The organism is Aeromonas sp. S5(2024), from assembly GCF_041403025.1.
GTDB lineage: Bacteria > Pseudomonadota > Gammaproteobacteria > Enterobacterales > Aeromonadaceae > Aeromonas > Aeromonas hydrophila.
On sequence record NZ_JBGLRI010000003.1, the window covers coordinates 401,214 to 515,102 of the forward strand.

Sequence of the window (113,889 nt, forward strand, 5' to 3'; positions counted from 1 at the left end):
CCGTGCTGAGCCGGGGACGCTTCAGCACCGGCACCATGGTGCACCCTCCCTATCGGCGCTGGCACCAGCGGCTGATGATGGCCCTGTTTTTGCGCTGACGAGACCAGCATGAACACACCCGTGACCGACAAGCGCCGCCAGATCCTGGATGCCGCCCTTGCCTTGTGCGCCGAAGATGGCTTGCAGGGCGCCGCCACCGCCCGCATCGCCAAGGCGGCCGGAGTGGCCAACGGCACCCTGTTTCACCACTTTCCCAGCAAGGAGGTGCTGATCCAGAGCCTCTATCAGGACATCAAGCTGCGCCTTGGCGCCGCCATCACCGAGGCTGACGTCGCCCTGTCCCTCCAGGAGCAGGCGCACCACTACTGGAGCCAGGCGATGGCCTGGATGCAGGCCCACCCCCACGAGCTCAAGTTCGTGCTGGGCTTCTTTCACTCCCCCCTGCTGGCTCGCCCGCTGCGCAGCCAGATCCTGAGCGACACCCTGCGTTTTCTACCCCGCCTGCTGGCCCAGGGCCAGGCCAGCGGCGAATTGATGCAAGCTCCACCGGCTCTGATGCTGGAGGTGTGCCAGGGCCAGTTCCTGGCCTGCGCCTCGCTGTTTGTTGACCAACCTGAACTGGGACGGGACGGCCACTGGCAAGCCAGCGCCTTCGCCCTGTTCTGGTCCGCCATCTCGGGAGTTCACGCTTATGCACAACCGACACCTTGATTCCCTGGCGGCGCTGGGTCGCCGCCTCTGGATCAGCAGCCTGCTCTGGATCATCGGCCGCACCCTGTGCCGCGCCGCCCGCATCGACGAGGCGGTGCGCCAGGAGCTCGCCCCCCTGCCGGACGGGCTCACCATCCGGCTGGAGGTGAGCGGCATGGCCCACGGCCTGACCATCCACAAGGCGGCTGGCCGCTGGCAGAGCGGCCCAGCGCCCGACACCGGCGGGCTGCATCCGCTGCGGGTGCGCTTCAAGCATCCCGCCATCGCCTTTCGCGCCCTCAGCTTTCGGCTCGGGGTCAATCAGGCGTTCAGCGAGAACCGCCTGCTGGTGGAGGGGGACCTCACCGTCGCCATGCACTTGGTGCGAGCGCTGGAGCAGCTGCAGGCGCTGATCCTGCCGGCCTTCATCGCCCGCCCCTTGCTGCGCCGCTATCCTGACCCGCGCCACAAGCTGAGCCGGGCCTGCCACATCTACCTGGGTCTGTTGACCGGCTGAACGAGAGGAAGAGCACCATGAGTCGCTATTACGATTTTTTCTGTCCGGTCAAACTGATGGCGGGCGAGCAGGCGCTGGAGCAACTGGCCGGCGAGCTGGCGGGATTGGGGGCGCGCAGGCCGCTGCTGCTCACCGACAAGGGGGTCAGCGGCACTGGCCTCGCCACCCTGCTGGCCGGGGTACTGGCCGAAGGGGAGCTGCCGGTGGCCGCCATCTGGGACGAGATCCCGGCCGACTCTTCCACCGCCGTGGTGGAGCGGATTGCGGCCCGTCACCGGGAACTTGGCTGTGACAGCCTGGTGGCGCTGGGCGGCGGCTCTGTCATCGACACCGCCAAGGCGGTCAACATCCTCGCCTCCATGGGCGGGGATCGGCTGCTGGATTACGCAGGCGCCGGCTGCCTGACCCGGCCGCTGCAACCGCTGGCGGTGGTGCCCACCACGGCGGGCACCGGCTCGGAGGTGACCCTGGTGGCGGTGATCAAGGACGAGGCGAGCGGACGCAAGGTGCCCTTTACCTCCCCCTTCCTGCTGCCCCAGCTGGCGGTGCTGGATCCGCGCCTCACCCAGGGGCTGCCGCTCAACATCACCGCCGCCACCGCCATGGATGCCATGACCCACGCCATCGAGGCCTTCATCGGCAATGCCAAGAACCCGGTCAGCGACGCCCTGGCCCTGATGGCGGTGGAGAAGATCGCCAGCGCCCTGCCCCAGGTGCTGAACAACCCGCAGGACAAGCGGCTGCGGCTGCAGCTGGCGGAAGGCTCCACCCTGGCGGGCATGGCCTTCTCCAACTCCATGGTGGGGCTGGTGCACGCCCTCGGCCACAGCCTGGGGGCCCGCTGCCACCTGCCTCACGGCCTGTGCATGAACCTCTTCCTGCCCACCGTGCTCGACTACAACCGGCCGGGCATCGATCCCGAGCTGGCCCGCCTGCTGTTGCCGCTGGTGGGGGCCGAGCGTTTTGCCGCGACCCCGGCCGCCGCGCGGGCCCAGGCCGCCATCGAGGCGCTGCAGGCGCTGCGCGATACCCTGTGGCAGGCGGTCAAGCTGCCACGCACCCTGCGCGAGGCCGGCGTCACCGACAAGGCGCTGCTGCCCGAGATCCGCGATCTCGCCATCAACGACGGCGCCCTGCTCTACAACCGCAAGGATGCCGACCGCACCCAGCTGCTCGGCCTGCTCGAGCTGGCCTGGGAGTAATCAGACAGAGGCCCCGCATCGCGGGGCCTCCTGTTACCAGCTGATGGTGGCGCCGGCGCCGTAGTTGCCGCGCTCTTCGGGCGTTTTTTCGCGCCAGATGGACTCCTTGTTGCGGCGCACAGCCTCTTCCCGCTCTTGCTTGCGCTCCCAGACGGGTTTTACCTCGTCCAGCGGCCGCTCGTGTTTCTGCCCCTGGTGATCAATCACCGAGCACTGCTTGTCGCCGCACTGATAGGCATAGGGCTCGACGGTACAACCCGCCGTGGCCAGACAGAGGCCAAACAGAGAAAGACGAAGAGAGGAAGGCAAGATCATGGGACGCTCCTGTTTGCATCGGTCAACCAAGGGCGCCGAGTGTCAAACAGGAGGCAAATGGAATCAACCCTGCCAGCAGGGTTGATTGTTACAAGGGGTACACAGTGCAATGTATCAGCAAGCTATTGATACATATCACGTTAATCATCGCGCTGACGCAAGCCCTCAGCCTTGCTCGTCGCTGAACACCCCGGTGGAGAGGTAGCGATCCCCCCGATCGCAGATGATGGCCACCACCACCCCCTGCTTGATCTCTGCCGCCACCCGCAAGGCGCCGGCCACGGCGCCCCCCGAGCTGACCCCGCAGCAGATCCCCTCCTCCCGCGCCAGCCGGCGCATCATGACGAGTGCCTCCTGCTGGGTCACGTCCAGCACCCGATCCACCCGGGCGGGCTCGAAAATGGCCGGCAGGTAGGCCGCAGGCCAGCGCCGGATCCCCGGGATCTGGCTCCCCTCGGCCGGTTGCAGGCCGATCACCTGCACCGCCGGATTCTGATCCTTGAGGTAGCGGGAGACCCCCATGATGGTGCCCGTGGTGCCCATGGCGGAGACGAAGTGAGTGACCGCCCCCTCGCTCTGGCGCCAGATCTCGGGGCCGGTGGAGAGGTAATGGGCATCCGGGTTGGCCGGGTTGTTGAACTGATCGAGCACCAGCCCCTCGCCCCGCGCCTGCATCGCCAGGGCGAGGTCGCGCGCGGCCTCCATGCCGCCCTCCACCAGTACCAGCTCGGCGCCGTAGGCCTGCATGGCATCGCGCCGCTCCTGGCTCATGGTATGTGGCATGATGAGCCGCATCCGGTAGCCCCGCGCCGCCGCCACCATGGCCAGCGCGATGCCGGTGTTGCCGGAGGTAGCCTCGATGAGGCGGGCCCCAGGCGCTAAGTGACCGCTCGCCTCCGCGCACTTGATGAGGTTCAGCGCCGGCCTGTCCTTGACCGAGCCGGCCGGGTTGTTGCCCTCCAGCTTCACCAGCAGGGTGACACCGGGGTGGGGATTGATGCGACGCAGCGCCAGCAGGGGGGTATTGCCGATCAACTCTTCCAGCGTGGCAAAAGCCATAATGGGATCCATCCTTCGTGAACTGTTCTATACCTTGGCTAGCGGGTATGTACCCGGCCGGGCTCGCAGTGTAAGCGACCCCGAACAGTTGGCAAAGGGGCGCCAACATGGTCAGATAACCCCATCCCCCGTACCGAGGAGCAAGCATGAGCGAGATCATTCATCAGGCCAACCAGCAGCAATTCATCTGTGTGGTGGATGGCAAGGAGTCCAGGCTGCGCTACCGGCGGCTCGACGCCAAGACCATCGACGCCTACAGCACCTTCGTCCCGCCCGAGCTAAGGGTACAGGGGATCGCCGATCAGCTGGCGCGCACCTTCTACAGCTGGACCCAGGCGGAAGGGCTCACCATAGTGCCGAGCTGCAGCTACATCGACGTCTGGTTGCGCCGTAATGCCGGCTGACACCCAGACGCGTCACAGCACGCCAGCCTCGCACGCTCGCCAGGGCGCCCTGGAAGCCAACCTGCAGGCGCAGACCGAAGCCCTGCTGCGGGCCGATGAGCAGCGCATGGATTGCCTGCGGGCAGCCCGTGAACTGGCACTGCCCGACTGGGCGCTGGGGGCCGGTTTTATCCGCAACCTCATCTGGGATCACCTGCACCGCAAAGCGGCGCCAACCGCCCTCAACGATATCGATCTTATCTATCTGGACAGTGCTGATCCCACTGGATTGCAGGAGGCCGAACACGAAGCCTGGCTCGCCACCAGGATGCCGGGCCAGCAGTGGGAGGTGCGCAACCAGGCCCGCATGCATGTGCGCCAGCTGGTGCCCCCGTTCACCAGCTCGCTCTCGGCCCTCAGCCACTGGGTGGAGGTGCCCACCTGCATCGGGGTCCGGCTGCTGGCAGACGATTCATTCGAGTGGCTGGCCCCCTACGGCTTTGCCCCCAACTGGTCCCTGCAGGTGGACCCCAACCCGCGCTGCCGCCAGGAGCGCCGGGTCTTTACCGAGCGGGTCAAGGCCAAGGAGTGGCAACGGCTGTGGCCTGACCTGGTGGTGAACTGGCCATAACCTGATTGCAATGTTTCGATAACCTTGGGCACACTAAGGAAAAGCTGTTTGTAACTCAATGGGTTAAATAATGCGCGACTTCTTCTCACTCGAACGCTGGCTACCGGGCCTCGCCGCCCTGCTGCAATACCAGCGGGCCTGGCTGATGCCGGATATGCGCGCTGGATTGTCGGTGGCCGCGGTGGCCCTGCCCGTGGCCATCGCCTATGCGGAGCTGGCAGGGGTGGGGCCGCTGGTCGGCCTCTACTCCTGCATCCTGCCCATGCTGGTGTACGCCCTGTTCGGTACCTCCCGCCAGCTCATCGTCGGGCCGGATGCCGCCACCTGCGCGGTGATCGCCGCCGTGGTGACCCCGCTCGCCGCCGGGGACGCCACCCGCCACTGGCAGTTGGTGATGACCATGACCGCCATGACCGGCTTCTGGTGCCTCATCGCCAGCCGCTTCAAGCTGGGAGTGCTGGCGGACTTTCTCTCCCGCCCAATCCTGATGGGGCTGCTCAACGGGGTGGCCATCACCATCATGGTGGGCCAGCTCTCCAAGATTTTCGGCTTCACCTTCAGCGAGCGCTACCTCATCGAGCGGATCGCCGGCGGTGCCAGCTACATCACCCAGACCCATCTGCCCACCCTGGCCATGAGCCTGACCGCCCTGCTCACCCTGCTGCTGGCCAAGCGCTTCAAACCGGCCTGGCCCTCCTCCATGGTGGCCATGGTGGTGACGGCAGGACTGGTGTGGGCGCTCGATCTGGGCCAGTTCGGCATCGCCACCCTGGGCGCCATCGGCTCGGGCCTGCCCGCCTTCCAGCTGCCGGAGTTTCCCCCCGGCCTGATGCGGGAGCTGGTGCTGCCGGCGCTCAACCTGGCCATGGTGAGCTTCGTCTCCATGATGCTGACCGCCCGCAGCTTCGCCGCCAAGAACGGCTACGAGATCGATGCAGACAAGGAGTTTCGGGCCCTCGGCATGGCCAACCTGGCGGCGGCAGCCTCCCAGGGCTTTGCCATCAGCGGTGCGGATTCGCGCACCGCGGTCAACGACGCCAACGGCGGCAAGAGCCAGCTGGTTTCCATCATCGCCGCCGCCGTCATCGCCCTGGTCACCTTCTACCTGACGGCGCCGCTGCAATACATCCCCACCGCCGCCCTCGGCGTGGTGCTGGTGATGGCGTCTTTGTCGCTCACCGACTTTCGCGGTCTGTGGGCGCTGCGCCACTCCGATCGCTCCGCCTTCTGGCTGGCGCTCATCACCTTCATCAGCGTGCTGGCCATGGGGGTCATTCCGGGCATCACCCTCGCGGTGCTGCTGGGGCTGTTCCAGTTCCTGCGCAACGTGATGCGCCCCACCGACCAGCTGCTCGGCATGGACGACGAAGGGGTCGTACGCACTCTGGGGGACAACGAGCAGGCCAAGGCCATTCCCGGCATCCTGGTCTATCGCTTCAACTCGCCGCTCACCTACTTCAACGCCCCCTACTTCAAACGGCGAGTGCTGGCGCTGCTGGTGCAGGATCCCCACAGCCCCAAATGCCTGGTGGTGGATGCGGTGGCCTGCTTCACCCATCAGGACATCAGCGTGATGAGCATGCTGGGGGAGCTGCACAAGGATCTGAAACGACGCGGCATCCACATGGTAATGGCCGGCCGCCACGGCCAGATGAGCCTGTGGCTCAAGCAGGCCGGGATCCGGGTCGGCGACGAGGGGATCATCCTCTGCCCCGACATGTATCAGGCGCTGCGCATGACCCGCTGCTACCGCGAGCCGGTGTTCAAGGATGATGAGGTGGTGGAGAGCACCACCGAGGCCATCCTCTCGCGCTGGCCCCAGGATGACGCCCTGCCCGATTCGGCGCGCCTCACCCTGCCAAGCGAACAGGAGGCGGGTGCCACCCCGGCCTGATCCAGTGCTGGCCCTGCCCATGGCGGCAGGGCCCGCGCTCTCTTCCCCTGCTTGGTCACCGCCACGATTGCGCCTCGCCCCCGCTTGGTGTTAAATGCCCGTCCAGATGGCGCTGACGAGGGCCATCCCCAGTATTTGGACACCCCATGCAAACTCAATCCCACGCAGGTCCGGGCACCCTCTTCTCCCTGACCTGGCCACTGTTTATCGATCTCGCCCTGCACTTTCTGACCGGGGCCCTCAACACCTTCATGGTGGGTCACGTCTCCTATCAGGGGGTGGCGGCGCTCGCGGTCGGCAACCAGGTGTTCGATCTCGCCATCACCTTGTTCAGCTTCGTCAGCATCGGCACCAGCGTGGTGATCACCCAGTATCTGGGGGCCGGTGACAAGGAGAAGGCCCGCGTCGTCATCCACACCGCCATCGGTTTCAACCTGCTGGTAGGGCTGGTGGCCGCCGTCGGCGTCATCGCCGGGGCCAGTACCATGCTGGCGCTGATGAACCTGCCCGCTAACCTGATGAGCGATGCCACCCTCTACCTGCAGATCATCGGCCTGTGCCTGCTGCCGGAAGCGGCGGCCCTCTGCCTGGCTGCCACCCTGCGCGCCCACGGCCACACCCGTCAGGCGATGTACGTGACCCTCATCGTCAACCTCATCACCTTCGTCGGCAACCTGCTGCTGCTCTACGGCTGGTTCGGCCTGCCCCAGCTCGGGGTGGCCGGGGTCGCCATCAGCACGGTGGCGGGCCGCATCGTCGGGGTGGTGCTGCTGGTGTGGCTGGTGGCGCGCAAGACCGGCATCCGGCTGCGCCTGCCGGAGATCGTCAAACCCAGCCGGCTGATGCTGGGCAAGGTGCTGCACATCGGCCTGCCGGCCGCCGGCGAGAACCTCTCCTGGATGCTGCAGTTCATGGTGGTGACCGCCTTCGTCGGCCTGCTCGGCGACAAGGCGCTGGCGACCCAGTCCTACTTCTTCCAGATCTGCCTGTTCATCCTGCTGTTCGGCCTCTCCATCGGCCTTGGCAACGAGATCATCATCGGCCATCTGGCAGGGGCTCGCCGCTTCGAACAGGCCTACCGCCAGCTGCTCAAAAGCCTGAAGCTGGGGCTCATCGTCACCGCCTTCATCGCCTTGCTGGCGGCCCTCAACGGCCGCACCATCATCAGCCTGTTCACCGATGATGCCGACATCATCACCCAGGTGGCGCAGCTGTTCTTGATAAGCCTCATTCTGGAACCTGGCCGTACCTTCAATCTGGTGGTGATCAACGCCCTGCGCGCCACCGGGGATGCCCGTTTCCCGCTCTACATGGCGCTCGTCTCCATGTGGGGGATTGCCGTTCCACTGGCCTATTTCCTTGGTATCATGCAGGGTTATGGACTGGTCGGTATCTGGTTGGCGCTCGCCTGCGACGAGTGGGTGCGCGGTCTGGCCATGTTCTGGCGCTGGCGCAGTCGTCGCTGGCAAAACAAAATTCTTGTTGAAACATAAGCGGAATCACAATGAAGAAGATAGGACTCTTGTTGGCGGCCATCCTGCTCAGCCCGCTCGCCATGGCGCAAACCGCCCCCGCCGCCCCCAAGGCTCAGGCGGCCCAGACCTGGTACGTGGCCCCCATCGCCATCGATGAAACCAGCGAAGCGCAGAAGGCGCTGACCAAGGACTTCATGGCCCAGATGATCAAGACCATCAAGATCAACGAGTACCAGACCGGCAAGGCGGTGGGCAAGACCAAATCGCCCAAGTGGCTGATCCGCACCAAGCTGATGCCCGCAAGCCAAGAACCCCTGGTCGGCAAGAAGCACCCGCAGGGCCTCACCTACGGCAAGGGCATCCCCACCCAGGAGATCGTCGGCGAGCTCATCATGAACGGCACCCTGGTGGCCCATGTGGGTCAGGGCTGGCGCGAGCCCATCGTCCCGGGTACCTCGGTGGCCGAGAAGATCACCATCGCCAACTACCAGTACGCCATCGGCAACGAAGCCAAGGCCGCGGATCTGGAAGAGCTGGCGGCGCAGATCGGCTTCGAGGTGGGCAAGGTGATCGCCCGCGACGGCAAGCCGCTGCCCGAGAAGAAAAAGAAAAAAGAGTAAACGCCACACCTGTTACCAAGAAGGGGCCCTGCGCCCCTTTTTGCTGCCCGTCCGGCGGCCACAAGCTGTCATCCGGCCGTCACAATTGTGATCCATCCGGCACTTTTCAGACTCTCTGCTTACCGATAAAAGTCTTATCAGCTTGTGATTCAAACAGTTAAAAATCGCCCATCCCATGCAGCAAATCATTGGTCCCGAATTGGAGCCGGATCACATTTATCTCGCGGGGGACGCGGTAGTTTGGTCTTGCAGGCACAATCAAACGAAACCAAGGAGGCCGCATTACATGTTCCCAGAGTACAGAGAGCTCATCTCGCAACTGAAGAGCAGTGATGTCCATTTCCAAAAGAAGTTTGACTTGCACAACGACCTGGATGTGGAGATTAGAAAGTTGGAAAAGCATCACGCCAGCGACTACAGCTCCGAGGTGAAGGATCTGAAAAAACAGAAACTTAAACTGAAAGAGGAGATCTACGACATCCTCAAACAACATCCACAATAGACGCCTCGACGAATACCTGGATAAGCAACTTATCCTGCCAGCCCGGCCCGATGCCGGGCTTTTTGTTGGCTGCTAACGACAACACTGAGCAGGCCATATCAAGCAGTCAGCGGTAACCCGAGCAGCCCGGTCCCCAGAATACCGATCGTCCAGGCTATGTATTGTTCTGTCATCGCCCCTTCACTTGCTTGACGCTATTTGCCATGCACAGCTTACAAACCCTTAGCTTACCCCCTACAGCCTACAGAAATAAAATGCTGCCAAGGTGGCGGCATTTTATTTCTGTGTCTGTTTCTTATAGAGCCTTTTTCTACAGATCTTTCATCCTGCACTCTTGCCCTGAGCCTCTGCAAAAAGGTAACCACCAGAATCTCTGCGGATGGTTATGAATTCATCTTCATGTTCCCCGTCAAAAAAGGTGCACTCATACGAGGCGGATCGTTCTGCTTCAATCCTTATGCCCGCTACTGTTGCAGGCACTGAACTTCCAATGCTTATCGCAGCAAGTTCTTCCACTCTGGAAATATCAGACTCTAGCTCAGGAAGAATTTCTTCTGCATTACGCAAACAAGCTACACGGTTTTTGCCTGAAGGGTACTCGACCCAAATAAGCAATCGCCCAATTTGAAATTCGTCGCACTTTGGATATGAACCCAAGAGATTTAAAAGGCGGTTAGTCATAAGCACCTAACAGATTTATTCAGTGAAGTGACTCACTCTAACACAGACATGTTTATTAAAAACTTTCAATGCCTTAGAGCCAATCCCTTTCAAAAGCAACCTCCATTAAAGTCGGAAATATGGATGTTTTTACGCTATACCGAGCCTGTCACTACCCAAATGCCAAAAAAGCGGGCCAGTGGCCCGCTTCGTTTTATGCAGAGTTAACCCCATCCTCACACCGGCGGATGGAAATGACTGGCCTCGCGGGTGGCCATTTCCTCGTAGGTGGCCCACTTCTGCCACGCCACTTGTTGCGCCACCTGCATCAGCCGCTCGGCCTCTTCAGGGTGGCTCTGGGCCAGTACCCGATAACGGGTCTCCTCTTGGCGATATGTAGCGAGCGGGATGGAGGGGCGCAGGCTGTCGAGGCTGAAAGGGTTCTGCCCCGCACTGCGCAATACCGGGTTGTAGCGCATCAGCGGCCAGTGACCGGAGGCCACGGCGCGTTTTTGCTGGGTCAGGCCAAACTCCATGTCGATGCCGTGGGCGATGCAGTGGCTGTAGGCGATGATCAGCGACGGGCCCGGATAGGCCTCCGCCTCACGCAAGGCTTGCAGCGCCTGCTGCGGGTTGGCACCAAAGGCGATACGAGCAACATAGACGTTGCCGTAGGAGATGGCCTGCAAGGCTACATCCTTCTTGGCCAGCGTCTTGCCCCCCGCCGCGAACTTGGCGACGGCACCGAGCGGGGTCGATTTCGACATCTGGCCGCCGGTGTTGGAGTAGACCTCGGTATCCATCACCAGCACGTTCACATCGCGCCCGGAGGCGAGCACGTGATCGAGTCCCGCCGAGCCGATGTCATAGGCCCAGCCGTCGCCGCCGATGATCCAGACCGAGCGGCGCACCAGCTGATCGATAAGCGACAACAGCTCGCGGGCCTTGCCGGATTTCACCTCCTCCAACCGTTCTCGCACTTGCGCGACCCGGGTGCGCTGGGCGCGGATCTCCGATTCCAGCCGCTGCGGGGCGCTGACCAGCGTCTCCACCAGCTCGACCCCGATCTCCCCCTTCATCGCCTGCAAGGCTGCCACCGCCTGACCGTGATGCTGATCGGCGGTGAGGCGAAAACCAAAGCCGAACTCGGCGTTGTCCTCGAACAGTGAGTTGGACCAGGCCGGCCCCTTCCCTTCGCCGTTTTTGGCCCAGGGGGTGGTCGGCAGGTTGCCGCCATAGATGGAGGAGCAACCGGTGGCGTTGGCCACCAGCATGCGGTCACCAAACAGCTGGGTCAGCAACTTGAGGTAAGGGGTCTCGCCACAACCGGCGCAGGCGCCGGAGAACTCGAACAGGGGTTCGAGGAACTGGGTGCCGCGCACGGTGGAGAAATCCACCCGCTCACGGGCCGGCCAGGGCAGGCTCTCGAACCAGCGCAGCGCCTGTTTCTGGCCGGCAAGGTGCGGCGCCTTGTCCATCATGGCGATGGCCCGCTCGCCTTCATGGCTTTCATCCGCTCCGGCCCGCACCGGACAAGCCTGTACGCACTGGCCGCAGCCGGTGCAATCCTCCGGATAGAGCTGCAGGGTGTAGCGACTGTCGGGGAAGCCCTTGGCGGTGACGGGTACCGACTGCGCAGCCTCGGGGGCGGTCGCCAGCCAGTCCTGATGGTAGAACTTGGCCCGCAACGCCGCGTGGGGGCAGACGAAGACGCAGTTGCCGCACTGGATGCAGATATCCGAATTCCAAATCGGGATCTCGCGGGCGATATCGCGCTTCTCGAAGCGGCTGGTGGCGGTGGGGTAAGTGCCGTCCACCGGCAGCATGGAGACCGGGATGCGATCGCCGCGCCCCGCCAGCATCTCGCCGGTGACCCGCTGGACAAACTCGCTACCACCCGGCGCCAGCGGCAGCGGATAGTCGCTGATCTGCTCCTCACCGGCTGGAATGGCCACCTGGTGGAGATGGGCCAGGGTGTCGTCCACCGCCGCGAAGTTGCGCTCGACCACCTCGGGCCCCTTGCGGGCATAACTCTTCTCGATGCTCTCCTTGATCAGCGCAATCGCCTCATCCCGCGGCAAGATGCCAGCCAGCGCGAAGAAGCAGGTCTGCATGATGGTGTTGATGCGATTGCCCATGCCGTTGCGCTCGGCCACCCGATCGCCGTCGATGCAGTAGAGGCGGATATCGAGGGCGCGGATGCGGGCACGCAGCCGCTCGGGCAGCTCGGCCCAGACCCGGTCCGGCTCATGGGGAGCATTGAGCAGCAGGGTCGCCCCTTCGGCGGCGTGCTCCAGCAGATCGACCGATTCGACAAAACCCCACTGGTGGCAGCCGATAAAGCTCGCCTGCTCGATAAGCCAGGGGGCGTCGATGGGCTCGGGGCCAAAGCGCAAGTGAGAGACGGTGCGCGAGCCCGACTTCTTGGAGTCGTAGACGAAGTAGCCCTGAGCGTGGAACCCCTCCAGCTCGCCGATGATCTTGATGCTGTTCTTGTTGGCACCGACCGTGCCGTCGGCACCAAGGCCGAAGAACAGCGCCCGCACCCGGCTGGCGGGCTCCAGATCGCCGATGGGGTGCCAGGCCAGACTGAGGCCGGAAACGTCGTCCACTATCCCCACGGTAAAGCGCGGGCGCGGCGCGTCGGATGCCAGTTCCTCGAACACCGCCGCACACATGGCGGGGGTGAACTCTTTGGAAGAGAGGCCGTAGCGGCCGCCACTGAGCCAGGGCTGGCGCTTGATAAGGCCGCGCTGCAAACCGTCGATGAGGGCGCTCTGCACATCCAGCAGCAGCGGCTCGCCGCCGGCGCCCGGCTCCTTGGTGCGATCCAGCACCGCCATCCGGCGCACGCTCGCCGGCAGGGCATCGAGCAGCGCCTGTACCGGGAAGGGGCGATAGAGGCGAATGACCAGCACTCCGGTCTTGCGATCCTGCCGGTTGAGCCAATCCACGGTAGTGCGGGCGGTGGCCGCCCCCGACCCCATCAGCACGATGACATCGGTGGCATCGGGGGAGCCGTGATACTCCACCAGCCGGTAGTGGCGGCCGGTCAACTCGCCGAGGCTCTCCATGCACTGCTGCACCCGCGCCGGCACCGCCTCGTAGAAGGGGTTGACGCTCTCGCGGGACTGGAAATAGGTATCCGGGTTCTGGGCGGTACCGCGCATCACCGGATGATCCGGGTTGAGGGCCCGCGCACGGTGGGCGCGTACCCAGTCGTTGTCGATAAGGGCGCGGATCTCATCTTTGTGCAGCGCGACTATCTTGTTCACCTCATGGGAGGTGCGGAACCCGTCGAAGAAGTGAATAAAGGGCACCCGGCACTGCAGGGTGACGCTGTGGGCGACCAGGGCCAGGTCCTGCGCCTCCTGCACCGAGCCGGAGGCGAGCATGGCAAAACCGGTGCTGCGCGCCGCCATCACGTCCTGATGGTCGCCAAAAATCGACAGCCCCTGCGCCGCCAAGGATCGGGCCGCCACATGGAACACCGCCGAGGTCAATTCGCCGGCGATTTTGTACATGTTGGGCAGCATCAGCATCAGCCCCTGACTGGCGGTGAAGGTGGTAGCCAGCGCCCCCGCCTGCAGGGCGCCGTGCACCGTGCCGGCCGCCCCCCCTTCGCTTTGCATCTCCACCACCGTGGGGATGTTGCCCCACAGGTTGGTCTGCCCCTCCGCCGCCCAGGCGTCGGCCAGTTCGGCCATGGTCGAGCTCGGGGTGATGGGGTAGATGGCACATACTTCGCTCAGCTGATACGCCACCCGGGCCGCGGCTTCGTTGCCGTCGACCATGATCAGTTCATGTTTCATTGGGACTCCTCCGGTTGGCGCAGCTCGATGGCGTGGCAGGGACACTGGTCATGGCAGGCACCGCAGCCGGTGCAGAGTTCGGCATCCACCTGATACCCCAGACCCGGCCCCAGCTTGGCGATGGCCTGCTCGGGGCAGCTGCCATAACAGCCGTCACACTCGAAGCAGTTGCCGCAGGAGTAGCAGCGCGCCGCCTCGTAGCGGGCCGCCGTCTCGTCCAGTCCGCCGATGATCTCGCCAAAGTCGTCCCGCGCCGAGGGCGGTTTGACCGGCTGGCTGCTGGCGGGAGCATGGGTCTGGAACCAGAGCTGCAACTGCTCGGGCCCCACCAGTGGGTAGGAGAGCGGCTTGTGGTAGAGGCGACCACGCAGCCAGGCATCCATGTGGCGCGCCGCCTTCTTGCCGTGGCCGGTGGCGATGGTGACGGTACGCTCGGAGGGCACCATGTCGCCCCCGGCAAACAGACCCGGCACATCCGTCATCAGGTTCTCGCCAACCTGTACCACCCCCTCCTTGTTGACCCGCACGCCGGGGATGCTCTCCAGCACGCTCAAGTCCACCTCCTGACCCAGCGCCAGAATGAGGGAGTCCGCTTCAAGGGTTTCAAACTTGCCGGTGGGCACCGGCTTGCCCTCGGCATCCAGCGCCATCACCTCAACTTCAATGCTGGTGTTGTCGAGCTGGCGGATGGTGCGCAACCAGTTGATCTTGATCCCCTCCTCCTCGGCCTCGTCGGCTTCAAAGGCGTGGGCGGGCATATGGTCCCGGTCGCGGCGGTAGATGATCATCGCCTCCTCGACCCCGAGGCGACGGGCGGTGCGGGCCGCGTCCATGGCGGTGTTGCCGCCGCCGTAGATGGCTACCCGTCGTCCCAGCTTGGGCGGTGGCAAGCCCTGCTCCTCGGCCAGGCTGGCCTGCTCGAGGAAGCTCACCGCATCGAGGATCTTGCCCGCCTCCCGGGCCGGAATGTCGACCCGCTTGGCCAGATGGGCGCCGATGGCCATGAAGACGGCGTCAAAGCCCCCCTCGTCACGCGCCTTGAGCACATCCTCCACCTTGTGGTTGAGGGTCAGGGTCACCCCGGCGGCGACGATGCGGGCCACCTCCCTGTCCAGCATCTCGCGGGGCAGGCGGTAGGCGGGAATGCCGAAGCGCAGCATGCCACCGGCGAGCGGGCCCGCCTCGCGGATCTCCACCTGATGGCCGAGCCGGTTGAGGTGCCAGGCACAGGAGAGGCCGGAGGGACCGGCACCGATCACCAGCACCTTCTTGCCGCTGGCGGGTGCGGGGGGCGCAGGCTGCCAGCCACGGGCCAGCGCCTCGTCGCCGAGGAAGCGTTCGATGGCATGGATGGAGACGGCATCATCCACCTGGGCACGGTTGCAGGCCGTTTCGCAGGGGTGATAACAGACCCGCCCGTGGACTGCAGGCAGGGGATTTTCTTCGATCAGTCGTTGCCAGGCCGCTTCAAAGCGGCCCGCTTCGGCCAGGGCAAGCCAGGCCTGGATGTTCTCGCCAGCCGGGCAGGCATGGTTGCAAGGTGGCAGGGCCGGCCGCCAAACGGGTAGCCGAGTACGGACCGGGCCTGTTCCCGTTTTCTGGGAGAGATCCGGCTGTGGGGTCATATCCAGTTGTTTGCTCATACATTGCTTTCTTCTTTTTGTGTGACAGGCCCCATCCGAATGCGCTTGATACCGTTTTGCCTGGGCAGACGGTGGCCGGAGGGGGAAGAAGCGAAAGCGTTAGAAACTGGAAGCTGACTCGATAATGGACTGATTTGTGTACCGAATGACGGATCAGGATCAAAAAATGTTGCACTTTATGAGGTATGGAGTGCACAACGTGACCCGTGTAACATCTTGCCCGTCTGCAGGAGTCACCGCTCGGGCTCGCGCCCCGCAAGCAACGCTTCGCCGTTCTCTGGCCCCGTGAGCCGGGCGCATCAGGCCGCCCCCCTGCAACGATTGCTGCACGGAACAGCTCCCGTTATCTTGTCTCCTGCACTGGAACCACCACAGCACAAGGACCCGGCCATGCCCAAGCTCGCCAGCATTCATCTCTATCCCATCAAGTCCACGGCAGGCATGCCACTGACCCGCGCCCTGGTCACCGAAGAGGGGCTGCAGGGGGATCGCCGCTACATGGTGGTCAAGCCGGACGGCAGCTTCATCACCGCCCGCACCCATCCCCAGTTGCAGCAGGTGGTGGCCACTCCCATCGAGGGCGGTCTGCAGCTGCGCTATCCGGGCCTTGACCCCCTCATCCTGCAAGAGCGGGAGTTTTCCCGCACGCCCCGGGCCACCGGGGTCTGGAGCGACAGCTTCAGTGCCCTGCAGACCCAGCCCCAGGCCGATCAGTGGCTGAGCCAGGTGGCGGCGGAGCCGGTTCAGCTGCTCTGGCTCGGTGAAGAGTCCGCCCGCTTTCGGGAGAAGACCGGCACCCGGGTCAGCTTTGCCGATGGTTATCCGCTGCTGCTGATAAGCCAGGCCTCGCTTGAGGATCTCAACCTGAGATCCGACGCGCTGCACCAGATGAGCCAGTTTCGCACCAACCTGGTGGCGAGCGGCACCCTCCCCTTCGAGGAGGACAGCTGGAAACGGATCCGCATCGGCGAGGTGGAGTTTCGAGTCGCCAAGCCCTGCAGCCGCTGCATCATGACCACGGTGGAGCCAGGCACGGATCGCTTCAATGCCCTCAAGGAGCCGCTGGCCACCCTCACCCGCTACCGGCGCGGCGAGGATGGCGAGGTCTACTTCGGCCAGAATCTGGTGGCCCTCAACGAGGGCTGGATTGAGGCGGGCAGCGAGATCGAGGTGCTGGAGCGCGCCCGCGCCCCCGTCTACCCCAACGCGGCCCCGAAAAAACGGGAGCTGGTGTGCGTGGCTCGCGAGCCGCTGGCGCGGGATCTGGAGACCTTCTGGTTCGAGGCGGCCGATGGCGAGCCCCTGCCCGACTATCTGCCGGGCCAGCATCTGCCCATCAGCCTGGACATTGGCCTGGGTCTGCGGCGCGAGCGTCTGCAGCGCCGCTATACCCTGAGCTCCACGCCGGAGCGGCCCGAGCGTTACAGCATCAGCGTCAAGAAGGTGGGGGGCGGTCGCATCTCTCACTGGCTGCACCAGCAGTTGCAACCCGGTGACCGGTTGCTGGCCGCAGCGCCGGCCGGCGAGTTTCACTTAGGCACCGGGCGCTCCCTGCTGCTGCTCTCGGCAGGCTCGGGGGTGACCCCCATGCTCTCCATTGCCCGCACTCTGGCCTTGCGCGGGGAGCTCGGCGACGTGCACTTTATGCACCTGTGTCGCAGCGAGGCGGACATTCCCGCCGCCGGCGAACTGCACGCCCTGGCGCAGCAGGGGATGACCCTCACCCTGATCCTGAGCCAACCCGATACGCACTGGCAGGGGCTCAAGGGGCGACTCGGCGATGAGCACCTCGCACAGGTCAAGCAGCTTGCCGAACGGGAGGTGTTTATCTGCGGCCCCCACGGCTTTATGGCCGATGCGGCCGCCAGACTGACCGCCCTGGGCGTGCCTGCCGAGCAGATCCGCCAGGAGAGCTTTGGCGGCGCCATCCTCTCGGTGGCGCGCCCCCACCAGGCGGTGCAACTGCGCATCGGCAAGCAGAGTTTTGCCGGCAACAATCAGGGTACCGTGCTGGATCAGGCCCACAAGCAAGGGGTGGATCTGCCCTGGAGCTGCCGCGCCGGCATCTGCGGCAGCTGCAAGCAGACCCTGCTCGCGGGCGAGGTGGATCACCCCGATGCCCCGGCCATCACCGCCGCCGAACGGGCCGAGGGCAAGATCCTCACCTGCTGCGCCGTACCGCTCACCGACCTTGTCATCAAATAAGGTGATCGAGCAGCGATAACCCCACCGGCCGGGTGCCCGTTCCCGGCCGTTTTCTCCCTGTTTCGGTACGTTTTCCCTCGCCTCCACCTTTTCTCCAAACCCCCGCAACCTTGCCGGGTCCCGCTCCTATACTCACAGCAACAACAAAACCCCTCCGACGTAGCGGCCTTTGCCGTCTGACCAAGGGGGTTATCCGGTGAGAATAAGGACGCTCAAACCATGGAACAGAACAGACCCGCCTTTCAGCTCAACCTGCTGCTCTCCGTCGTCACCCTGATCCTGCTGTCGCTGGTATTTTTTGCCTACAGCTGGTCAGGAACGCAACTCGAGCAGAGCTATCAGCAACGCTATCAATCCTATCTGCTGGCCGATGAACTGCGGCAATCCTCCGACGACTTGACCCGCCTCGGCCGTACCTACGTGATCACCAAGGATCCGGCCTACGAACAGCAGTACATGCGGATCCTGGCCATTCGCAACGGGGAGCAGAACCGGCCGCAGGGCTACAACCGCATCTACTGGGACTTCGTCGCCGCCAACGGCCAGAACCCGCGGCCCGACAGCCAGGTGCGCCGTGGCCTCATCGACCTGATGAAGGACACCGGCTTTACCGAGGAGGAGCTGGCCAAGCTCAACGAGGCCAAGAACAACTCGGATGCCCTGGTCAACACCGAGGTGGCCGCCTTCAAGCTGGTGCAGCAGACGGACGGCGATCTGGCCGCCAACCAGCAAAAGGCCATCGCCATGATGCATGACAAGGCCTATCACCAGAACAAGGGGCGCATCATGTCCCCCATCGACGACTTCTACGTCCTGATGGAACACCGCACCCAGCAGGCGGTGGACGACGCAGCCAGCCAGTCCGCCATGCTGCGCTACCTGTTCATCGCGCTGGGCCTGGTGTTGATGTTCTTCCTCTGGCGCACCTACAAGGCATTGCTCGACCTGGTCGGCACCTCGGTCGACCAGCTCAGAAGCGATCTCAACCACCTGGCCGAGGGGGACTTCTCCCAGCCCATCAAGGTGCCGGCCGGTGCCAAGGAGAGCCTGATCGGCCTGCTCGCCACCATGCAGGGCACCCTCAAGGGGATCATCGCCCAGGTCTCCCACTCCAGCGAAGAGCTCTCCGGCTCGGCCGACAGCATCGCCCAGATAGCGGAACAGACCGCCCAGTTCGCCACCTCTCAGCAGACCAGCACCCAGACCATGGCGGCCGCCATCGAAGAGCTGGTGGTGAGCATCAGCCATCTCTCTGACAACGCCACCCACGCCGACGAGCTGAGCAAGGTCTCCGCCAACACCCTGGCCGAAGGCTCCGGGGTCATCAAGCAGACCCTCGACAGCATCCAGAGCATCTCGGATACCGTCTCCAACGCCGCCAGCAGCATCGCGGATCTCAACAGCCATACCCAGCAGATCTCGGAGATCATCGAGGTGATCCGCGGCATCGCCGATCAGACCAACCTGCTGGCCCTCAACGCCGCCATCGAGGCGGCCCGGGCCGGCGAGCAGGGGCGCGGCTTCGCGGTGGTGGCCGACGAGGTGCGCAACCTCGCCAGCCGCTCGGCCGCCTCCACCCAACAGATCACCGGCATGATCGGCAAGATCCAGAGCGGGGCGGATGCCTCCATCCGCAGCATGGAGAACACGGTCAACAACGTCTCCCGCGGGGTGAGCCTGGCAAGCCAGACCGGCGAGGCCATCGCCAGCATCCAGAACCACGCCGCCAACCTGACCGGCCTGATGGGGGAGATCAGCCACACCCTGCGCGAGCAGTCCACCGCCGCCAACGAGGTGGTCTCCACCGTCGGCAACATCACCTCCCTCTCCGAGCAGTCGGGGGACGCTGCCCGCCACGTCTCGCAGGAGGCGGCCAAGCTCAAGCAGTTGTCACGGCTGCTGCGCCAGGAGATGGCCCACTTCAAGCTGTAGCTAAGCTCACAAAACAAAACGGCTGCCCGAGGGCAGCCGTTTTCATTGGTACGGTACGCTTAACCGCGCAGGGCGGCGATGCGCTGCTCGATGGGCGGGTGGCTCATGAACAGCTCGCTCATGGAGCGTTTGCCGTTGATGCCGAACGCCATCATGGAGCCTTCTAGTTGCGGCTCGGCACCGCGGGAGAGGCGCTGCAGTGCGGCGATCATCTTGTCGCGGCCGGCCAGCTTGGCGGCACCGGCGTCGGCGCGGAATTCACGCTGACGGCTGAACCACATGACGATGATGGAGGCCAGCACGCCGAACAGCATCTCCAGCACGAACACGGTGATCATGTAGGCAAAACCGCCGGTGCTGCTGCTCTCTTCGTCGTTGTTGGAGCTGAAGAAGTTGCTGATGACGCCAGCCACGATGCGGGCGAAGAACATCACGAAGGTGTTCACCACCCCCTGGATCAGGGTCAGAGTCACCATGTCGCCGTTGGCCACGTGGCTCACCTCGTGGGCCAGCACGGCTTCCGCCTCGTCACGGCTCATGCTGTAGAGCAGACCGGACGATACGGCGACCAGCGAGTCGTCACGGCGGGCACCGGTGGCGAAGGCGTTCATCTCGGGGGAGTCGTAGATCCCCACTTCCGGCATCTTGATGCCCGCTTCACGGGCCTGACGGGCCACGGTACTGACCAGCCAGTGCTCGGTCTCGTTACGGGGTTGCTCGATGACCTGGACGCCATAGCTGCGCTTGGCCATCCACTTGGACATCAGCAAGGAGATAAAGGAACCCCCAAAACCGAACACGGCGCAGAACACCAACAGACCGGAAATGCTGGACTTGTTGATCCCCAGAACCGAGAACAGGATATTGAGTACCACCCCCAGCACCAGCATGACGGCCAGGTTGGTCACCAGGAATAGCATAATTCGCTTCATATTGACTCCTTGTGAGATATGGACGCGTGGCCCGTCACCAGTTCGCTGCCGGTCGGGCCACACCTGTCACGCATAATAGACAGTTTCTATGAATGTTCGCTGAATGTCGGATTCAGAGCAGGGGCGAAATGTCGAGTCGCCCGCGCAGATCAGCCTCGAGCGGATTGTTTACAAAGGGTATTTCACCCAAAAACGGGGCCGGCAGCAAGCCCCGCAGGGTGTCCAGATTTTCCTGATAGTGGCTCATGGAGCCGTGCAGCCGGTTGATGACCCAGCCCGCCACCGGCAGGTTGTTGTTGCGAATGGCGGCGAAGGTAAGCAGGGCATGGTTGAGACAGCCTAGTTTGGCCCCCACTACCATGATGACCGGCATGTTCTCCTGCTTGACCCAGTCCGACAGCAGATGTTTGCGATCGAGTGGCAGGAACCAGCCCCCCGCCCCCTCCACCACCACCAGCTCGGCCCCCGCCTGTTCAATCTGGCGCAGCCCGTCCGACAACCCCTTCAGGGTAATGGCATCGCGCGCTTCGCTGGCGGCGATATGGGGCGCGATGGGCGGCTCGTAGGCGTAGGGATTGACCAGATCGTAGGGGAGCGACAGGCTCGCCGCCTCCTGCAGCAGCACGGCATCAAGATTGCGCAGCCCGTCCGGGGTGCGGGCACAGCCGGCGGAGATGGGCTTGTAGCCGGCGCAGCGCAGACCGTGCGCGGCGAACTCCAGCAACAGGGTGCGGGCGACCAGCGTCTTGCCCACATCGGTATCGGTGCCGGTGACAAAGAAGGATTTAACCATGATGACTCCTCAATACGGGGCCGCTGCCCGGGCTCGCGATGGCGGGCAGCGGCTTCTCAATTCTCTCGGCCCATGAGACCGGTTAGCGGCGGATCAGCTGGCCGAGGCACACCTGATAGCTGGCGGCCAGCAGGCCGTCCGGTTGGCGATGGGCTTCATAGGCCTGGCTCAGGCGCTGCAGACGCTGGCGACTGCTCAGTCCAATATGACGCTCGTCATTGACCTGGCTGGCGCCGATCCCCTTGAGATCGCGCAGCAAGCCGTTGAGCTCGGGGTAGCCGAGCGACCAGGTCAGGCTTTCCAGCGCCGGGGCGGCAAAACCACCGGCGGCGATGGCATGCTGCAATTGTGGCAGGCTGAGGAAGCGATTGACATGATCACACTCGTCAACCGTGCGCCAGGCCTCACGCAATTGCCAAAGCGACTCGGCCAGCAGGGTCGAGAACAGCAGCCGGCCGCCGGGTTTGAGCACCCGGTGCAGCTCGGCGAAGGCCTGGGCCGGTCGCTCGCACCACTGCAGCGCCAAGCTGGAGAAGACCCAATCAAACGTCTCGTCGGCAAAGGGGAGCTGCTCGGCATCGCCGCACAGCAGGCGGGCGCCGCTGCCGCGAAGGGCGGCCTGCGCCAGCATACCGGGGGCCAGATCCAGCCCGGTCAGCTCGCTGCAACGCCCGGCCAACGCTGGCAGAAAGAAGCCGGTGCCGCAGCCCAGATCCAGCCCGCAGCCGCCAACTCCCTCATGCAGACCCGCCGCACTCATCCGCTCAAGCAGCGCCTGCCCCACCTCCTGCTGGAAGCGAGCGTGGGCGTCGTAGTGACGGGCGGCGGCACCGAAACGGCGGGCAAGCTGGGCCTTGTCGACCGCCTGAAAACGCTCATGGAGCATGACTGCCTCCTCTCTCGTCGTCCGCCGGGCAGGGACCGAGGGCATCGAGCAGCCGATCCACATCCTGTTCACTGTGGGCCGCGCTCAAGGTGATGCGCAGGCGCGCCGTGCCGACCGGTACCGTGGGCGGGCGGATGGCGCCAGCCCAGACGCCGCATTCGCGCAGCCGCTCGGCCAGTTGCAGGGCAGCGATGCTTTCCCCCACCAGCAGCGGCTGGATGGGGGTGGTGCTGGCACCCAGTTGCCAGCCCAGCGCCTCTGCCCCTTGCCGAAAACGAACGATCAGCTGACCAAGCTGGGTGCGGGCCTCGTCGGCGGCGCGCACCAGTTCGATGCTCTGGCTCACCGCACAGGCCTGGGCCGCCGGCATATGGGTGCTGTAGACATAGTGGCGGGCGAAGTTGACCAGATACGCCACCAGCTCGCGGCTGCCCCCCACAAACGCGCCGGCCACCCCGAGCGCCTTGCCGAAGGTGCCCATCTGGATGTGCACGCTGGCAGGAGCAACCCCCTGGGCCGCCAGGGTGCCGCGCCCTTGTGGCCCCAGCACGCCGAGGCCGTGGGCATCGTCGATCATCAGCCAGTTGCCGCTCTGGGCGGCCAGGGCTGCGAGCTCGCGCCAGGGGCCCTGATCCCCGTCCATGCTGAACACCCCCTCCGAGACGATCAAGCCTCGACTTGGCTCAAGCTGCCGCTCAAGGGCCGCCATGTCGTTGTGGCCGAAGCGCTTCATCTTGCAGGGCAGCTGGCTGCCCATCTCCTGCAGGGAGGCGTGGTTGAGTTTGTCCTGCCACAGCAGGTGCTCCTTGCCGAGCAGGGCTTTGAGCACCGCCTGATTGGCAGAGAAACCGCAGTTGAACAGCAGCACCGCCTCCAGCCCCAACCAGTCAGCAAGCGTCTCTTCCAGCTGTTGGTGGGCACGACTGTAGCCAGTCACCAGCGGCGAGGCGCCGGCGCCGGCACCATAGCGGTCAATCCCCTCCTGGAAGGCAGCCTTGATGGCGGGGTGACCGGCAAGCCCCAGATAGTCGTTGGCGGAAAAGTTGAGGTAATCGCGCCCGGCCACCCTGAGCCGTCCGCCACTCGCCCCGTCGGTCGCGATGCGGCTGCGCAGCAGGCTTGCCTGCTCGCGCTCGGAGAGCGCCGCGCTCAACCCAAAGGGGCCCGTTACTGCAGGGCCGTTCATGACCGCGCGGCCCCGGCACGGGGGCGGGTGGCGTCATAAAACATTTCGGCGGGCTCGCTCTGGCGGCTCACCTCGGCCAGCAGCTCCTCCTCTTGAACCTGGTCCGGCTTCTGGGCCCGCTGGGCGGGGCGAATGCCGAGCCGCTTGAACAGCTGCATGTCGCTGTTCTCGTCCGGATTGGGGGTGGTCAGCAGCTTGCAGCCATAAAAAATCGAATTTGCCCCCGCCATAAAGCACATGGCCTGCATCTGCTCGTTCATCTTCTCCCGCCCGGCGGAGAGGCGCACGTGGGAAGCCGGCATCATGATGCGTGCCACGGCGATGGTGCGGATGAATTCGAACGGATCGAGGTTCTCCTGGTTCTCCAGCGGCGTGCCCTTCACCTTGACCAGCATGTTGATGGGCACGCTCTCCGGGTGGCGCGGCAGGTTGGCCAGCGCCATCAAGAGGCCCGCCCGATCTTTTGCCTGCTCGCCCATGCCGACGATGCCGCCGGAGCAGACCTTCATGCCGGCGCCGCGCACATGCTCCAGGGTATCTAGCCGGTCCTGATAGGTGCGGGTGGTGATGATGTCGCCGTAAAACTCCGGCGAGGTGTCGAGGTTGTGGTTGTAGTAGTCAAGGCCGGCGGCCCCGAGGCGCGCCGCCTGATCGGCGGTGAGCATCCCGAGCGTCATGCAGGTCTCCATGCCGAGCCCGCGCACCTCCTCGATCATGCGCAGGATATAGGGCATGTCCTTCTCTTTGGGGTTGCGCCAGGCCGCCCCCATGCAGAAGCGGGACGAGCCGTTGGCCTTGGCTTCGCGGGCCCGCTCCAGCACTTTCTCCACCTCCATCAGCCGCTCGGCCTCAAGGCCGGTGTGATAACGGGCGCTCTGGGGACAGTACTTGCAATCCTCCGGGCAGGCACCGGTCTTGATGGAAAGCAAGGTGCTCACCTGTACTTCGTTCGGGTCGAAATGGGCGCGGTGCACGGTCTGGGCTTGGAACAGCAGATCGTTGAATGGCAGGGCAAACAGGGCCTGAACCTCGGCGAGGGTCCAGTCGTGACGAAGGGCATGAGCGCCCGCGGTAACAGCATTCATACATGGCTTCCAATTGTTATAAGTGGGATCCTGCGCCGCCAGCTTGCATGGGCAAACACAGAAGCCGCCACCCGGCCTGCACCCGAGTTGGGTTGCACGCAGCCAAGTGGCTGAAATTGTTGGCTAGTGTAGAGAGCGCGCGTAGACTGTCAACACCGACCAGATCAAACCAATTGACAACAGAACATAAAATGACCAATCAAGAATTCGACCTGCACCACGTCTGGCACCCCTATACCTCCCTTACCCATCCCCTGCCCTGCTATGAAGTGGCCAGTGCCAGGGGAGTGACCCTCACCCTCAGCGACGGCCGCGAGCTGGTGGATGGCATGAGCTCCTGGTGGGCTTGCGTGCACGGCTATCAGGTGCCGGAGCTCGATGCGGCCGCCACAGCCCAGCTCGGCAAGATGTCCCACGTGATGTTTGGCGGCCTCACCCACGCCCCCGCAGTTGATCTGTGCCGCAAGCTGGTGGAGATCACGCCAGCCAAGCTGGATCGGGTGTTTCTGGCGGACTCGGGTTCGGTGGCGGTAGAAGTGGCGCTCAAAATGGCGCAGCAGTACTGGCACGCCAAGGGGACGCCCAGGGCCAAGTTTGTCGCCCTGCGCGGCGGCTATCACGGTGATACCTTCGGCGCCATGAGCGTCTGCGATCCGGATGGCGGCATGCACGAGCTCTACAAGGGCTTCCTGCCCGAGCACCATTTTGTCGAAGCGCCGAGCTGCCGCTTCCACGCCGAGTGGGACGAGCAGTGCGTGGTGGAGCTCGCCACCCTGGTGGCGGACCATCACGAGGAAATCGCCGCCATCGTGCTCGAGCCTATCGTGCAGGGCGCCGGCGGCATGCGCTTCTACCATCCCCGCTATCTGCAGTGGGTACGCGCCCTGTGTGACGAGTTCGGCCTGCTGCTGATTGCCGACGAGATCGCCACCGGCTTTGGCCGCACCGGCCAGCTGTTTGCCTGTGACTGGGCCGGCATCAGCCCCGACATCATGTGTCTGGGCAAGGCGCTCACCGGCGGCTACCTGACGCTGTCGGCCACGCTCACTACCGAGCATGTGGCTCGCACCGTGTGTGATGGGAAGGCAGGCGTCTTCATGCATGGGCCGACCTTCATGGGCAACCCCTTGGCCTGCGCCGTGGCCAACGCCTCCATCGATCTGCTGCTGGCCTCGCCGTGGCAGGAGCGGGTGCGCGCCATCGAACACCAACTCAAAACCGAACTGGTGGAACTGACCCTGCACCCGGCGGTGGCGGATGTGCGGGTGCTTGGCGCCATCGGGGTGGTGGAGATGAAGGAGCGGGTGGACGTGGCGCGCATCCAGCGCAAGTTCGTCGAACTGGGTGCCTGGATCCGCCCGTTTGGCAAACTGGTCTATCTGATGCCCCCCTTCGTCATCAGCCCGGCACAATTAACCGTGCTGACCAACGCCATCACCGCCGCCATCCACAGCGGCGAGTTCTGAGTCAGACGTGGCAGGCCCTGCCCGACCAGGCAGGGTCTTTTGACTCTTTTTCATCAGAATGTGAGCGAGACACCAGACCCGGGCGACCAAGACGCGTAGACTGCGCGGGTTTTACCCAACAGATGTACCGTTCCCATGCGCCTCTCCATTGCTGCCAAAATCAACTTCTTCCTGCTGTTCATCTTCTCCATGGTGCTGGTGTTCTCCGCCGCCTATCAGGCGGTGCGCGAACGCGACCTGATCCTGACCCTCATCAAGGAGCAGAGCCGCGAGCAGACCGAGGCCTACTTCGACGGCCTCAACATGCTGATGCTGACCGGCAAGATGGATGCCCGCGACACCCTGCGCGGCAAGTTTCTCGAGCACGCCCACGTGGAGGATGCCCGCATCGTGCGCAGCGAGGCGGTGAGCAAGCAGTACGGGGCTGGCCACCAGAGCGAGCAGCCCAAGGACAGGTTCGATGAGCTGGCACTGGCCGGCAAGGGCAGCCTGGAGGTGGTGCACGACGGCATGCACAGCAAGCTGGTGGTGACCCGCCCGCTGCTGGCCAAGAAGGATTTTCGCGGCACCGACTGCACCAGCTGCCACCTGGTGCCGGAGAATACCGTGCTGGGGGCGGTGCGCTTTGACTACTCCCTCGACACCCTGTTTACCCGGGTCGAGCAGAACATCCTCACCTCGGCGCTGAGCCTCACCGTCATCTTCGGCCTGGGGCTGTTGCTGACCCTCTGGGTCATCCGCACCTGGATCGTCCGCCCCCTCAACCAGCTGACCCGCTCCATGGAGGAGGCCACCGACCTGCACGACTTCGGCCACCGGCTGGAAGGGGATGAAGGGGACGAGATTGGCCGGGTGGCGCTCGCCTACAACCAGATGCTCGACAGCGTGGAGCGTCAGCTGGGCAAACGGCCCGCCGCACCGGTGGAGGAGAGCAAGCAGAAGGCGACAGAGAGAAGAAAAGAGGGCTAGCCCAGGTAGTAGAACAGCAGACTGGCCATCAGGATCAGCAGCAAGATGGTCAGGTGCACCCGCCCCGTGTCCTCCTGCCGCCGGCAGCGTCGGCGCTCCGCCAGCAGCACCGCCAGGGTCAGCAGGCAGCAACCCCAGAGCCCGTGCAGCAGCCAGGGGGTGAGCAGGGGATCCCAGCTCTGGCGTACCCTGACCCCGCCATAGACCAGAAAACCGTAGGCCGTCTGCGGTCTGGCGAAATGATAGAGGGAGAGCAGGACGATGAAGCCACCCCAGCAGAGCATCACCAGCCCCTGCAACACCCGTGTCAGCCGGTCCGGCCCCCGTCGCCGCTCTTTCACGCTTATCCCCCGTCCAACTGGCCTGCCAATCCGCCGATAGGCGCCGAAATCCCCCCCAGAGTCCGACATTTTTGCTTGTTTATCAAACCTGCGCGGGTAAGATTGACGGCTTAGTCTGCCATGATGGGCCAAGATTGCCCGGGCCAGACCCCAAGTGTTGCAAATAGCGCTGCAAGAACAAGCTGGAGACAATATTTCGATGACGCACGCATCCGTAGTAGATGTGCTGACCGGTAAGTATGCGGTCGGCACCACCCAGACAGTCAAAGGGTGGATCCGGACCCGCCGCGATTCCAAGGCGGGGATCTCATTTTTGGCCATCTCCGATGGCTCCTGTTTCCATCCGGTACAGGCAGTCGTCCCCAATACCCTGGCCAATTACGAGAATGAAGTGCTGCGTCTGACCACGGCTTGCTCGGTGGAAGTGACCGGTCTGGTAGTCGAGTCTCAGGGCAGCGGCCAGGCGTTTGAACTGCAGGCCACCGACGTCAAGGTGGTGGGCTGGGTCGAAGATCCGGATACCTACCCCATGTCTGCCAAGCGTCACAGCATCGAATACCTGCGCGAGCAGGGCCACCTGCGCGCTCGTACCAACGTGGTCGGCGCCGTTACCCGGGTACGCAACTGCCTCTCCCAGGCCATTCACCGCTTCTTCCACGAGCAGGGCTATCTGTGGATCGCCGCGCCGCTCATCACCGCCTCCGACACCGAAGGTGCCGGCGAGATGTTCCGCGTCTCCACCCTGGATATGGAAAACCTGCCGCGCACCCCGCAAGGCAAGGTGGACTATGACAAGGACTTCTTCGGCAAAGAGACCTTCCTGACCGTATCCGGCCAGCTCAACGTCGAAACCTACGCCTGCGCCCTGTCCAAGGTCTACACCTTCGGGCCGACCTTCCGCGCCGAAAACTCCAACACCAGCCGCCACCTGGCGGAGTTCTGGATGGTTGAGCCAGAAGTGGCCTTCGCCGATCTGGAAGACAACGCAGCCCTAGCCGAAGCCATGCTGAAGTATGTCTTCAACGCGGTGCTGGCCGAGCGCCGCGACGATCTGGAGTTCTTCGCCCAGCACGTGGACAAGGACGCCATCGGTCGTCTGGAGCGTTTCGTCGCCTCCGACTTCGCCCAGATTGACTACACCGACGCCATCGAAGTGCTGAAAAACTGCGGCAAGAGCTTCGAGTTCCCGGTCTCCTGGGGTATCGACCTCTCCTCCGAGCACGAGCGCTACCTGGCCGAAGAGCACTTCAAGTCCCCGGTGGTGGTGAAGAACTACCCGAAAGACATCAAGGCCTTCTACATGCGCCTCAACGACGACGGCAAGACCGTCGCCGCCATGGACGTACTGGCCCCGGGCATCGGCGAGATCATCGGCGGCTCCCAGCGTGAAGAGCGTCTGGACGTGCTGGATGCCCGTCTGGCCGAGATGGGCCTGAACAAGGAAGACTACTGGTGGTATCGCGACCTGCGCCGCTACGGTACCGTGCCGCACTCCGGTTTCGGTCTGGGCTTCGAGCGTCTGGTGGTTTACGTGACCGGCATGGGCAACGTCCGCGACGTGATCCCCTTCCCGCGCACCCCGCGCACCGCCGAGTTCTGATTACAGGACTTTGCCTTAAAAGCCGACCTCAGGGTCGGCTTTTTGTTGCCCGTCCGGCGGCCGGACGGCCTTGCCGGCACCACAATTAATCACGCTTGCCGCCCTCGCCACGCCTCCTTGCTGACACACCCGCCCCGCGCCAGCCGTTGAGCCCCATACGCTGCCACTTATTGCCCGCAAAATAACAAAAACGTTAATACGTGGTTTTTATGACGTTAAATCAAAAAGCGATGAGTTATTGAAGTACCTCAAATTTTTGCCCTTTTTTGGCAGGCACAATAACCACTAACCCTTTAGGGCTAAATAAAAAACAGACAATCCCGGTCCATGAGCCCAACACAGCACAGACATGGATTAAATAACGCGAGGTAATGGAATGATCTTGATGGAATTTTTGGTGGTACTCGGCTGCTTGCTGCTGGGTACCCGGTTTGGGGGCATGGGGCTGGGTCTCATCAGCGGCATCGGTCTGTTCCTGCTGACCTTCGTGTTCGGTCTCACCCCGGGCGAACCGCCGGTGCAGGTGATGCTGACCATACTCGCGGTGATCGGCTGCGCCGCCACCCTGCAGACCGCCGGCGGTCTCAACCTGATGATGCAGGTGGCCGAGCGTCTGCTGCGCCGCCACCCCCAGTACATCACCCTGCTGGCACCGCTCACCACCTGGACCCTCACCTTCCTGTGCGGTACCGGCCACGTGGTCTACACCATGTTCCCCATCATCGCCGACATCGCGCTGCAGAAGAACATCCGCCCGGAACGGCCGATGGCGGTGGCTTCCGTCGCCTCCCAGATGGCGATCTGCGCCTCGCCGGTGTCAGTGGCCGTGGTCTCCATGGTCTCCATCCTGGCGGCCGGTCATGGCATCGGTCAGGCCTACAGCCTGCTCGACATCCTGATGATCGCCATCCCCTCCTCGCTGACCGGGGTCATAGTCGCGGCCCTCTGGAGCCTGCGTCGCGGCAAGGATCTGGACAAGGACGAAGAGTTCCAGGCCAAGATCAAGGATCCGGAGCAGCGTGCCTTCGTCTACGGCGGCGGTGAGACCCTGCTCAACACCAAGTTCCCGAGAGAGGCCTACTGGTCGACCTGGATCTTCTTCGCCGCCATCGCCGCCGTGGTGGTGCTGGGGGCCGACGCCTCCCTGCGCCCGGTGTTCGAAATGGGTGGCAAGACAGGCCCGCTCTCCATGAACCTGGTGATCCAGATGATGATGCTGATCGCCGGCGCCATCATCCTGATGCGCTGCAAGGTCAAACCGGGTGACATCTCCAACGGCGCCGTGTTCAAGGCCGGCATGGTGGCGATCTTCTCGGTATTCGGGGTCGCCTGGATGAGCGAAACCTTCTTCCAGGCCCACATGCCGCTGCTGAAAGAAACCCTGGCCCACGTGGTGCAGGCCCAGCCCTGGACCTATGCCCTGGTGCTGTTCCTCATCTCCAAGCTGGTCAACAGCCAGGCCGCCGCCCTCACCGCCATCGCTCCCATGGGGCTGGCGCTGGGTGTGGAGCCGAAGCTGCTGATCGCCTTCCTGCCGGCGAGCTACGGCTACTTCGTGCTGCCGACCTACCCGAGCGATCTGGCCTGTATCGGTTTCGACCGCTCCGGCACCACCCGCATCGGCAAGTTCATCATCAACCACAGCTTCATCATTCCGGGTCTGATCGGGGTCGCCACCTCCTGTACCCTGGGTTATCTGCTGACCAGCATACTGCTCTAAGCAACACGCACCGCTTAGCCAGTCCAGCAGGCCCCCACCCGGGGGCCTGCTGTTTTGCCCCCTGCCCCATCCCGCTTTGCCAACCGCCCGCACTCTGGGTAGCATGGCCCCTCTTTTCTTTGCGGAATCTCCCCCATGTCTCGCGTCATCGTGCTCTGGAGCGGCGGCAAGGATGCCATGCAGGCCCTCTGCCATGCCCGCGAAGCGGGTCATCAGGTGGTGGCACTGGCCACCTTTGCCCCGCCCGAACCCCGCTTTCTGGCCCATCCCCTGTCACAGGTGCGTCGGCAGGCGGCGGCCCTCGGGCTGCCCCATCTGCTGATCACCATCGAAGCGCCGTTCGACCTCGGTTATGAGCGGGCGCTGGCGGCATTGAAAGAGGAGTGGCGCCTGGATGGGGTGGTCACCGGCGATATCGACAGCGTGGGGGGCGCGCCGAACTGGATCCGCGAGCGCTGCCGCCAGCTCGATCTGGCCGTTCACACCCCGCTCTGGCAGCAAAGCCGCGAAGCGCTGCTGGCAGACCTGCTGACCCGCGGCATCGTCGCCCACCTCTCCTGCGTCGACACCCGGGTGCTGGCCCCCGAATGGGTGGGGCGCACGCTCGATACCGCCACCCTGGCCGAGTTGCAGCAGCTGGCGGCAAGCCGGGGCTTCGATGCCTGCGGCGAGCAGGGGGAGTACCACACCATGGTGACCGACGGCCCGGGCTTTGCGGCGCCGCTGGTGCTCGGCCGCTGGCAGGTTGCCCGTCAGGAGCAGCTTGCCTACCTGCTGGAGGATGAGAGGTAGCGACGCAGCACCGTTCGATCTCTCTGCACCGACAGGACAGATAAAAAACGGGAGGCGATGGCCTCCCGTTTTGCTTGTCTTTGACGCTGACCTAGTTGGCCAGCTTGCCCAGCACCCGCTGCAGCAGGCGGATGCGCGGCTCGATGCTATCGAGCAGCAGGAATTCCGCCTCCGAGTGGAAGCCACCGCCCATGGGGCCGAAGCCATCCAGCGACGGCACACCCGCGGCGGCGGTAAAGTTGGCATCCGAGCCGCCACCGGCCTCCAGCCAGTTGAAGGTGATCCCCTCCTCTTTCGCCGCCGCCTCCACCAGCGCCATCACGGCCTCGGTGTCGCCACTCGGGCGCATCGCCGGCTTGAAGCTCTGGCGATCCACCTCGACCCGGCAACCGGCGAGGAAGGGGTTGTTGGCCATGAAGGTGAGCCGCTCGTGCACGGTGGCCGCTTCGTCATTGCTCCAGAAGCGCAAGTCGACGATCGCCTCGGCAAAGTCGGGCACCACGTTGACGCCGGTGCCGCCCTGTACCACGCCGACGTTCATGGTGGTGCCCGTGGTCATGTTGACCTGCTCGTTGATGGCCAGCACCCAATGAGCGAGTTCGGTGATGGCCGAGACACCTTCGGTCAGGGCCGAACCGGCGTGGGAGGCCTTGCCGTGGAAGGTAATGCGGTACTTGGCATTGCCCTTGCGGGCGCTGATGAGATCGCCGTTCGGGCGCGCCGCCTCGGCCACCAGCACGCAGCCACTCTGTTTGGCTTTTTCCACCAGCCACTCTTTGGACCAGGGGGAGCCAATCTCCTCGTCGCAGTTGCAGCAGACCAGCACCTTGAGCTTGGCCAGCTGCGCCGGATCCATCTCTTTGAGGGCATACCAGCTGGAGAGCAGACCGCTCTTCATGTCCGACACGCCGGGGCCAAAGGCCTGATTGCCCTCAATTTTCAGCGCCCGCTTGGCCGCCGTCCCTTCGGGGAAGACGGTGTCCATGTGGCCCACCAGCATCACGTCGTAGTGGCTGGCGCCAGGCGCATTGGTTGCCTCGAGGCAGGGGCCGCACTCGGCGGCGAACTGGTGGCGAGTCACCTGCCAGCCGATGGCCTCATATTTCTCGGTCATGATGTCGGCCACTTTCGCCACCCCGGCCGGGGTGCGGGTGCCGCAATCGAGATTGATGAGGGGGGCCAGATCCGCCAGGTAGGCGTCCAGAGAAAAAGCGTTGCGAGAGTCTGTCATTGTCATCTCCTGGGACGGGAGGACACACCTCCCGCCCGACGGCCGAATGAAAGGGGCAGACAGCTCGGGCCGTCCGCCGCCCGGTTACATAAACAGCAGATAGTTGAGGGTGAGCGCGGTCACCAGGGCGCCCGCCATGGGCACGCAGGTGCGCTTGACCACCACGAAGGGGGAGACCTTGGCGATGCCCGCGCAGGCGATCAGCACCGCCGCGATGGGGGAGACGGTGCGACCGATGCTGGAGGCGAGCTGCATCGGCAGCAGCATGGTCACCGCCGGCACGCCGAACTTGGCCGCCACCGCCGGCGCCAGGGTCGAGAAGCTGAGGAACGCCGCGTTGCCCGACCCCATGATGACCGCTGCCACCATGATGAGCCCTACCATCACCAGGGTCATCAGGCCGCTGCCGATACCGGCATTGCTGGCCGAGTGCAGCAGGGTATCGATGGCACCGATGGCCTTGAGGGATTCGGCAAACAGCTCGGCGCAGACGATGAGCGCCACCACAGGGCCGAACACCTTACCCATGCCGTCGAGGAAGCTGGAGAGCCCGGCGAAGGCGGTGCGCACCGAGCGGGTGCGCAGCAGCTCGCACAGCATGCCGATAAAGACCGACAGCAGCATGGCCACCTCCACGCTGACGCTGATGGTGGTCACCAGCAGCTTGGAGAAGGTCATCATCAGCACGAAGGGAATGATGGGCAGCAGGGCATACCAGGTGGGCGCCGCCACCGCGTCGGTGCCTTTCTCGTCCAGCTCGGCGTGCTCGCCGCGATGCAGGGCCGGATCCCAGCCATCCTGACGGTCACAGTGCCGCTGCCAGAAGAAATGCAGCACCATGGTCACCAGCAGCATGGGGGCCACCAGCCAGATCTGGTAGTCGACGAAATAGCTGGTGGGATCCATACCGGATTGGCCGGCGGAGAAGATGGCGTTGGTCTGGGTCGGGCCGATTTCGAACGCCTGGGAGGTGGCGATGACGCCACAGGCGGAGGCCGGGCTGATGCCGAGGTTGCGCATCACCGGGTACATGGTGACCATCAACAGCAGGCCAAGGCCGGTGGCGGAGGTGACGAACAGGGAGACGAAGACCGCCACCAGGTAGCAGATGGCCAGCATCAGGTAGCTGGACTGAATGCCCGCCACCGGTTTGACCGCCACCCGCACCAGCGCCTGGGAGGCACCGATATGGGACATGTAGGTGGCAAAGCCGGCCACCGCCATGATGGTGAGGCCGAGCCCCGCCGCACGGTAGGAGAAGATCCCCTTAAACACCTCGAACAGATCGAACAGGGCGAAGCCGGTGCTCTTGTCGGCGGGCAGAATGGGGTGCAGTCCCAGCCAGTAGGCGACGGTGAAGATGACCATACCGGCCAGTGCCAGCACCGCCTGCGGGTTGTAATCCTTGACGATGCCGTAGACCACGGCCAGCAGTACGAGCAAGACGAAGACGAGTTCCAAATATTCACTCCTGATAAAGTTATCGAGGAGCGGAATCTAGTGGTCTGACCGCGCTTTCCCATTGATCCCCGTCAAGAAAGATGGCTTGACCGCACCTCAATGAAACAAAATGCTATACACTTAACAAAAAACAGCAATTTAAACTAAAGACAAACCTTTAGAATCCCTTTGCCACGCGTTCTGGCGAATAACCTCAGGCTTTTTTGCTTTGGATCAACGTCAGAGGCCAGTGAACTGGCCAAGATGCGCATCGACACACAGCGACCGTTTCGCGCCGGAGAGAGTTATGACAGACCGAGCCAACGCAGGCATGACGACCTGCGACTACAAGCTATGGGACATCCTCGTCGAGTCTGCAAAGGAACGCACCACCATTCGTTACTCCAAGCTGGCCAGGCAGGCCGGGCTGGAGAATTGCCAGGATGAGCTGCGCACGCTGCTGCAACGCATCCGCATGTACTGCACCGAGCACCAGTTGCCGATCCTCTCCGCCATCGTGGTGGACGATGTGGGCAAATATACCGGCCTCTCCTCCAGTCTGCCGGACGCCCCCTGGGAGCGTGCCAAGGTGTTTGACTACCAGTGGCCGGTTGCGCCCTGAGTCATCCACCCCTCACAATAACGCGCCCGCCGGCGCGTTTTGTACTTCTTTGGGCCCCCTTTTCCTGAACCGCAGGCAAAAAAAACCCGCCGAGACGGCGGGTACTAAGCAAGCAACGCTCTGGATGACCAGAGTAAAGAGTTCAGGCTGTCGAATCTTGCCACCTCCGGCACCACGCGAAAGAGGTAACAGGACAACATGGGTTTGCATAAATCGCTGATTTATCCAAGCTTCATGCTGACCATCGACGGGAAATGAGACTAAAGTGAAGGCCCTGCTTAAGGAAATGATTTATTAGTATTCCATTATGCACAGAATGAATTTACGAGGCGTCGACCTCAACCTGCTGGTGGTGCTCAAGGCACTGCTGGAGGAGCGCAACACCACCAAGGCCGCCGAACGGCTCGCCATGAGCCAGCCGGCCGTCAGCCGGGCACTGGCCCGCTTGCGTCTGCTCTATGACGATCCCCTGCTGATCCGCACTCCCCAGGGCATGGAACCCACCGCCCGGGCGGAGGCCTTGCTGCTGCCGCTGCGGGAGATCCTGCACGACATCGAGCAGACCTTCAGCCCCCCCGAGCAGCTCGACCCCGCCCAGTTCGAGGGGGTGCTGCGCATCGGGGCCCACACCTATGTGGAGTATGTGATGATGCCGAGCCTGCTGGCCCGGCTGCAGCAGCAGGCGCCCAACCTGCGCATCCACATGGTGCCGCTCAATGCGGACTACGAGAGCCAGCTCGACGAAGGGGTCATCAGCATGGTGATCAGCAAGCAGGACGAGGTGCCCGGCCGTTTTCGCCGCATCCCGCTGTTCGAGGACAAGCTGATCTGCGCCGCCCACCGCAGCCACCCGCTGCAGGGCCAGGTGCTGTGCATCGAATCCTTCGCCCAGGCCCAGCACCTGCTGGTCGCTCCCCGCGGCAGCGAAGGGGGCATCGTCGATGATCTGCTGGCCGCCCACGGCATGACCCGGCACACCCCCTTGATAGTGCAAAGCTTCCTGGCCGCCCCCTTCATCCTGCCGTGCGCGCCTCTGCTGCTCACCTCCCCCGCCCGGGTGCTGCGCCCGCTGATGCCGCTGCTGGATCTGGTGGAGTACGAGACCCGCTTCGCCCTGCCCACCTTCGAAGTGAGCCTCATTCGCCATCGTCGCGACGACAACAACGCCATGCTCAACTGGTTCGAATCCGAACTGCACCTCTGGTGTCGCACCCAGAGCGAACTCTGATGCCCGCCGGCGCGTCCCGCGCCGGGCACTTTTCCCCTCCCCCCAGGCCCGACCAGCGCCTCGCCCCACCTCCCCCATGCGCATCGGCGTTGCCTTGAGATCGCCACAATGCCAGAATCGGGCCTCTTCTTGATTTCCCGTTTCAGGACTCAAGTTTCGGCTTTCCGGGCCCATGCCCGCAGACAAGGACTCCCCATGGCCACCACCCTCTATGGCATCAAGAACTGCGACACCATCAAGAAAGCCCGCAAGTGGCTGGAGCAGGCCGGCATCGACTACCGCTTTCACGACCACCGTGCCGATGGCCTGAACCCGGCCGACCTCGACCGCTGGCTGAGCCAGCTCGGCTGGGAGGCGCTGCTCAACAACCGCGGCACCACCTTTCGCGCCCTGCCGGACGAGGCCAAGCAGGGGCTCGACACCGCCAAGGCGCGCGCCCTGTTGCTGGAGCACCCGGCCATGATCAAGCGCCCGCTGCTGGACCGAGACGGCGAGCTGACCCTGGGCTTCAAGGCCGATCACTACCAATCCCTCTTCTCTCGTTAAACTTTTTTGCTAAGGAACGCTGATGTCGGATGTCATCGCACTGGCCAAGGATCTGATCCGCCGCCCCTCCGTTACCCCGCTGGATGAAGGGTGCCAGACCCTGATGGCGGAGCGTCTCGCCAAGCTCGGCTTCGTCATCGAGCCCATGGTGTTCGAAGACACCACCAACCTCTGGGCCCGCCGCGGCAGCGAGGGGCCGCTGTTCTGCTTCGCCGGCCACACCGACGTGGTGCCCGCCGGCCCGCTGGACAAATGGCACACCCCGCCGTTCGAGCCGACCATCCAGGATGGCGTGCTCTACGGCCGTGGCGCCGCCGACATGAAGGGCTCGCTGGCCGCCATGGTGGTGGCGGTCGAGCGCTTTGTGGCCGAGCATCCGGATCACTCCGGGTCCATCGCCTTCCTGATCACCTCCGATGAGGAGGGGCCCTTCATCAACGGCACCACCCGGGTGATCGACACCCTGGAAGCGCGCCACGAGAAGATCACCTGGTGCATCGTCGGCGAACCCTCCTCCACCGCCGTGGTCGGCGATGTGGTGAAGAACGGCCGACGCGGCTCCATCACCGGCGATCTGCTGGTACGCGGGGTGCAGGGCCATGTCGCCTACCCCCATCTGGCGGACAACCCTATCCACAAGGCGGCGCCGGCGCTGGCCGAGCTCGCCGCCACCGTGTGGGATGAGGGCAACGCCTACTTCCCCCCTACCAGCTTCCAGATAGCCAACATCCAGAGCGGCACCGGCGCCTCCAACGTCATTCCGGGCGAATTGCACGTCCAGTTCAACTTCCGCTTCAGCACCGAACTGACCGACCTGGATATCCGCGAGCGGGTCGAAGCCCTGCTGGACAGGCATGGTCTGGATTACCAGATCGACTGGACCCTCTCCGGCCAGCCCTTCCTCACCGACACCGGCAAGCTGCTGGCGGCGGCGGTCTCCGCCATCGAGGCGGTGAACGGCCAGCAGCCGGCCCTGCTCACCACCGGCGGCACTTCGGACGGACGCTTTATCGCCCCCACCGGGGCCGAAGTGATCGAGCTGGGCCCGGTCAACGCCACCATCCACAAGGTGAACGAGTGCGTGAAGGCGGACGATCTGGATCTGCTGGCAGACATGTACCAAGGGGTGCTCGCGAGGTTGCTGGCATGACCCAGGAGCAACTGCTGGGGTTGGATGAAGGTCACCTCATTCTGGTGGGGCAAGGCCCGCACCGGCTGACGGCCGCCACCGCGGCGGCCTTCAACGACATGCAGGTGGCCGCCGCCCACGCCGGTTTCAACCTGCAGCCCGCCTCCAGCTGGCGCGGCTTTGATCGCCAGCTCGCCATCTGGAATGGCAAGTGGCGCGGCGAGCGGCCGCTGCTCGATGCCCACAGCCAGCCCATCGACGCCCTGCAACTGAGCGACGAGGAGCGCCTCCACGCCATCCTGCACTGGAGCGCCCTGCCCGGCACCAGTCGCCACCACTGGGGCACCGATCTCGACATCTATGACCCGGACTGCCTGCCCGCCGGCACCAGGCTGGCGCTGGAGCCCTGGGAGTATGAAGCCGGGGGCTGGTTCGCCGACCTGAGCGAGTGGCTTGAAGATCGCATGAACGACTTCGGCTTCTTCCTGCCTTACGCCAAACCGGTCGGTGCCGGTAGCGGTGTCGCCTACGAGCCCTGGCACATCAGCTTTGCGCCTGAGTCCCGCGAGCAGCGGCTCGACCCTGCGGCGCTGGCACTTTGCCTGCAACAGGCGGATATTGAAGGCAAGGCGACCATACTGGCCAACCTCGACGAAATCCTGGCCCACTATGTCACCCTGGCCACCGACGAAAGGAGTAGCACATGAACCTCTGGCTCTGGATAGGCTTGCCACTGCTCTTCCTGCTCGGCCTGTTTCTCAACGCCATCAAGGACATGAAGCGACTGGAGAAAGAGCTGCCCCGCTACAAGGACAAGATCCGGGAAGTGAAGGACGACGAGGACGACTGACTCGAGTCCGCCGACAGGGGCACCCACGGGCGCCCCTGTCGCTATCTGTCCACTTTGTGAACATGGTCACGTTGTTCATCGCGCTGCCGACGCCGGCGACCCCCTTTTGATGGCCAGAACCCTTCGCAGCAATGACACCGAAAATGTAAAAAACTGCAAATAAATGCACAATTAAGCCACACCGAGCCCAACAAACTGCATATAATGTGCCTGATTTGCATTTTGACAGAAGGAGTTCGCCATTGGATGCCGTCACCATCAACAGTTTTTTCCTCGTCGCGGCCTTGTTGGTGGGCGCCAGTGTCCTGTTGAGCGCGCTCTCCTCCCGTCTCGGTATCCCCATCCTGGTGATCTTCCTCGCCGTCGGCATGCTGGCCGGTGAAGATGGCCCCGGCGGCATCCACTTCGCCGACTACTCCATCGCCTATCTGGTGGGCAACCTGGCGCTCGCCATCATCCTGCTCGACGGCGGCATGCGCACCCGGGTCTCCTCGTTTCGGGTCGCGCTCTGGCCCGCGCTGTCGCTGGCCACGGTCGGGGTGGCCATCACCACCGGCCTGACGGGCCTGGCCGCCGCCTGGCTGTTTGACCTCAACCTGATGCAGGGGATGCTGATCGGCGCCATCGTCGGCTCCACCGATGCGGCGGCGGTGTTCTCCCTGCTCGGCGGGCGCAGCCTCAACGAACGGGTCAGCGCCACCCTGGAGATAGAGTCGGGCAGCAACGACCCTATGGCGGTGTTTCTCACCGTCACCCTGATCGAGGTGCTGGCCAGCGCCCAGCAGGACCTCAACGCCGGTTTTCTGCTGCTGCAACTGCTCAAGCAGTTCGGGCTGGGCGCCGGCATCGGCCTTGGCGGCGGCTGGCTGCTGTGGAAACTCATCAACAGCGCCAAGCTGGCCCCCGGTCTCTACCCGCTGCTCACCGTCAGCGGCGGCCTGCTCATCTTCGCCCTCACCACGGCGGTGGGCGGCAGCGGCATCCTCGCCATCTATCTGACCGGCCTCTTGCTCGGCAACCTCTCCCTGCGCAGCCGCAGCACCACCTTGTCGGTGCTGGACGGCCTGACCTGGCTCAGCCAGATCGGCATGTTTCTGGTGCTGGGGCTGCTCGCCTCCCCCCACAAGCTGCTGCCCATCGCCCTGCCGGCACTGGCGCTGGCCATGTGGATGATCCTGTTCGCCCGCCCCATCTCGGTCTGGATCGGGCTGCTGCCGTTCAAGAACTTCGCCCCGCGCGAGCGCTGGTTCATCTCCTGGGTCGGCCTGCGCGGCGCGGTGCCGATCATTCTGGCGGTGTTCCCCATGATGGCGGGGCTGCCCAACGCCCAGCTCTACTTCAATGTCGCCTTCTTCGTGGTGCTGGTCTCACTCATCTTGCAGGGTAGCTCGCTGCCGCTGGCCTCCAGGCTGGCGCGGGTGGAAGTGCCGGCGCCTCCCTCGCCCATCAACCGCTCCGGGCTCGAGATCGATCTCGATAGCCAGTGGGAGACCTTCGTCTATCGCCTGAGCGACGAGAAGTGGTGCATCGGCTCGCCGCTGCGGGATCTGCGCATGCCCAAGGGCACCCGCATCTGCGCCCTGTTCCGCGATCAGGAGCTGCTGCACCCCTCGGGCAGTACCTGTCTGCAATCCGATGACATCCTCTGCGTCATCGGCCACGAGCGCGACCTGCCTGCCCTCGGCCAGCTGTTCAGCCAGGCGCCGGAGCAGGATCTGGGCCCGCGCTTCTTCGGTGACTTCCTGCTGGAGGCGGCCGCCAACCTGGTGGATCTCGCCCCGCTCTATGGGCTGGATGTGAGCGAGGTGGCGGATCAGACCCTTGGCCATTTCATTGCCCACCAGTTGGGCGATAATCTGGTGGTCGGCGACTACGTCGAATGGCAGGGACTGATCTGGACCGTGGCCGAAATGGACGAGGGTGAGCCCCGCAAGATCGGGGTGCGCTTTCTGGAAGAAGATCCGGTCTGATCGTCGTTGTTTGCCTCGTCCTCTGCGAGAAGGGAGTTACCTATGCCTTACCAAACCCTGTTGTCCGGCTTGCAACCCCCTTCGCCTCAGTTGGGGGTGATCGAGGGCTTCTTTGGCAAGGGCTGGAGCTGGGAAGCCCGTGCCCGCTATGCCCAGTGGCTGCCCCGCCACGGTTACGGCTTCTATCTCTATGCCCCCAAGGAAGATGGCTACCTGCGCAAGCACTGGGCCAAGCCCTGGCCTGCCGCCCAGCTCGAGGCGCTGCGCCAGCTCGCCCGCCAGTGCCGCGACAACGGCCTCGCCTTCGGGGTGGGCCTGAGCCCCATGGGCGCGCACCACGACTATGCCCGCCAGCGGCCAGCCCTGCTGGAGAAGGTGTGGCTCATCGAGGAGGAGCTCAAACCCGACATCCTGGCCGTGCTGTTTGACGACATGAAGGGGGATACCCCGGATCTCGCCCACTGGCAGCTCACCATCGCCCACGACATCGCGGCCCACACCCACGCCGGCCGGCTGCTGTTCTGCCCCAGCTACTACAGCACGGACCCCGTGCTGGAGAAGGTGTTCGGCGCCATGCCGCCCCACTATCTGCAGGATCTGGGTCAGGGGCTGGACAAGCGCTTCGAGATCTTCTGGACCGGCCCCAAAGTCTGCTCCAGCGACTATCCGGCAGCCCACCTCAAGCAAGTGGCCGAATGGCTGCATCGCAAGCCGTTCCTGTGGGACAACTACCCGGTCAACGACGGCAGCAAAGCCAGCAGCTTCCTGCACCTGCGCGCCTTCGAAAACCGTCCGGCGGAACTCGCCGAACTGACCTCGGGCCACGCGGTCAACCCCATGAAGCAGGCGGCGCTGTCGGTGCTGCCGCTGGCCACCCTGCCGATGAGCTACAAGCTCGGCAAGCAGTATGATCCGGACAAGGCGCTGCACGCCTCCCTCAATGCCACCTGCGGCCCGCAGATCTCCGCCATGATCCAGGCCGATCTGCCGCTGTTTCAGGACATAGGGCTGGCCCAGCTGACCCCTGAGCAGGTGGCCCATCTCAAGGCTCGCTACCTGCCGTTTCGCGACCAATCCTGCGTCGGCGAGATCCTGCGCTGGCTGGATGGCGAATACGTGTTCGACCCGGACTGCCTGACCGACTGACCCACCACAGAGACCCTGCCACAGGAGGCTGCATGGATGCGTCCCTGATTTACCAGAACCTGGCGGTGATCGCCGCCTTTCTGCTGGTCTACAGCCTGATCGCCGGGCGCTTTGAATCGCGCCTCGTCAACGGCCCCCTGCTGTTTCTGCTGATGGGCTGGCTGCTGGGGCCGGGCGGCATCGAGCTGCTCTCCCTCTCCATCGACAGCGACGGCATCAAGCTGTTGGCGGAGCTGACCCTGGTCATCGTGCTGTTCAGCGACGCGGCCAACACCAACTGGCAGGTGCTGCAGGCCAACCGCGCTCTGCCCATCCGGCTGCTGCTGATCGGCCTGCCGCTCACCCTGGCGGCCGGCGCCCTGTTCGGCCACTGGCTCTTCCCCGACTTGCCGCTGCTGGAGATGGCGATCCTCTCCACCATACTCGCCCCCACCGATGCGGCGCTCGGCAAGGCGGTGGTGAGCAACCCGGCGGTCCCCGCCCCCATCCGGGAGGGGCTCAACCAGGAGAGCGGCCTCAACGACGGCATCTGCGTACCCGTGCTGCTCCTGCTGCTCGCCCTCATCGCCCCCACCGAGCAGCACAGCGGCACCGGCCTGCTGGCACTCACCTTGCTGCTGGAGGAGATCGGCATCGGCCTGCTGGTAGCCTGGGGGCTGACCAGCCTCACCTTGCGCCTGCTCAAGACCTCCTACCTCAACGGCTGGCAGTTGCCGCTCTGGCGCCAGCTCACCATGCCGGGGCTGGCCCTGCTCTGCTTCGCGCTGGCCCAGACCCTGGGCGGCAGCGGCTTCATCGCTGCCTTCGTGGGCGGTCTGCTGATCGGCCGCAAACTGGGGGAGCACAAGCACGCCTACCTGGACAGCTGCGAGGGTTATGGCGATCTGCTCTCGGTGGTGATCTGGATGGTGTTCGGCGCCACCCTGATGCCCATGCTGACGGAGCTGCTGCACTGGCAATACTGGCTCTATGCCGCCGCCAGCCTCACCCTGCTGCGCATGCTGCCGGTCTGGCTGAGCCTGCTCGGCACCGGCCTCAAGCCCGAGCTCAAGCTCTTTATCGGCTGGTTCGGCCCACGGGGGCTGGCCAGCATCGTCTTTGCGGTGATGGTGTTGCAGCACGAGCCGGCCCTCCTCGGCCAGCGCCCCATCATCGCCACCGTGCTCTGCACCATCATCCTGAGCGTCATCCTGCACGGCATCAGCGCCAACCCCTGGGTCGCCCGCTTCAAGCCCCATTGATCCATTGGCCCATTGACCTATTGAAGGGCTGCACCGCCAACGAAAAAGCCCCGGGCATTACCCCGGGGCTTTTCTTTATGAAGCTATCAGGCACCAGGCGCACCCGTGTCGGTCATAGCCAAATCTGTCCTAGGAGCTCGCACCCTCGGCCTGGGGCCGATAGACCAGGATCCCCGGCTTGTTCTGCACGTACTCCTGGAAGGGGGAGTCCACCACCTGCATGTTGCTCGAAAGGGAGGAGGCATTGCGCAGCACGGGGCCGTTCTCGCCACGGATGAAGATGCCGGTGTGGGTCACGTCGAGCCCGGCGAGATCGGTATAGATGCCGATATAGTCGCCCTCTTCCAGCAGGCTCAGGGTGTTCTCGTCGATGCTGGCGGACGGAATGTAGGTGATGTCCCGCGCCGTCACCCCCAGCCCCGGAATGTAGTGGCCGCCGTCCGCCTTCTGGTTGAGCTGCTTGGCCGTGGTCACCACGGCGCCGCCCACCAGATGGGTCACGTCGCTCACCCGGCTGTCGCCATGCACCCAGTCGGAGAAGAAGTGCTTTCTGGTCAGGTAGTTGACCTCACCGTTCACGTAACGAGTGTGCATCAGGTTCTCGATGAAGTGATGCACACTCGTTGCGCGACGCAGTGACTCGACGTAATCCAGATAGGTGAAGCAATCGAGCCCGCCAAAATCCACCACCAGCTGCTCCTGGGTATCGCTCGAGCCGACCAACCGGTTGGCAACGTAGGGATTGCCCAGAAAGAGCCCGGAGAAATCCCTGATCGACTGACCCGGCGAGCCCTGCGGCCGGGCAAACAACTCGATAAGCTGCGGCTCCTTGATGTTGTAAAAATCGAGGTTCCTCTCTTTGCCGGCGACCGCCGCGCCGGCAAACAGGAGCAATGCAATGCTGGTTAGCCTCATCATCCTTAATTCTCCTTGCTCAGAATGTTAAAACGGACCGTTCGCACACTCTTGCGGCTGCAAGCGAATGCCATTCGAGACTGACGATATTGCGGCCGTTTGCAAACCGGATAAATGTAAGCAAATGTGGCCAGCCTTCCCCATCCCGCCCCGATCACCGCATCCATGGTCGGTCCTTATAGCCGAAGGCATCACGAAAAAGCCCCGCAGGGCGGGGCTTTTTGGCAGAGTCAGGCCAGCTGGCAAGCGATGGCGTCAACCCAGCGCCAGCCAGACCCCGACGCCAAACATCAGGGAGCCGGCAATCCGGTTCATCAGGGTGACGTTGCCGCTCTTGGCGAGGAAGTGGCGCAAGGTGCGGCCACCGCTGGCGTAGAGCAGCAGGCAGGAGAACTCGATGACCAGGATCAGGGCCACCAGGGCGCTGATCTGGGGTGCCATCGGCTTGGCCGCGTTGATGAAAGGGGGCAGCAGGGAGACCATGAAAGCCCACCCCTTGGGGTTGGCGATGGCGGTGACAAAACCCTGCATGGCCAGCGCCAAGGGACGGGTCTCCTGGGCCGCCGACAGATCGGCCGGGATGGCCAGCTTGCCTTTGGCCTGCCACATCTGGATGCCGAGCCAGATGAGATAGGCGCCGCCCACGTATTTGAAGGCGGCAAACAGCGCCGGGTAGTTGAGCATCACGGCCGCCACCCCGATCACCGACAGCACCGACACCAGGCCGACCCCGATGAGCTCCCCCCACATCATGTGCAGGGTACGGCGCACCCCCAGGCTCATGCCGAGGGTCATCGCCAGGGTCATGCACATGCCGGGGGTCACGGAGACAAAAAAGAACGTGGGAATAAACAGCGCCAGAATGGCGGGATCGATCCAGTCGGACACACTACACCTCCATGGTAACAGACCGATGATCTTGCCTATCACATTCATTTAACACAAGAAAAAACCTTTTCGTTCAGCATGATTTCAGCCATAAAAACCTGTGACAAGGTTTGTCGCGCCTGTGTAAGATGCCGCCTTGTTCCTCTTCTGGGTCAGGATCTTTCATGTCATTGAATAATCTCTCTATCCGTCTGCAAGTACTCATTCCTCTCCTGTTCGCCAGCCTGCTGATGATCCTGATGATCGGGATCGGCAAGCAAGATATCGACAGCGCCATCGGCGACATGAACGACACCACCGTCAGCGTGACCCGTCACAAGGACGACATCGCCACCCTGATCCACGCCACCTACCGGCTGCGCACCACCGCCATCTATGGCCTCTACGACCCCGAACGCTTTGCCACGCTGCCCGGTGACCTGACCGCCGCCGAACAGGAGATCGGCGCCATCCTGGCCAGACTGGTCATCACCGGCGCCGAGCAGGACAACAGCCGGGTGGCGGCCGCCCTGCAGGCCTACCTCGGCCACACCCGCAACAACATGCTGCCGCTGCTGGCCGCCAAGCACCAGGGCAGCGGCGATCCCGCCGCCTACGAGCAGGCCCGCCTGCGCTTTCGTGAGCTGGGGGAAGATCTCATCAAGCAGATCGATGCCATGTCGGCCCACATCAACCAGCTGATCCAGGATGAGATCGCCCAGGAGCAGGCCCACTACCACGCCACCCTGCTGCGCACCCTGCTGCTGATGGGGGCTGCCCTGCTGGCCGCCCTGTTTGGTGGCTGGTGGCTCTCCGGCCGGATCGTGCGCCCCATCGGCCAGCTGCAGCAGGTGATGCGCGCCGTGGCCGAGGGCCGCTTCAACGTGCGTGCCGCCGCCGACGGCGACAACGAGCTGAGCCAGCTGGCCGCCGACATCAACCAGACCCTGACCCAGCTTGGCAACACCATCCAGACCCTGACCGGCATCAGCGGCAACGTGGCCTCCGCCGCCACCGAGCTCGCCGCCGTGATGACCCAGTCCGAAGCCAACGCCCAGCAGCAGCGCAGCGAGACCGAGCAGGTCGCCTCCGCCGTCACCGAGCTGGCCAGCACCGCCGACAACGTCAACCACAACGCCGCCCTGGCCGACGAACTGGCGCGCGATGCCAACGACAGGGTCGAGCAGGGGCTGACGCTGTTTGCCGAGAGCATCCAGGCCAACAGCCGCATGGCGGGCAGCCTAGAGAGCGCCGCCGCGCAGGTGGCCCAACTCAAGTCCCAGTCCGAGCAGATCGGCAAGGTGATCGAGGTTATTCAGGGGATTTCGGAGCAGACCAACCTGCTGGCGCTCAACGCCGCCATCGAGGCCGCCCGCGCCGGCGAAACCGGCCGCGGCTTTGCGGTAGTGGCCGACGAGGTACGCATGCTGGCGGCCCGTACCCAGGACTCCACCAAGGAGATCCAGGCCATCATCGAGCAGTTGCAGAGCCAGTCCCAGTCGGCCAACAGCGGCGTGCAGGAGACCCTCGCCATCCTGGCCCACAACCAGCAGCTCTCCGGCGAGGTGCAGGCGCTGCTGGGTGGCATCACCGAAGCGGTCAACCAGATCAACGGCGCCAACGCCCAGGTGGCTACCGCCGCCGAGGAGCAGTCCTGCGTCACCGCCGACATCAACCGCAACATCACCAACATCCACGAGATCGTCAACCAGAACGCGGCCGGCATCAGCCAGAGTGCCGCCGCCAGTCACGAACTGTCACAGCTCGCCGAGCAGCAGCGCAAGCAGCTGGCCCAGTTCCAGCTGTAACCACGACTTCATGAGTGCAGACAAGGCCCCGGATCCGGGGCCTTGCTGTTAATGAAGCTGACAGCTTGTTGTTGTTTTAAACGCTCTTTTTTATAACATGGCTTCATTGGGGGCTGGGCTACCTCACCAAATGTGGGTATGGTAGAGGCACGTCACTCCCCCTCATGCGAGATCATCATGAAGCTGTCCTTCAAGAAACCGGCCTTCATCGGCCTCGGGCTCATCGCCCTCGTCTCCGCCATCTGGCTCGATTTCTATCTGCCGGAACACACCATCGCCACCATCACCGGGGTCGAGGTGAAACGCACCGACAAGGATGGCCCCATCAGCCAGAAGAACCCGGCCGACGGTCCCACCACCGACGTTTACTATATCTATACCGAGCGGCCCGGCGAGAAGATCCGCGTGTTCCGCAACGAAGACACCGAGTGGGGCTGGCCCTTCTACTTCAAGTTCAACGCCGCCGACGTGCAGGCCAAGGCCAAGTCGATGGAGTTCGAAAAACGGCTGGCCATCATTACCTCCTACGGCTGGCGCATCAACATGTTCTCCATGTTCCCCAACGTCACCAAGATTGAGAGCACCGAGCCCGACGCCTCCACCTGGAGCTTCTTCCGCTGGTTCTGGTTCGGCATCTGGGCCCTGGTGATGGGCAAGGCTGCCATCACCACCTGGCGCTACTTCGATCGACTCGAGGATGAGATATGAGCGACGCCGCTTGCCGGAGGAACGGACAATGAGTGAGCCGAGCAAGACGCGCACCAGCTTCTATCGCCGGCTTTACGTGGCCTGGCTCATCAGCCAGGGCACGGATACGGTGCCGGCCATCATGGAGGCGACCGGCATGCCGCGCCGCACCGCGCAGGATACGCTCAGCGCCCTGGCCGAGCTGGACATCAGCTGTGGCTTCGAGCAGACCGAGGGGGCTCGTCATCTGCAGGGGCACTATCGCATCAGTGACTGGGGGCCCATCAATCCTGCCTGGATCGCGGCGCAATTGCCTGCCATCAAGGAGACGCTGGGTTACCCCTGAGGTCGTCTGTGACTGGGGCAGGCTGAGCAAGCCAGCCTGCAACAGGATCCAATCCGCCAAATAAAGAAGGGCCAGCCGACAAGGCTGGCCCTTCTTGTATCTTGTCAGCCAGGAGTGGCCCGGCCGACAGAGTCCTCACTCGGGGAACGGCTCCTCCGGCAATGGATCCTGGGTCTCCCCCTTGGTGCAGTCGATGATGGAGCGCTTGGGGTTGTTGGGGTCACGCAACAGCAGGGGCGCCAGCCCGGCGTCGTGCTGCTGCTCGTCGGAAAACTCGCTGCCATAGGCGTTGTGGGTCAGACGCCGCGCATTGGCGATAGGGGTATCCACGAACAGGGCGTGCACCTCGAAGGTGGACGAGGGGATGAGAAAGCCGCTGATGGGCAGACCGTGCAGATCCTGGCGGGTCTTGTACCAGGCAAAGCCGTCCGTCACCTTGTAGGGGGTGAAGTGTTTGAGCTGCGGGTGCACCGGCTGGCCGGTCTCGCTGTCGAGATAGAGATCGTCCAGCTCGCAGGTCGCCAGCCCCTGCCACATCGATTCGAACGGCGTGGCACACCCCGTCAGTTGCAACCCGGCCAGCAGTGCCAGCCCTGTCTTCCACATCGCTTCGCCCCTTCTTGCAAGAGTGGAACTGCGTTCAGTCAAAGGCCCGCAGCCGCGTGACCAGCAGATCGATAAAACCGGCCCGATCCAGCCCCAGCAACACCAGCGCATTGGCCGCTTTGCCGGTCAGACCGTAGCGATCCACTACCGTCATGCCGCTAGTATGGGTGCCGCCGGTCTCGATATCGACCCGGCACTCGACCCCGTGAAACAGTGCGGGGGCCAGCAACCAGGCAATGGTACAGGGGTCGTGCAGCGGCGCGCCAGCAAATCCCCACTTGGGATCCCGGTGGTAGATCATGAAAAAGTCGAGCAGCCCGGCCACGCATTGGGCCACCGGATTGGTGATGGCGCGCACCCGTTCGATATCCTCGTCCATCACCTGCGCCTCATGGGTCACATCCAGCCCGCACATGGTGATGGGGAGCCCCGACTTGAACACCATATCGGCCGCTTCCGGGTCCACATAAATGTTGAATTCCGCCGCCGGGGTCCAGTTGCCTGGCCCCGCTGCGCCGCCCATCAGCACGATGCGGGCGATTTTGGATTTGAGCTCGGGGTGGGCCGCCAGCAGCAGGGCGATGTTGGTGAGCGGGCCGGTCGGCACCAGGGTCACGGGCTCCGGGCTCTCGCGCAGGCACTTGGCCATCAGCTCAAGGGCAGTCATGGCCACGGGGGCAAAACCCGGATCCGGCAGTTTGGGGCCATCAAGACCCGATTCACCGTGGACGTTATCGGCGATGATCAGCTCCCGGGCCAGCGGCTTGGGTGCCCCCGCCGCCACCGGAATATCGTCGTGCCCCAACAAGGTCAGGATGCGCAGGGCATTGTTGAGGGTCTTGTCCGGCGTCTGGTTGCCGGCACTGGTGGTGACCGCCAGCACCTTGAGTTCAGGGCTGGCCAGCGCCAGGATGAGGGCGATGGCATCATCGTGGCCGGGATCGCAATCGAGAATAACGGGCAACGCCATGGACGGACTCCTTACAACATGACAGGGAGCCATACCTTAGCAAGCGGCGGCAGGATTAACTCTGGAGGGAGTCACAAAACGCCTTGGCCAAACAGATCAATCACTTGCCAACGGTACTCACGTCAGTTCGCCGCGCTTCGCCGGTTCGGGTATGATCCCCCTCCCTTTTCTAACCGTGCGCCCCATGTCCGTCATCATCGACACCTTCATCGCGCCGCCCTGTGCGGCCACCATCGAGATCCTGTTTGAGGATGAGCACCTGCTGCTCATCAACAAGCCAAGCGGCCTGCTGAGCCTGTCGGGCAAGAACCCGCAGAACCTCGACTCGGTGCACCATCGGCTGGTGCAGGCTTACCCCGGCTGCGCCCTGGTCCATCGCCTCGACTTTGGCACCTCAGGTCTCATGCTGGTGGCCAGGAACAAGGCCATCAACGCCCTGCTCTGCCGCCAGTTCAGCCAGCGCACGGTGAGCAAGGCCTACAGCGCCCTGCTGTGCGGCCACCTGGCCGAAGAGGAAGGGGTGATCGACGCCCCCATCGCCAAGGATCCCGCTCTCTTCCCGCTGATGAGCATCTGCACCGTCAACGGCAAACCCGCCCGCTCCCGCTATCAAGTGATTGAGCGGCTGGAGCAGCAGATTCAGGGACAGACAGTGCCGCTGACCTCGGTGCGACTGGTGCCGGAGACTGGCCGTACCCACCAGCTGCGCATCCACAGCCAGCAGCTGGGCCACCCCATCCTCGGCTGCGATCTCTATGGCGGCCTGCTGCCGCCCGGTTGCGAGCAGGCGCCGCGGCTGATGCTGCACGCCAGTGAACTCGATTTTGTCCATCCGGTCAGTGGCGAGTCGATGCAGATCCGCTGTCAGGCGCCCTTTGCGCAGGCGCTGGCGGCCATGACGGGGCAACCGGGGTAACCAGGAACAGGGACAGAAGGGGCAGACAAGCAGAAGAGGGGCAAAACGGTAAACAGCGGATAAAGATAGGGGCCGCGCTTTCGCAACGGCCCCCACCCCCCACTCGGTGTGGTGCTATCAGATCAGCTTGCGGGCAGCGCCCAGTACGATCTTGATGGCATCAGATTCGGTTTTCGCCATGGTCTCGGCGTTCGGGATTTCCTGCTGGGTACGGTTGACGATGACGCCAGCCACCATACCGGCACGCAGGCCCTGGCTGGTGCACATGGTCAGCAGGGTGGCAGATTCCATCTCGTAGTTCAGCACGCCCATGGCTTGCCACTCTTTCATGGAACCCTGGAAACGGCTCACGACGCGGCCGGATACGGTGTCGTAACGCTCCTGACCCGGGTAGAAGGTATCGGAGGAGGCAGTCACACCGATGTGCAGCTTGGAACCCAGCTCTTTGGCGGTGTTGACCAGCGCGGTGGTGCAGTCGAAGTCGGCCACGGCCGGGAACTCCATCGGCGCGAAGTGCAGGCTGGCACCGTCGAGGCGCACGGAACCGGTGGTGACGATCACGTCGCCCACGTTCAGGTGCGGCTGGATGGCGCCGGTGGTGCCGATGCGCAGGAAGGTACGGATGCCCAGCTGAGCCAGCTCTTCCACCGCGATGGAAGTGGACGGGCCGCCGATACCGGTGGAGCAGATGATCACGGCCTTGCCGTCCATCTCGCCGCGCCAGGTAGTGAATTCACGATGGCTGGCCAGGTGCACCGGGTTATCCAACAGCTCTGCGATACGCTTAACGCGCTCGGGATCACCAGGGACGATCGCCAGGGTGGCGCCTTGCAGATCCGCTTTCTTCAAACCCAAGTGAAATACATCAGACATAGTGGACTCCTGGTTGCTCCCCACCAGCATGGTCAGGGCGCAAGTTAAGATGATTCTTTATGGTACTTTCAAGCCTTCACTCCCCTCGTCGGGGAGGCGCCAACTATGGTCGAAAGCGCTTTCCAATTCCTTGAAGCATCTCACACTTCCTTGCATTGACAGTGACAAATTCGGCGCAAAACGTTTGCTAACCTGATGAATTAATTGAAAAACGTTTTTCTGCCCGCGAACGGGCAAAGGCCCTTGTCAATCCCTGTCGCGCCCCATGTTTCCGGTACGTGATCGAGTCCATAAAGTTGCAAAGCAGATACCATTGACCCCTTTTCATCCCCTCTGACGATGTTATGTTGGCGCCCGCATACCACTTAATGGCTAATAAAACGGAGTCCATCATGGCGACATTCAAGTTCTACATTCCCGCTATCAACCTGATGGGAGCAGGCTGTCTGCAAGAGGCGGCAGCCGATATCAAGGGTTATGGCCATCGCAAGGCGCTGATCGTCACCGACAAGATCCTCAATCAGCTCGGCGTGGTCGCCAAGGTCGCCGGCCTGCTGGCAGAACATGGCATTGAAAGCGCAGTTTTCGACGAGACCAAGCCCAACCCGACCATGACCAACGTGGAAGCGGGCCTGGCCATGCTCAAGGCCAATGGCTGCGACTGCGTCATCTCGCTGGGGGGCGGCTCGCCTCACGACTGCGCCAAGGGCATCGCCCTGGTGGCCGCCAACGGTGGCAGCATCAAGGATTATGAAGGGGTGGATCGCTCCGCCAAACCACAACTGCCGCTCATCGCCATCAACACTACCGCCGGCACCGCCTCCGAGATGACCCGCTTTTGCATCATCACCGACGAGGCTCGCCACGTGAAGATGGCCATCGTCGACAAGCACGTCACCCCGCTGATGTCGGTCAACGACCCCGAGCTGATGCTGGCGAAACCCGCCGGCCTCACCGCCGCCACCGGCATGGACGCGCTGACCCACGCCATCGAGGCCTATGTCTCCACCATCGCCACTCCGGTCACCGATGCCAGCGCCATCATGGCCATCCAGCTCATCGCCAAGCACCTGCGCACCGCGGTCAATCAGGGCGACGATCTGCACGCCCGCGAGCAGATGGCCTACGCCCAGTTCCTGGCCGGCATGGCCTTCAACAACGCGAGCCTGGGCTACGTGCACGCCATGGCCCACCAGCTGGGCGGCTTCTACGACCTGCCGCACGGGGTGTGCAACGCCGTGCTGCTGCCCCACGTGCAGGCCTACAACGCCCAGGTGTGCGCCGGCCGGCTCAAGGATGTAGCCCGTCATATGGGGGTGGACGTAAGCGCCATGACTGACGAGCAAGGGGCCGCCGCCGCCATTGCCGCCATCCAGCAGCTGGCGCGCGACGTCAAGATCCCGGCCGGGCTGGAGCAGCTGGGCGTCAAGGCCGATGACTTCAACCTGCTGGCCGAGAACGCCCTGAAAGATGCCTGCGGCTTCACCAACCCGAAACAGGCGAGCCACGAAGAGATCGTCGCCATCTTCCGCGCCGCCATGTAAGGGCGCAATCGGCAGAAAGGGTCGCATGGCGGCCCTTTTTATTGGCTGATGGATCAATGGCTTTTTACTTCCGTAGAGGGAGCCGGTATGATTTGCCGAGCTTAAAAAGACTTGAATGGATGATCTGAACTCGATATGCGGATGAAACACCTGATTGCCGCGGCCCTGACCGCCCTCACCCTGTCCGGTTGCAGCCTGGTCTATCGCATCGATATTCCTCAGGGCAACTATGTGGAACAAAAACAGGTCGACAAACTGCGCCAGGGCATGACCCGCGAGCAGGTCGAGTTCGTGCTGGGCTCCGCCATGCTGCGCGATGGCTTTGACCCGAACACCTGGTATTACCTCTATGAATTCCAGCCGGGGCGCGGCGAGAAAGAGCGCAAGGAGCTCACCCTGACCTTTGCCAACGACAGATTGGCTACGGTCACCGGCGACTTCCCGCTGCCAGCGGCCTTCCATACCCCGCTCTGATCCCATCCACAAAACCGGCCTCGCGCCGGTTTTGTTTTAGCGCCGCCAGCCACGGACAACCCGCTAGCAGAGGGCAGCCCTTCACCAGATGCGGACGTCAATTTCATCACACAGGGAGAGCAGCATGAGCCGGATCCTGATCGCCGGAGCCACCGGCCTCATCGGCCGCGAGCTGGTGCGACAACTGCCAGCAGAGCCCGAGCTAACCCTGCTCTGCCGCAAGCCCGGGCCGCCGCAACCCGCCCACCACTGGCTGCCAGTCAATTTCGATATGCTGGCCGAGGTGAATCTGCCCGAGCCGGTGGATCTCGCCTTCTGCTGTCTTGGCACCACCCGCAAGCAGGCCGGCTCGGCCGAGGCCTTTCGCCGGGTCGATCTTCACTATGTGCTGGCCTTTGCCGAGCTGGCCCGCCGCCACGGCTGCCAGCGGTTGGTGGTGGTCTCGAGCCTGGGGGCCAACCCGCACTCCCCTGCCCTTTATCCGCGTACCAAGGGGGAGATGGAGCAGGCTCTGCTCGCCCAGCCCTGGCCGCGACTCGCCATCGTGCGCCCCGCCATGTTGCTGGGCGATCGCCAGCCGCCGCGCCGCTCGGAGCAGTTTTTCCAGGCCATCTACCCGTTGCTGAAGCCGCTCCTGGTTGGCAGGTTGCGCCGCTGGCGCGCCATCGAGGCCGGCCAGGTGGCCCGCGCCATGATCGCCCTCTCCCGCCAGCCCGCCGGCTGCGAAGTGGTCGAGAACGAGCGGCTGCTCCAGCTGTAACGAAGCGCCTCGACTTGGCGGGTAGATAACGGGATCAAAAAAGGCGCCAAGGCGCCTTTTTTATATGCGGTGTCGTGCCAGTACATGCACTCAGTCAGACTGTTTGCGATTGGCATTGGGACGGCCACCCGTGACCACGTCGGCACGCCCCTCTTCCTTGGCCTTTTCCGCGCGCTTCTTGCGCATCTCCTTGGGGTCGGCGATGAGCGGACGGTAGATCTCGATGCGATCGCCATCTTGCAGCAGCTCGGAGCCCTTGACCGGTCGGCTGTAGATGCCGAACTTGTTGACCGCCAGATCGATCTCGGGGTGTTTTTGCACTATGCCGGATTGCTCGAGGGCGGCCAGCACCGAGGTCTGTGCAGGCACCCGCAGCCGCAGCACCGTCTGCCGCTCGGGCAGGGCGTAGACCACTTCGATGTTGAGTTGATCAGGCACCGTACACCACCTTGGCGCGGTTGGAGAAGGCAAGCACCATGGAGCTCACCAGATCGCGGAAGATCTGGCCGAAAGCCAGCTCGATGAGTTTGGAGGTGAACTCGAAGTCGAGATCGAACTCCACCTTGCAGGCATCCACGTCCAGCGGCGTGAAGGTCCACCAGCCCGCCAGCTTGCTGAAGGGCCCCTCCACCAGCTCCATCTTGATCTGCCGGTTGGCATCGAGCAGATTGCGGGTGGTAAAGGTCTTGGCAATCCCGGCCTTGGCCACATCGACCGAGGCCGTCATATAGTCATCGCCGGTTTCGTGGACACGGCTGCCGACACAACCGGGCAGGAACTCCGGATAAGCGTGAACATCATTGACCAGCCTGAACATCTGTTCGGCGCTGAACATCACCAGGGCACTGCGAGTAATACGGGGCATGGCTTTTCCTCATCCAATCGCCGCGATTTTATCATCATGTTTCATCTTGTGGAGGTAAAACCTCGGTCAAACTGCTCATAAAGCCATCAGTTGACCCGCTGCGCGTTTTACAGCCGCCCTTGCCCACGTATAATGCCCTCCTCCCAGTCATTGCCGGAAATCGCCCGTCATGAGCAAAAAAAACAGTAAAAACAAAGCCGGGTCCAACACCATTGCACTCAACAGAAGCGCGCGCCACGAATACTTCATCGAAGAGAAGATCGAGGCGGGTCTGTCCCTGCAAGGGTGGGAAGTCAAATCTCTGCGGGCGGGCAAGGCCAACATCAGCGAAGCCTATGTCATCTTCCGCGATGGTGAGGCCTACCTGTTCGGATCCAGCTTCCTGCCACTGCAAGCGGCCTCCAGCCATGTGGTGTGCGACCCGACCCGGACCCGCAAACTGCTGTTGAGCCGTCGTGAACTCGACAAGCTCGAGAGCCTGATTGCCCGCCAGGGCTACACCGTCGTTCCCCTCGCCCTCTACTGGAAACAGTGCTGGGTCAAGGTCGAGATCGGCCTGGTGAAGGGCAAGAAAGAGCACGACAAGCGCGAAGACACCAAGGCCCGCGAATGGGATCGGGAAAAAGCGCGCATCATGAAGAACAAGCACCGCGGTTGATGGTGCGCCGCCTGCCAGGCGTCGCCCAATAAACCAGCAATCGACCTGCCAAGGCCGGTCGATTGCCATCAACGCCTTGCCATGACAGGATTTTTGCGTACAATCGCTCTTAACAACTTGGGGCTGATTCTGGATTCGACAAGATTCACGAAACCCAAGGTGCATGCCGAGGTGCGGTAGGCCTCGTTAATAAACCGCAAAAAAATAGTCGCAAACGACGAAAACTACGCACTCGCAGCTTAATAACCTGCGCTGAGCCCTTCTACCCTAGCTTGCCTGTGTCCTAGGGAATCGGAAGGTCATCCTTCACAGGATCGTGTGGAAGTCCTGCTCGGGGCGGAAGCATTAAAACCAATCGAGCTAGTCAATTCGTGGCGTGTCTCTCCGCAGCGGGTTGGCGAATGTAAAGAGTGACTAAGCATGTAGTGCCAAGGATGTAGTAATTTTGGACGGGGGTTCAAATCCCCCCAGCTCCACCAAACGTTTGGAAAGGGCCACCTCGCAAGAGGTGGCCCTTTTTTATTCCTCTGTTTTCAGCAAACACCCAATCCGCACAATCTCGCCGCCAATCCCGTTACGCCTGACAACCATCTATCAACGCTGGCATCAGGGTGATGGTCATGGCAATGCTCATGGTGTCACCGCGCTGCAGCAGACGCAGGCCAGGGTGACCGGCCATGTGGTGGGCATTGGCGGCGTGGCTCTGGGGCTCAAGACAAACAAAACCGCTCGCGTCATCCGGCTGATAGAGCATCAGGAAAGAAGCGTCGCTGACCACCTTCAACCGTTGCCGGCGGGTGGGGTGCACCAGCTCGGCCGTACCACGCCAGCCACCGTAACAGTGGTTGAGCCACCCTTGCGGGCGCTGCCACTGGCGAAAGTCGAGGTGGGGCGCTAACCGGCTCGACCAATCGGTCGGCAGATGCTCCAGCCCCTCCTGCCAGACGCCGCTCGCCAAAAAGCGAATCTTGGTCTGCTCGTCGCGCCAGAAGAAGGGGTGAAAACCCGCGCCGTAGAGACAGGGCTCCTCCCCCAGATGGGTCAAACTGATGCGTGCCAACAGACTCACACCCTGCAGCCGATAGTCAATCTCGGCCAGATAGTGAAAAAGGCCGCATTGGCTGGTGAGCTGTAGCGTCACCGAACTGGCAGAGCCCGCCACCCGCTGCCATGGCTGCAACCAGCCATCGCCATGCAGAAAGAAGTCGGGATCAACCGGGCTTTCTGGCAAGCCATGCGCCTCCCCCCACAACTCAACACGGTTGCCTGCCACCCGGTTGGCCAGCGGCACCATGGGAAAGAGGGCGCTTTCGCCGGGATGACAAGATGCACCGGGGTTGCAAGATGCATCGGGATTGGTGCCGCGCAGCAGCGGGCGCCCATGCTCATCCTCCAGCCCCAGCACACAGGCCCCTTGGGTTGAAACCCGCATCCGAAGATGCGGGTTGCTCAATGTGTATACCGTCATGCCGAGGCGCTCGCCTTGGTCGGCGTCAGTTCGACCTTACCCTGAGCCAGTTGGGCTTCCAGCGCCTCCAGCGTTACCCCCTTGGTCTCGGGCACCTTGCGGTAGATGAAGATAAGCCCGGCGAAACAGATGATGCCGTAGAGCAGGAAGCTGCCTGCGGCCCCCAGCCCGGCGTTGAGCAGCGGGAAGGTGTAGGTCAGCACGAAGCAGGCGATCCAGAGCGCCAGGGTTCCGGCCGACATCGCAAGCCCACGCACCCGGTTGGGGAAAATCTCGGAGAGCAGCACCCAGGTGACCGGCGCCAGCGTCAGGGCATAGATGGCGATGGCCGCCAATACCAGCAGCAACACCGGCAGCCCCAATACGCCTGTGGCATAGGCCGCCGCCATCATGCCGTAGATGATGGTGAGACCAGCCGAGCCAATCAGCATCAGCTTGCGGCGGCCGAGCTTGTCCACCATGGGCAGTGCAATCAGGGTAAACAGCAGGTTGATAAGGCCGGTGGCGACAATGGATTTGAGGGTGCTGTTGATGTCAAACCCGGCGGAGGCAAAGATCTCCTGCGCGTAGTTGAAGATGACGTTGATGCCACACCACTGCTGGAATACCGCCAGCACCATGCCGATGATGAGGATGGGGCGCACCGAGGGCTTGCCCAGCTCCGCCAGCGATACCTTGTGCACCGACTCCCCCACCAGAGTCTGGCGGATCTCGGCCAGCGTCTGCTTGGCATAGGCATCCCCGCCAATCTTGCCGAGCATGCGGGCCGCCAGCTCATACTGGCCATCTTTGGCCAGCCAGCGCGGTGACTCCGGCACGAAGAACATCAGTACCAGAAACGCCAGCGCAGGTACCAGTTCGGCCCCGAACATCCAGCGCCAGCCGGACTGGCCGTTCCAGGTGGCCAGAATATCGGCCTGAGTGGCGTTGCTCGCGACCGGATCGGCGATCATCAGGTTGACCAGCTGAGCCGCCAGCACACCGATGACAATGGTGAGCTGGTTGATGGCAACGAACTTGCCCCGCTTGTCGGCTGGGCTTATCTCGGCGATGTACATGGGTGAGAGCGCAGAAGCCAGACCGATGCCGATCCCCCCCACGATGCGATAGATAACGAACAGATCGAAGTTGCTGGCAGCTGCCGTACCCCATGCCGAGATGGTAAACAGGATGGCGGCCAGGATCAGTGGCTTCTTGCGGCCGAAGCGATCCGCCGACCAGCCGGAGATGGCGGCCCCCAGCACGCAGCCCACCAGCGCCGAGCTCATGGCCCAGCCGGACTGGGCCGGATCGGTGATGGAGAAATAGGCCTCATAGAAGGGCTTGGCCCCGCCGATGACCACCCAGTCGTAACCAAACAGCAGGCCACCGCAGGCGGCCACCAGGCAGATCATCCAGACGTAGCTCATGTTGAGCCGGTGCGTATCCGAGCGATGTTGAGTGTGTTCCATGACTCATCCTTATTATCTTGTCGATTGTAGGGTGCAGTGGCGCCCCGTACCGTGGCGGGGCGCCCGTTGTTGTTATGGCTGTGATGGATTGAGTGACAGCTCGCGGCAGATCAGGGCAAACAGCTGCCCCTTGTCGTGAGCCGGGTTGAGGGTGAGCAGCTCGCGCAGGGTCTGGGCACACGCTTCGCGCTGCTCCAACCCCAACTGGCCGAGAGCCCGGACCAGCAGGCAGTGCTGACAGTGTTTGTGCTGCAGGTCGTCATCCAGCACGATGAGATCCGGCAGCGAGACGGCGAAAAAGTCCTCCTCGACCGACTCATCCATTGCCTGCTCGGCCCAGCCGACCATCCCTTCAAACAGACGCAGCGCCTCCGTAACCCGACCAAGACGCGCCAGTGCCAGGCCCTGATAGAAGAGGTAATCCACCGGCTGATCGTTGTAGTAGCGGCTGGCCCCGAGCGATCCTTGGCCGAGGCAGGCCTGTTGCAGGCACTGAGCCGCCAGACTCTGGTTGTCACAGGCCAGATGGCAGAGCGCCAGCAGGTAGTGGATGTCGTTGTCGGTTTGTCCCACAAGGCGCCCCTCTCCCAGATTGAGGGGGTAGTGCAGCGCCTGTTGCAGCAACGGAATAGCCTGCTCGTGGCGTCCCTGAGTCATCAACACCAACGCCCGGCGCTGCTGGTTGATGAGGTACTGACCGGTCACTTTGCCCTCGCCCCCCTCCCAGGGGTGGAATTCGCGCAGCCGCAAGATCTCGGCCGCAGCATCCAGCTGACCGGTGATGTGATAGAGACTGAGCAGTTCGGCGGTCAGATCATCGCGCTTGAGAGCGACCGCACGGTGCGCCTCCAGCAGGGCCAGCCGCTCTGCGGGTGCCATGGCGCAGCGTTTGTGCAACTGATCCAGTTCAAACAACAGGCGGGCATCGTCCGGCTTGAGGGAAAAGGCCCGACGGAGGCACTGCTCGGCCGCCGCCATATCACCCGCCTTGTTGAAGTGGTGGATACCGAGGTTGCGCCAGACCGGGGCAAAGTCCGGAGCCTGCTCGCACACCCGCTGCCACAGGGCAATCGCCTGCCCGTAGTTGCGCTTGCTGTAGTGAAAGCAGCCCAGCAGATAGCTGGCAAACCAGCTGTGGGAAAGCTGCGCCAGTATGGCCACCTCGCCCAAGGTGTTGGGGAAGCGCACCTTGCGGCCAAACGCCTGTTCGGCCCGTTGCAGCAGCCCCTCCTGCTCCGGCCCCGCTGCCAGCAAGCTCGCCTCGAACAGCAGCGGCAGGGTCTCCTCCATCGGCAGGGCTGCCAGCAGCTTGCTGGCCAGTTCGGGGCGCCCCCAGCTCAGCAGTTCGCTGACGAGGAAGCAGAGGTTGGTGCCACGCCCGTTGCAAAGACGGACCAGCGCGTCGCGATCGGAGGTCTGCTCGCTCGCCAGCCAGCGCAGGAAAGCCAGCTGATAGTGGAGCGGATAGCGGACTCGCTGCTCGTCGATATAGGAGATGGCTGCCTCCGGCTCACCAGACTCCAGCAGGGCTAATCCCTTGAGAGCGATGGCGCCGTAGTGGGTGCCGTTGACGGCGAGACTGCGCTCGACAAATTGCAGCGCCTGCAAGGCATCGCGGCTCACCATGGCGATACGGGCCAGCCCGAGGAAGCCGCCATCGCGACAGTTGCCGCTCCAGGTCGCCTTGTAAAAGTCATCGAAGGCGGCATCGAACTGGCCGAGTCGCTCCTCGATATGGCCGCGCAGCAAGCTCGCCTTGCCACACTGGGGGTTCTTGTTGAGGCGATGGGCACGGGTTAGCGCCTGATTGGCATAAAGCAGCGCCTGCTCGTAATTGGCACGGTTGTACTCCAGGGTCGCCAGTGCCAGATTGCAGCGATAGTCGCCGCCATCCAGCTCCAGCCCCCGCAGGTAGTAATCAAAGGGCGAGCGGCTGGCGTGCAGATACTGCTCCAGATGCTGGCCGATGAAGTAGAGCTCGTCGACCGAGTCGAGGTTGACGGCGGGCTCTGGTGCGGTGGCCGGATCCGGCATAGCCTCGCCTGCGGGCTGATGCTCCAGATAGCTCAGCACGCACTGACCCTGCTCATCCAGCAGACGGGCCTGCAAACGCCCCTCGCCGGTAATGGCGAACAGCTCCAGCCAGGCCTGACCCGGCTGCAGATCCAGAGGTTGCGTAAACAGCACGCCCCCCTCGTCGCTTACCTCGAAGCTGCCCCCGAGAAGTGGCGCTACTGCATAGACCCCGCAGACGAGGCCGTCATCGCTGCGTTCCAGCTTGATGGCGGCGCGGGTGTTGGCGTTTTGCAGGGTGCCCAGGGTGTTGTAGGGCAGGAAGTTCTGCACGAACACTTTCTCTTCACCGGCATCCAGCCAGGTGAAGTCGGGCTGGTTGTCGGTATAGACCCCGGTCATCAGCTCGATGTAGGGGCCGTTGTCGTCGGTCAGGTTGCGATCCCAGGCCAGACCAAAGTCACAGTTGCCCCAGCTCCACTGCTTTTTGCCCGGCGAGACGTGGTGATCCGCCACGTGCAACAGGCCGCCCTGCTCGTCATGACAGTAGGCACCAACGAAGTCGTAGTCAGACTTGTCCGCCATGTAGGAGGTGGGCACCGGAATGTTGCGGTAGCGGGAGATATCGACCCCGGCGGAGTAGTCCACCTTGTAGTAGGTGCCGCGAGCGATAGGGAAGGCGCTGACGGCGCGCTTGCCGTGGTCGTAGACGGCGGTGACATCGGGCGGGAAGACGCTCTGGTGGGCATCGCCCCCTTTCACTGCCGGGTTGGACCACCAGAGGAAATGGCGCGGCGTGTCGTTGCCGTTGAACACCTTGCCGGTGATCTCGATAAGCGCCTTGTCGGGGTAAAGGGTGAAGCCCGCCATCACCTGCAGACCGCGCATCGGCTCCACCTCACCCAGCCAGACTGTCTTGGCGCCACCCTCCTGCTCCGCGATGGTGAAATCCACCGGCATGAAGGTGGTGGGTCTGTGGTGCTGCGGCCAGTTGAACTCGATGCCGCCGGAGATCCAGGGCCCCACCAGCCCCACCAGCGCGGGCTTGATCACCTCGTTGTAATAGACGAAATCCCGCTGCATCACCTTGTCATAGGCACGGTGGATGCGACCGCCCAGCTCCGGCAACAGCATCACCTTGATGAAGTCGTTCTCCAGCCAGACCGCCCGATAGGGCTTCATCTGCTTCTGGCCGGTGAGGGTATCGATCACCCCATAGGGATAGACGGCCCCCGAGGAGCCCTGATAGACCCGCTTCTCGAGAAACATGGGGTTGGGATCTTCGGCGCCCACCTCGTAGGTCGGCAGGGTGATGGTCTCGACCCAGACCTTGACATCAGCTCTCATCAATCTCGCCTCACTTAATACTTGTTAGTAAAAATTTCAGTGAGACCAGATTAGAATGGTTAAACCACCATTAATTGCCTAAATATCACGCAATACAGTAAGCGGAGTTTAGTGAAGTGATGAGCACAGGGTTAAACAACCAGAAGGTACGCCACCACAACAAGCAGGTGCTGCTGGCCCTGCTCTACCAGCTCAAGGAGGCGAGCAAGTCCACCCTGGCACGCCATTGCGAGCTATCCATTCCGGCGGTCAGCAAGATCCTCGACGAGCTGGTGGCCGAGGGCGCCATCAGCCACAGCGACCAGAACCTCTCCCAGCGCGGCATCAATGGCGGCAGCTACCGCATCGCCAGCGGTCAGGGGGCAATCCTCTGCCTCAATATCAGCCCCACCAGCCTAGAGAGCATTCTGGTGGACAACCTGATCACCCCGCTCGATGACTACGCCGGTCAGAAAATTGCGCCGCAAACCCCGGACGAGCTGCTGCGCCTGATCGAGGCCTGCTACTACCAGCACAAGCGCCGCCACAAGGGACTGGCGATCCGGCTGGCCATTGCGGTACACGGTCAGGTCAACCCGGCCAGCGGGGTATCACAGACCATGCCCCAGGCCCCCTGGCACGCGCCGGTCGAGCTCAAGTATCTGCTGGAGGAGCACCTCGGCTGCGAGGTGATGGTGGACAACGACTGCATCATGCTGGCGCTGGCCCAGAAGTGGCAGGGGGCGGAAAACGTCGGCGATTTTTGCGTCATCAACGTCGACTACGGCATCGGTTCGGCCTTCATCATCAACGGCCAGATCTACCGGGGAGCCCTGTTTGGCAGCGGCCAGATCGGCCACACCATCATCAACCCGGATGGCAGCGCCTGTGCCTGCGGCCGTTACGGCTGCCTGGAGACAGTCGCCTCCCTCTCGGCCATCAAGAAGCGGGCCCGGGTCTTTCTCAAGCAGCAGGGGGCAGATCCCGCTGCGCTGGCGGAGGGGCGTGTCGGCACCGCCCAGCTGCTGGCACGCTACCAGCAGGGGGATCCCATGATCCGGGCCATGGTGGATGAGGGTGCCCGCGCCATTGGCCTGAGCCTCTACAACTTCCTCAACATCCTCAACATCAACCGTATCTGGCTCTATGGCCGTAGCTGCGGTTTTGGCGAGGAGTGGCTGCAGACCATCATCCACCAGACCGGTGCCAACCCGTTCGACTGCAGCGACGCCGTCAACGCCACCCACATCCGTTTTGGCCAGCTCAGCCGCGCCCAGCAGGTGATGGGGATTGGCTATCTCTATGTGGAACGTGCCCTGGCACAGCCTCGCTAGCCTGTTTGCGCAAGGGCTGACTCAGTCCCCCGCCTGCTGGCAGGCCCAGTCGATAAAAGCTTGCGCCTTGGGGTTCTGGCAATTGGGCAGGGTGGCGATGTAGTAACGCTGGGCGCAGCGCACCGCCATGTCCGGGAAGGGGGCCACCAGCTCGTTCTGTGCCAGCCGCTTGCTCACCAGGTTCTGCCGTCCCATGGCGATCCCGGCGTGGTTCATGGCGGCGATGATGGCGAGATCGGAGCGATCAAACCCCATGCTGGCCCTACATGCCGAAAGCGACACGCCGGACTGCTCGGCCCAGCTGGACCACTCGTCGCCGTCGGAGTCATGGCCCCAGGCTTGCCGATCGTGCAGCAGGCGGCAGTGCGCCAGGTTGGCCGGGTTGCCGAGCAGCCCGTGCTGTTCGGCATACTCCGGGCTGCACACCGGCACCATGTACTCGTCCATCAGCGGGTGGATGGCGAGCCGCGCAGGCGTCTGGTCATCGAAATAGAGGGTGAGATCGATGCCGTAACCATGCAGATTGATGTTCTCGTTGCCGGTCATGATGTTGAGCTCGATCTGGGGATGCAGGCGGGAAAAATCTGCTAGCCGAGGCACCAGCCAGCACTGGGCGATGGAGGGGCGCGAGTAGACGGTCAGAGTGCCCGACAGCTCCTGATGGCGGATCTCTAGGATCTCCTGGTTGATGAACTCCAGCGATGACTTGAGCGCCCAGAACACCCGCAGCCCGTCTGCCGTCAGCGCCACCTTGCGGTGAAAGCGCTGGAACAGCTTGAAGCCGAGATCCTCCTCCAGCGCGCTTATCCGGTGGCTCACCGCGCTCGGGCTGAGCGCCAGCTCGTCGGCCGCCAGCGCAAAGGAGCCGTGTCTGGCTGCCGCTTCGAAGGTGTGCAGCCTGGCCAGCTGATAGCCGTTGAGCAGCTTGTTTCCCGCGATGCGGCTTCTCGCCACCTGATGATCCTGCTGGTACATGACGCCCCTATTGCCCCTCTTCAACACGTGCGCCGATGATACCGAAAAAGTGCCCACTTGCATCAGCTCATACCACCCAATGTCGCTCTCAGGCCAACATTGTGATGAATGGGGCGCCCTTGCATCAATCCAGCTCATCCAAGACGTTCATTTCATCATTTGTCACGACCACCTCATTGGCATTGAATAACGCCAAGCTTATTCCCATGCCGGGGCGCGCCGCAGCTATCGCAGCCTTGAGACGGCATCGGCCATGACTGGCCGGCGCGCCCGAATTCCATGACAAGACCGAGAACACCATGAAAAACATCGACGTATCACAACTCACCCAGCAGTTTCCACTGCTGCAATCCCTGATCGCGCTGGAACCGGTCAGCTGGTTCAACCCTAAGGCCACCACCCTAAAGGAAGGTCTGCCCCACGTAGGGCTGGATGGCCGCGATGTGGCGGATGCCTCCGCCCGCCTGGCCCGCTTCGCCCCCTACCTGTACGAAGCCTTCCCCGAGACCCGCGCCAGCAAGGGCATTCTCGAATCCGACATCGCCGCCATCCCGACCATGCAGCGCACCCTGAATGCCCGTTACGGGGTCGAGGTGAGCGGCCGGCTGCTGCTCAAAAAAGACAGCCATCTGCCCATCTCCGGCTCCATCAAGGCGCGCGGCGGCATCTACGAGGTGCTGGCCCACGCCGAGCAACTGGCCATCAAGGCCGGTCTGCTCTGCGAAGAGGACGATTATCGCAAGCTGTTCACGGACGAGTTCCGCCACTTCTTCAGCCAGTACAGCATCGCGGTGGGCTCCACCGGCAACCTCGGCATGTCCATCGGCATCATGAGCGCCCGCCTCGGCTTTCGCGTCACCGTCCACATGTCGGCTGATGCGCGGGAGTGGAAGAAGCGCAAGTTGCGCGAACATGGCGCCATCGTGGTGGAATACGCAGAGGATTACGGGGTCGCGGTGGAGCAGGGGCGCAAGGAGGCCGAACGCGACCCCAACTGTTTCTTCATCGATGACGAGAACTCCCGCACCCTGTTCCTCGGCTACGCGGTGGCCGGTGAGCGGGTGAAAAAGCAGTTTGATGACATGGGGATTGTGGTGGACGCCGACCATCCGCTGTTTGTCTACCTGCCTTGCGGCGTCGGTGGCGGCCCCGGCGGGGTGGCCTTTGGCCTCAAGCTCGCGTTCGGTGACAACGTTCATTGCCTGTTTGCCGAGCCAACCCACTCCCCCTGCATGCTGCTCGGGGTGCACACCGGCTTGCACGATGCCATTGCGGTGCAAGACCTTGGCATCGACAACCTCACCGCGGCCGACGGCCTCGCGGTGGGGCGCGCCTCTGGCTTTGTCGGCCGCGCCATGGAGCGGCTGCTGGCAGGTTTCTACACCCTGAGCGATCAGGAGATGTATGACCTGCTGGGACTCTTGGCCCGCGCTGAGCAGATCAAGCTGGAACCTTCTGCGCTGGCCGGCATGGCAGGTCCGTGGCGCGTCGCGGCCAAGCTTGAGTGGCAGGCCGGTCAGGGGCTGGATGCCGCCAAAATGGCTCGGGCCACCCACCTGGTATGGGCCACCGGCGGCGGCATGGTGCCCGCCGAGGAGATGGAAAAGTACCTGGCCAGCGCCCGCCGCTGATCTTTTTTTCAGCCATAAAACCCGCCAGACTGGCGGGTTTTTCTCGTGTGGGATCAGCAAGATGGCGCCGCTGCTCGCCCCCTTGCAAGCCAGACGGCCAGACAGCTGGACACCCTGAATTGCCGACAATCCCCCCAAGCTGGTTATTTTGTGATACGATAGTGGCCGTTTTTTGACATCTGCACCCACGTTGGCGCCCTGATCCGGCGAGATCGCGACCCAATCCGTCGATCACAACCATCACGGGCATGCAGAAAAACCGTGGCCTGATGGCCCCGTCCGGCACAAAGCCTGGCGGCGGTCAGCAAGACACACGAGATAAGGAGATCGGGCAATGAAACAATATCAAAGCTGGCTGGGACAATATCTGATGAGTCGCCGCGATGGGGATCACGCCATGGCATCCGAACTCGCCAGCTCCATCTGCGAGTTCTGGCAGGCCCAGGGAGACGAGGCCGAGTTCAGCAAATGGCAGCAGATCTACCAGCAGCACGTGGAAAAGACCACCTGACCCATTGGGTGCCCCCCCCTCGGCACCCGCCCATCACCCATAAAAAAACCGGCGCTCATGGCGCCGGTTTTGCATTTCAGTGACCCGGATTACATCTGGTCGACCATGTCCTGGGCGAACTGGGAGCAGGAGCGCAGGGTAGCGCCTTCCATCAGACGCTCGAAGTCATAGGTGACGGTCTTGTTGCGGATCGCCGCTTCCATCCCCTTGATGATGAGGTCGGCCGCTTCGGTCCAGCCCATATGGCGCAACATCATCTCGGCAGAGAGGATGAGGGAGCCCGGGTTGACCTTGTCCTGACCTGCGTATTTCGGCGCGGTACCGTGGGTTGCTTCGAACAGGGCCACGCCGTCACCGATGTTGGCACCCGGTGCGATGCCGATGCCGCCCACCTGGGCCGCCAGCGCGTCGGAGATGTAGTCGCCGTTCAAGTTCATGCAGGCGATGACGTCATACTCGGCCGGGCGCAGCAGGATCTGTTGCAGGAAGGCGTCGGCGATGACGTCCTTGACCACGATGGTCTTGCCGGTTTTCGGGTTCTTGAAGGAGCACCAGGGGCCGCCGTCGATGAGCTGGGCATCGTACTCTTTCTGGGCCAGGGCGTAGCCCCAATCCTTGAAGGCACCTTCGGTGAACTTCATGATGTTGCCCTTGTGCACCAGGGTCACGGAGTCACGATCGTTGTCGATGGCATACTCGATGGCGGCACGCACCAGACGCTCGGTACCGGCCTTGGACATCGGCTTGATGCCGATGCCGCAGGTCTCGGGGAAGCGAATTTTCTTCACGCCCATCTCGTTTTGCAGGAAGGCGATCACCTTCTTGGCTTCGTCGCTGTCGGCTTTCCACTCGATGCCGGCGTAGATGTCTTCGGCGTTCTCGCGGAAGATCACCATGTCGGTCAGATCAGGACGCTTGACCGGGCTCGGGGTGCCTTCGTAGTAACGGACCGGACGCAGGCAGATGTAGAGATCCAGCTCCTGGCGCAGGGCCACGTTGAGGGAGCGAATACCGCCGCCGACCGGGGTGGTCAGCGGGCCCTTGATGGCCACGCAGTATTCACGAATGAAATCCAGGGTTTCGGCCGGCAGCCAGGCACCTTCGCCATAGACATGAGTCGACTTCTCGCCGGTGTAGATCTCCATCCAGGCGATCTTGCGCTCGCCTTTGTAGGCTTTCTCGACCGCGGCATTCACCACATTCAACATGGCCGGGGTCACGTCCACACCGATGCCATCCCCTTCGATAAACGGAATGATCGGATGGTTGGGAACCTGCAGCTTGCCGTTGGCATCGACTGTGATTTTCTGGCCCTGGGTCGGGATAACTACTTTGCTTTCCATCGGCATCTCCTAACTTCCGTTTGTTATCAATCTGTAAGTTGCGCGCGGCCATCTTAAGCCCATCCATTTGCAGAATCAAATGGCGAGCACGCATGTCAGACCATAGTCGCGCACTGGATCACAATGCGTCCCTTCTGCCTGCTCCGGATCCGAAGCAGGCCCGCCGGCACCTGACTCGGACAGGCTCCAGCAGCATCCCTGCTTATCCCGCCAGCCCCTCGGCCTGCCCCTGCGGCTGGCTGAGTGCCCGGTACTGGGAGGGGGTCAGCCCGGTCTTCTGCTTGAACACCCGGCAAAAATAGTTCACATCGCTGTAACCACAGCGGCTGGCCACCTCTTCGAGGCGAAAGCGGTATTTCTTGAGCATGAACTTGGCCCGATCGATGCGCACCCAGCTGATGTAATCGGCCAGGCGCATGTGCCCCTGCTCGCGAAACAGGTGCGACAGGTGGCTGGCCGAGACGTTGAAGCGATGGGCGATCGAATCCCGGCTGATGGGGCGGTGAAAGTTCTCCTGGATATAGATGCAGATCCCGTGAAACAGCTCGGCCCCCCGCGGCCGCTCGAAGGTGGACTCCGCCAGCAGCTGGCGCACGCTGGTGAGCAGCGCCTGCAGCAGGTGATTGTCGGTGGGGGAGCGAGCGGGATCCTCGGTCAGCACGTTGAGCGCCGCCAGTATGTGTTCGTTCACATGGCCGGCCCGGGCCATGATGCTGTGCTTTTGCACGTCAAAGAAATCGTGGTCTTCCCGCCGCTTGCTCACCAGACTGAAACCCAGCTGGCGCTTGCCGAACAGCAGGCTCAGCACCGAGCAGTCGGTGGTCCAGAGCGGCTTGTTCCAGCCGTTGGGGGGGATGTAGAGCGCCTGCCCCGGGGCGATGCAGATCTCCTGGCAGCCCTGCTCCCTGTCCCAGATCTGGTTGCGATACTCGCCGCTGAACACCAGCTCGAGGCGGGGAAAGTTGACCTGATAGCTGAAACCGGGCGGCACCCCCTGATCCTGGGCAAACCAGATCTGGTCGAAGGGGGCCTGCTCGTGGAGGGCGCCATCGAGCAACTGGCTGAAGACAAGAGACATGCTGATCCTGATCAAGAGAGAGGCAAGCGGTTGCGGTGCCCGCGACCGCCCATGTTATAGTCCGGTCCACGGCAGCAATGCCACCCTTTTCTGCACCCGATTTTCTGCACACCAAATGAGGCATCCCTTATGAGCAGTCGCGATCTGCCCTCTTTTTTGTCAATGCAAAATCCGATTCAAGGCTACGACTGGGGCAGCCATGACGCCCTCACCACCCTGTTCGGCATCCCCAATCCGGCGGGCAAGCCCCAGGCCGAACTGTGGATGGGTGCCCACCCCAATGGCTGCTCCGAGGTAGTGCTGGCCGGGCAGGCGCAAAAGCTCTCGACCCTGATAGAGAGCGCCCCCGCCGCCGTGCTGGGCGAGGCCACCCAGACCCGTTTCGGCAGCCTGCCGTTCCTGTTCAAGGTGCTGTGCGCCGAGAAGGCCCTCTCCATTCAGGTGCACCCGAGCAAGGCGCAGGCCGAAGCGGGCTTTGCCAAGGAAGAGGCCGCCGGCATCTCGCCCAAGGCCGCCAATCGCAACTACAAGGATCCCAACCACAAGCCCGAGCTGGTGTTTGCCCTCACCCCCTATCAGGCGATGAACGGCTTTCGCGCCATCCCGGCCATCCTGGCACTGTTCGAGCGGGTCAAGCTGCCCGCCCTTGCCGAGCTGGTCGCCGCCCTCGCCGCCAGCCAGAACGAAGCGGGTCTGCAACACTTCTTCCACCAGCTGCTGGTGCTGGAAGGGGCGCGCAAGGAGGAGGCACTGGCGGGCTTGCTGGCCTACGCAGGTGAGCATCAGGATGAAGAGACCTTCGCTCTCATCACCAGCCTGGCCGCCCAGTACCCGGGGGATGTGGGGCTGTTCTCGCCGCTCTTGCTCAACGTGGTGACCCTGCAGCCCGGCCAGGCGATGTATCTGGACGCCTGCACCCCGCACGCCTATGTGCGCGGCACTGGCCTCGAGATCATGGCCAACTCCGACAACGTGCTGCGCGCCGGGCTCACCCCCAAGTACATAGACGTGACCGAGCTGTTGGCCTGCACCCGCAGCTTACCCAAGCCGGACCACCAGATCCTGCTGGCCCCCCGCGTGGAAGGGGCGGTGCAGCACTTCGAGGTGCCAGTGCCGGACTTCACCTTCAGCGTCTACCCGGCGGGCGAGCACCAGCTCACCACCGCCAGCGCCGAGATCCTGTTTGCCATCGACGAGGCCGTGATCCTCAAGCGTGGTGATGACACTCTGCGCCTCGAGAAGGGGCAGTCAGCCTTTATCCCGGCCGCCACCGGCCGCTACCAGCTGCTGGCCGAGGGCCGGGTCGCCCGCGCCGGCAACCGCTGCTAAGCCGATTCAAATCGACTCATGACCACAAGGGCCATCCAGGATGGCCCTTGTTTTTTGGCGGTCTCAATCACCGCGCCCCTCCCCTTTGCCGACAAATTTCTTGATGTGCGGCATAAATTCATCAGATCCTGCTGTCGTCCTCTGCCGGGTTGGCTATCATGCCCGTCTGGCTATCACTGCGCCTTGACCCTCGCCGGAGCCACCACGGTCACCCGGCACCCCTTCAGGAAGAACATCATGAAAGGCTACTGCGGACTATCCGTTTTATTGCTGGCGCTGCTGGGCAGCCCGGTGCATGCCGCCTGTGACAAGGGGGTAGCGCTCAGGCTGGCCAAGGCGTTCTGGAACGAGCACAAGGATTTCTATTACGCCGACCCGGCGCCGCTCAAGGCACTGCTCACCCCCGACTTCTTCGCCGTGCTGAGCAGCGAGGCCGCCTGCAACGCCGACGGCGAGGTGTGTGCCATCGATGCCGATCCCTGGATCAACGCCCAGGATGGCGAGGTGAGCGAACCCGTCAGCTTCACCCTGGCCAACCAGCAAGAGCAAGGGGTAACGGTCAGGATGCAGTATCTGTTTGCCCTTTCCGACAACCAGAAAGAGCCGCAGACGGTCAGCCTCCACTTTCAAAAGAGCGGCGACAATCGCTGCTACCTGATGGATGACTTCATCCCTCCCGGCGACGGCTCGCTCAAGCAGCGCCTGCGCCAATGGCAGAGCCACAACGCCATCGAACCGCAATAAAAAACCCCCGCCGTGCTGGCGGGGGTTTTGCATTCTGCCGGGCCGCGTGCGCATCAGCGCCGGGCTGGCCACGGGGTCACTCCTCCACGGCCTCCGGCTGAGGCTCTTCAGCGCGGATCTGCTGCAGCTCTTCGACCCTGGCCTGCCATTTGTCGTGGGCCTGTTTGCGCTCCTGTTGCTTGAACTCTTCGCGCATGGTGTCGATCTCTTGGACCAGTTTTTCCATCGGGATGTCTCCTTACATCTGGGTGAACATGACAAGTAAAACGGGTTGACGGCACACTCCGCATCAAGGGCGTTGGCCTGTCGGTTCATCAGGTTTGACTTCCGGTTTGCCAAAACTGTCCAACTAAATAAACGATTGGATATGCAAAAAGCAATCTAAAAAATGATTAAATGTCTCTCAGTAGGCCATCAAAAGGAGGTCAAAACCGCCTCTCTCCGCTCCGACCAAGAAAATACAAAATATTAATTATCAAATAGTTAAGCGCACACCACTACAAATCCGCACACCCTTTTCAATCAGCCAATTATGCATTGATTTTTCATCCCCCCTTCTTGCGTTTTCTGCCACCCCACCACCATGAGCATCCCCTACGGCCAGGCCACCGCTTTTGCCGACCGGCTCACAATTTTTCCGCCAGCTCGAGCGCACAAATCTCCATCCCGCCGCCTGCCGACAGCATTCAGGCTCACCACTTATTGGTCATCAGTCGTACTCAGATTAAAAATAACTATCTGTTTTAAAATACATTTCTATACAAACAGGATCACCCTCTCAGGTAGGACAAAATGCGAGCAGGGTCACAGGCAGGCGCCATCAACACAAAAATCCAGTAAAGGGCACATATGTCCGATTTCGGCCGAGGCACTTGGGAGAAACAATAGGCAGGTCAACCCGTTGCACCACCGTTTTCAACAGGACCACTTCCATTCGAACGGCACCAGCCAGGAGAGAACCATGCTCACCACCCTGATAGATGAAGGATTGATCTGCCTCGAACTTGCGGCCCACGACAAGCAGGCGCTGTTTGTCGAACTGGCCGCCAGGCTCAAGGCCAGCGGCAAGATAGCCAGTGAGGAGCAGTTTGTCCGCGACCTCTGGGCGCGAGAGGAGCTGGACAACACCGGCTTCGAGCAGGGGGTCGCCCTGCCCCACGCCAAGAGCGAGGCGGTGCGAGAGCCGGCCATCGTGGTCGGCATCAGCCGCCAGGGCATCGACTACGGCGCCGAAGATGGCGAACCCTCCAAGCTGTTCTTCATGATTGCCTCCCCGGCGGGCGGCGCCAACCACCATATCGAGGTGCTGGCCGAGCTCTCCACCAAGCTGCTGGAACCCGGTTTCATCGCCAGCATGCAGGCGGCCACCAGCCGTGCCGAGGTACTCGCCTTGCTGGCCGCACCAGGGCCGTCCGCTGCCCCTGTCGCCCCCGCCCGGGCACAACCCGCCCAGCCGGCAGAGCCGCAGGAGCGCGGCATCAAGGCCCAGCTCAACACCCTCAAGCAGCACCTGCTGTTCGGCACCTCCCACATGATCCCCTTCATCGTGGCCGGGGGCGTCTTGCTGTCGCTGTCGGTCATGATCAGCGGCAAGGGCGCCGTGCCCGAGGCGGGCGTGCTCAAGGACATGGCCGACATGGGGATTGCCGGGCTCACCCTGTTTACTGCCGTGCTGGGCGGCTACATCGCCTACTCCATGGCGGACAAACCGGGCCTGGCCCCCGGCATGATCGGCTCCTGGATTGCAGTACAGCAGTTTCACACCGGTTTTCTCGGTGCCATCCTGGTGGGCTTTATCGCCGGCCTCATCGTCAACCAGCTCAAACGCATAAAACTACCGGACTCCATGAGTTCGCTCGGCTCCATCTTCATCTATCCGCTCATCGGCACCTTCCTGGTGTGCGGCATTGTCATGTGGGTCATCGGCGCCCCCATCGCCGCCATGATGGAGGGGATGAACCACTGGCTCTCCGGCATGGCGGGCTCAGGCAAGGTGATGCTGGGGGCCATCCTGGGTGGCATGACCGCCTTTGACATGGGCGGCCCCATCAACAAGGTGGCCACCCTGTTCGCCCAGACCCAGGTCAACACCCAGCCCTGGCTGATGGGCGGGGTCGGCATCGCCATCTGCGTGCCGCCGCTCGGCATGGCGCTGGCCACCCTGCTCTCGCCCAAGCGTTACAAAAAAGAGGAGCGTGAAGCGGGCAAGGCAGCCGCCATCATGGGCATGATCGGCATCAGCGAGGGGGCCATTCCATTTGCCGCCGCCGACCCGGTGCGCGTCATCCCGGCCATCGTCGCAGGCGGCATCGTCGGCAACATCACCGGCTTCATGATGCACAGCATCAACCACGCCCCCTGGGGCGGCTGGATCGTGCTGCCGGTGGTGGAGGGCAAGATGGGCTATATCCTCGGCACCCTGCTCGGCGCCCTCACCACGGCCCTTATCGTCAACCTGCTGAAAAAGCCGGTCAGCGACACCGAAGAGAGCAACGAGCGCCAGGAGGAGTACCAGATCATCGAGGCGGAAGGGGAAGCCGAAGTACTGGCCATCACCGCCTGCCCCTCCGGCGTGGCCCACACCTTCCTAGCCGCCAAGAGCCTGCAAAAAGCGGCCGCCAAGGCCGGCATCAAGCTGAAAGTGGAAACCCAGGGCGCCAACGGCATCATCAACCGCATCAGCGCCAAGGACGTGGCCAACGCCCGCTGCGTCATCCTGGCCCACGACGTGGCCATCAAGAACAAGGAGCGCTTCGCCCATATCGAGGTCATCGACGTCAAGACCCGGGAGGCTATCCACAACCCGGAAGGGCTGCTGGCCCGCACCCTGGGCGGCGGCAGCAAGGTAGCGTGATTCTGTGACTCACAAGCGGGTTATTCTGAAATAAATAAGGGGCCTCATGGCCCCTCACTTATAACATATATATCAATATAGTTTTTTGAGAACAGCCTCTCAAAAGAAGAAATTACAATAACAACCCAAATGTATCCCACCCACCTAAACGCGATAGAATACATTCCAAAACCAGCCTGACAGGCTAATTCTGCTTCCTGCCTATCGCGATCACACTATGCAACCAACCAGCCTCTCCTACGCCGCCTATTGGCGTGATTCCCTTGCCGACGCCGAGCTTAATCGTGGTGGTCTTTCTCAAAAAGACCTGTTGAATTATCACAAACTTCCCTTCAACCAGATCCAGGAGGGGCAGCTGGCCCCAGACATAACTTTGGCACTGTTCCATGATGAAGCCGATGATATGGAATCGGTTGTCGTGGAGCTGAGACTTCAGGTCTATCTATACCGCCTAACTCATGGTAAACGCACTGCCACCGGCTGTCCCGAGGTAGTCACCCCGCTGGTGACCGTAGCCACTCTGGATCGAGAAGGAATCCTCTATCCTCATGGGCTGGCTCTGGTTCCCAGAGACATTCTAGAACCATTAGCTCAGGGCTCATTCTCCGTCGGCCGAATCGAGATGCTCGATGAGTGGCTGACCCAGCATCCCGCCCCGTTCATCGATCGTAAATCAGATACTCATGAGACCCACAATTGGAGTGCTAATAACTGGCAACTACTGGTCGCATCCTATTTCGACAAGATGATTGCCAAGGTCACAGATAATTGGCCAGATGAGCAGACATCCTACTTGAAAGCAGATTATGGCCTGCTTCATAAAAGATCGACACAGAGTGGTGCGAGTCGCCATATATTGCCCCTCTACGATCACTTGGTCAAAACACGCCCAAGTAATGCCTTGTTCGAACGATACGCTCGTGAACAACAATTACCCCTTCAGCCCTGTCTGGGCACATTCGCAGGCGTTAGCCAGCGGCTAGGACATGCTTCAGACCGCTACCCACTAGCCGATGCACAGCGCGCGGCCATGACACACCATCTGCTCAGTCAGCAGGGAGATATACTGGCCGTCAATGGCCCACCTGGGACGGGTAAGACAACCCTGCTACTCTCCATCATTGCCTCCCACATGGTTGAGTCGGCCATCGCGGCCGACCAACCCAGGCTCATTGCAGCCGCATCGACCAACAACCAAGCAGTCACCAATATTCTCGATGCCTTTGCCAAAGACTTCTCCGTCGGTACAGGCCCCTTCGCCGGGCGCTGGCTTCCGGATGTGCACAGCTTTGGCTCCTACTTCCCCGCCGCGCATAAACGGTTAGACGCCAGCGCGCAATACCAGACCATGAATTTCTTCGACTCGATAGAAAATAGCAGTTATGTCTCGCGCGCCAGAGAGGTTTACCTACACGCAGCCCAACAGGCCTACCCCGACCTTGCCGATGCACGAGTTTCAGAGGTCACCGACCGGCTGCACAAGGATCTGGTGGCCTATGCTGACATGCTCTGTTCCATTGATTCGAGCTGGAAACTGATGTCGCAAGCCAAGGATGCCGTCACATGGTTGGGTGAGGCTCCCTACCAAGCCCTTGCGAACCTGCGACTCGACGCTCACCAAGCGAACGAGGCAGTAGCTTTTGCCCGAGCAGCCAAACTGGCTTGGGAGATGATCCTCACCGAGGAACCATGGTGGCAGACACTGTTTTCCTGGCTGCCAGCTGTCGCCAATCGCCGTTTTATCACCGCCAGGCGAGCCCTTAGGGCGACCACAGCCACCATACCCGATGAGTGCAATTCAATCGAGGCACTGACTGCGGCACTGGATAGAGAACTAGATAATGCCCTCATAACCTACAAAATTAGGCAGCAGCGCGTGGTGGATGGAGAAACGGCGCTCACCCTGTGCGAAACAACCCGAAGACAGTGGTGCCAGGCTATTGCCCCTGTGGTGAGTATTCAGCAGTCTGATACTGTCCCCTCTCTGGAAGAGGTCGACAAATTGGCGGACACGGGAATACGCTTTCAGGCCTTTTTACTCGCCACCCACTATTGGGAGGGGCGTTGGTTGCAGACGATGGAAGAGCAACTCAATCAACTCCCAAAAGAACAGGGTAAAACAGGGAAGAATGCCGTCACGGCACGCTGGATGCGCCGCATGATGCTGACGCCCTGCATGGTGTCCACCTTTTATATGCTGCCTTCCGAAATGAAGGTCAGCCGGTATGAGCAAGGCGACTTTATTCCTGATTACCTCTATGAATTCATTGATCTTCTGATTGTGGATGAGGCCGGACAGGTGTCACCCGAAGTGGCTGGTGCCAGCTTTGCCTTAGCCAAAAAAGCACTGGTTATTGGTGATACGCAACAGATTGCTCCTATCTGGAACATGCAGCCCAGTATCGATATCGGCAACCTGCATTTCCATCGCCTGCTCGACATCCACTCTGCCGACACCGACTATGATCGTCTGTGTAAGGCTGGTAAAACGGCTTCCAAAGGCAGCGTGATGCGAATCGCTCAATGTGCGTCGCGTTATCACTATGATCCGGCGCTGGAACGAGGCATGACCCTGTACGAACACAGACGCTGTGTCGATGAAATCATCAATTACTGCAATGAGCTCTGTTATCACGGCAAGCTGCTTCCCAAGCGAGGTGTAGCCGTTCCCAACACCGCCTTTCCCGCCATGGGATATCTGCATATCGATGGGAAGTGCCTGCGGATCCATGGTGGCAGCCGCCACAATCTGCTCGAGGCCGAGACCATCGCAGCATGGCTGCGGGAACATCGGCAACAAATAGAAACTTTGTACGGTGCAGACCTTGGTCAAGTAGTCGCCGTGGTGACCCCTTTTGCGGGTCAGGTCGAAGCCATCTCGACAGCCTGCAAGAAAAGAGGACTTCCCGTGGGTAAAAACAAGGACGGCATCACTATCGGGACCACCCATGCTCTGCAAGGAGCCGAACGCCCCATCGTTCTTTTTTCACCAACTTATTCAAAGCACGCAGATGGGCTCTTCATCGACAACAGCAACAGCATGCTCAACGTGGCGGTGTCTCGCGCCAAGGATCACTTCTTGGTATTTGGCGATATGGATCTGTTTAATCAAGAGCGGGACAACACCCCAAGGGGCCTGCTGGCCAAGCATCTCTTCTCTCGACCTGAAAATATGCTGAAATTTCAAACGATGCGAAGACATGACCTCGCCCCCACAGAGGCGCAATGCGACCTGCTTCGTGACGTTCATGAACATAATGCTTTTTTGCTTGAAGTACTGGCCAGCGCGACTCAAGAAGTACACATCGTATCGCCATGGTTGAGGAAGCACCGGATAGTGCAAGCAGGCCTATTACCCGCAATGGAAAAGGCCTCGGCCAGAGGTGTTACCGTAACCGTCTATGCAGACCCTGCGCTCAACATGAAAGATGAAGATCATTGGCTCCCCAGTTCAACAGCTCTACAAGAAGCGGGGATAAATCTCATTAAAGTGCCTCGCCTGCACAGTAAAATGGTGGCCAAAGATGGAAAGATCCTCTGTCTAGGCTCTTTTAATTGGCTCAGTGCAGCGAATCACGGTCCTTACGCTCGTCACGAAACATCGATTGCCTATTCAGGCCCCGCCGTTCATCAAGAGATCCGAGTCTTGGTTGCTAGCTTAGTAACAAGGCAATAGAGCTAAATCCTATTCGCAAGAGTCTACCTAAAAGGCTGACGTCCCAATAAAAACGCAGCTAATACTGCGTTTTTATATCACATTTCTGCATACCTTCAGAAACTATCTCCCAGTGCACCGATCAGGGCATCGAGGCCTTTATCTACTTTTGAGCGCGGGCAGCCGACGTTGAGGCGAAGATAGCCTGTGCCTTCCGGGCCATAGGTGTCGCCACGCATGATGGCGACCCGGTATTTTTCCACCAGCAAGGTTTGCAGCGCATCCATCCGTTCGGTGGAGTCGATGCCGAGGCCACTTAAGTCAATCCAGGCGAGATAGGTCCCCTCGGGCACCCGATAGTCGATGGCGGGAAAGGCGGTGTTGAGCCGCGCCGCCACCTGGGTGAGGTTGCCGTGCAGATAGCTTTTCAGGGCATCGAGCCAGACAGCGCCATCCAGATAGGCGCTGATATGGGCCAGCACCCCGAGAATGGGGGGCGATGAGAGGCCATGGGCCGCCTTGAGCCGCTGCAGATAGCCGGCCCGCGCCTCGGCGTTAGCAATAAAGGCGTAGGCGCCGCCAAGGGCGGGAATATTGAAGGATTTGGAGCCAGAGCTCACCAGCGCCCAGCTTTCGTCCTCTGCCACCTCGCTCCACGGCAGGTAGCGGGCAAAGCTCACATCCATATGGATGTCGTCCGAGATGACCTTGACCCCGTGGCGCTGGCAGATGGCGGCCATCCGGCCGAGTTCATCCCGCGTCCAGACCCGGCCGGTGGGATTGTGGGGGCTGCACAGCAGCAGGATGCGGCAATCGGGGCGAGCGGCTTGCTGCTCAAAGCAGGCCCAGTCGATCTGGTAACTCCCCTCTGTTTTTTTGAGCGGGCAAGGCAGCAGCACACGATCGTTGGCGGCCAGCATATTGCCGAAGGCGTCGTAGGCGGGGGTATGCACCAGCACGCCTTCGCCCGGCGCTGACCAGAGGCTCACCAGCTGGGCGATGATGTAGATGACCGAAGGGCCGTAGACCAGGGTTGCTGGATCAAGCTGCGCCCCGTAACGGCTGGCGAACCAGTTGCTCACCGCCCCCTTGAAGTCGTCGTGATTCCAGCGGCTGTAGCCAAAGACCCCATGCTCAAGGCGCTTGGCCAGGGCTGAGCGAATGCAGGGGGCTGTCGCGAAATCCATGTCGGAGATGGTAAAGGGGAGCAGGTCGGCGTGGCCGAAGCGGTCGGCCACATAGTCCCACTGGGTGCAGTAGGTGCCGTGGCGATCGACGACGCGATCAAAATCAAAGAAGTCGGTATTGGGCATCTCTTTCTCACCAGTAAAACAGCAATGAACAAGGGGGCATGGCGCCCCCCGAGGTAGGGTAACAGGGGGCCGACTCAGGCCCCCATCAGGCTCTGCAGCTGGTTTTTCACCAGATGGACCTGGGGCCCGATCACCACCTGCAGGTTGTGCTCATCGAGCTTGATCACCCCGATGGCGCCGTTCGCCTTCAATACCTTGTCATCGACCCGGCTCATGTCCTGCACCGACATCCGCAGGCGGGTGATGCAGTTATCGAGCGCCAGGATGTTGTCGGCGCCGCCCAAGGCGTTGAGGATCACCTCGCCGTTATAGCCGCTGTTGCCGGCCTTCTTGCCCACGGGCTGGGCAGCCTCGCTGGCCTCAATCTCGCGGCTCTCTTTTTCACGGCCAGGGGTTTTGAGGTTGAAGCGCACGATGGCAAAGCGAAACACCCCGTAATAGATGGCAAACCAGATGGCGGCTGCGACCGGCACCAGATACCACTTGGTGGCGGTGCCTTGCAGCACGCCGAACACCAGAAAATCGATGAGGTTGCCGTCGGTGTTGCCGATAGTGACACCCAAAAGCCCCATGGTCATAAAACCCAGACCCGTCAGGATGGCGTGAATGACGTAGAGCACCGGCGCCACGAACAGGAACAGGAACTCCAGCGGCTCCGTGATGCCACCGATGACGCAGGCCACTACACCGGAGACCAGCAGCGCCTTGATCTTGCCGCGATTTTCCGGGCGAGCGCAGTGATACATGGCGAGCGCCGCCCCCGGCAGGCCGCCGAGGAAGGCCGGCATCTTGCCCTGAGAGAGGAAGGAGGTGGCAGAGACCGAGAATTGGGTGGTGTCGGCGCAGGAGAGCTCGGCGTAGAAGATATTGAGTGCGCCGCTCACCTCGTTGCCGCACACCAGCGATGTACCGCCCGCCTCGGTAAAGCGGATGAGCGCTACCAGAATGTGGTGCAGGCCGAGCGGCAGCAGCAGCCGCTCGCCGGTACCGAACAGGAAGGGGCCAAAGGGACCGGCGTGGGAGATGAGCGTCCCGATGCCGTTGATGCCGGCGGCAAACCAGGGCCAGACCAGGGGCACCACCAGACCGACCACCCCCAGCACGATGGCGGTGATGATGGGCACAAAGCGGGCGCCGCCGAAGAAGGCGAGCGCATCGGGCATCTGGTAGGTGTAGAAACGGGCGTGCAGTTTGGCGACGATCACCCCGACGATGATGGCCCCCAGAATACCGGTGTCGATGGAGCTGATGCCGAGGATCGATTTCACCCCGTAAGCCTTCTCCGCCGCCCCGTCACCGATGACATTGGCCACGGTCAGGTAGAAGTTGATGGAGAGGTTGAGCGCCGCATAGCCGACAAAACCGGCAAAGGCCGCCACCCCTTTCTCTTCGCGCGCCAGGCCCAGCGGAATGGCCACCGCGAACATCACCGGCAGGTAGATAAAGGCCACCAGCCCGACCTTGGTCATCCAGAGGAACAGCAGTTGCAGCACGGTATTGTCGAGGAAGGGCATGCTCTGCTTGACCGCATCGCTGGTGAGCGAGCTGCCGACACCGAGCAGAATGCCCGAGAAGGCCAGCAGGGCGACCGGCAGCATGAAGGTCTTGCCGAGGCTCTGCAGGAACTCCCAGATGGTGGATTTGGCGGGGGACTTGGCCATGTGTCAGATCCTTGTGAGGTGAGGGTCATTCGATACGCCTGCCCGGTACCGTTCCTGACGGATGGCGACGGTGAGCCGTATCTGGTTTTGCTGGATGATAAAACGTTTTATCAACTCGCAAGTGCCGACAGGATCACAGTTCAACCGCCCTGCTGGACACTGTTCCTCAAATTTGTGAGGCAGATCCATGGGCGCGGGATGTAACGTTTCACTCGGCAACCCAAGCGGGTATGCTGTGCACCTCGTCTCTTCGCCTTGATCGCCACCGCCTGCCTATGTCACCCAAACCGCTGCTCGCCAACAACCCCAAGATCACCGACGTGGCCCGGCTGGCCGGGGTCTCGGTCACCACCGTCTCCATGGTGCTGCGCGGTAAGGGGCGTATCTCGCCGGCCACCGCCGAGCGGGTGCAGCAGGCGATAAAAGAGCTCGACTACGTGCCCAACAGCGCCGCCGCCAACCTGCGCAGCCAGCAATCCAACCTGGTGGGGCTGATCCTGCGCGACATCACCGACCCTTTCTACACCGAGGTGACCGCCGGGGTGAGCGAGGTGCTGGAGCAACAGGGCTATCTGCTGTTTCTGACCCAGTGTGGTCACAGCCCCGAGCGGTTGCAGCAGAGCATCCAGTCCCTGTCGCGCCAGGGGGTGGCGGGCATCATCTTCAACCCGGTGCGCGGCGCCGCCGCCAAGCCGCTGGAGAACCTGCTCGGCTCGGCGCTGCCGCTGGTGTGCGCCGCCCGCTCCTACTATCGAGACGACGTCGACTTTATCGGCCCGGACAACACCCACGCCGCCCAGCAGGCCACCACCTATCTCATCGAGCAGGGCCACCGCCATATCGCCTACGTCGGCGGGCGGGCCGATTCCCTCACCCGCGCCGAGCGCATCGGCGGCTACTGTGCCAGCCTGCTGCAATACGGGCTGCCCTTCAAACCGGAGTGGGTACTGGAGTGCGAGCGCACCCAGCGCAGCGCCGCCGACACCATCGCCCAGCTGTTGCACCGGCACCCCAAGGTGACCGCCGTGCTCTGCCACTACCCGGAGGTAGCCCTCGGCGCCATCTACGGCGTCGAGGCGAGCGGGCGCAGCGTGGGCAAGGACAACTACGTCGGCCAGCAGGTGGCCCTGCTCGGCTTTGACGACGTGGCGGAGGCCGAACTCACCTTCCCCGCCCTTACCTTCGTCAGCTCGCCGGCCCGCGACATCGGCCGCCAGGCGGCCCTGCGCCTGCTGACCCGATTGCAGCAACCCGAGCTCGCCCCCAACCGCCATCTCATCATCCCCAGCTTGCAAAAGCGGGCATCGGCCTGAGTTCGCTGGGTGGCAAGCCCCCCCTTCACTTTTCCTGCGCCTTGATCCAGCGTCTATAGCGGGCGTTGCCAAGCAGGGTCTGCCACTGCTGGCAGGCCAGCGCCAGGGCGGGCGCGATCTTGGGGCGGCTCGGCTGCCCGCGCCCCAGCCGCCGCAACTGGTATTTCACCATCGCCATGTAACCTACCGAGGCCAGCACCTTGTTGCGCCAGGGGATGGGCCTGAGCTCGGCACTTGCCGCCTGTTCACGGTGCCATCTGGCAGGCAGATCCGGGGCGATGGCCAGCGCAGTGGCCATGCCGGCGACCGCCACCCCGCTGCCAAGCACCTGCTCCACCACCGGGTAGCGGCGAATTCCCCCGGTCACCATCACGGGCATATGGGCAACAGAGACGATCTCCCGAGCGAACGCCAGAAAATAGGCCTCCCGCGCCAGAGTCCGACCATCGCGGGCCTGGCCGTGCATGGCGGGCGCCTCGTAACTGCCGCCGGAGAGCTCCACCAGATCCACCCCGAGCGGGTTGAGCATCTCCACCACCGCCTTTGCATCCTCGGTGCTGAAGCCGCCACGCTGAAAGTCGGCGGAGTTGAGCTTGACCGACAGTGCGAAGCCGCTGCCCGCCTGCTGGCGGATCCCTTCAACTATCTCCAGCAGCAAGCGGGCGCGATTCTCAAGGCTGCCGCCCCAACGATCGCGGCGTTGGTTGGTGAGTGGCGAGAGGAACTGGCTCAGCAGATAGCCGTGCGCGGCATGGATCTGTACCCCGTCAAAACCGACACGCTGTGCCAGCAGCGCCGTGTTGATGAAGCGCGCCTTCACCTCGGCAATGTCGGCCTCGCTCATGGCTCTGGGCGGAGAGAACTGCCTCGAGAAACTGCCGAGCGCCATGGGTACGGCGGAAGGGGCCAGGGTGGGCTGCCCCAGCGCCGCCGGCATCTGGCGACCGGGGTGGTTGATCTGCATCCAGATCTGGGCGCCCCCGCTCTTGGCCGCCTCGGCCCAGGCACTGAAACGCTCGGCCAGCGCTGGGGAGAGATCGTGGGAGTCGAGTACCACGCCCTCCGGCCCCGTCATGGCGTGGCCGTCCACCATCACATTGCCGGTGATGAGCAGGCCGGCGCCACCCTCTGCCCAGGTACGATAGAGCTGGATCAGCGCCTCTGAGGGGGCATGGTCATAGTCGGCCATGTTCTCTTCCATGGCGGCCTTGGCGAGGCGGTTGATAAGCTGGCTGCCATTGGGCAGGGTCAGGGGAGTAAATGGGTTCATGGCGATCTCCTCGGTAATGAGGACCCCACCATAAGTTTGAAGCTGACTTGAAGGTCAAGCCCCCTTATCGGGATGCCGTCGCGATGGGAGAAATGGTATCCACCCGCACAGCCCATAGGACCGTTGACATTCAAGCGGGCTTTCACCCTAGAATTCCCCTTGAGCCCCCCTTTCGGCGGGCAGACCCGCCAACCCGCAGCCCAGGAGGCAAGATGAAGATCGGTGAACTGGCCAAACAGACCGGCATGGCGGCCTCGACCATCCGCTTCTACGAAGCCAGAGGCCTACTCAGCAAGGTACGGCGGGGTACCAACGGCTATCGCGACTACCCGCCCGAGACGGTACCCTTGCTGACCATCATCGGCCAGGCGCAGCAGGCAGGCTTCTCCCTCGACGAGATCAAGCAGTTGGTGCCCGCAGATATCAGTTCTTGGCAACACGCCCCGCTACTGGCGGCGCTCGAGGCCAAGGTGAGCGACATAGAAGCGCTGGAGACAAGACTTGCCCACAGCAAGCAGCAATTGCAGGCCCTGATCAGGCTGGTGGAGTCCAAACCCGACGAGATGCCGTGTGAAGAGAACGCCGCCCGGGTATTGGCTAGCATGGGTATTCCCTCCCCCGAGGGCATCGCAACAAACACCATCGCAGCCAAGCCCGCTACGCGCCCCAAAAAGTGATCCCGCTCGCAACCAGCACACGCCCCCAGCATGGGGGATTGAGAGCCAACTGAAGAAGACTATGATGGGCGCGCCATCCATAACAGGTCATCATCATGACAACAGAGCGCACCGCCCACTCCCAAAGCGAGCCACCGAGTGAAATCCATCGCTGTGACAAATGCCGGGAGCGCACCCGCCATATCGTGGTGCTGGTCGCCCGCGATCACACTCAGGACATCATGCCCAAGGATCCCCGCAAAGCCTTCTGGCAAGCCTTTACTTCCAGCAGCATCACCAACTGGGCGTTTGGCGAAACGCTGGCTTACCAGGCCACCCATGTAAAGCACCTGATTTGCGAGCGCTGTGGGGAGAAGTTTCTGGAATATTGATGCCCAGAGGGCGGCGCGCCCCAGACAATCACAGCGAGATAAAAGAGAGAAAGATGAAGTTTGTCGAGATGGCCCCCGGTCAACTGCCGCTGGCGCTGCTGCTGGAGGCAGATCCCGCAAAGCAGCGCATTGCCGCCTATCTGCCCGACGCCTGGGGCTTTGCCGCCCTGGCGGGCAACGAGGTAGTGGGCGCCTGCGTGGCCGGTCTGGTGGGGGAGCAAACGGCCGAGATCTTCAATATCGCCGTTGCCCCCAACCGCCAGCAGCAAGGCATCGGATCCAGCCTGCTGCACTTCGTACTGACCAACCTGGCCGAGAAAGGGGTATGCCGCGTCGAGCTCGGTACCGGCAGCTTCGGCCACCAGCTCACCTATTACCAGCGCCACGGCTTTCGCGTCGATGCCGTCGTCAAGGATCACTTCCTTATCCACTACCCGGAGCCCCTGATGGAGCACGGCATCCAGCACAAGGATATGCTGCGGCTCTCGCTGGTGCTGGAGCCCAATCCCCCGCTCCATAGCGGCCAGTAACCCGTCGCTACCGGCAAGGCGGAAGCCAATCAACCCTCTTCCTTATTAAGTAATTTGTTGATCTGAGGCTGATTTTGTTCAGCTTCCTGTTTTGCCACCCAATCACCTTGGTTAAGATGCCCACTTGGAAACCATTTATGCAAAGACACATCTGTGCGGCCGTTTCGCCATCCACCACATCGCCGGATGACCGTAGCAGGCTGGAGGCTGTAATCCACGGTCGGTAGCGTGGAATTCCGCCTCTTTATTCAACTCAATTTAAGACGCTCCGAGACAGTAAATAAACGACGCAAGCAGCACTTTACAAAAGTTCAAGTGGCAGGATAAATCAACATGAAATTACTTATCATCATCACAACTTTATTACTATGCTTCTCCATTTCTGCAAAAGCAGACGCCACATTTATAATTGACGGAGTGAAAGTAGACATTAAAAAAGAGGGTGAATGCTTTTACTTGATGACAGCAGGAAAAGAAAAGCAGCAACTTAAATGTATTGATGATAATTTGGAGTCTGATATTTTTATACAGGATTTCAACTTTGATGGTTATAAGGACATTGCCATTACCAACTATCTTGGCATGGTAAATAATATTTTTCATGTGTTCTTATATGATCATATGAATGCAATATTCAAAGAGCTAAAATTTGCAGACTCGAAGACACCTACATCTGCCTGCGAAGATCTCTATAACCTTTCAGTTCGATTAGATGATCTTTCTTTGGTTAGCTCTTGCCGCTCCGGCCCTGTATGGTATTACGATACTTACCGATATAACGCCCAAGGTGAACTCTGGCTATATAAAACAACAGAGTATCAGATCCAAAACTCCGAGATTGATACCTTCCCTCTTTACGAGCACACATTTAATCAGAAGGGAGAGAAACTGGACACCGTTGCGATTGACTTTGATGGCAAGAAAATTCTCTGGTCAGTCACATCCGAGAAAGCCTTCCTCTACTCATCACCTGAAAAAACATCAAAGACCAAAGCCTATCTTATTCATAACGACAAAGTAGAAATTCTCGAGCAGAAAGATGATTGGATTAAGATCCGATTTGCCTCCAGAAAAGGCCCCCTTGTCCGTTGGCTCTATCTTCCAGAAGCAATAGCCAAAAGTTAACCTAGAACTTTTAATACCCAAGCGTACTTAGACATTCACGTCATCAATTCGGTAGGGTGCAATAAGAGCAGCGCATTGCACCTCTACCTTTCCTGCCTCCAAACAAGCGGTGCAATTCACTTCGTTCATTGCACCCTACGGGGCCAATGCCTGTGGTTTCACTCGCGCGTTGTGGTGGGCTGTCTGGCACCAATGGCTCAACCCATTTCTCCACCTTTCCCCTCGCCGGCCTCCCCTTACCAAGCCCCCCGTTACCGCCATTTATGTGCGACAGCTCACACCCCGCCCGCTCTTTTCACCTCACAAATTTACAGTTTTGCACCGATTCCTGGCCGGATAACATCACCCTCCATCATAAAAGCACGTTGAAAGAACCAACATCAAGATACTGATTATTAAAAACAAAAAATCATTCTTCGATTCAATCCAGACCCATTTTGTCAGCTGGTCTGCTATGCGATCAGGATCACACTCAAGGTCATATCGCACAAAAATCCAGTATTTCGCAGTTTTGTCCGATAGGTGAGCGGCCCTGCGGGCGGGATAATAGTGGGGTCACTTTTGTCTGCATCTCCTGGGCTATAGCCCAGGAAAAGATGCCAACAGGCTCCGGCCAGGAGCAGGGAGAACGCCATGATCACCACCCTTATCAACGAGCAACTGATCGCGCTCGATTTAAAGGCCACGCGCAAGGAGGAGGTCTTCACCGAGATGACCCGTCTGCTCGCGGCGCAAGGCAAGGTCAGCGACGAGCAGCAGTTCGTCAAGGATCTGTGGGCCCGGGAAGAGCTGGACAACACCGGCTTTGAAGAGGGCGTTGCCCTGCCCCACGCCAAGAGTGCGGCAGTAAGCACCCCGGCGGTGGCCATCGGCATCAGCCGCGCCGGTATCGAGTACGGCGCCGAGGATGGCAAGCCCTCCCGGCTGTTTTTTATGATTGCCTCCCCGGCCGGTGGCGCCAATCACCATATCGAGGTGCTGGCCGAGCTCTCCGCCAAGCTGATTGAAGAGGGCTTTATCGATGCCCTGCTGGCAGCCAAGACGTCTACCGATGCGCTGGCGCTGCTGCTCGAGAAGAAAGAGCCGCAAGTGGCCGCCCCGGCCGCCGACAAGGGGCTGATCATCGGCGTCACCGGCTGCCCGGCCGGCATCGCCCACACCTATCTGGCGGCAGAATCCCTGGAGCGCGCCGCCAAGGAGCTGGGCTTTGAGGTGAAGGTGGAGACCAACGGCTCCATCGGCGTCAAGAACAGCCCGACTGCGGCCGAGATCGCCCGCGCCAGCGCCATCGTGGTGGCCTGCGACAAGCAGGTGGACATGGCCCGCTTCAACGGCAAACCGCTCATCAAAACCGGCGTGAAGGCCCCCATCAAGGATGGCAAGGGTCTGATCGAGCAGGCGCTGAAGGCCCCCGCCTATGTGGCGGACAAGGATGAGCGCAAGAGCGAGGAGAAGAGCTCAGGCGGCAGCTCGGATCTCTACCGTTATCTGATGAACGGCGTCTCCCACATGATCCCGTTTGTGGTCACGGGGGGTCTGCTGATCGCCCTGGCTCTGGCCATCGGCGGTGATCCAACCCCGAGCGGCATGCAGATCCCGGCAGGGAGCATGTGGAACCAGATCCTCAACGTGGGCGTCGCCGCCTTCACCCTGATGATCCCCATTCTGGCGGGCTACATCGCCTACGCCATCGGTGACAGACCGGCACTGGCACCGGGCTTTATCGGCGGCTGGATCGCCAACAACGGCAGCTTCTACGGCGCCGACGCCGGTACCGGCTTTATCGGTGCCATCATCGCGGGTCTGTTGGTCGGTTATCTGGTGCGCTGGATTGCGACCCGCCACTACCACAAGATGGTGCAGCCGCTGGTGCCGATCCTGATCGCCCCCATCGTCGGGTCGCTCTTTATCGCTGCGGTCTTCATCTTCATCATCGGCGCCCCCATTGCCGACATGATGACGGGTCTGAACGCCATGCTGCTCTCCATGAGCGGCGGCAGCCTGGTGCTGCTGGGGATCGTGCTGGGGGGCATGGCCGGCTTTGACATGGGTGGCCCGGTCAACAAGGTGGCCTTCCTGTTCTCGGTAGGCATGATCGCCTCCGGCCAGACCCAGTTCATGGGTGCCATGGCCTGCGCCATCCCGGCCGCGCCGCTCGGCATGTCACTGGCTACCGTGCTCGGTCGCAAGCTCGGCATCTTCGACGCCACCGAAATTGAAGCGGGCAAAGCCGCCGGTGCCATGGGTCTGGTGGGGATCTCCGAGGGTGCCATTCCGTTTGCCGCCCGTGATCCGCTCGCCGTCATCCCGGCCAACGTGCTGGGCAGCATGACCGCCGCCGTGATGGCCTTCCTGTTTGGCATCACCAACAGCGTCGCCCACGGTGGCCCCATCGTGGCCCTGCTTGGCGCCGTCAACAAGCCGCTGCTGGCGCTGCTCTGCATGATCTGCGGTGCCATCGTCACCGGCGTGGTGGCGGTTGCCCTGAAAAAACTGCGGGTCAAGAAGAGTGACGAGGTGACGCTGGCCAAGGCCGCCTGATCCCTGCCCAACCAAGCCATCCCCCGCGGGGTGGTGACCAAACCGGACGAGGCCACCTGCGGGTGGCCTCGTCTTTTTGTCGGGTTCGAGAGAGCCCGCTCACCTCTGCTGTACGACGCCGGCTTGTGATCCTCTTCACGCTTCGCGGCCGGATCCCGCCAAACTAGGAAATTTTCCTACCCCCCCTAGGGATGGCTCTCACGCCATTTGCAGCGCGCCTCATTAAAGTCACGCTACCTGATGTCGTTACCCGACCCGCGCCACGGCGCAAGGGACGGGCATGGGTTCAATCGACAGGGGCTCGCCGCGCACCGCGCCCGCTTCCTGTTGTTCTTTCCGTGGCGTGACCTCCAACTCCAATCAAAAAGGGAGGAACGCGGCGGAAACAGCGTCTATCTCGCAGAGGATGAACGAAGATGTTTAAACTACTCGAACAGGTCCGGGTCCCCACCCTGAACCTGCCGGTCGAAGCCCGGCGCAAACTCTGGTTCAAACCGTTTATGCAATCCTATCTGGTTGTGTTCATCGGTTACCTGACCATGTATCTGATCCGCAAGAACTTCAACATTGCGCAGAACGACATGATCCAGGAGTACGGTCTCTCCATGACCGAGCTCGGCATGATCGGCCTTGGCTTCTCCATCACCTACGGGGTGGGCAAGACCATCGTCTCCTACTATGCCGATGGCAAGAACACCAAGCAGTTCCTGCCGCTGATGCTGATCCTCTCCTCCCTCTGCATGCTGGGCTTCAGTGCCAGCATGGGCGGCACGGGTTTCAGCCTCTACCTGATGATCTTCTTCTACGCGGCCAGCGGTTTCTTCCAGAGCTGCGGCGGCTCCTGCAGCTACTCCACCATCACCAAGTGGACGCCCCGCAACAAGCGCGGCACCTACCTCGGCATGTGGAACCTCTCCCACAACGTGGGCGGGGCCGGTGCGGCCGGTGTGGCGCTGTTCGGTGCCAACTACCTGTTCGATGGCAACGTGCTCGGCATGTTCATCTTCCCCTCCATCATCGCGCTGATCGTCGGCTTCATCGGCCTGCGCTTTGGTAGCGATTCGCCGGAAGCCTATGGCCTCGGCAAGGTCGAAGAGCTGTTTGACGAAGTGGCGAGCGAAGAAGATATCGCCACCGAAGAGCAGCAACTGACCAAGTGGCAGATCTTCGTCAAGTACGTGCTGATGAACAAGGTGATCTGGCTGCTCTGCTTTGCCAACATCTTCCTCTACGTGGTGCGTATCGGTATCGACCAGTGGTCCACCGTCTATGCCCACCAGGAGCTCGGCTTCTCCAAGGAAATCGCCATTCAGGGCTTTACCTTCTTCGAAGTGGGCGCCCTGGTCGGTACCCTGATGTGGGGTTACCTCTCTGACCTGGCCAACGGTCGCCGTGGTCTGGTGGCCTGCGTGGCACTGGCGCTGATCATCGCCACCCTGGGGCTCTACCAGCACGCCACCACCCAGTTCATGTTCCTGGGCTCCCTGTTCCTGCTGGGCTTCCTGGTGTTCGGTCCGCAACTGCTGATCGGCGTGGCCGCCGTGGGCTTCGTCCCCAAGCAGGGCATCAGCGTGGCCGATGGCGTCAAGGGTACCTTCGCCTACCTCATCGGTGACAGCTTCGCCAAGCTGGGTCTGGGCATGATTGCCGACGGCACCCCCATCTTCGGCCTGACCGGCTGGACCGGCACCTTCGCGGCGCTGGACATGGCCGCCGCCGCCTGTCTGGTGCTGATGGCCTGCGTCGCGGTTGCCGAAGAGCGCAAGATCCGCCGCATCAAGCGGGAGCTGAAAGCCGCCACTTTGGCGACCCAGTCCGCCTGAGCCCCGGCTGACCGGGCAGTCGCTGCCCGGTAGCACGGTTTCACTCCGTAGTGTGCATTCGGCCCGCCCTCTGGCGGGCCGTTTTTTATCCCCTCTTTTCTCCACTTGTCCCTTTTGAGGCCGCAAAAGCGCTCACCCCTTGCCCATCCCCTCAGCAGAGCGCAGTCGGGATCCCATTTTTGCCTCCGCCCCTTTGGCAAGGCCGCCCCTTGGCGCTATCTTGTTGCCCCACCCGAACTTGCCGTGAGAGCCCATGAAGATCCTCGCCGTCACCGCCTGCCCCACCGGCATCGCCCACACCTATATGGCCGCCGAAGCGCTGCAAAAAGCCGCCGACAAGCTGGGGCTCAAGATCAAGGTCGAAACCCAGGGTGCCATGGGGCTGGAGAACATCCTCACCGCCCGCGACATCGCCGGCGCCGATCTGGTGCTGATCGCCTCCGATATCGAGATTGAGCAAAAAGATCGCTTCCTCGGCTGTCCCATCCACCAGGTGGCGCTGGAGGCGGTGCTGCTCGATGCGGTGGCCGTGCTCAAGACCGCCGCCCCCGGCGTCTGAATGCTGATCCGCGAGATCTCCTTTCACTGCCGGCTGGGACTCACCATCACCCAGGCCAAGCAGTTGAGTCGGCTGGCCGGGCTGTTCAAGTCCCATATCCAGTTCATCAACGTCACCCGCCGTCAGGCGGTGGAGGCGACCAACCAGCTCTCCCTGCTCACCCTGGCCACCCAGCCCGGCGATCTCTGTCTGCTGCTGATCGAGGGGCTGGATGCCGAGCTCGCCCACATGGCCTTCACCTGCTGGTGCGTGGAGCTGGGCCAGCCGCTGGGGCGTCCCGGCAGCGCCGCCCTCGCCGAGCAGCGCCTGGGCCAGGCGCTGCCCGACTATTGCTTCACCCTGGCCCAGCTCGGCCATGCCACGGCGCCCCTCGACAAGTGCCAGGCACTGGCGGTGCTGGTGGATCTGCTGCCCACCGAGCTGATAAGCGACAGGCCGATGTTGGAGCAGGCCATCGCCGCCCGCGAGCAGCTGGCAGCCACCATCATCCGGCCCGGGCTCGCCATGCCCCATGTCATCTGCCCCGCTATCCGCCGCCCCGCGCTCTCGCTGCTCAGCAGCAGCGAGCCCATCGAGTGGGGCTCCGCACTCGGGCCGGTACAGACCCTGATTTTACTGGCAGTGCCCACCGGCCTGGCTCCCGAGCAGTTGCGCCCTCTCACCCGGCTGGCCCGCGCACTGATGGACGAGCAGGTGGGCACCGCATTGCTGCACGCGAGCTCCGCCCCCGCCCGTCAGGCCATCGTCATCGACGGCCTGCTCGGCTGAGCGGCTAGCCTCCCGTCCCCGTCGTTCATGCCCGCGACAGCCCCCTGTGATACACTCGCCCTTCCTCTGTTTTTGGTATGCATGCGATGAAATCAGCCCGCCCCCGTCTCTCCCTCTCCGCCCGTCCTGACGCCGAACGTTCGGCCAGCAGACCAGCAGCCACGGCGCGCCCATCCCAACGCCGGGAGGCGCAACACGCCATGAGAGACAAGGAGGGTGAGCGCAAACCGGCCCCCGCCCCGGCCGATCGCAAGCTGCTGCTCTTGAACAAGCCCTACATGGTGCTCTGTCAGTTCACCGACGAGGCAGGCCGCGAGACCCTCAAGGATTACATCACCGAGCCCGGCATCTATGCCGCGGGCCGGCTCGACCGCGACAGCGAGGGGCTGTTGCTGCTCACCAACGACGGCAAGCTGCAAGCGCGCCTCACCCAGCCGGGAGAGAAGACCCCCAAGACCTACTGGGTGCAAGTGGAAGGAGTGCCAAGCGAGGAGAAACTGGCTGCCCTGCGCGCCGGTGTGGAGCTCAACGACGGCATGACCCTGCCCGCCGGGGCGCGCCTCATGGATGAGCCTGCGGTGTGGCCACGCAACCCGCCCATTCGCGAGCGCAAAGAGATCCCCACCTGCTGGCTGGAGATCAAGATAGTGGAGGGGCGCAACCGCCAGGTGCGGCGGATGACCGCCCACATCGGTCACCCCACCTTGCGCCTTATCCGCTACGCCATCGGGGAGTGGACCCTCGACGCGCTGGCACCGGGGGAGAGCCGCGCCCTGCCCGCCCCCGAACTGGCCCCTGCGCCACGGCCAGCTGCCACGCAAGGGAAAGCACGGACATCCGCCAAGCCACAGGGAGCAGGCAGCCACAGCGCACTGCGAGCGGCTCGCCGCCCCCAGCATCAGGGCCAAGGGCAGGCACCCGACCAAGGGCGGGGCAGCCGCGAGGCCGAGCCGCGCCCCGGCAATCGCAGCGGCGGGCGCGGCACCGCCCGTCGCCCGGCCCGCAGCAAGCCGTCGGAATAACACGAGTAAGCCATTTGGCCAGCGTGCCGTCACCTGAACGGCACTGTTGAATCCAGCGCCCCACCGGGGCACAGCCAACCAGACAAGGAGTCCCTTATGAGCGATCACCCACCGCTGCCCACCCGCCTCACCGTGGCCGCCCTGGTCCACTGGCAGGGCCGCTTCCTGCTGGTGGAAGAGGAGATCAAGGGCCAGCGCCGCTTCAACCAGCCTGCCGGCCATGTGGAGCCGGGGGAAGATCTCATCCAGGCGGCCTGCCGCGAGCTGAAGGAGGAGACCGGGCTCACCGCCGCCCCCACCGGCTGGCTCGGGGTCTATCTCTACAAGCCGGCGGACAGCGAGGCCACCTTTGTGCGCACCGCCGTTATCTTCGACCTTGAAAAGGCGCCGGGTCAGCACCATCCAGAGGATCCTGACGGCGACGTGCTGGCCTGCCACTGGCTCACCCTGGCGGAGATCGCCGAGTGCAAACCGGCCCTGCGCAGCCCGCTGGTGTGGCAGTGCATACAGGACTATCTGGCCGGCACCCGCTTGCCGCTGTCGGCCCTCAAGGCCTTTATTTGAGAGCCTGCCCACGCTCTTACTGCGAGACCGTGATCAAGGCTCATGTGAAGCTCGGAATCCTCACGTATATCTATACGTTCCGGTTCCTGCGCTGTTCTTTACCTTGCTGACGGCCTCTCGTGACAGATCGTGAACAGGCTATGCAGGACCGTTTGGCGCCACTTTTTCATCATGGCGCCGACAAATAGAAAAACGATTTCCTGCTGCCAGGTTCCTGATGGGAACGGCGGCATGGATATGTGACCGGGGGCGCGAAATTCTGGTAGAATACGCCCCGTTTAAACGAACTGGTAACTTCGACTAATGACAGACAACAGCCAAATCAAGGTGATCGTCGGCATGTCCGGCGGCGTGGATTCTTCCGTCTCGGCCTACCTGCTCCAGCAGCAGGGCTATCAGGTCGAAGGCTTGTTCATGAAGAACTGGGAAGAAGACGACACGGACGAGTACTGCTCTGCCGCCCAGGATTTGGCTGATGCCAAGGCCGTCTGCGACAAGCTGGGGATGAAACTCCACACCATCAACTTCGCCGCCGAGTACTGGGACAACGTGTTCGAGCACTTCCTCGAAGAGTACAAGGCCGGCCGTACGCCGAACCCGGATATCCTGTGCAACAAGGAGATCAAGTTCAAGGCGTTCCTGGAGTTTGCCGCCGAAGAGCTGGGGGCCACCTACATCGCCACCGGCCACTATGTACGCCGTGACGACAGCACCGGCCGCCCGCGCCTGCTGCGCGGCCTCGATACCAACAAGGATCAGAGCTACTTCCTCTACACCTTGAGCGAAGCTCAGGTGGGTCAGAGCCTGTTCCCGGTCGGCGATCTTGAAAAACCCGAGGTGCGCCGCATCGCCGAGCAGCTGGATCTCATCACCGCCAAGAAGAAAGACTCCACCGGTATCTGCTTTATCGGCGAGCGCAAATTCAAGGACTTCCTGGCCAAGTTCCTGCCCGCCCAGCCCGGCCCCATCGAAACCGTCGATGGCAAGGTGATCGGCGAGCATCAGGGCCTGATGTATCACACTCTGGGCCAGCGCAAGGGGCTTGGCATCGGTGGTCGCAAAGATGCCACCGAAGAAGCCTGGTACGTGGTCGACAAAGAGGTGGAGCGCAACACCCTGGTGGTGGCGCAGGGCGAACATCCCCGTCTCTACTCCGATGGCCTCATCGCCAGCCAGCTGCACTGGGTGGATCGCACCCCCATTCGCGCGCCGCGCCGCTGCACCGTCAAGACCCGCTATCGCCAGGAAGATATCCCCTGCCTGATCCAGCCCATCGACGATGAGACCATCCGGGTCATCTTCGACGAGAAACAGGCTGCGGTCACCCCGGGTCAGTCCGCCGTCTTCTACGACGGGGAAGTGTGTCTGGGCGGCGGCATCATCGAACAACGTTTCAGCCATCCGGTCTAAGGGCTGGGCGCTCACGAGCGTCCGCGCTGTACTCCCTTCTCCCCTCGCGGGAGAAGGGACAAAGACAAAACAGCACAAGGCAGCGATACATGATTGGCAACTTCCAGGCCGGCTCATGGCATCGGCCGGTGAATGAACAGAACAGGGCTGTGAAGATATGAGCGACAAATTCCAAGACAAAACCATGGCCTTTGCCGGCATCTGCCAGGCCGCTTATCTGGTGCAGAAGGTGGCCCGTGACGGCAGCTGCGACGAGGCGGCCCTGCGCGAGAGCCTCTCCAGCATTCTGGTGACCAACCCGAGCCAGCCGCTCGAGGTGTTCAACAACACCCATCTGGCCATTCGCGACGGCTACCGTGCGCTGGTCGAGCAGCTGGGCGCCGACGGTAGCCAGAAGAATGCCGAGCTGACCCGCTACGTGGTGAGCCTGATCGCGCTGGAGCGCAAGCTGGCCAAGCGCAAGGACATCCTCAACATGCTGGGTGAGCGGATCAGCCAGATTGGCCGCCAGCAACAGCACTTCGATCTGCTCGACGAGCAGATCCTGGCCAACATGGCGAGCATCTACAGCGACCTCATCAGCCCGATCGGCCCCCGAATCCAGGTGGCGGGTACCCCGCTGTTCCTGCAGCAGCCGCTGGTGCAACACAAGGTGCGTGCCCTGCTGCTGGCCGGCATCCGGGCCTGCGTGCTGTGGCGTCAGCTCGGCGGCAGCCGCACCCAGATCATCTTCGCTCGCAAGAAGATGGTGGAGCTGGCCAAACGTTACTAATCATCGGCTCGTGCGCGGGCCAAGGGACGACAGCAAGGCGGGCAGCCGCACATCCCCTTGTTGATATCCCGGGCCCACGCGCGAGTGGATACGGATCCCCCACACCAATCATCAGGAGTTCACCCCATGGAGCTGTCCGCGCTGACTGCTGTTTCCCCGATTGACGGTCGTTATGGCGACAAGGCCGATGCCCTGCGCCCTATCTTCTCCGAATTCGGCCTGCTGCGTTTTCGCGTCGAAGTCGAGGTGCGCTGGTTGCAAAAACTGGCCAGCCACGCCGGGATCCCGGAAGTCCCTGCCCTGAGCGCGGCCGCCAGTACCCTGCTCGACGGCATAGTCCAGAGCTTCAACGAGCAGGATGCCGCCCGCATCAAACAGATCGAGCGCACCACCAACCATGATGTGAAAGCGGTGGAGTACTTCCTGAAAGAAAAAGTCGAAGTGAACCCAGAGCTGGCCGCCATCAGCGAGTTCATCCACTTCGCCTGCACCTCGGAAGACATCAACAACAACTCCCACGGCCTGATGCTGAAAACCGCCCGCGAAGAGGTCATCAAGCCTTATTGCGAGAAGCTGATTTCCGAGCTCAAGCGTCTGGCTCATGAGTACCGCGACATGCCGCTGCTGTCCCGTACCCACGGTCAGCCGGCGACCCCGAGCACCATGGGCAAGGAGATGGCCAACGTCGCCTACCGGCTGGAGCGCCAGTACAAGCAGATCATGGCGGTGGAGATCCTCGGCAAGATCAACGGCGCGGTCGGCAACTACAACGCCCACATCAGCGCCTACCCGGATGTGGACTGGCACCAGTTCTCCGAGGAATTCGTCACCTCCCTCGGCCTTTCCTGGAACCCCTACACCACCCAGATCGAGCCGCACGACTACATCGCCGAGCTGTTCGACGCCATGGCCCGCTTCAACACCATCCTGATCGACTTCGATCGCGATGTGTGGGGTTACATCTCCCTGGGCCACTTCAAGCAGCGCACCATCGCCGGCGAAATCGGCTCCTCCACCATGCCGCACAAGGTCAACCCCATCGACTTCGAGAACTCCGAAGGCAATCTGGGTCTGGCCAACGCCGTGTTCCAGCATCTGGCCTCCAAGCTCCCCATCTCCCGCTGGCAGCGTGATCTGACCGACTCGACCGTGCTGCGCAACCTGGGGGTGGCGGTGGGTTACTCCCTGATTGCCTATCAGGCGACCCTCAAGGGTATCTCCAAGCTGGAAGCCAACGACGCCGCCATGGCTGCCGATCTGGATGCCAACTGGGAAGTGCTGGCCGAGCCGATCCAGACCGTGATGCGCCGCTACGGCATCGAGAAGCCCTACGAGAAGCTCAAAGAGCTGACCCGTGGCCGCCGCGTCGATGCCGAAGGGATGCGTACCTTTATCGACACCCTGGAGTTGCCGGAAGCGGTCAAAGTCGAGCTGAAGAAGCTGACCCCGGCCAACTACATCGGCGACGCCCAGCGTCTGGTCGATCTGCTGAAATAAGCGGATAAGTGACACCACCGGGGCCCTGTGCATGATCTGCAACAGGGCCCCGGTTATTTTATGTGGCACCCTATACACCCTTTGCAAGAGGTCTTGCCCGAGGCCAGCCACCGCCTCCGGCAAGACCTCTCTTGACCTTTGTCGAACCCTTTGACGAGAAGATCTATGTACCAACTCAATCTGGATATCGCTCACTTCCTCGAGCACTACTGGCAGAAGCGCCCACTGCTCATCAAGGGCGGCTTCACCGACTTTCAGGATCCCATCAGCCCGGACGAGCTGGCAGGTCTGGCCATGGAAGAGGTGATTGAATCGCGCCTCGTCACCCGCTTCAACAACAAGTGGGAGGCGGCTCACGGCCCCTTCGAATCCTACGATCACCTGGGTGAAGAGAACTGGACCGTGCTGGTGCAGGCCTGCAACCACTGGGCCCCCGAGGTCAACGAGCTGGCGCTGCCGTTCCAGTTCATCCCGGGCTGGCGTTTTGACGATGTGATGGTGAGCTTCTCCACCCCTCACGGCGGCGTCGGTCCCCACATCGACAACTACGACGTCTTCATCACCCAGGGCCAGGGCAAGCGCCACTGGCGCGTCGGCGATGCCAAGCCTTTGAACGAGTTCGCCGCCCATGCGGCCCTGCTGCACTGCGAGCCGTTCGAGGCGATCATCGACGTCATCATGGAGCCGGGCGATATCCTCTACATCCCGCCCGGATTCCCCCACGAGGGCTACGCCATCGAGCCCTCCCTGAACTTCTCGGTGGGCTTCCGCGCACCGGATGCCAAGGCGCTTATCTCCTCCTTTGCCGATCACCTGATCGACAACGAGGTGCGCACCGAGCGTTACGGCGATGCCGATCTCAAGCCACGTGCCCGCCACGGCGAGATCCAGCCCCACGAGCTGCACCGTCTGCGCGAGCTGATGCAGCAGGCCCTCGATGACGAGACCCTGTTCAAGGAGTGGTTCGGCACCATGATCTCCGAGGCCAAGCACGATCTGGACGTCAATCCGGTGGAGCCGGACTACAGCGCCGAGGAAGTGGCCGACCTGCTGACCCAGGGCGAGCCCGCCATCAAGGTGCCGGGTCTGCGCACCGTCTGGTTCAGCGGCGAGAGCCAGCAGTGCTACATCGACGGCGAAGCCTGGGCGCTGCCAAGCGAGGATGCCGCCGCCATTTCGCTCTTGTGCGACAAGGACATGGTTACTCAGGCCGACATGGTGGAACTTGCCGATCAGGCCGGCTTCCTGCAGCTGCTGACCCGGCTGGTCAACCGCGGCTACTGGTTCTTCAGCTGAGCTGACGGACAGAGATAAAAAAGGCACCCGAGGGCGCCTTTTTTGTTATTTGCAGCCGATGTGGATGCACCTGGTTTTCGTACATGGGCCGGTTCAATAATGACGACTCTTGGCCAAGCGATGGACAGGGGCGTCACCTCCGCTATTTCGGAATAAACGCATTCTTGTAGAAGGATCGGAATCCATTGTCCGGTACCTGAAACTCAACCCCATTGTACAATGACAATGAGGCATCATCAGTCTTACTCATAATTGCACCATAGCGGGCATAACCACTTTTGCCGTCGTGATACATAAAGTCCATCCGCGAAACCAGATCGCTGGTTTTCTTGAACAACCTGCCAACAATCGGCGAGTCTGAGGACAGGGGATTATTGATGGTCCGCAGTAATTTCATACGGGTATAGTCACCATTGTCATCCCGGGTCAGCAGATAATGGTAGCGGATCTCGGGAGCCTGCAGACCATTTAACCGATAGATCAAATTCACGTTGGTACCGAGTGCCAGGGCATTCAGGCCATAGGTTATCGGTGCATCGCGCTGACCGACAAAGTCAGAGATTATCCTGCGCGCTACACCAGCTTTCACTTGATAGATATGTCGGGTAGTGAAGATAAGGAACATGGTCTCATCAAGGCCATTGATGGCAACCACATCCAGCGGATATTCTTGCCACTCCAGATTTAATTGACTCGTCAGCTCATTGCTGTTTGTCGGGGCATCTTCCAGGTGAGATGTCAAGAAAGCGCGTGAAAAACTTGAGTTGTTTCCCAGCGCCACAAATATAGCAGCACGACTATTATTGCTTGCCTGACTCTCAACGGCATGCAAGCAGGTCTGCAAATCACTCCCCGGCCGCCAGTTACTGATTGGTGTGGTGGCTCCCGCAGTGAAGAAATTCGATATATTTCCGTAACCTGGTTTTTGAATATTGGCAAAGTTATAAATCCTGCCATTTCTCGGGGAGGTTACCAGAGCTCCTGGCTGAGTATAAATCGGATTATCATGATCAGCGATGCTTGGGACATAATCCCAATCGGTATTCATGGTCCTTGCATCGAATGCGCACACCAGAGTACGCTTCCAGTAACTGGATACCCGGCAAATATATGCACCAAGATCTTCATACTCAAGTCCCCGTGGCTTAATATATTCGTTGGTATATCTCGCGATCGGGGTAGGTTTGACCTCTTCTTTTTTAAGTAAGGTGTAGATCCACTGGGCAATGGCCACCACTATGCCTATCACCGCGACAATGATACCCAAGGGGCCGGCAATGGCAAACCCCATAAAAGAGGCAATGGCGACACCCAACGCCACCGTGGCGACCAACATATTGATTGCCGCAAATATAATATCCCCAATATCGCCGCCCTCGACAGCCTGATACAGGTTATACGCGGCCAGGGCCGCCCCCAGTGCCGCCAAGCCAACAAAACATATATTGATAACCCGAGTGATATTTTGCGTGGCGAGAAACATCTTGCTGGCTATCTGCCGCTCTACCACATTCGTGAGATGCTGGCCTTTGGCGGTAAGGTTGCTCAAGAATTGACTGAATTTCCCCATATTGATGGCAATGCTATTGATGATGCCTTCACCATTGCCATAAATAAACATGGTCACTTTATCAAGGAACCGACCGAGCTGGATCAGATTCAAGGTCAAATCAAACAAGGCTGCCCCCAACTCCATCAAAGGAACAGGATTGCTCCATTCCTCCCGATCGGTCGCCGTCAACCAGGTAAAGTTGCCCACCCCCAGCAACAAGGTGAACACGGAAAGGAATGAATCTATGGGGAAGGCCGCGGGAGCCACACCGGAGAAGGCTGTGGGAGCCATACTGCCCGCCGCCCCTGCCAGAGCAGGATATCGTTGAAGAATACGCTGCCGAGCCCCTTCATCCTGCAAGGTGCTTGTTCTCAGACTCATATTATTCAGTTCATTCCAGAAGCTATCCGGACTATTCTGGTTGAAGAAACTGTTCCAGAAGGTGCGCTGCGTACCGCTTTCATTTCTCAGCAAGGTCACCACATCATCGAAATTCCTCCTGTTGGCCAGGACTGTGTATTTCTCGCTTTGGTGACCCCAGCTCATGTTCATGGCAAACCCGCTGTAAACAGATCCCGCCATGGTACGTTCAAATTTTTTCAGCTCATCTTCTGTGATGCGACGACCGGATGAAATATTGAGCGCTCTTACTTTATTGATGGTGTTGTACACTTGCCACATCGCCTTTTCAAACGATGAGCCTGACCCCAGATACTCCTGAACTTTAAAAGAACTGATAAGCTCGTCTAACACCTCATTCTTGGAGTAGTGCTCGATAAGTTGACGAGCCCAGCTTTCTCCCCCTGCTTTGTAGGCGGTTAACTTTCCACTTTGGCAATAATGAGTAGCGACAGAGTATAGCTGATCGATAATCTCTTTAAACTGCACCCCCTTTTCTGCTTGTTTGATATTCGCATTTACCTTCACCATATCCCAAGAGTTATACAGCTTCCGGTCAGCTACTGTGACATTGGTTTGCTTGCTATATGAGTTCTGTAACAGACCACTCACGTACTCAACCATATTATCGGTAAAATAGCGTCGATTGCTGCTGTAAATAGCATTGACCGAGCTGATGCCATCACTCATTGTCAGCACATTATTATTAGGCTTCATGCCAGGGCCTAATGCTTCGCTTAATGAGCTGTTCTGATACTGGAATTCGTACTTCATCAACTCTTGAAACATCACCTGGGCAAGATATTGCGCTTCATCGGTTTCTTGTAAAAAGTTGACCCGATTTGAATCAACGGCGGGCTGGTTAGACGCCATCACGTAAAAATTGATCGCATCCAGCTCAGCAAAATTGCCATTATTCAAGACAGCAATGGCAGCCTTCACCGGGGCGGGGAAAACGCTGCTGGCAGCCAGACCAATCAGCGACATGGAGGAAAACGTCAGAAAATCACGACGTCCTTGTGAAACCTCACGATGAATTATTGCTGAGAGTTTTTTCATATAATGTATCCCTATCAGTGCTCAATTCATTCCAGATTGCCCGATATTTTCAGGCAATAGCTGGGCAGGCCATATCATCATGACCGAGCATATGGTGGTTGTTTTTTGGTGTAAGATGAAGACAGGTTACCGCGTCAGCATTATTGATATGCAAACGAGAGCAACTCTATCGATATATAAGACAAGGGCGGGTATGAATAATTAAAGCCATGGCAATCGCACCAAGCCTCCTTGTTTATATATTCAACAACCTACCTTTTCATCCTCATTTGAGTCAAACATCAATAATGAGGTCAAACCAAAAAATGTTACCCGTTAGACAAAAATAGATCTTGCCGATAAAAATTTGTAACAAGACATTGCAACAGAATACCTCCGGAAAAAGCAACGGCCAGCCCTCAGACAGCAGACCCCATATTCAGAGAATATGGTGGCGCGCTCCATATATCCCGACACGGATTCAAGAGGTGTTTGCTCAATGGCATGGGCGCGGATACTGCCCAGGATAATGGAGCGGAGGAGCGCAACGACTCATCGCTATTCAAGGGGAAAGGCGCAGCACCTGCTGCTCATGCAGATAACAAAACGGCAGCCCGCAGGCTGCCGTTTGCGTTGCTCATTGTTCTTCGGGCAGCTCGTCAAACAGTGGGTGGTAGAGCACTTCGCCCTGCATCCCGGTCAGGCCGCCTTCCTGCAGCTCCATCGCCATGAAGCAGTCGGCGGGCACTTCGTAGATGCAGTGCAGGCCAAACTCGCTGGCGGGGCGAAAACCGAAGCGGCTGTAATAGGTCGGGTCACCCAGCACCACCACCGCCTTCCAGTCCATCTCCAGCGCCGTATCCAGCCCCTCGCGTACCAGATCCGACCCTATGCCCTGCCCCTGCCAATCGGGATGGACCGCCACGGGTGCAAGACCGAGCCAGGGCCCTTCCATGCCGTTAATGGTGATCGGGCTCAGCATCAGGTGCCCCATGAACTCGTACTCCTCCTCCTCGACCATGGTCACCACGGCGGCGCCACATTCGCGCAGGCGGTTGACCAGTTCGGCCTCGTCGGAACGGCCAAAGGCGGCACTCACCAGGTCATAGACCGGCAGCATGTCGCCGGGGCGCTCGGTTCTCAGCATACAGCGTTACTCCTCGTACAGCAGAGCTGGCATTATTCCACAAACTGACCGCCGCCCTGAGCACCTTTGTCGAGAAATGGGAGGGTGGACTCAGGAAACCGCACGGCCAGCAGGCGCAGCATGGTTTGCAGATTGCTCGGTTGCAGGGTGGTGATGGCCGCCCGATAGGCCGCAAACAGTTCGGCATCCGTCTGCTCCAGCCAGCTCAGCGTCTGGTCTGGTCCGCGATGCCAGCGTCCGGCCAGCTCGTCGATGAGGGCGGGCAACTCCACCAGCAGCCAGAGCTGGTGATAACGGTGGCTGACGCCATTCCTCTGTGTGTTCTCGCCGCTGGCCCGGCGGGCCAAGGTGCCCAGCCAGCTGAGCCGCTGACGCCGCTCCGCCAGCGTGAGCGGTGCCGGCCCCTGACGCTGCAGGCTGGCCAGCTGCTGCAGATAGGCCAGCCCCCGCTCTTCATGGTCCTTGAGCAGCAGCCCCCGGTACAGATAGAGCTGGTCCGGCTCGGCCTGCGCCAACGCCTCTTGGTCGTGATACTCCACCGCCAGCGGCCCGTCATCCTCCTGCTCGGGCAGGGAGTCGACAGCCAGTCCGCTCTCTGGCTCCGGCTGCGCCAGAAAGAGGGCCAGCCGCCTCGGTTCATCCTCCTCACCGCCTGCTTGCAGGATGGCCGCCACCACCCGTTCGTCAGCCAATAGAGGAGTCAGCTGCCGTTTGAGCGGCGCCACCAGCGTCTGGCTTCGCTCCAGCTGCCAGTAGCTCACCTCGCACGGCGGCTGACCACTCAGCTCACGCCGACCGCAATAGCGCATGCCCAGCTTGGCCATCACCCGGCCGGAGGCCAGGTTGCCCGGCATATGGCGGGCGGTCAGCACCGGCAGTTGCAGCCGGTCAAACGCAAAGGCCTTGACCAGCCGGGCGGCCCGGGTCGCCAGCCCGCGATTTTGCCAGGGCACGCCCACCCACCAGGCGAGCTCACCGTTCCAGTGCAGCGAGATCACCCCCACCAGCGGCGCCTGGCCCTCCCCTACTGGCAGGGTCAGCGCCCAGCTCCAGCCCAGCCCGAGCGCCGCCTTGCGCCAACAGCCAGCCAACCAATCGAGGGCCGCCTCCGGCGGGTAGGGATGGGGGATGTTGAGGGTGTAGCGGGCGAGCGCCGCATCGCTGCAATAGCGCACCACGTCGGCCTCATCGCGCGCCAGCAGGGGGCGCAGTTGCAGGGCAGACCCCGATGGCGAGGCGGGCTCGGCCAGCACCGGCACCGTCAGGCGGCGGGCCAGCAGGCGGTTGAGCACGGCGCCCAGATCGTCTTGCGCCATCAGCGTCAGATCGGCGCCCTGAGGCCCCAGCGTCAGCAGCCCCTCCTCCCGGGCCAGGGTCAGCAGGGAGGCCGAGCCGCTGATGAGGATCTGGCGGCTCGGATCCCTCGCGGACTGGGCAGGCAAGTCACCATCCAGCCAGGCGGCCAGCAGCGCGCTGGCCGAACGCACGCCATCGGGCGGACAACAGGACCAGAGTCCACCGGTATCGCTCGGCAAACCCTCATCGACCTTGCTCTGCAGCAGCAGCCAGCGACCGCCCTGCCGTTGCCAGGCCTGCAGCACCGGCGCCCAGTGGGGCTGCCACAGGGCCCGCTCGATCAGCAGCTCCATCAGCCGGCCTGGCAGGCAGCCGGCAGGCTCAGGTGACGGGGATACGCCTCGATACGGGCGATCCAGTCGCGAATAGCTGGCCAGCCCTGCAGCGAGAAGATCCCCTCCTCCGCCACATGGGTGTAAGCGTAAAGCGCGATGTCGGCGATGGTCGGGGAATCACCGCACAGGTAGGGACTCTGCTTGAGCTGCTGCTCCAGCACCGCCAACGCCTTTTCGCCGCCGGCTTTGAGCCCGTCGAGGCGCGCCTCCTGGGACTCCGGCCGCCCCAGATAGTGCACGATGAAACGGGCTACCGCGATATAGGGCTCATGGCTGTACTGCTCGAAGAACAGCCACTTGAGCACCTCGGCCTGCTGGCGCGGCTCGGTCGGCCACAGGGGCGAGCCCTGCGCCAGATAGAAGAGGATGGCGTTGGATTCCGCCAGGGTATCGCCGTGGGCCAGCTCCAGCACCGGGATCTTGCCGTTGGGGTTGATGGCCAGAAAATCAGGGGTACGGGTCTCCCCCGCCAGCACATCCACCGGCACCCAGTCGAGGGGCAGTTCAAGCCAGCGGGCCAGCAGCCAGGGCTTGTAGCAATTGCCGGACTTCAGATCGCCATACAGACGCATACAGACTCCTTGTCAGCGGCAGCGGGCACTCAGGGCGCCAGCCGCTCGATGTGCCAGCCTTCCCCCTCGCGGGTGTAGTAGAAACGGTCGTGCAGGCGATGCTCGCCACCCTGCCAGAATTCGACCGTGTCGATCCGCACCCGAAAACCGCCCCAGAAGCTCGGCAGCGGCACTTCGCCATTGGCAAACTTCTGCTTGAGCTCGAGGAATTTGGCCTCCAGCACGCCGCGCGCCGAAATGCGGGTCGACTGCTGGGAAACCCAGGCGGCGATCTGGCTGTCCTTGGGACGGCTGTGGAAGTACTTCATCACCTCGAAGGTGCTCATCTTCTCCACTCGGCCGGTCACATGCACCTGTCTATCCAGCGTGTGCCAGGGAAACAGCAGGCTGATGCGGGGATTGCTCTCCAGCTGATGCGCCTTGCGGCTGCCCATGTTGGTGTAGAACACCATGCCCTCCGCATCGTAATGCTTGAGCAGCACGGTGCGCTGCCAGGGCTGGCCGTCGGCATCGACGGTGCCCACCACCATGGCGGTGGGATCGGTCAGCTTGGCCTCGCACGCCTGGGCCAGCCACTTCTCGAACAGGGCAAGGGGCTCGGCCGGCAGATCGGCCCGGTGCAATCCACCCCGGGTGTATTCGCGGCGCAGATCGGCTACATCCATCATCTTGATTTTCCTTCTCTCTTTGCCGCCCATGCGGCCATGCGTGCTGGCATTGTGCGACGAGCACGCCATGGGTACAAGCCTTGTAACCGGCAAATGGCGGCTGCAAAAAAGAGGGAGGCTCACGCCTCCCTCCTTGGTATGCCCTTCGTACGCTCTTGCTACGCGTAGACTTATTGCTTGCCAGAGGCAGCGGGACAATGCGTCAGCATGCGCCGGTTGTAATCCGCCGCGTAGGCCGCCAGCTTGGCCTGGGCCTCTTCCTGCCCGGGCTTGATGACATCCCCCAGGCCATCGAGGTAGCGCACGCCGCAGCGCGCCTTGGCCGAGGCCTGCTGCTCCGGCGCGATGCCGGGCGCCACCTCGCCGCGCCCGGCCCGCACGATCAACCGGTAATCCTGCTTGGCCAGACTGGCGCTGACCGCCTGCTCCAGGGTATCGGCGTCGGCCTGACAGCCGCCAAGCAGGGACACCAGCACCAGCCAGCCAGCTCTCATCCGCGCCTCCGTTGCCAACCCAGCAGGGCCAGCGCCAGAGTCCAGAGACCGAGGGCGCCACCACCGCCACCGCCCGAACTGCCGCCGCTTTGGACGACCGGCAGCTTAGCCGGACTGATGGCAAAGAAGATGTTGTCGCTGCAGGCCACCTTGAGGCGGGCGGCGCTGGCCAGATCCGCCGGCAGGGTGACGGTGGCGGCGCCGCTGTTGGGCTGGCTGACCGCCAGATTGCTCCAGCTGGTTCCCTCGTTCTGGGTGATGAACAGATCCACCTTGCTGCAGCTGATCGGCGCCAGCATGGTGCCGGCCACATCCCAGCTGACTGCCTGGCTTGCCCCTGGCGTCAACGCCACCCCAAGCGGGGCGGTCAGCCGGAAGGCGCTGCCGGTGTTGACTACCTGAACCTTCATGTCGTCGCTGGCGACACCGCCCTTGCCATCACGCACCGTCAGCCGGAAGTTGAGATCCCGGTTGGTGGTGGGCCAGGCCTCACCCTTCGCGAGCGTGCCCGAGAGCAGGGAGGGCAGGCTCGGCAGGATCCGCTCCGCCGAGCTGGTGGGGGACACGAAGCGAAACAGTGGCCGGCTGCCATCGTCCACCATGGTGGCCGGGCTGCTCGACTCCGTGCCCAGATCGATCTGCTCCCAGGTGTAGGTCAGAGGATCCCCGTCCAGATCGGCGCCGGCCCCCTTGAGCACGAACGGCGTGTTGGCCGGAATGATGCGGCTGGCCCCAGCCGCCGCCTGGGGCGCATTGTTGACGAGGTTGAGGGTGGTGCCACAGGCCGGCACGGTCGCCATGTGCGCTCGCATCTGCTCGATGGACTTGCTGTGGAAATAGGGGTCGCTGTGGGGCTGGATGTTCTCGTCCCCGCAGATCCCGGCATAGGCCATGATGGAGGTGCCGCTGCCCGGCTCCCAGGCTTGGGTCGCCTCCCGGTTGCCGCTGCCACAACTGTTGGTGGTGCCGTTGAAGGTGTGGTCGGCGCCGAACTGGTGGCCGATCTCGTGGGCCACGTAGTCGATAAAGAAGGCATCCCCCACCGGGGTGGATGAACCCGTCATGCCGTCCGACTTGGTAGCCGTACAGAGCACACCCAATCCGGCCAGACCACCACCGCCCGTGTTGACCACATGGCCGATGTCGAACTGTCCAAGCGGTGCGCTGGGCAGGGTCTGGGCATTAGCCTGCACCGCGCCGTTGACATCGACATCCGTGTCGTCATTGTTGAACGGATCGCTCGCCGGATCGGTAAAGATGATGTTGTCGTTGCCGCTGGCCAGCTGAAACTCGGCCCCCACATCGCGCTGGTATACCTCGTTGACACGGTTGAGCAGGGTGGCGATGGCCGCGGTGGCCAGCACCTTGGAGCCACCGTGGAACTGGGTGTACTCCCCCGCCGCCGAGATGGCGATGACGTAACGCTTGCGCACGTTGCCATCCACCTGCACCTTGTGCGCCAGCGCCCTGCTGGCCTCGTTGCCGATAACCTTGTCCGCGTCCTCCTCCAGCCGGCTGTAGGCATCCTGCTGGTAATAGACGGCATAACCGTCGGCATTGCGCAGCGGGTCGACGAACACCGTCTTGCCCTGATGGGTGAACATGGCGTGAAAGCCCAGTGGCCCCAGGTCAAAACGTCCCGTCTCTACCGGTGCCGCCGGGTTATGGCCCTTGAAGGTCAGGATCTCGGGGAATTTGGCCGCCTGATCGGCCGGCAGCAGATCATAGGCTTGCAGGGTGAAGATCACCTCTCCCCCGTCGGGCAACGGCAGGGTCAGCGAACGGGCCCCGGCCTGCAGGCCGGCAAAATAATCGATGGGAACCTTGGCGACCCGAAACTGGTTGGCCCGCACTTCATAGCCGTCGGCGGCGCTGGCGCGCGCCGCCACCGTGTCCCACTCCTTGGCCGCGAGGCCACCCGAGCTCATCAGGCTGGCTACCACCAGCGCCAAGGGAGAAAATTTCATCAACTGCATCTTTTTAGTCCTTTTAAATGCACTCACCCAAACTGCAACTGGCATCATTCGCCTGCCGCCCTGCTTAGTCCAGCACTGCCTAGCGGATATTCCCCGAATGGGGAGTGTTGCACCAACCCTGTCTAGCCCCTATCATTGCGCGGATTTATCAGTTTTTGAGCCGCGTCACCATGACGACGGTTCGTCTTTATCTGACCAAGGTTAATCTCATGCTCAAATCCCCACTGTTGCCCCGTTTCGGGGACCTGGTCGTTGCCATTGTTGACGATGTGCTGGGCCAGGGTCTCACCCTGGACCGCGCCTATGCCCGTCACTTCTCCGGCATCGAACTCAAACCGCAAGAACAGGCAAGGATTGCCCTGGTCACCGGCGATCTGCTGCGTCGCCTCAGCCTCTATTGCGCCCTGACCGGCATCCAGGTCCGTCAGGCCGAGAAGAACGTCTGGCCGCTGCTGCATAGCTGGCACGCTTTTCACAAGATAGCCCAACCCAACCATCCGACGCTGGATCGCTTCAATGAAGAGGCGTTTCGTCGCCGTCTGACCGAAGCCAAGAAGAACCCGGTGCTGATGGATGGCTGCCCGACCTGGCTGGAAAAACTCGGCAGCGAGCAACTGGGCGAAGCCTGGCCTGCCGAACGTGCCGCGCTGGCCTGGATGCCCAAGCGTTATCTGCGGGTCAACAGCCTCAAGTGCACCCGTGAAGAGCTGCAGGCCGCACTGGCCAAAGAGCAGGTCACCACCATTCCAGTGGAAGGGGTCGATTCAGCCCTGCAAGTGACCTCGGATGCCGCCCTGTTTCGTACCAAGGCCTTTGCCGATGGCTGGTTCGAGCAGCAGGATGCCGGCTCCCAGCAGGTTGCGGCCGCGCTGGAAGTGAGCCCCGGCATGCGCGTCATCGATGCCTGCGCCGGTGCCGGTGGCAAGACCCTGCATCTGGCCGCCATGATGGAGGGCAAGGGCCGCCTGCTGGCGATGGATGTGGAAGAGTGGAAACTCGAAAACCTCAAGCAGCGCGCCCGCCGCGCCGGTGCCCACAACGTGGAAACCCGGGTGATCACCAGCAGCAAGACCGTCAAGCGCCTCAAAGAGAGTGCGGATCGCGTGCTGCTGGATGTGCCCTGCTCCGGCCTCGGCGTGCTCAAGCGCAATCCGGATGCCAAGTGGCGCGACACCGCCGAGCGGCTGCCGGTACTGGTTGCCCTGCAGGCGGAGATCCTGCAGCGCTACAGCCAGATGGTGAAGGTGGGCGGTCTGCTGGTCTATGCAACCTGCTCCATCCTGCCGGAAGAGAACCGTCAGCAAGTGGACAAGTTCCTCGCCGCCAATGAAAACTACCGCTTGCGGGATGACCACACCGTCAGCCCGGCCGCCACCGGCTTCGATGGCTTCTACATGGCACGCATCGAACGCATCGCCTGATGCCTGTTGTGACATAAAGTTGTGAAATAAAAAAGGGGAGCCACTGGCTCCCTTTTTTGCATGATGCAGCTGCTGCCTTATTCGGCGGCGGCGTCATCCTGCTTGTGTTTGGCGGCAGTTTCCTTGATCAGGGTCTGCAGCTCACCGGCCTGGAACATCTCGATCATGATGTCGCAGCCACCGACCAGCTCACCTTCCACCCACAGCTGGGGGAAGGTCGGCCAGTTGGCAAACTTCGGCAATTCGGCGCGGATATCCGGGTTTTGCAGGATGTCGACGTAAGCAAACGGCTCGCCACAGGACATCAGGGCCTGGGAGGCCTGGGCAGAGAAACCGCAGCTGGGTAGCTTGGGGGAGCCCTTCATGTACAGGATGATGGGGTTTTCAGCCAGCTGCTGTTTGATCTTTTCAATAGTTTCCATAGGTGCCTCACTAGAGCGATTTCGGCGGCCATTCTACTGCAATCCGGGCAGACCACAAACTGGCAAACTACCTCGGATGCAAGAAGTGATGAATCAATACGCCGCAGCTTGATCCGGATCATGGCGAGAATCAAGAGTTGTTAGCCCATCTTTGATGCTGGTACAATCGATGGGCTTTGGGCCATCTGGCCCCCTTATTTCAAGAACAATTCTTTTCAAGATAGAAAAGAGTACGCAATGTCTTGCAACCGTCGCCTTCGCACGGCCAGCCAATGGAGAGTAGAAAATGGCATTCGAACTTCCCGCTCTGCCCTATGCAATCAATGCTCTGGAACCGCACATCTCCCAGGAAACTCTGGAATACCACCACGGCAAGCACCACAACACCTATGTGGTCAACCTGAACAACCTGGTGCCGGGTACCGAGTTTGAAGGCAAGTCTCTGGAAGAGATCATCAAGACCTCCACTGGCGGCATCTTCAACAACGCCGCCCAGATCTGGAACCACACCTTCTACTGGCACTGCCTCTCCCCGAACGGCGGTGGCGAGCCCACTGGCGCTCTGGCCGATGCCATCACCAAGGCGTTCGGCTCCTTCGCCGAGTTCAAGGATGCGTTCACCAAGTCTGCCATCGGCAACTTCGGTTCCAGCTGGACTTGGCTGGTGAAAAAGGCTGACGGCTCCCTGGCCATCGTCAACACCTCCAACGCCGGTTGCCCGCTGACCGAAGCCGGTACCACTCCGCTGCTGACCGTCGACCTGTGGGAACACGCCTACTACATCGATTTCCGCAACCTGCGTCCGAAGTACATGGAAACTTTCTGGACCCTGGTTAACTGGGAATTCGTGGCCAAGAACCTGGCTGCCTGATAGCCCCCGTTCTTGCCAAAACGCCCCGCTCTTGCGGGGCGTTTTTTTATGCCTGTGCAACAGCAGAGACGAAAAAGGCGCCCGTAGGCGCCTTTGTTACATCAATCGAGCAGGATGCACTGGCATCACTGGTCGATTTCATCCAGATAGTCGTCCAGATTGCTGTCGTCTTGCTTCTCCTGCTGCTCTTGCTTGAGCTCGGTCTGACGGCCGGTCACCTTGTTCTGGTTGTACTGCAGATAGAAGTCCTTGGTCAGGGCATAAGGATCGAGCGCGTTGTCGATGATCCGCTCCTGATCGATCAGCTTGGAACGGGTACCCAGACCATCCAGCGCCCAGTGGGTGATGCGCAGGGGCAGGGTCAGCAAGGCATAGGGGAAGTAGATGGTATCGATGGTATCCCCCACCAGCTTGCGGGTGGTGGTCGGGCCGTAGACCGGCACCATCAGGTAGGCACCATCACCGATATCGGCGCGGCCCAGCACGGTATTGAGCTCCAGCTTGTTGCGCGCAAGGCCGGCATGCTTGGCCACGTCGAAGATACCCAGCAGACCCACGGTGGTGTTGAGGGTGAAGCGACCCAGGTTGGTGCCCGCCCCCTTCAAATCGCCGGTGATGAGATGGTTGACCATGCTGCTCGGCTCGTTGAAGTTTTCCACCAGGTTTTCGATGCCGTCCTTCATTCCCTGCGGAATATAGCGGGCATAGCCATGCACCACGGGACGGGCCACATAGGGCTCCAGCACATCGTAGTTGACGGCCCACATGGCCCGGTTGGCGCCCTGGAACGGGTCACGCCCATCGCTGGCCGTGCTGGTCGCACCGGGCCGGCTCGGCGTCTCCTTGAGGTCAAGGCTCTCGGGCCCCTGCTTGGGCGGGCCGCCAGCACAGCCCCCCAGCAACAAGGCCACCATCAATGCCCCTACACGCACATACATATGGAAGTCCTAGCTTTTTATTGTGATTAATCTGAATTATAGGCAGCCCGGCCCCATCGAGGGGCCGGGCCAAAGGCGTATTAGAGGGCGTGATCGATGCGGATGTCAATCGGCGCTGAAGGAATCGAACCGGTGGCGACCGGAACGGAGACGCCTTCAAACGCTCCTTCCTTGTTCATGACGTTGCCGCCACGGGAGAGGCGCGCCTTGAACTGCAGCTCGGGGTAGGCAGCCAGCTTGTTGCCTTCCATCATGGCGTCACCGTCACCCAGCGACAGGGTCAGCGGGAAGTGCGGCCCCGGGATACGCTTGACCGCAATGGGCATGGGCGGTCCGTTGGGGATCACCGCAAACACGAACAAATGGGCATCTTCCGGCAGTGCAATGCCATCGGCCAGCGTCACCTTGAGCGGGAACTCGCCAGCCTTCACCTCCAGCACCTGGTCAGAGGCCGCGTTCTGCCCGCTCGCCTCAGCCGGCACGGTCGCACTGGCCATGTCGCGTTTTTTCAATTGCTGCTCGGCATAGTCGATGGAGCGCTCCACCATGGTGTAACGGGTCGAGCCCTTCTCCATCAGCGGCAGCATCTCGCGCCAGCGTTGCAGAGCGGTCTTGAAGTCCTCTTTTTGCAGCGCCATGAAGGCGTAGACGGAGCGCGCCTCGATATTGGCAGGATCCTGGGCAATGGCCACCCGCAGCAGCTGATCGGCTTGCGCGTCATCCCCTGTCATCATCAGCGCCTGGGCGTAGGGCACCGCCACCATCGCCTTCTGCGGAGCAAGCCCGTAGGCCCGCTCCAGCGCCTCGCGGGCCATCTCGGGATCATTGCCATCCAGTGACAGCCGCCCCAGCAGCAGCCAGCCGCGGTAATCATTCGGCTCATCCTTCAAGCGGGTACGCAGGGCCAGGGTGAAGTCCAGCAGATCCTGCTCGGTAACCTCGGCGTCCCGCTCCACCAAGATGCGGTTGCTGAGCTCGCCCAGCCGGCTGTTGGCATCCTGCCAGCGGCTGACCTCCTGCCAGGAGCCGAGCTTGTAGTAGAGCCCCAGGCTCACCACCAGCAGCACCAGCACACCCGGGATCCAGATCATGCTCTTGCCGCCGCGGGCGGTCTGCTCCACGTCGGGGATGTCGTCCAGCAGGCTGCGTTGCAGCTCGATCAGGGAATCCTGCTCTTCCGCCAGCACTCCTTGCTCGCGCTCTTCCCCGATCTCCAGCAGACGCTGGCGATAAAGCTGTTTGTTGAGGGCCGAGCGGCTGATGCTCTGCTTGCCCTCACCCCGCCACAACGGCAGCACCAGCGCCAGACTCACCAGCGCCAGCAGGGCCGCGATCACTATCCAAAATGCGGTCATTGTTTCTCTTCCTCTTTGAGCAGGGTAGCCAGACGACGCTGCTCCTCCGCGCTCAGGGCGCTATCCGCCGGCGTGGCCGCCGCGGGACGACGGCGACTGCGCACCACCACCATGACGACACCGATGACGATCACCAGCAGGGGGCCAAGCCAGAGGATCAGGGTCGATGCCATCAGCGGCGGGTTGTACAGGATGAAGTTGCCGTAACGGGCGACCATGTAATCCACCACTTCCTGCTTGTCCTTGCCCTCGCGCACCATCTGGTAGGTCTTGTCCCGCAAGTCCTTGGCCAGGCCCGCGTTGGAGTCGGCGATATCCTGGTTCTGGCACTTGGGGCAGCGCAGCTCCTTGGTCAGCTCGCGAAAGGTCTGTTCCTGGGCGTCGCTGTCGAAGGTGTAGACATCGATGGCGGCCAGCGCCTGGCCCGCCCCGCCCAGTCCCGCCAGCAGCAGCAGGGACGCAATAAACATTCTCATCAGGCTCTCCCTCACTTCATGGCGTCATAGATGGGTTTGAGGGTGCTGGCCCACACCTCGGGGTTGACGTCCCCCACGTGGCGATAGCGAATGATGCCCTGGCTGTCGATGAAGAAGGTCTCCGGCGCGCCGTAGACCCCCAGATCCAGCCCCAGCATGCCGTCGGGATCATAAAGATTGATCTGGTAGGGATTGCCGAGCTCCGCCAGCCAGTTGATGGCCTTGGCCCGTTCATCCTTGTAGTTCATGCCGACGATGTAGATCCCCTGCCCCGCCAGCTGCTTGAGGTAGGTGTGCTCCCCATAGCAGGTCGGGCACCAGGTGGCCCAGACGTTGAGCAGCATGGGGCGTCCTTTGAGGATGCTCCTGTCATGCTGCTTATTGAGGTCGTAGATGTCCTGCAGGGTGAACACGGGCACCTCCTTTCCCACCATCACGGACTCGAGCTTGGTGGGGTCGGAGTAGAGCCCCTTGAACAGAAACACGGCCCCCAGCAGAAACACGATGAAGGGGATCAGAAACAACCAGGTCTTCTTGCTCATGCCTTGGCCTCCTCGTCACGACGACCGAAACGGTAGCGCTTGTCCAACATCGCCAGCACGCCGCCGATGGCCATGAAGACGCCGCCGAACCAGATCCAGCGCACGAAGGGTTTGTAGTAGATCCGCACCGCCCAGGCGCCGCTGTCGAGCTGCTCGCCGAGTGCCGCGTAGAGATCCCGAGTGAAGCCGGCATCGATGGCCGCTTCGGTCATCGGCATCCGGGTCACCTTGTACATGCGTTTCTCCGGCTTGAGCAGGGCGACCTGCTTACCGTCCTTGTGCACTTCCAGCACGCCCTTGAAGCCGTCGTAGTTGGGGCCGTTCTTCTCCTTGATACCGGTGAAGACGAACTCGTAGTCGGCAAACTGGACCCGATCGCCGGCCTGCATCCGCAGATCCTTCTCGATGCTGTAGTTCTGGGTACAGGCGATGCCGATGATGCTCACCGCGAGGCCCACATGACCCAGGATCATCGCCCAGTGGCTGTTGCCAAGGCGGCGCACGCCAACGGCGAAGCTGTGCTTGTGGGTGGCACGCACCCAGGTCTCCTGCACGCTGGTCACGATGATCCAGGCGCCAAGCCCGATACCGAGCGCAGCCCAGGGCTTGAACTCCTCGGCCAGCAGCAGCGGCAGCAAAATGGCAGCGGCCAGGCTCAATACCAGCGCCAGCACCACCTTGCCCTTGAGCTCCCCCAGCTCCTGGCGGCGCCAGCGAAACAGCGGGCCGACCCCCAGCAACAGGGCGAACGGAATGATCAGCCAGCTGTAGATGTGGTTGAAGAAGGGAGTACCGATGGAGATGCTGCCCAGCCCCAGCTCCTTGTGTACCAGCGGCAGCAGGGTGCCGAGCAGCACGGTCAGCAGACCCGCCACCAACATGATGTTGTTGCACAGCAGCAGGGTCTCGCGGCTCCACAACTCGTGCTTGCCGTGGCTTCTCACCTGGGAGCCCTTGAAGGCAAACAGCAGCAAGGAGGAACCGATTACCGCCAGCAGGAAGCCCAGAATGAACAGGCCGCGGGTCGGGTCGGAGGCAAACGCATGCACCGACACCAGCACGCCGGAGCGCACCAGGAAGGTACCCAGCAGGCTCAAGGAG

102 protein-coding genes and 1 other RNA gene (2 of these 103 running past the window's edge) are annotated in these 113,889 nt (G+C 62.1%); 59 read left to right on the plus strand and 44 right to left on the minus strand.

From position 1 onward, the window contains the following. The 4 genes in view from ACB032_RS08410 to ACB032_RS08425 are tightly spaced (at most 17 nt apart) and all read left to right on the plus strand, a layout consistent with a single transcriptional unit that may run on beyond the window. Positions 1–98, plus strand: partial view of a coniferyl aldehyde dehydrogenase gene (locus ACB032_RS08410; protein WP_371137737.1) — the 3' end only. Its footprint begins 1,333 nt before the window's first position; 98 of the gene's 1,431 nt are visible here — the last part of the coding sequence; its start codon lies off the left edge, out of view; it ends in the stop codon at positions 96–98. A gap of 10 nt (positions 99–108) precedes the next feature. Next, complete coding sequence (locus tag ACB032_RS08415) at positions 109–711, plus strand: TetR/AcrR family transcriptional regulator (RefSeq protein WP_371137738.1); 603 nt, start codon at positions 109–111, stop codon at positions 709–711. Then, positions 692–1,207, plus strand: a complete 516-nt coding sequence (locus tag ACB032_RS08420; protein ID WP_371137739.1) for a hypothetical protein — start codon at positions 692–694, stop codon at positions 1,205–1,207. The genes ACB032_RS08415 and ACB032_RS08420 overlap by 20 nt, the downstream gene beginning before the upstream one ends. A gap of 17 nt (positions 1,208–1,224) precedes the next feature. Beyond that, positions 1,225–2,409, plus strand: a complete 1,185-nt coding sequence (locus tag ACB032_RS08425) for an iron-containing alcohol dehydrogenase (RefSeq protein WP_323953728.1) — start codon at positions 1,225–1,227, stop codon at positions 2,407–2,409. A 33-nt stretch (positions 2,410–2,442) separates the two neighbouring features. Here the strand turns inward: ACB032_RS08425 and ACB032_RS08430 are convergent, their stop codons facing one another. Together ACB032_RS08430 and cysM are read right to left on the minus strand one after the other, a co-directional pair. Further along, positions 2,443–2,724, minus strand: a complete 282-nt coding sequence (locus tag ACB032_RS08430) for a hypothetical protein (RefSeq protein WP_017410040.1) — start codon at positions 2,722–2,724, stop codon at positions 2,443–2,445. Positions 2,725–2,889: 165 nt separating this feature from the next. Then, positions 2,890–3,795, minus strand: a complete 906-nt coding sequence (cysM, locus tag ACB032_RS08435) for a cysteine synthase CysM (RefSeq protein WP_371137740.1) — start codon at positions 3,793–3,795, stop codon at positions 2,890–2,892. A 134-nt stretch (positions 3,796–3,929) separates the two neighbouring features. Here cysM and ACB032_RS08440 point away from each other — a divergent pair, with 134 nt between their 5' ends. The 6 genes from ACB032_RS08440 to ACB032_RS08465 all read left to right on the plus strand — a co-directional run bounded on the left by ACB032_RS08440 (position 3,930) and on the right by ACB032_RS08465 (position 9,288). Further along, a complete protein-coding gene (locus ACB032_RS08440) occupies positions 3,930–4,187 on the plus strand; it encodes a GNAT family N-acetyltransferase (protein ID WP_011705401.1) in 258 nt (85 codons plus the stop codon). Continuing rightward, positions 4,177–4,797 carry a nucleotidyltransferase family protein gene (locus ACB032_RS08445; protein WP_371137741.1) on the plus strand — a complete coding sequence of 207 codons (621 nt, stop codon included), beginning with the start codon at positions 4,177–4,179 and terminating at the stop codon, positions 4,795–4,797. The genes ACB032_RS08440 and ACB032_RS08445 overlap by 11 nt, the downstream gene beginning before the upstream one ends. A 70-nt stretch (positions 4,798–4,867) precedes the next feature. Beyond that, positions 4,868–6,691 (plus strand): SulP family inorganic anion transporter, encoded by a 1,824-nt coding sequence (locus ACB032_RS08450; protein WP_011705399.1) that lies wholly within the window; start codon positions 4,868–4,870, stop codon positions 6,689–6,691. 146 nt (positions 6,692–6,837) lie between these two features. After that, positions 6,838–8,184, plus strand: a complete 1,347-nt coding sequence (locus ACB032_RS08455; RefSeq protein ID WP_011705398.1) for an MATE family efflux transporter — start codon at positions 6,838–6,840, stop codon at positions 8,182–8,184. Positions 8,185–8,195: 11 nt separating this feature from the next. Continuing rightward, complete coding sequence (locus tag ACB032_RS08460; protein WP_371137742.1) at positions 8,196–8,786, plus strand: hypothetical protein; 591 nt, start codon at positions 8,196–8,198, stop codon at positions 8,784–8,786. A 286-nt stretch (positions 8,787–9,072) separates the two neighbouring features. Further along, on the plus strand, positions 9,073–9,288 hold the full coding sequence (locus tag ACB032_RS08465; RefSeq protein WP_011705396.1) for a YdcH family protein: 216 nt from the start codon (positions 9,073–9,075) through the stop codon (positions 9,286–9,288). A gap of 321 nt (positions 9,289–9,609) precedes the next feature. Here ACB032_RS08465 and ACB032_RS08470 read toward each other — a convergent pair whose 3' ends face one another. The 3 genes from ACB032_RS08470 to ACB032_RS08480 all read right to left on the minus strand — a co-directional run bounded on the left by ACB032_RS08470 (position 9,610) and on the right by ACB032_RS08480 (position 15,403). Then, entirely contained in the window at positions 9,610–9,969 is a 360-nt protein-coding gene (locus tag ACB032_RS08470) for a hypothetical protein (protein ID WP_371137743.1), read from the minus strand. A 215-nt stretch (positions 9,970–10,184) separates the two neighbouring features. Continuing rightward, complete coding sequence (gene nifJ, locus ACB032_RS08475) at positions 10,185–13,760, minus strand: pyruvate:ferredoxin (flavodoxin) oxidoreductase (RefSeq protein WP_371137744.1); 3,576 nt, start codon at positions 13,758–13,760, stop codon at positions 10,185–10,187. After that, on the minus strand, positions 13,757–15,403 hold the full coding sequence (locus ACB032_RS08480; protein ID WP_371137745.1) for an NAD(P)-binding protein: 1,647 nt from the start codon (positions 15,401–15,403) through the stop codon (positions 13,757–13,759). The genes nifJ and ACB032_RS08480 overlap by 4 nt, the downstream gene beginning before the upstream one ends. 390 nt (positions 15,404–15,793) lie before the next feature. On the opposite strand from ACB032_RS08480, the gene ACB032_RS08485 reads away from it, so the two are divergent. Further along, positions 15,794–17,608, plus strand: a complete 1,815-nt coding sequence (locus ACB032_RS08485; protein ID WP_371137746.1) for an MOSC N-terminal beta barrel domain-containing protein — start codon at positions 15,794–15,796, stop codon at positions 17,606–17,608. 219 nt (positions 17,609–17,827) lie between these two features. Further along, positions 17,828–19,540 carry a methyl-accepting chemotaxis protein gene (locus tag ACB032_RS08490; protein WP_044799637.1) on the plus strand — a complete coding sequence of 571 codons (1,713 nt, stop codon included), beginning with the start codon at positions 17,828–17,830 and terminating at the stop codon, positions 19,538–19,540. Positions 19,541–19,599: 59 nt separating this feature from the next. Here ACB032_RS08490 and htpX read toward each other — a convergent pair whose 3' ends face one another. The 5 genes from htpX to bioB form a co-directional block, all read right to left on the minus strand. Further along, positions 19,600–20,472 (minus strand): protease HtpX, encoded by an 873-nt coding sequence (gene htpX / locus ACB032_RS08495; RefSeq protein WP_011705391.1) that lies wholly within the window; start codon positions 20,470–20,472, stop codon positions 19,600–19,602. A gap of 112 nt (positions 20,473–20,584) precedes the next feature. After that, positions 20,585–21,265 carry a dethiobiotin synthase gene (gene bioD / locus ACB032_RS08500; RefSeq protein WP_017410030.1) on the minus strand — a complete coding sequence of 227 codons (681 nt, stop codon included), beginning with the start codon at positions 21,263–21,265 and terminating at the stop codon, positions 20,585–20,587. A gap of 82 nt (positions 21,266–21,347) precedes the next feature. Beyond that, on the minus strand, positions 21,348–22,151 hold the full coding sequence (gene bioC / locus ACB032_RS08505; protein WP_371137747.1) for a malonyl-ACP O-methyltransferase BioC: 804 nt from the start codon (positions 22,149–22,151) through the stop codon (positions 21,348–21,350). After that, positions 22,141–23,337 (minus strand): 8-amino-7-oxononanoate synthase, encoded by a 1,197-nt coding sequence (bioF, locus tag ACB032_RS08510; protein ID WP_371137748.1) that lies wholly within the window; start codon positions 23,335–23,337, stop codon positions 22,141–22,143. The genes bioC and bioF overlap by 11 nt, the downstream gene beginning before the upstream one ends. Continuing rightward, on the minus strand, positions 23,334–24,422 hold the full coding sequence (bioB, locus tag ACB032_RS08515) for a biotin synthase BioB (protein WP_016350182.1): 1,089 nt from the start codon (positions 24,420–24,422) through the stop codon (positions 23,334–23,336). The genes bioF and bioB overlap by 4 nt, the downstream gene beginning before the upstream one ends. A 191-nt stretch (positions 24,423–24,613) precedes the next feature. Between bioB and bioA the strand changes: the two genes are divergently transcribed. After that, positions 24,614–25,888, plus strand: coding sequence for an adenosylmethionine--8-amino-7-oxononanoate transaminase (bioA, locus tag ACB032_RS08520; protein WP_371137749.1), 1,275 nt, complete (start codon positions 24,614–24,616; stop codon positions 25,886–25,888). A 135-nt stretch (positions 25,889–26,023) separates the two neighbouring features. Further along, positions 26,024–26,857 (plus strand): HAMP domain-containing protein, encoded by an 834-nt coding sequence (locus tag ACB032_RS08525; RefSeq protein WP_371137750.1) that lies wholly within the window; start codon positions 26,024–26,026, stop codon positions 26,855–26,857. On the opposite strand, the gene ACB032_RS08530 is transcribed toward ACB032_RS08525, so the two are convergent. Continuing rightward, positions 26,854–27,156, minus strand: coding sequence for a hypothetical protein (locus tag ACB032_RS08530; protein WP_201975281.1), 303 nt, complete (start codon positions 27,154–27,156; stop codon positions 26,854–26,856). The genes ACB032_RS08525 and ACB032_RS08530 overlap by 4 nt on opposite strands. A gap of 241 nt (positions 27,157–27,397) precedes the next feature. On the opposite strand from ACB032_RS08530, the gene asnS reads away from it, so the two are divergent. From asnS to ACB032_RS08545, 3 genes are all read left to right on the plus strand, one after another. After that, positions 27,398–28,798 (plus strand): asparagine--tRNA ligase, encoded by a 1,401-nt coding sequence (asnS, locus tag ACB032_RS08535; protein WP_029303492.1) that lies wholly within the window; start codon positions 27,398–27,400, stop codon positions 28,796–28,798. A gap of 376 nt (positions 28,799–29,174) precedes the next feature. Beyond that, positions 29,175–30,518, plus strand: a complete 1,344-nt coding sequence (locus ACB032_RS08540; protein ID WP_371137751.1) for an anaerobic C4-dicarboxylate transporter — start codon at positions 29,175–29,177, stop codon at positions 30,516–30,518. 135 nt (positions 30,519–30,653) lie between these two features. Further along, positions 30,654–31,310 (plus strand): hypothetical protein, encoded by a 657-nt coding sequence (locus ACB032_RS08545; RefSeq protein WP_044799630.1) that lies wholly within the window; start codon positions 30,654–30,656, stop codon positions 31,308–31,310. A 91-nt stretch (positions 31,311–31,401) separates the two neighbouring features. Here ACB032_RS08545 and ACB032_RS08550 read toward each other — a convergent pair whose 3' ends face one another. After that, complete coding sequence (locus ACB032_RS08550) at positions 31,402–32,541, minus strand: M20 family metallopeptidase (RefSeq protein ID WP_371137752.1); 1,140 nt, start codon at positions 32,539–32,541, stop codon at positions 31,402–31,404. A gap of 84 nt (positions 32,542–32,625) precedes the next feature. Then, entirely contained in the window at positions 32,626–34,002 is a 1,377-nt protein-coding gene (dcuC, locus tag ACB032_RS08555) for a C4-dicarboxylate transporter DcuC (RefSeq protein ID WP_371137753.1), read from the minus strand. Positions 34,003–34,288: 286 nt separating this feature from the next. Here dcuC and ACB032_RS08560 point away from each other — a divergent pair, with 286 nt between their 5' ends. The 9 genes from ACB032_RS08560 (at position 34,289) to ACB032_RS08600 (ending at position 42,713) form a co-directional block, all read left to right on the plus strand. Further along, the gene (locus ACB032_RS08560; RefSeq protein WP_024943845.1) at positions 34,289–34,603 is read left to right on the plus strand and encodes a hypothetical protein; all 315 of its coding nucleotides are present in this window, start codon (positions 34,289–34,291) and stop codon (positions 34,601–34,603) included. Between the two features lie 316 nt (positions 34,604–34,919). Beyond that, positions 34,920–35,831 (plus strand): LysR family transcriptional regulator, encoded by a 912-nt coding sequence (locus ACB032_RS08565; protein ID WP_005298997.1) that lies wholly within the window; start codon positions 34,920–34,922, stop codon positions 35,829–35,831. A 195-nt stretch (positions 35,832–36,026) separates the two neighbouring features. Beyond that, the gene (locus tag ACB032_RS08570; protein ID WP_371137754.1) at positions 36,027–36,377 is read left to right on the plus strand and encodes an ArsC family reductase; all 351 of its coding nucleotides are present in this window, start codon (positions 36,027–36,029) and stop codon (positions 36,375–36,377) included. Between the two features lie 22 nt (positions 36,378–36,399). After that, a complete protein-coding gene (dapE, locus tag ACB032_RS08575; protein WP_224480191.1) occupies positions 36,400–37,527 on the plus strand; it encodes a succinyl-diaminopimelate desuccinylase in 1,128 nt (375 codons plus the stop codon). Next, positions 37,524–38,213 carry a M15 family metallopeptidase gene (locus ACB032_RS08580; protein WP_371137755.1) on the plus strand — a complete coding sequence of 230 codons (690 nt, stop codon included), beginning with the start codon at positions 37,524–37,526 and terminating at the stop codon, positions 38,211–38,213. Before dapE ends, ACB032_RS08580 begins: the two co-directional genes overlap by 4 nt. Further along, positions 38,210–38,356 carry a hypothetical protein gene (locus ACB032_RS08585; protein WP_005298986.1) on the plus strand — a complete coding sequence of 49 codons (147 nt, stop codon included), beginning with the start codon at positions 38,210–38,212 and terminating at the stop codon, positions 38,354–38,356. The genes ACB032_RS08580 and ACB032_RS08585 overlap by 4 nt, the downstream gene beginning before the upstream one ends. 242 nt (positions 38,357–38,598) lie before the next feature. Next, positions 38,599–40,326, plus strand: a complete 1,728-nt coding sequence (locus ACB032_RS08590) for a potassium/proton antiporter (RefSeq protein ID WP_371137756.1) — start codon at positions 38,599–38,601, stop codon at positions 40,324–40,326. Between the two features lie 42 nt (positions 40,327–40,368). Beyond that, on the plus strand, positions 40,369–41,472 hold the full coding sequence (locus tag ACB032_RS08595) for a beta-N-acetylglucosaminidase domain-containing protein (protein WP_371137757.1): 1,104 nt from the start codon (positions 40,369–40,371) through the stop codon (positions 41,470–41,472). Positions 41,473–41,504: 32 nt separating this feature from the next. Then, positions 41,505–42,713: a cation:proton antiporter gene (locus tag ACB032_RS08600; RefSeq protein ID WP_371137758.1), complete on the plus strand. Its 1,209-nt coding sequence runs from the start codon at positions 41,505–41,507 to the stop codon at positions 42,711–42,713. A 129-nt stretch (positions 42,714–42,842) separates the two neighbouring features. On the opposite strand, the gene ACB032_RS08605 is transcribed toward ACB032_RS08600, so the two are convergent. Then, positions 42,843–43,631, minus strand: a complete 789-nt coding sequence (locus tag ACB032_RS08605; RefSeq protein WP_139388860.1) for a DUF1460 domain-containing protein — start codon at positions 43,629–43,631, stop codon at positions 42,843–42,845. A gap of 252 nt (positions 43,632–43,883) precedes the next feature. After that, positions 43,884–44,516 carry a LysE family translocator gene (locus ACB032_RS08610; RefSeq protein WP_011705371.1) on the minus strand — a complete coding sequence of 211 codons (633 nt, stop codon included), beginning with the start codon at positions 44,514–44,516 and terminating at the stop codon, positions 43,884–43,886. A gap of 164 nt (positions 44,517–44,680) precedes the next feature. Here ACB032_RS08610 and ACB032_RS08615 point away from each other — a divergent pair, with 164 nt between their 5' ends. From ACB032_RS08615 to ACB032_RS08625, 3 genes are all read left to right on the plus strand, one after another. Beyond that, a complete protein-coding gene (locus ACB032_RS08615) occupies positions 44,681–46,303 on the plus strand; it encodes a methyl-accepting chemotaxis protein (RefSeq protein ID WP_139388859.1) in 1,623 nt (540 codons plus the stop codon). Positions 46,304–46,480: 177 nt separating this feature from the next. Beyond that, entirely contained in the window at positions 46,481–47,011 is a 531-nt protein-coding gene (locus ACB032_RS08620) for a DUF1523 family protein (protein ID WP_201886538.1), read from the plus strand. A 28-nt stretch (positions 47,012–47,039) separates the two neighbouring features. After that, the gene (locus tag ACB032_RS08625) at positions 47,040–47,336 is read left to right on the plus strand and encodes a helix-turn-helix domain-containing protein (RefSeq protein ID WP_029303501.1); all 297 of its coding nucleotides are present in this window, start codon (positions 47,040–47,042) and stop codon (positions 47,334–47,336) included. A gap of 135 nt (positions 47,337–47,471) precedes the next feature. Here ACB032_RS08625 and ACB032_RS08630 read toward each other — a convergent pair whose 3' ends face one another. Both ACB032_RS08630 and rihA read right to left on the minus strand, forming a co-directional pair. Further along, positions 47,472–47,942: a hypothetical protein gene (locus tag ACB032_RS08630; protein WP_016350162.1), complete on the minus strand. Its 471-nt coding sequence runs from the start codon at positions 47,940–47,942 to the stop codon at positions 47,472–47,474. 34 nt (positions 47,943–47,976) lie between these two features. Further along, positions 47,977–48,912 (minus strand): pyrimidine-specific ribonucleoside hydrolase RihA, encoded by a 936-nt coding sequence (gene rihA, locus ACB032_RS08635; RefSeq protein WP_371137759.1) that lies wholly within the window; start codon positions 48,910–48,912, stop codon positions 47,977–47,979. 151 nt (positions 48,913–49,063) lie between these two features. Between rihA and ACB032_RS08640 the strand changes: the two genes are divergently transcribed. Beyond that, positions 49,064–49,828 (plus strand): RluA family pseudouridine synthase, encoded by a 765-nt coding sequence (locus ACB032_RS08640; protein WP_371137760.1) that lies wholly within the window; start codon positions 49,064–49,066, stop codon positions 49,826–49,828. A gap of 117 nt (positions 49,829–49,945) precedes the next feature. Here the strand turns inward: ACB032_RS08640 and udp are convergent, their stop codons facing one another. After that, a complete protein-coding gene (udp, locus tag ACB032_RS08645; protein WP_011705364.1) occupies positions 49,946–50,701 on the minus strand; it encodes a uridine phosphorylase in 756 nt (251 codons plus the stop codon). Positions 50,702–51,093: 392 nt separating this feature from the next. On the opposite strand from udp, the gene yiaY reads away from it, so the two are divergent. From yiaY to ACB032_RS08660, 3 genes are all read left to right on the plus strand, one after another. After that, complete coding sequence (gene yiaY, locus ACB032_RS08650; protein WP_371137761.1) at positions 51,094–52,245, plus strand: L-threonine dehydrogenase; 1,152 nt, start codon at positions 51,094–51,096, stop codon at positions 52,243–52,245. A gap of 135 nt (positions 52,246–52,380) precedes the next feature. Further along, positions 52,381–52,719 (plus strand): outer membrane protein assembly factor BamE, encoded by a 339-nt coding sequence (locus tag ACB032_RS08655; protein WP_011705347.1) that lies wholly within the window; start codon positions 52,381–52,383, stop codon positions 52,717–52,719. Positions 52,720–52,843: 124 nt separating this feature from the next. Beyond that, on the plus strand, positions 52,844–53,479 hold the full coding sequence (locus ACB032_RS08660) for an NAD(P)H-binding protein (protein ID WP_011705346.1): 636 nt from the start codon (positions 52,844–52,846) through the stop codon (positions 53,477–53,479). Between the two features lie 90 nt (positions 53,480–53,569). Here ACB032_RS08660 and ACB032_RS08665 read toward each other — a convergent pair whose 3' ends face one another. After that, positions 53,570–53,917 (minus strand): RnfH family protein, encoded by a 348-nt coding sequence (locus ACB032_RS08665; RefSeq protein ID WP_024943861.1) that lies wholly within the window; start codon positions 53,915–53,917, stop codon positions 53,570–53,572. Next, positions 53,910–54,344 carry an SRPBCC family protein gene (locus ACB032_RS08670; RefSeq protein WP_011705344.1) on the minus strand — a complete coding sequence of 145 codons (435 nt, stop codon included), beginning with the start codon at positions 54,342–54,344 and terminating at the stop codon, positions 53,910–53,912. Before ACB032_RS08670 ends, ACB032_RS08665 begins: the two co-directional genes overlap by 8 nt. Before the next feature lie 169 nt (positions 54,345–54,513). Between ACB032_RS08670 and smpB the strand changes: the two genes are divergently transcribed. Next, positions 54,514–55,002, plus strand: coding sequence for an SsrA-binding protein SmpB (smpB, locus tag ACB032_RS08675; RefSeq protein ID WP_011705343.1), 489 nt, complete (start codon positions 54,514–54,516; stop codon positions 55,000–55,002). A gap of 119 nt (positions 55,003–55,121) precedes the next feature. After that, positions 55,122–55,481, plus strand: a transfer-messenger RNA (tmRNA) gene (gene ssrA / locus ACB032_RS08680). Positions 55,482–55,576: 95 nt separating this feature from the next. On the opposite strand, the gene ACB032_RS08685 is transcribed toward ssrA, so the two are convergent. From ACB032_RS08685 to ACB032_RS08695, 3 genes are all read right to left on the minus strand, one after another. Continuing rightward, on the minus strand, positions 55,577–56,470 hold the full coding sequence (locus ACB032_RS08685; RefSeq protein ID WP_371137762.1) for an aldose 1-epimerase: 894 nt from the start codon (positions 56,468–56,470) through the stop codon (positions 55,577–55,579). After that, entirely contained in the window at positions 56,467–57,921 is a 1,455-nt protein-coding gene (locus tag ACB032_RS08690) for a sugar porter family MFS transporter (RefSeq protein WP_371137763.1), read from the minus strand. Before ACB032_RS08690 ends, ACB032_RS08685 begins: the two co-directional genes overlap by 4 nt. 72 nt (positions 57,922–57,993) lie before the next feature. After that, positions 57,994–61,281, minus strand: a complete 3,288-nt coding sequence (locus ACB032_RS08695; protein WP_371137764.1) for a DUF5107 domain-containing protein — start codon at positions 61,279–61,281, stop codon at positions 57,994–57,996. 119 nt (positions 61,282–61,400) lie between these two features. Here ACB032_RS08695 and ACB032_RS08700 point away from each other — a divergent pair, with 119 nt between their 5' ends. Further along, entirely contained in the window at positions 61,401–62,594 is a 1,194-nt protein-coding gene (locus ACB032_RS08700; protein ID WP_371137765.1) for an ROK family protein, read from the plus strand. Between the two features lie 21 nt (positions 62,595–62,615). Here the strand turns inward: ACB032_RS08700 and dsdC are convergent, their stop codons facing one another. Together dsdC and ACB032_RS08710 are read right to left on the minus strand one after the other, a co-directional pair. Further along, entirely contained in the window at positions 62,616–63,569 is a 954-nt protein-coding gene (gene dsdC, locus ACB032_RS08705; protein WP_371137766.1) for a DNA-binding transcriptional regulator DsdC, read from the minus strand. A 124-nt stretch (positions 63,570–63,693) separates the two neighbouring features. Then, positions 63,694–63,879: a hypothetical protein gene (locus ACB032_RS08710; RefSeq protein WP_371137767.1), complete on the minus strand. Its 186-nt coding sequence runs from the start codon at positions 63,877–63,879 to the stop codon at positions 63,694–63,696. Between ACB032_RS08710 and ACB032_RS08715 the strand changes: the two genes are divergently transcribed. Together ACB032_RS08715 and ACB032_RS08720 are read left to right on the plus strand one after the other, a co-directional pair. Next, positions 63,869–65,200 (plus strand): D-serine ammonia-lyase, encoded by a 1,332-nt coding sequence (locus ACB032_RS08715; protein ID WP_371137768.1) that lies wholly within the window; start codon positions 63,869–63,871, stop codon positions 65,198–65,200. The two genes, ACB032_RS08710 and ACB032_RS08715, sit on opposite strands and share 11 nt — an antisense overlap. Before the next feature lie 334 nt (positions 65,201–65,534). Next, positions 65,535–65,711, plus strand: coding sequence for a hypothetical protein (locus ACB032_RS08720; protein WP_011705338.1), 177 nt, complete (start codon positions 65,535–65,537; stop codon positions 65,709–65,711). An 89-nt stretch (positions 65,712–65,800) separates the two neighbouring features. Here the strand turns inward: ACB032_RS08720 and icd are convergent, their stop codons facing one another. Next, positions 65,801–67,054 (minus strand): NADP-dependent isocitrate dehydrogenase, encoded by a 1,254-nt coding sequence (gene icd, locus ACB032_RS08725; protein ID WP_011705337.1) that lies wholly within the window; start codon positions 67,052–67,054, stop codon positions 65,801–65,803. A 202-nt stretch (positions 67,055–67,256) separates the two neighbouring features. Further along, positions 67,257–68,132, minus strand: coding sequence for a helix-turn-helix transcriptional regulator (locus ACB032_RS08730; RefSeq protein ID WP_371137769.1), 876 nt, complete (start codon positions 68,130–68,132; stop codon positions 67,257–67,259). A gap of 129 nt (positions 68,133–68,261) precedes the next feature. Here ACB032_RS08730 and manA point away from each other — a divergent pair, with 129 nt between their 5' ends. Both manA and ACB032_RS08740 read left to right on the plus strand, forming a co-directional pair. Then, positions 68,262–69,461 carry a mannose-6-phosphate isomerase, class I gene (gene manA / locus ACB032_RS08735; RefSeq protein ID WP_371137770.1) on the plus strand — a complete coding sequence of 400 codons (1,200 nt, stop codon included), beginning with the start codon at positions 68,262–68,264 and terminating at the stop codon, positions 69,459–69,461. A 237-nt stretch (positions 69,462–69,698) separates the two neighbouring features. Then, a complete protein-coding gene (locus ACB032_RS08740; RefSeq protein WP_043124221.1) occupies positions 69,699–70,205 on the plus strand; it encodes a hypothetical protein in 507 nt (168 codons plus the stop codon). A gap of 76 nt (positions 70,206–70,281) precedes the next feature. Here the strand turns inward: ACB032_RS08740 and ACB032_RS08745 are convergent, their stop codons facing one another. Beyond that, the gene (locus tag ACB032_RS08745) at positions 70,282–70,431 is read right to left on the minus strand and encodes a hypothetical protein (protein WP_011705333.1); all 150 of its coding nucleotides are present in this window, start codon (positions 70,429–70,431) and stop codon (positions 70,282–70,284) included. 735 nt (positions 70,432–71,166) lie between these two features. Between ACB032_RS08745 and ACB032_RS08750 the strand changes: the two genes are divergently transcribed. Next, positions 71,167–73,059, plus strand: a complete 1,893-nt coding sequence (locus tag ACB032_RS08750) for a PTS fructose transporter subunit EIIC (protein ID WP_371137771.1) — start codon at positions 71,167–71,169, stop codon at positions 73,057–73,059. A 217-nt stretch (positions 73,060–73,276) separates the two neighbouring features. Continuing rightward, positions 73,277–76,735, plus strand: coding sequence for an AAA domain-containing protein (locus ACB032_RS08755; RefSeq protein WP_371137772.1), 3,459 nt, complete (start codon positions 73,277–73,279; stop codon positions 76,733–76,735). A gap of 95 nt (positions 76,736–76,830) precedes the next feature. Here ACB032_RS08755 and ACB032_RS08760 read toward each other — a convergent pair whose 3' ends face one another. Next, positions 76,831–78,027: a MalY/PatB family protein gene (locus ACB032_RS08760; protein ID WP_371137773.1), complete on the minus strand. Its 1,197-nt coding sequence runs from the start codon at positions 78,025–78,027 to the stop codon at positions 76,831–76,833. A gap of 74 nt (positions 78,028–78,101) precedes the next feature. Further along, positions 78,102–79,688 carry a maltose/glucose-specific PTS transporter subunit IIBC gene (gene malX, locus ACB032_RS08765; protein WP_371137774.1) on the minus strand — a complete coding sequence of 529 codons (1,587 nt, stop codon included), beginning with the start codon at positions 79,686–79,688 and terminating at the stop codon, positions 78,102–78,104. Positions 79,689–79,963: 275 nt separating this feature from the next. Between malX and ACB032_RS08770 the strand changes: the two genes are divergently transcribed. Beyond that, positions 79,964–81,001 (plus strand): Mal regulon transcriptional regulator MalI, encoded by a 1,038-nt coding sequence (locus tag ACB032_RS08770; RefSeq protein ID WP_113994002.1) that lies wholly within the window; start codon positions 79,964–79,966, stop codon positions 80,999–81,001. 25 nt (positions 81,002–81,026) lie between these two features. Here ACB032_RS08770 and ACB032_RS08775 read toward each other — a convergent pair whose 3' ends face one another. After that, positions 81,027–82,271, minus strand: a complete 1,245-nt coding sequence (locus ACB032_RS08775; RefSeq protein ID WP_371137775.1) for an NADH:flavin oxidoreductase/NADH oxidase family protein — start codon at positions 82,269–82,271, stop codon at positions 81,027–81,029. Between the two features lie 212 nt (positions 82,272–82,483). Here ACB032_RS08775 and ACB032_RS08780 point away from each other — a divergent pair, with 212 nt between their 5' ends. The 14 genes from ACB032_RS08780 (at position 82,484) to ACB032_RS08845 (ending at position 97,226) form a co-directional block, all read left to right on the plus strand. Further along, the gene (locus ACB032_RS08780) at positions 82,484–82,948 is read left to right on the plus strand and encodes a MerR family transcriptional regulator (protein ID WP_011705325.1); all 465 of its coding nucleotides are present in this window, start codon (positions 82,484–82,486) and stop codon (positions 82,946–82,948) included. Between the two features lie 95 nt (positions 82,949–83,043). After that, complete coding sequence (locus ACB032_RS08785; RefSeq protein WP_011705324.1) at positions 83,044–83,319, plus strand: hypothetical protein; 276 nt, start codon at positions 83,044–83,046, stop codon at positions 83,317–83,319. A 53-nt stretch (positions 83,320–83,372) separates the two neighbouring features. Next, complete coding sequence (locus ACB032_RS08790) at positions 83,373–83,849, plus strand: GNAT family N-acetyltransferase (protein WP_371137776.1); 477 nt, start codon at positions 83,373–83,375, stop codon at positions 83,847–83,849. A 333-nt stretch (positions 83,850–84,182) separates the two neighbouring features. Beyond that, entirely contained in the window at positions 84,183–84,974 is a 792-nt protein-coding gene (locus ACB032_RS08795; RefSeq protein ID WP_101617568.1) for a hypothetical protein, read from the plus strand. A 633-nt stretch (positions 84,975–85,607) separates the two neighbouring features. Continuing rightward, positions 85,608–87,515 (plus strand): fructose-specific PTS transporter subunit EIIC, encoded by a 1,908-nt coding sequence (locus tag ACB032_RS08800; RefSeq protein WP_371137777.1) that lies wholly within the window; start codon positions 85,608–85,610, stop codon positions 87,513–87,515. Positions 87,516–87,931: 416 nt separating this feature from the next. Next, positions 87,932–89,338 carry a hexose-6-phosphate:phosphate antiporter gene (gene uhpT / locus ACB032_RS08805; RefSeq protein ID WP_011705321.1) on the plus strand — a complete coding sequence of 469 codons (1,407 nt, stop codon included), beginning with the start codon at positions 87,932–87,934 and terminating at the stop codon, positions 89,336–89,338. Positions 89,339–89,591: 253 nt separating this feature from the next. Continuing rightward, positions 89,592–89,897 (plus strand): PTS fructose transporter subunit IIB, encoded by a 306-nt coding sequence (locus ACB032_RS08810; protein ID WP_017409976.1) that lies wholly within the window; start codon positions 89,592–89,594, stop codon positions 89,895–89,897. After that, entirely contained in the window at positions 89,898–90,665 is a 768-nt protein-coding gene (locus ACB032_RS08815; protein ID WP_371137778.1) for a PTS sugar transporter subunit IIA, read from the plus strand. 77 nt (positions 90,666–90,742) lie between these two features. Next, complete coding sequence (locus ACB032_RS08820; RefSeq protein WP_371137779.1) at positions 90,743–91,687, plus strand: pseudouridine synthase; 945 nt, start codon at positions 90,743–90,745, stop codon at positions 91,685–91,687. A 96-nt stretch (positions 91,688–91,783) separates the two neighbouring features. Beyond that, positions 91,784–92,251, plus strand: coding sequence for an NUDIX hydrolase (locus tag ACB032_RS08825; RefSeq protein WP_044799537.1), 468 nt, complete (start codon positions 91,784–91,786; stop codon positions 92,249–92,251). A gap of 303 nt (positions 92,252–92,554) precedes the next feature. Continuing rightward, complete coding sequence (mnmA, locus tag ACB032_RS08830) at positions 92,555–93,661, plus strand: tRNA 2-thiouridine(34) synthase MnmA (protein WP_011705316.1); 1,107 nt, start codon at positions 92,555–92,557, stop codon at positions 93,659–93,661. Between the two features lie 157 nt (positions 93,662–93,818). After that, the gene (gene hflD, locus ACB032_RS08835; RefSeq protein ID WP_371137780.1) at positions 93,819–94,433 is read left to right on the plus strand and encodes a high frequency lysogenization protein HflD; all 615 of its coding nucleotides are present in this window, start codon (positions 93,819–93,821) and stop codon (positions 94,431–94,433) included. Between the two features lie 126 nt (positions 94,434–94,559). Continuing rightward, positions 94,560–95,930 carry an adenylosuccinate lyase gene (gene purB, locus ACB032_RS08840; RefSeq protein ID WP_371137781.1) on the plus strand — a complete coding sequence of 457 codons (1,371 nt, stop codon included), beginning with the start codon at positions 94,560–94,562 and terminating at the stop codon, positions 95,928–95,930. Positions 95,931–96,095: 165 nt separating this feature from the next. After that, positions 96,096–97,226 (plus strand): JmjC domain-containing protein, encoded by a 1,131-nt coding sequence (locus ACB032_RS08845; RefSeq protein WP_371137782.1) that lies wholly within the window; start codon positions 96,096–96,098, stop codon positions 97,224–97,226. A 142-nt stretch (positions 97,227–97,368) separates the two neighbouring features. Here ACB032_RS08845 and ACB032_RS08850 read toward each other — a convergent pair whose 3' ends face one another. The 7 genes from ACB032_RS08850 to ACB032_RS08880 all read right to left on the minus strand — a co-directional run bounded on the left by ACB032_RS08850 (position 97,369) and on the right by ACB032_RS08880 (position 106,763). Then, complete coding sequence (locus ACB032_RS08850; protein WP_371137783.1) at positions 97,369–100,236, minus strand: hypothetical protein; 2,868 nt, start codon at positions 100,234–100,236, stop codon at positions 97,369–97,371. Between the two features lie 616 nt (positions 100,237–100,852). Further along, complete coding sequence (locus ACB032_RS08855) at positions 100,853–101,362, minus strand: GNAT family N-acetyltransferase (protein WP_039215280.1); 510 nt, start codon at positions 101,360–101,362, stop codon at positions 100,853–100,855. Between the two features lie 32 nt (positions 101,363–101,394). Further along, entirely contained in the window at positions 101,395–103,011 is a 1,617-nt protein-coding gene (locus ACB032_RS08860; RefSeq protein ID WP_371137784.1) for a GNAT family N-acetyltransferase, read from the minus strand. Next, a complete protein-coding gene (locus ACB032_RS08865; protein WP_254199753.1) occupies positions 103,011–103,625 on the minus strand; it encodes a glutathione S-transferase family protein in 615 nt (204 codons plus the stop codon). The genes ACB032_RS08860 and ACB032_RS08865 overlap by 1 nt, the downstream gene beginning before the upstream one ends. A 29-nt stretch (positions 103,626–103,654) precedes the next feature. Then, entirely contained in the window at positions 103,655–104,293 is a 639-nt protein-coding gene (gene pdxH, locus ACB032_RS08870) for a pyridoxamine 5'-phosphate oxidase (protein ID WP_043159926.1), read from the minus strand. Positions 104,294–104,463: 170 nt separating this feature from the next. After that, positions 104,464–104,787, minus strand: coding sequence for a hypothetical protein (locus ACB032_RS08875; RefSeq protein ID WP_049048564.1), 324 nt, complete (start codon positions 104,785–104,787; stop codon positions 104,464–104,466). Then, positions 104,784–106,763, minus strand: a complete 1,980-nt coding sequence (locus tag ACB032_RS08880) for a reprolysin-like metallopeptidase (protein WP_371137785.1) — start codon at positions 106,761–106,763, stop codon at positions 104,784–104,786. Before ACB032_RS08880 ends, ACB032_RS08875 begins: the two co-directional genes overlap by 4 nt. A gap of 209 nt (positions 106,764–106,972) precedes the next feature. Between ACB032_RS08880 and ACB032_RS08885 the strand changes: the two genes are divergently transcribed. Next, positions 106,973–108,184: an RsmB/NOP family class I SAM-dependent RNA methyltransferase gene (locus ACB032_RS08885; protein WP_029303566.1), complete on the plus strand. Its 1,212-nt coding sequence runs from the start codon at positions 106,973–106,975 to the stop codon at positions 108,182–108,184. A 77-nt stretch (positions 108,185–108,261) separates the two neighbouring features. On the opposite strand, the gene ACB032_RS08890 is transcribed toward ACB032_RS08885, so the two are convergent. Continuing rightward, positions 108,262–108,606 (minus strand): Grx4 family monothiol glutaredoxin, encoded by a 345-nt coding sequence (locus tag ACB032_RS08890; protein WP_010673955.1) that lies wholly within the window; start codon positions 108,604–108,606, stop codon positions 108,262–108,264. Positions 108,607–108,892: 286 nt separating this feature from the next. Between ACB032_RS08890 and sodB the strand changes: the two genes are divergently transcribed. Beyond that, positions 108,893–109,477 (plus strand): superoxide dismutase [Fe], encoded by a 585-nt coding sequence (gene sodB / locus ACB032_RS08895; protein WP_011705306.1) that lies wholly within the window; start codon positions 108,893–108,895, stop codon positions 109,475–109,477. A 125-nt stretch (positions 109,478–109,602) separates the two neighbouring features. Here sodB and ACB032_RS08900 read toward each other — a convergent pair whose 3' ends face one another. The 5 genes from ACB032_RS08900 to ACB032_RS08920 form a co-directional block, all read right to left on the minus strand. Next, positions 109,603–110,415 (minus strand): VacJ family lipoprotein, encoded by an 813-nt coding sequence (locus tag ACB032_RS08900; protein ID WP_029301472.1) that lies wholly within the window; start codon positions 110,413–110,415, stop codon positions 109,603–109,605. An 80-nt stretch (positions 110,416–110,495) separates the two neighbouring features. Next, on the minus strand, positions 110,496–111,770 hold the full coding sequence (gene ccmI / locus ACB032_RS08905) for a c-type cytochrome biogenesis protein CcmI (RefSeq protein WP_371137786.1): 1,275 nt from the start codon (positions 111,768–111,770) through the stop codon (positions 110,496–110,498). Next, entirely contained in the window at positions 111,767–112,246 is a 480-nt protein-coding gene (locus ACB032_RS08910) for a cytochrome c-type biogenesis protein (protein ID WP_041217129.1), read from the minus strand. Before ACB032_RS08910 ends, ccmI begins: the two co-directional genes overlap by 4 nt. A gap of 11 nt (positions 112,247–112,257) precedes the next feature. Beyond that, positions 112,258–112,788, minus strand: a complete 531-nt coding sequence (locus ACB032_RS08915) for a DsbE family thiol:disulfide interchange protein (protein ID WP_005298853.1) — start codon at positions 112,786–112,788, stop codon at positions 112,258–112,260. Continuing rightward, positions 112,785–113,889, minus strand: partial view of a heme lyase CcmF/NrfE family subunit gene (locus ACB032_RS08920; RefSeq protein ID WP_011705302.1) — the 3' portion only. It continues 851 nt past the right edge of the window; 1,105 of the gene's 1,956 nt are visible here — the last part of the coding sequence; its start codon lies off the right edge, out of view — the gene reads right to left on this strand; it ends in the stop codon at positions 112,785–112,787. Before ACB032_RS08920 ends, ACB032_RS08915 begins: the two co-directional genes overlap by 4 nt.

Excerpts from the sequence above, each read along its gene's own strand:
- ACB032_RS08875 (WP_049048564.1), bottom strand. The coding sequence starts at position 104,787 with ATGAGAGCTGGCTGGCTGGTGCTGGTGTCCCTGCTTGGCGGCTGTCAG.
- ACB032_RS08900 (WP_029301472.1), bottom strand. The coding sequence starts at position 110,415 with ATGTATGTGCGTGTAGGGGCATTGATGGTGGCCTTGTTGCTGGGGGGC.
- ACB032_RS08450 (WP_011705399.1), top strand. The coding sequence starts at position 4,868 with ATGCGCGACTTCTTCTCACTCGAACGCTGGCTACCGGGCCTCGCCGCC.
- ACB032_RS08585 (WP_005298986.1), top strand. The coding sequence starts at position 38,210 with ATGAACCTCTGGCTCTGGATAGGCTTGCCACTGCTCTTCCTGCTCGGC.
- ACB032_RS08915 (WP_005298853.1), bottom strand. The coding sequence starts at position 112,788 with ATGAGCAAGAAGACCTGGTTGTTTCTGATCCCCTTCATCGTGTTTCTG.
- ACB032_RS08695 (WP_371137764.1), bottom strand. The coding sequence starts at position 61,281 with ATGAGAGCTGATGTCAAGGTCTGGGTCGAGACCATCACCCTGCCGACC.
- ACB032_RS08865 (WP_254199753.1), bottom strand. The coding sequence starts at position 103,625 with ATGCGTCTGTATGGCGATCTGAAGTCCGGCAATTGCTACAAGCCCTGG.
- ACB032_RS08855 (WP_039215280.1), bottom strand. The coding sequence starts at position 101,362 with ATGCTGAGAACCGAGCGCCCCGGCGACATGCTGCCGGTCTATGACCTG.
- smpB (WP_011705343.1), top strand. The coding sequence starts at position 54,514 with ATGAGCAAAAAAAACAGTAAAAACAAAGCCGGGTCCAACACCATTGCA.
- ACB032_RS08780 (WP_011705325.1), top strand. The coding sequence starts at position 82,484 with ATGAAGATCGGTGAACTGGCCAAACAGACCGGCATGGCGGCCTCGACC.
- ACB032_RS08625 (WP_029303501.1), top strand. The coding sequence starts at position 47,040 with ATGAGTGAGCCGAGCAAGACGCGCACCAGCTTCTATCGCCGGCTTTAC.
- ACB032_RS08550 (WP_371137752.1), bottom strand. The coding sequence starts at position 32,541 with ATGACAGACTCTCGCAACGCTTTTTCTCTGGACGCCTACCTGGCGGAT.
- ACB032_RS08560 (WP_024943845.1), top strand. The coding sequence starts at position 34,289 with ATGACAGACCGAGCCAACGCAGGCATGACGACCTGCGACTACAAGCTA.
- ACB032_RS08420 (WP_371137739.1), top strand. The coding sequence starts at position 692 with ATGCACAACCGACACCTTGATTCCCTGGCGGCGCTGGGTCGCCGCCTC.
- cysM (WP_371137740.1), bottom strand. The coding sequence starts at position 3,795 with ATGGATCCCATTATGGCTTTTGCCACGCTGGAAGAGTTGATCGGCAAT.
- ACB032_RS08770 (WP_113994002.1), top strand. The coding sequence starts at position 79,964 with ATGTCACCCAAACCGCTGCTCGCCAACAACCCCAAGATCACCGACGTG.
- ACB032_RS08440 (WP_011705401.1), top strand. The coding sequence starts at position 3,930 with ATGAGCGAGATCATTCATCAGGCCAACCAGCAGCAATTCATCTGTGTG.
- bioB (WP_016350182.1), bottom strand. The coding sequence starts at position 24,422 with ATGAATGCTGTTACCGCGGGCGCTCATGCCCTTCGTCACGACTGGACC.
- ACB032_RS08460 (WP_371137742.1), top strand. The coding sequence starts at position 8,196 with ATGAAGAAGATAGGACTCTTGTTGGCGGCCATCCTGCTCAGCCCGCTC.
- ACB032_RS08525 (WP_371137750.1), top strand. The coding sequence starts at position 26,024 with ATGCGCCTCTCCATTGCTGCCAAAATCAACTTCTTCCTGCTGTTCATC.
- yiaY (WP_371137761.1), top strand. The coding sequence starts at position 51,094 with ATGGCGACATTCAAGTTCTACATTCCCGCTATCAACCTGATGGGAGCA.
- ACB032_RS08600 (WP_371137758.1), top strand. The coding sequence starts at position 41,505 with ATGGATGCGTCCCTGATTTACCAGAACCTGGCGGTGATCGCCGCCTTT.
- ACB032_RS08455 (WP_011705398.1), top strand. The coding sequence starts at position 6,838 with ATGCAAACTCAATCCCACGCAGGTCCGGGCACCCTCTTCTCCCTGACC.
- udp (WP_011705364.1), bottom strand. The coding sequence starts at position 50,701 with ATGTCTGATGTATTTCACTTGGGTTTGAAGAAAGCGGATCTGCAAGGC.
- ACB032_RS08860 (WP_371137784.1), bottom strand. The coding sequence starts at position 103,011 with ATGGAGCTGCTGATCGAGCGGGCCCTGTGGCAGCCCCACTGGGCGCCG.
- ACB032_RS08685 (WP_371137762.1), bottom strand. The coding sequence starts at position 56,470 with ATGACGGTATACACATTGAGCAACCCGCATCTTCGGATGCGGGTTTCA.
- ACB032_RS08570 (WP_371137754.1), top strand. The coding sequence starts at position 36,027 with ATGGCCACCACCCTCTATGGCATCAAGAACTGCGACACCATCAAGAAA.
- manA (WP_371137770.1), top strand. The coding sequence starts at position 68,262 with ATGAGCAGTCGCGATCTGCCCTCTTTTTTGTCAATGCAAAATCCGATT.
- ACB032_RS08670 (WP_011705344.1), bottom strand. The coding sequence starts at position 54,344 with ATGCCCCGTATTACTCGCAGTGCCCTGGTGATGTTCAGCGCCGAACAG.
- ACB032_RS08465 (WP_011705396.1), top strand. The coding sequence starts at position 9,073 with ATGTTCCCAGAGTACAGAGAGCTCATCTCGCAACTGAAGAGCAGTGAT.
- pdxH (WP_043159926.1), bottom strand. The coding sequence starts at position 104,293 with ATGATGGATGTAGCCGATCTGCGCCGCGAATACACCCGGGGTGGATTG.
- ACB032_RS08790 (WP_371137776.1), top strand. The coding sequence starts at position 83,373 with ATGAAGTTTGTCGAGATGGCCCCCGGTCAACTGCCGCTGGCGCTGCTG.
- ACB032_RS08795 (WP_101617568.1), top strand. The coding sequence starts at position 84,183 with ATGAAATTACTTATCATCATCACAACTTTATTACTATGCTTCTCCATT.
- ACB032_RS08660 (WP_011705346.1), top strand. The coding sequence starts at position 52,844 with ATGAGCCGGATCCTGATCGCCGGAGCCACCGGCCTCATCGGCCGCGAG.
- ACB032_RS08745 (WP_011705333.1), bottom strand. The coding sequence starts at position 70,431 with ATGGAAAAACTGGTCCAAGAGATCGACACCATGCGCGAAGAGTTCAAG.
- ACB032_RS08655 (WP_011705347.1), top strand. The coding sequence starts at position 52,381 with ATGCGGATGAAACACCTGATTGCCGCGGCCCTGACCGCCCTCACCCTG.
- ACB032_RS08850 (WP_371137783.1), bottom strand. The coding sequence starts at position 100,236 with ATGAAAAAACTCTCAGCAATAATTCATCGTGAGGTTTCACAAGGACGT.
- icd (WP_011705337.1), bottom strand. The coding sequence starts at position 67,054 with ATGGAAAGCAAAGTAGTTATCCCGACCCAGGGCCAGAAAATCACAGTC.
- ACB032_RS08785 (WP_011705324.1), top strand. The coding sequence starts at position 83,044 with ATGACAACAGAGCGCACCGCCCACTCCCAAAGCGAGCCACCGAGTGAA.
- hflD (WP_371137780.1), top strand. The coding sequence starts at position 93,819 with ATGAGCGACAAATTCCAAGACAAAACCATGGCCTTTGCCGGCATCTGC.
- bioD (WP_017410030.1), bottom strand. The coding sequence starts at position 21,265 with ATGGTTAAATCCTTCTTTGTCACCGGCACCGATACCGATGTGGGCAAG.
- ACB032_RS08690 (WP_371137763.1), bottom strand. The coding sequence starts at position 57,921 with ATGGAACACACTCAACATCGCTCGGATACGCACCGGCTCAACATGAGC.
- ACB032_RS08740 (WP_043124221.1), top strand. The coding sequence starts at position 69,699 with ATGAAAGGCTACTGCGGACTATCCGTTTTATTGCTGGCGCTGCTGGGC.
- ACB032_RS08480 (WP_371137745.1), bottom strand. The coding sequence starts at position 15,403 with ATGAGCAAACAACTGGATATGACCCCACAGCCGGATCTCTCCCAGAAA.
- ACB032_RS08910 (WP_041217129.1), bottom strand. The coding sequence starts at position 112,246 with ATGAGAATGTTTATTGCGTCCCTGCTGCTGCTGGCGGGACTGGGCGGG.
- ACB032_RS08710 (WP_371137767.1), bottom strand. The coding sequence starts at position 63,879 with ATGTTTTTCATGGTGTTCTCGGTCTTGTCATGGAATTCGGGCGCGCCG.
- malX (WP_371137774.1), bottom strand. The coding sequence starts at position 79,688 with ATGGCCAAGTCCCCCGCCAAATCCACCATCTGGGAGTTCCTGCAGAGC.
- nifJ (WP_371137744.1), bottom strand. The coding sequence starts at position 13,760 with ATGAAACATGAACTGATCATGGTCGACGGCAACGAAGCCGCGGCCCGG.
- ACB032_RS08755 (WP_371137772.1), top strand. The coding sequence starts at position 73,277 with ATGCAACCAACCAGCCTCTCCTACGCCGCCTATTGGCGTGATTCCCTT.
- bioA (WP_371137749.1), top strand. The coding sequence starts at position 24,614 with ATGACCAATCAAGAATTCGACCTGCACCACGTCTGGCACCCCTATACC.
- purB (WP_371137781.1), top strand. The coding sequence starts at position 94,560 with ATGGAGCTGTCCGCGCTGACTGCTGTTTCCCCGATTGACGGTCGTTAT.
- uhpT (WP_011705321.1), top strand. The coding sequence starts at position 87,932 with ATGTTTAAACTACTCGAACAGGTCCGGGTCCCCACCCTGAACCTGCCG.
- ACB032_RS08720 (WP_011705338.1), top strand. The coding sequence starts at position 65,535 with ATGAAACAATATCAAAGCTGGCTGGGACAATATCTGATGAGTCGCCGC.
- ACB032_RS08490 (WP_044799637.1), top strand. The coding sequence starts at position 17,828 with ATGGAACAGAACAGACCCGCCTTTCAGCTCAACCTGCTGCTCTCCGTC.
- ACB032_RS08760 (WP_371137773.1), bottom strand. The coding sequence starts at position 78,027 with ATGCCCAATACCGACTTCTTTGATTTTGATCGCGTCGTCGATCGCCAC.
- ACB032_RS08485 (WP_371137746.1), top strand. The coding sequence starts at position 15,794 with ATGCCCAAGCTCGCCAGCATTCATCTCTATCCCATCAAGTCCACGGCA.
- ACB032_RS08565 (WP_005298997.1), top strand. The coding sequence starts at position 34,920 with ATGAATTTACGAGGCGTCGACCTCAACCTGCTGGTGGTGCTCAAGGCA.
- rihA (WP_371137759.1), bottom strand. The coding sequence starts at position 48,912 with ATGGCGTTGCCCGTTATTCTCGATTGCGATCCCGGCCACGATGATGCC.
- bioF (WP_371137748.1), bottom strand. The coding sequence starts at position 23,337 with ATGAACGGCCCTGCAGTAACGGGCCCCTTTGGGTTGAGCGCGGCGCTC.
- ACB032_RS08605 (WP_139388860.1), bottom strand. The coding sequence starts at position 43,631 with ATGATGAGGCTAACCAGCATTGCATTGCTCCTGTTTGCCGGCGCGGCG.
- ACB032_RS08775 (WP_371137775.1), bottom strand. The coding sequence starts at position 82,271 with ATGAACCCATTTACTCCCCTGACCCTGCCCAATGGCAGCCAGCTTATC.
- ACB032_RS08470 (WP_371137743.1), bottom strand. The coding sequence starts at position 9,969 with ATGACTAACCGCCTTTTAAATCTCTTGGGTTCATATCCAAAGTGCGAC.
- sodB (WP_011705306.1), top strand. The coding sequence starts at position 108,893 with ATGGCATTCGAACTTCCCGCTCTGCCCTATGCAATCAATGCTCTGGAA.
- ACB032_RS08545 (WP_044799630.1), top strand. The coding sequence starts at position 30,654 with ATGTCTCGCGTCATCGTGCTCTGGAGCGGCGGCAAGGATGCCATGCAG.
- ACB032_RS08540 (WP_371137751.1), top strand. The coding sequence starts at position 29,175 with ATGATCTTGATGGAATTTTTGGTGGTACTCGGCTGCTTGCTGCTGGGT.
- ACB032_RS08715 (WP_371137768.1), top strand. The coding sequence starts at position 63,869 with ATGAAAAACATCGACGTATCACAACTCACCCAGCAGTTTCCACTGCTG.
- ACB032_RS08845 (WP_371137782.1), top strand. The coding sequence starts at position 96,096 with ATGTACCAACTCAATCTGGATATCGCTCACTTCCTCGAGCACTACTGG.
- ACB032_RS08615 (WP_139388859.1), top strand. The coding sequence starts at position 44,681 with ATGTCATTGAATAATCTCTCTATCCGTCTGCAAGTACTCATTCCTCTC.
- ACB032_RS08730 (WP_371137769.1), bottom strand. The coding sequence starts at position 68,132 with ATGTCTCTTGTCTTCAGCCAGTTGCTCGATGGCGCCCTCCACGAGCAG.
- dsdC (WP_371137766.1), bottom strand. The coding sequence starts at position 63,569 with ATGTACCAGCAGGATCATCAGGTGGCGAGAAGCCGCATCGCGGGAAAC.
- ACB032_RS08810 (WP_017409976.1), top strand. The coding sequence starts at position 89,592 with ATGAAGATCCTCGCCGTCACCGCCTGCCCCACCGGCATCGCCCACACC.
- ACB032_RS08415 (WP_371137738.1), top strand. The coding sequence starts at position 109 with ATGAACACACCCGTGACCGACAAGCGCCGCCAGATCCTGGATGCCGCC.
- ACB032_RS08700 (WP_371137765.1), top strand. The coding sequence starts at position 61,401 with ATGAGCACAGGGTTAAACAACCAGAAGGTACGCCACCACAACAAGCAG.
- ACB032_RS08890 (WP_010673955.1), bottom strand. The coding sequence starts at position 108,606 with ATGGAAACTATTGAAAAGATCAAACAGCAGCTGGCTGAAAACCCCATC.
- mnmA (WP_011705316.1), top strand. The coding sequence starts at position 92,555 with ATGACAGACAACAGCCAAATCAAGGTGATCGTCGGCATGTCCGGCGGC.
- ACB032_RS08430 (WP_017410040.1), bottom strand. The coding sequence starts at position 2,724 with ATGATCTTGCCTTCCTCTCTTCGTCTTTCTCTGTTTGGCCTCTGTCTG.
- ACB032_RS08825 (WP_044799537.1), top strand. The coding sequence starts at position 91,784 with ATGAGCGATCACCCACCGCTGCCCACCCGCCTCACCGTGGCCGCCCTG.
- dapE (WP_224480191.1), top strand. The coding sequence starts at position 36,400 with ATGTCGGATGTCATCGCACTGGCCAAGGATCTGATCCGCCGCCCCTCC.
- ACB032_RS08750 (WP_371137771.1), top strand. The coding sequence starts at position 71,167 with ATGCTCACCACCCTGATAGATGAAGGATTGATCTGCCTCGAACTTGCG.
- ACB032_RS08800 (WP_371137777.1), top strand. The coding sequence starts at position 85,608 with ATGATCACCACCCTTATCAACGAGCAACTGATCGCGCTCGATTTAAAG.
- ACB032_RS08880 (WP_371137785.1), bottom strand. The coding sequence starts at position 106,763 with ATGCAGTTGATGAAATTTTCTCCCTTGGCGCTGGTGGTAGCCAGCCTG.
- ACB032_RS08815 (WP_371137778.1), top strand. The coding sequence starts at position 89,898 with ATGCTGATCCGCGAGATCTCCTTTCACTGCCGGCTGGGACTCACCATC.
- ccmI (WP_371137786.1), bottom strand. The coding sequence starts at position 111,770 with ATGACCGCATTTTGGATAGTGATCGCGGCCCTGCTGGCGCTGGTGAGT.
- ACB032_RS08620 (WP_201886538.1), top strand. The coding sequence starts at position 46,481 with ATGAAGCTGTCCTTCAAGAAACCGGCCTTCATCGGCCTCGGGCTCATC.
- ACB032_RS08885 (WP_029303566.1), top strand. The coding sequence starts at position 106,973 with ATGCTCAAATCCCCACTGTTGCCCCGTTTCGGGGACCTGGTCGTTGCC.
- ACB032_RS08640 (WP_371137760.1), top strand. The coding sequence starts at position 49,064 with ATGATCCCCCTCCCTTTTCTAACCGTGCGCCCCATGTCCGTCATCATC.
- ACB032_RS08820 (WP_371137779.1), top strand. The coding sequence starts at position 90,743 with ATGCATGCGATGAAATCAGCCCGCCCCCGTCTCTCCCTCTCCGCCCGT.
- ACB032_RS08580 (WP_371137755.1), top strand. The coding sequence starts at position 37,524 with ATGACCCAGGAGCAACTGCTGGGGTTGGATGAAGGTCACCTCATTCTG.
- ACB032_RS08595 (WP_371137757.1), top strand. The coding sequence starts at position 40,369 with ATGCCTTACCAAACCCTGTTGTCCGGCTTGCAACCCCCTTCGCCTCAG.
- asnS (WP_029303492.1), top strand. The coding sequence starts at position 27,398 with ATGACGCACGCATCCGTAGTAGATGTGCTGACCGGTAAGTATGCGGTC.
- ACB032_RS08425 (WP_323953728.1), top strand. The coding sequence starts at position 1,225 with ATGAGTCGCTATTACGATTTTTTCTGTCCGGTCAAACTGATGGCGGGC.
- ACB032_RS08630 (WP_016350162.1), bottom strand. The coding sequence starts at position 47,942 with ATGTGGAAGACAGGGCTGGCACTGCTGGCCGGGTTGCAACTGACGGGG.
- ACB032_RS08445 (WP_371137741.1), top strand. The coding sequence starts at position 4,177 with ATGCCGGCTGACACCCAGACGCGTCACAGCACGCCAGCCTCGCACGCT.
- htpX (WP_011705391.1), bottom strand. The coding sequence starts at position 20,472 with ATGAAGCGAATTATGCTATTCCTGGTGACCAACCTGGCCGTCATGCTG.
- bioC (WP_371137747.1), bottom strand. The coding sequence starts at position 22,151 with ATGCTCCATGAGCGTTTTCAGGCGGTCGACAAGGCCCAGCTTGCCCGC.